Source organism: Hydrogenovibrio kuenenii DSM 12350 (assembly GCF_000526715.1).
In the GTDB taxonomy this organism is placed as follows: domain Bacteria; phylum Pseudomonadota; class Gammaproteobacteria; order Thiomicrospirales; family Thiomicrospiraceae; genus Hydrogenovibrio; species Hydrogenovibrio kuenenii.
Window position 1 is genome coordinate 1 of the sequence record NZ_JAGP01000001.1, and the last position, 115,343, is coordinate 115,343.

Annotated in this window: 92 protein-coding genes and 2 riboswitches (1 of these 94 running past the window's edge); of the genes, 61 read left to right on the forward strand and 31 right to left on the reverse strand. The window is 42.1% G+C overall.

Annotated features, from left to right (window positions below; translation table 11 throughout):
• Positions 1-99: 99 nt before the first annotated feature.
• The 4 genes from N745_RS12115 (at position 100) to N745_RS0100020 (ending at position 15,063) form a co-directional block, all read left to right on the forward strand.
• On the forward strand, positions 100-540 hold the full coding sequence (locus tag N745_RS12115; protein WP_024850086.1) for an Ig-like domain-containing protein: 441 nt from the start codon (positions 100-102) through the stop codon (positions 538-540).
• Positions 506-2,578, forward strand: a complete 2,073-nt coding sequence (locus tag N745_RS11465; protein WP_024850087.1) for a beta strand repeat-containing protein — start codon at positions 506-508, stop codon at positions 2,576-2,578. The genes N745_RS12115 and N745_RS11465 overlap by 35 nt, the downstream gene beginning before the upstream one ends.
• Positions 2,556-13,649, forward strand: coding sequence for an Ig-like domain-containing protein (locus tag N745_RS12590; RefSeq protein ID WP_024850088.1), 11,094 nt, complete (start codon positions 2,556-2,558; stop codon positions 13,647-13,649). The genes N745_RS11465 and N745_RS12590 overlap by 23 nt, the downstream gene beginning before the upstream one ends.
• A gap of 64 nt (positions 13,650-13,713) precedes the next feature.
• On the forward strand, positions 13,714-15,063 hold the full coding sequence (locus N745_RS0100020) for a Sel1-like repeat-containing protein kinase family protein (protein ID WP_024850089.1): 1,350 nt from the start codon (positions 13,714-13,716) through the stop codon (positions 15,061-15,063).
• Positions 15,064-15,086: 23 nt separating this feature from the next.
• On the opposite strand, the gene N745_RS0100025 is transcribed toward N745_RS0100020, so the two are convergent.
• Positions 15,087-15,497: a hypothetical protein gene (locus N745_RS0100025; RefSeq protein WP_024850090.1), complete on the reverse strand. Its 411-nt coding sequence runs from the start codon at positions 15,495-15,497 to the stop codon at positions 15,087-15,089.
• A gap of 142 nt (positions 15,498-15,639) precedes the next feature.
• On the opposite strand from N745_RS0100025, the gene N745_RS0100030 reads away from it, so the two are divergent.
• Both N745_RS0100030 and N745_RS0100035 read left to right on the forward strand, forming a co-directional pair.
• A complete protein-coding gene (locus N745_RS0100030; RefSeq protein WP_024850091.1) occupies positions 15,640-16,158 on the forward strand; it encodes an adenine phosphoribosyltransferase in 519 nt (172 codons plus the stop codon).
• Between the two features lie 32 nt (positions 16,159-16,190).
• On the forward strand, positions 16,191-17,603 hold the full coding sequence (locus N745_RS0100035) for a sensor domain-containing diguanylate cyclase (protein WP_024850092.1): 1,413 nt from the start codon (positions 16,191-16,193) through the stop codon (positions 17,601-17,603).
• 63 nt (positions 17,604-17,666) lie between these two features.
• Here N745_RS0100035 and argH read toward each other — a convergent pair whose 3' ends face one another.
• Together argH and N745_RS0100045 are read right to left on the reverse strand one after the other, a co-directional pair.
• Positions 17,667-19,067: an argininosuccinate lyase gene (gene argH / locus N745_RS0100040; protein ID WP_024850093.1), complete on the reverse strand. Its 1,401-nt coding sequence runs from the start codon at positions 19,065-19,067 to the stop codon at positions 17,667-17,669.
• A 111-nt stretch (positions 19,068-19,178) separates the two neighbouring features.
• Positions 19,179-19,721, reverse strand: a complete 543-nt coding sequence (locus N745_RS0100045; protein ID WP_024850094.1) for a thioredoxin family protein — start codon at positions 19,719-19,721, stop codon at positions 19,179-19,181.
• Between the two features lie 124 nt (positions 19,722-19,845).
• Between N745_RS0100045 and hemC the strand changes: the two genes are divergently transcribed.
• The 7 genes from hemC to N745_RS0100080 all read left to right on the forward strand — a co-directional run bounded on the left by hemC (position 19,846) and on the right by N745_RS0100080 (position 28,159).
• Positions 19,846-20,787, forward strand: coding sequence for a hydroxymethylbilane synthase (gene hemC / locus N745_RS0100050; RefSeq protein WP_024850095.1), 942 nt, complete (start codon positions 19,846-19,848; stop codon positions 20,785-20,787).
• A gap of 8 nt (positions 20,788-20,795) precedes the next feature.
• Entirely contained in the window at positions 20,796-21,542 is a 747-nt protein-coding gene (locus N745_RS0100055; RefSeq protein WP_024850096.1) for a uroporphyrinogen-III synthase, read from the forward strand.
• 94 nt (positions 21,543-21,636) lie between these two features.
• On the forward strand, positions 21,637-22,998 hold the full coding sequence (locus tag N745_RS0100060) for a hypothetical protein (RefSeq protein ID WP_024850097.1): 1,362 nt from the start codon (positions 21,637-21,639) through the stop codon (positions 22,996-22,998).
• 4 nt (positions 22,999-23,002) lie between these two features.
• Entirely contained in the window at positions 23,003-24,196 is a 1,194-nt protein-coding gene (locus N745_RS0100065) for a heme biosynthesis HemY N-terminal domain-containing protein (RefSeq protein ID WP_024850098.1), read from the forward strand.
• Positions 24,197-24,340: 144 nt separating this feature from the next.
• Positions 24,341-24,553, forward strand: a complete 213-nt coding sequence (locus N745_RS0100070; protein ID WP_211239093.1) for a YjfB family protein — start codon at positions 24,341-24,343, stop codon at positions 24,551-24,553.
• A 196-nt stretch (positions 24,554-24,749) separates the two neighbouring features.
• A complete protein-coding gene (gene hemW / locus N745_RS0100075) occupies positions 24,750-25,865 on the forward strand; it encodes a radical SAM family heme chaperone HemW (protein WP_245595647.1) in 1,116 nt (371 codons plus the stop codon).
• A 62-nt stretch (positions 25,866-25,927) separates the two neighbouring features.
• Positions 25,928-28,159 carry an AsmA family protein gene (locus N745_RS0100080; protein ID WP_024850101.1) on the forward strand — a complete coding sequence of 744 codons (2,232 nt, stop codon included), beginning with the start codon at positions 25,928-25,930 and terminating at the stop codon, positions 28,157-28,159.
• An 80-nt stretch (positions 28,160-28,239) separates the two neighbouring features.
• Here N745_RS0100080 and trmB read toward each other — a convergent pair whose 3' ends face one another.
• Complete coding sequence (gene trmB / locus N745_RS0100085) at positions 28,240-28,983, reverse strand: tRNA (guanosine(46)-N7)-methyltransferase TrmB (protein WP_024850102.1); 744 nt, start codon at positions 28,981-28,983, stop codon at positions 28,240-28,242.
• Between the two features lie 146 nt (positions 28,984-29,129).
• Here trmB and mutY point away from each other — a divergent pair, with 146 nt between their 5' ends.
• The 3 genes from mutY to N745_RS0100100 all read left to right on the forward strand — a co-directional run bounded on the left by mutY (position 29,130) and on the right by N745_RS0100100 (position 31,757).
• Positions 29,130-30,236: an A/G-specific adenine glycosylase gene (gene mutY / locus N745_RS0100090; protein WP_024850103.1), complete on the forward strand. Its 1,107-nt coding sequence runs from the start codon at positions 29,130-29,132 to the stop codon at positions 30,234-30,236.
• Entirely contained in the window at positions 30,202-30,474 is a 273-nt protein-coding gene (locus N745_RS0100095; RefSeq protein ID WP_024850104.1) for an oxidative damage protection protein, read from the forward strand. The genes mutY and N745_RS0100095 overlap by 35 nt, the downstream gene beginning before the upstream one ends.
• A 77-nt stretch (positions 30,475-30,551) precedes the next feature.
• On the forward strand, positions 30,552-31,757 hold the full coding sequence (locus tag N745_RS0100100; protein WP_024850105.1) for an EAL and HDOD domain-containing protein: 1,206 nt from the start codon (positions 30,552-30,554) through the stop codon (positions 31,755-31,757).
• Between the two features lie 58 nt (positions 31,758-31,815).
• Here the strand turns inward: N745_RS0100100 and hemE are convergent, their stop codons facing one another.
• The 5 genes from hemE to trxA form a co-directional block, all read right to left on the reverse strand.
• A complete protein-coding gene (hemE, locus tag N745_RS0100105) occupies positions 31,816-32,880 on the reverse strand; it encodes a uroporphyrinogen decarboxylase (RefSeq protein ID WP_024850106.1) in 1,065 nt (354 codons plus the stop codon).
• A gap of 99 nt (positions 32,881-32,979) precedes the next feature.
• Positions 32,980-33,813 (reverse strand): thermonuclease family protein, encoded by an 834-nt coding sequence (locus tag N745_RS0100110; protein WP_024850107.1) that lies wholly within the window; start codon positions 33,811-33,813, stop codon positions 32,980-32,982.
• 156 nt (positions 33,814-33,969) lie between these two features.
• The gene (locus N745_RS0100115; RefSeq protein WP_024850108.1) at positions 33,970-34,221 is read right to left on the reverse strand and encodes a type B 50S ribosomal protein L31; all 252 of its coding nucleotides are present in this window, start codon (positions 34,219-34,221) and stop codon (positions 33,970-33,972) included.
• A gap of 133 nt (positions 34,222-34,354) precedes the next feature.
• Positions 34,355-35,614: a transcription termination factor Rho gene (gene rho, locus N745_RS0100120; RefSeq protein WP_024850109.1), complete on the reverse strand. Its 1,260-nt coding sequence runs from the start codon at positions 35,612-35,614 to the stop codon at positions 34,355-34,357.
• 93 nt (positions 35,615-35,707) lie between these two features.
• Positions 35,708-36,034 (reverse strand): thioredoxin TrxA, encoded by a 327-nt coding sequence (trxA, locus tag N745_RS0100125; protein WP_024850110.1) that lies wholly within the window; start codon positions 36,032-36,034, stop codon positions 35,708-35,710.
• 351 nt (positions 36,035-36,385) lie between these two features.
• Here trxA and uvrD point away from each other — a divergent pair, with 351 nt between their 5' ends.
• The 5 genes from uvrD (at position 36,386) to N745_RS0100150 (ending at position 42,823) form a co-directional block, all read left to right on the forward strand.
• Entirely contained in the window at positions 36,386-38,665 is a 2,280-nt protein-coding gene (gene uvrD, locus N745_RS0100130; RefSeq protein ID WP_024850111.1) for a DNA helicase II, read from the forward strand.
• 70 nt (positions 38,666-38,735) lie between these two features.
• Positions 38,736-40,823, forward strand: a complete 2,088-nt coding sequence (gene mnmC, locus N745_RS0100135) for a bifunctional tRNA (5-methylaminomethyl-2-thiouridine)(34)-methyltransferase MnmD/FAD-dependent 5-carboxymethylaminomethyl-2-thiouridine(34) oxidoreductase MnmC (RefSeq protein WP_024850112.1) — start codon at positions 38,736-38,738, stop codon at positions 40,821-40,823.
• A gap of 95 nt (positions 40,824-40,918) precedes the next feature.
• Positions 40,919-42,016 (forward strand): hypothetical protein, encoded by a 1,098-nt coding sequence (locus N745_RS0100140; RefSeq protein WP_024850113.1) that lies wholly within the window; start codon positions 40,919-40,921, stop codon positions 42,014-42,016.
• 10 nt (positions 42,017-42,026) lie between these two features.
• Positions 42,027-42,215: a hypothetical protein gene (locus tag N745_RS0100145; RefSeq protein ID WP_024850114.1), complete on the forward strand. Its 189-nt coding sequence runs from the start codon at positions 42,027-42,029 to the stop codon at positions 42,213-42,215.
• An 11-nt stretch (positions 42,216-42,226) separates the two neighbouring features.
• The gene (locus tag N745_RS0100150) at positions 42,227-42,823 is read left to right on the forward strand and encodes a YfaZ family outer membrane protein (protein WP_024850115.1); all 597 of its coding nucleotides are present in this window, start codon (positions 42,227-42,229) and stop codon (positions 42,821-42,823) included.
• Positions 42,824-42,888: 65 nt separating this feature from the next.
• On the opposite strand, the gene N745_RS0100155 is transcribed toward N745_RS0100150, so the two are convergent.
• Complete coding sequence (locus tag N745_RS0100155) at positions 42,889-44,457, reverse strand: HD family phosphohydrolase (RefSeq protein ID WP_024850116.1); 1,569 nt, start codon at positions 44,455-44,457, stop codon at positions 42,889-42,891.
• Positions 44,458-44,687: 230 nt separating this feature from the next.
• Between N745_RS0100155 and N745_RS0100160 the strand changes: the two genes are divergently transcribed.
• From N745_RS0100160 to N745_RS0100220, 13 genes are all read left to right on the forward strand, one after another.
• Complete coding sequence (locus tag N745_RS0100160) at positions 44,688-45,470, forward strand: 3',5'-cyclic-nucleotide phosphodiesterase (RefSeq protein ID WP_024850117.1); 783 nt, start codon at positions 44,688-44,690, stop codon at positions 45,468-45,470.
• 80 nt (positions 45,471-45,550) lie between these two features.
• The gene (locus N745_RS0100165) at positions 45,551-46,300 is read left to right on the forward strand and encodes a competence/damage-inducible protein A (protein WP_024850118.1); all 750 of its coding nucleotides are present in this window, start codon (positions 45,551-45,553) and stop codon (positions 46,298-46,300) included.
• A 35-nt stretch (positions 46,301-46,335) separates the two neighbouring features.
• The gene (locus N745_RS0100170; protein WP_038070763.1) at positions 46,336-47,541 is read left to right on the forward strand and encodes a BaiN/RdsA family NAD(P)/FAD-dependent oxidoreductase; all 1,206 of its coding nucleotides are present in this window, start codon (positions 46,336-46,338) and stop codon (positions 47,539-47,541) included.
• 135 nt (positions 47,542-47,676) lie between these two features.
• Positions 47,677-48,498, forward strand: a complete 822-nt coding sequence (locus N745_RS0100175; protein ID WP_024850120.1) for a TnsA endonuclease N-terminal domain-containing protein — start codon at positions 47,677-47,679, stop codon at positions 48,496-48,498.
• Positions 48,479-50,593 carry a hypothetical protein gene (locus N745_RS0100180; RefSeq protein WP_024850121.1) on the forward strand — a complete coding sequence of 705 codons (2,115 nt, stop codon included), beginning with the start codon at positions 48,479-48,481 and terminating at the stop codon, positions 50,591-50,593. The genes N745_RS0100175 and N745_RS0100180 overlap by 20 nt, the downstream gene beginning before the upstream one ends.
• Before the next feature lie 12 nt (positions 50,594-50,605).
• Positions 50,606-52,036 carry an ATP-binding protein gene (locus N745_RS0100185; RefSeq protein WP_024850122.1) on the forward strand — a complete coding sequence of 477 codons (1,431 nt, stop codon included), beginning with the start codon at positions 50,606-50,608 and terminating at the stop codon, positions 52,034-52,036.
• Between the two features lie 17 nt (positions 52,037-52,053).
• Complete coding sequence (locus N745_RS0100190; protein WP_024850123.1) at positions 52,054-53,601, forward strand: TnsD family Tn7-like transposition protein; 1,548 nt, start codon at positions 52,054-52,056, stop codon at positions 53,599-53,601.
• A gap of 79 nt (positions 53,602-53,680) precedes the next feature.
• Positions 53,681-54,949 (forward strand): hypothetical protein, encoded by a 1,269-nt coding sequence (locus N745_RS0100195; protein WP_024850124.1) that lies wholly within the window; start codon positions 53,681-53,683, stop codon positions 54,947-54,949.
• 37 nt (positions 54,950-54,986) lie between these two features.
• Positions 54,987-58,805, forward strand: coding sequence for a hypothetical protein (locus N745_RS0100200; RefSeq protein ID WP_024850125.1), 3,819 nt, complete (start codon positions 54,987-54,989; stop codon positions 58,803-58,805).
• A 111-nt stretch (positions 58,806-58,916) separates the two neighbouring features.
• The gene (locus tag N745_RS0100205; RefSeq protein WP_157833718.1) at positions 58,917-59,813 is read left to right on the forward strand and encodes a hypothetical protein; all 897 of its coding nucleotides are present in this window, start codon (positions 58,917-58,919) and stop codon (positions 59,811-59,813) included.
• Positions 59,814-59,954: 141 nt separating this feature from the next.
• Complete coding sequence (locus tag N745_RS0100210) at positions 59,955-63,341, forward strand: VPA1262 family protein (protein ID WP_024850127.1); 3,387 nt, start codon at positions 59,955-59,957, stop codon at positions 63,339-63,341.
• A gap of 96 nt (positions 63,342-63,437) precedes the next feature.
• Positions 63,438-64,019 (forward strand): hypothetical protein, encoded by a 582-nt coding sequence (locus N745_RS0100215; RefSeq protein WP_038070516.1) that lies wholly within the window; start codon positions 63,438-63,440, stop codon positions 64,017-64,019.
• The gene (locus tag N745_RS0100220) at positions 64,003-64,596 is read left to right on the forward strand and encodes an ATP-binding protein (RefSeq protein WP_024850129.1); all 594 of its coding nucleotides are present in this window, start codon (positions 64,003-64,005) and stop codon (positions 64,594-64,596) included. The genes N745_RS0100215 and N745_RS0100220 overlap by 17 nt, the downstream gene beginning before the upstream one ends.
• A 109-nt stretch (positions 64,597-64,705) precedes the next feature.
• Here the strand turns inward: N745_RS0100220 and N745_RS0100225 are convergent, their stop codons facing one another.
• Entirely contained in the window at positions 64,706-65,614 is a 909-nt protein-coding gene (locus tag N745_RS0100225; RefSeq protein WP_024850130.1) for a hypothetical protein, read from the reverse strand.
• 259 nt (positions 65,615-65,873) lie between these two features.
• Here N745_RS0100225 and N745_RS0100230 point away from each other — a divergent pair, with 259 nt between their 5' ends.
• Positions 65,874-66,323 carry a hypothetical protein gene (locus tag N745_RS0100230; protein ID WP_024850131.1) on the forward strand — a complete coding sequence of 150 codons (450 nt, stop codon included), beginning with the start codon at positions 65,874-65,876 and terminating at the stop codon, positions 66,321-66,323.
• 53 nt (positions 66,324-66,376) lie between these two features.
• Here the strand turns inward: N745_RS0100230 and mtnN are convergent, their stop codons facing one another.
• From mtnN to N745_RS0100245, 3 genes are read right to left on the reverse strand one after another with little or no spacing between them, the layout of a single operon-like run.
• A complete protein-coding gene (gene mtnN / locus N745_RS0100235) occupies positions 66,377-67,072 on the reverse strand; it encodes a 5'-methylthioadenosine/S-adenosylhomocysteine nucleosidase (protein WP_024850132.1) in 696 nt (231 codons plus the stop codon).
• A 60-nt stretch (positions 67,073-67,132) separates the two neighbouring features.
• The gene (gene luxS, locus N745_RS0100240; RefSeq protein ID WP_024850133.1) at positions 67,133-67,654 is read right to left on the reverse strand and encodes an S-ribosylhomocysteine lyase; all 522 of its coding nucleotides are present in this window, start codon (positions 67,652-67,654) and stop codon (positions 67,133-67,135) included.
• Positions 67,655-67,663: 9 nt separating this feature from the next.
• The gene (locus N745_RS0100245) at positions 67,664-68,515 is read right to left on the reverse strand and encodes a glucosaminidase domain-containing protein (protein WP_024850134.1); all 852 of its coding nucleotides are present in this window, start codon (positions 68,513-68,515) and stop codon (positions 67,664-67,666) included.
• A 128-nt stretch (positions 68,516-68,643) separates the two neighbouring features.
• Between N745_RS0100245 and pip the strand changes: the two genes are divergently transcribed.
• From pip to N745_RS0100275, 6 genes are all read left to right on the forward strand, one after another.
• Positions 68,644-69,603 (forward strand): prolyl aminopeptidase, encoded by a 960-nt coding sequence (gene pip / locus N745_RS0100250; RefSeq protein WP_024850135.1) that lies wholly within the window; start codon positions 68,644-68,646, stop codon positions 69,601-69,603.
• 8 nt (positions 69,604-69,611) lie between these two features.
• Positions 69,612-70,049, forward strand: coding sequence for a D-aminoacyl-tRNA deacylase (dtd, locus tag N745_RS0100255; protein WP_024850136.1), 438 nt, complete (start codon positions 69,612-69,614; stop codon positions 70,047-70,049).
• Between the two features lie 119 nt (positions 70,050-70,168).
• Positions 70,169-72,241, forward strand: a complete 2,073-nt coding sequence (locus N745_RS0100260; protein WP_245595648.1) for an EAL domain-containing protein — start codon at positions 70,169-70,171, stop codon at positions 72,239-72,241.
• Positions 72,242-72,254: 13 nt separating this feature from the next.
• Positions 72,255-72,599, forward strand: coding sequence for an Hpt domain-containing protein (locus N745_RS0100265; RefSeq protein WP_024850138.1), 345 nt, complete (start codon positions 72,255-72,257; stop codon positions 72,597-72,599).
• A 10-nt stretch (positions 72,600-72,609) separates the two neighbouring features.
• Positions 72,610-73,248, forward strand: coding sequence for a hypothetical protein (locus N745_RS0100270; protein WP_024850139.1), 639 nt, complete (start codon positions 72,610-72,612; stop codon positions 73,246-73,248).
• The gene (locus tag N745_RS0100275; protein WP_024850140.1) at positions 73,245-73,889 is read left to right on the forward strand and encodes a hypothetical protein; all 645 of its coding nucleotides are present in this window, start codon (positions 73,245-73,247) and stop codon (positions 73,887-73,889) included. Before N745_RS0100270 ends, N745_RS0100275 begins: the two co-directional genes overlap by 4 nt.
• On the opposite strand, the gene moaC is transcribed toward N745_RS0100275, so the two are convergent.
• The 9 genes from moaC to N745_RS0100320 form a co-directional block, all read right to left on the reverse strand.
• Complete coding sequence (moaC, locus tag N745_RS0100280) at positions 73,874-74,353, reverse strand: cyclic pyranopterin monophosphate synthase MoaC (protein WP_024850141.1); 480 nt, start codon at positions 74,351-74,353, stop codon at positions 73,874-73,876. The two genes, N745_RS0100275 and moaC, sit on opposite strands and share 16 nt — an antisense overlap.
• A 270-nt stretch (positions 74,354-74,623) precedes the next feature.
• Positions 74,624-76,867: a methyl-accepting chemotaxis protein gene (locus tag N745_RS11470; RefSeq protein WP_024850142.1), complete on the reverse strand. Its 2,244-nt coding sequence runs from the start codon at positions 76,865-76,867 to the stop codon at positions 74,624-74,626.
• 533 nt (positions 76,868-77,400) lie between these two features.
• The gene (locus tag N745_RS0100290; protein WP_024850143.1) at positions 77,401-78,609 is read right to left on the reverse strand and encodes a molybdopterin molybdotransferase MoeA; all 1,209 of its coding nucleotides are present in this window, start codon (positions 78,607-78,609) and stop codon (positions 77,401-77,403) included.
• Positions 78,610-78,674: 65 nt separating this feature from the next.
• Complete coding sequence (gene moaE, locus N745_RS0100295; RefSeq protein ID WP_024850144.1) at positions 78,675-79,166, reverse strand: molybdopterin synthase catalytic subunit MoaE; 492 nt, start codon at positions 79,164-79,166, stop codon at positions 78,675-78,677.
• 3 nt (positions 79,167-79,169) lie between these two features.
• Complete coding sequence (moaD, locus tag N745_RS0100300) at positions 79,170-79,421, reverse strand: molybdopterin converting factor subunit 1 (RefSeq protein WP_024850145.1); 252 nt, start codon at positions 79,419-79,421, stop codon at positions 79,170-79,172.
• A gap of 31 nt (positions 79,422-79,452) precedes the next feature.
• Positions 79,453-80,448: a GTP 3',8-cyclase MoaA gene (gene moaA / locus N745_RS0100305; protein WP_024850146.1), complete on the reverse strand. Its 996-nt coding sequence runs from the start codon at positions 80,446-80,448 to the stop codon at positions 79,453-79,455.
• Positions 80,449-80,631: 183 nt separating this feature from the next.
• Positions 80,632-81,717, reverse strand: coding sequence for a c-type cytochrome (locus tag N745_RS0100310; RefSeq protein WP_024850147.1), 1,086 nt, complete (start codon positions 81,715-81,717; stop codon positions 80,632-80,634).
• Positions 81,704-83,074 carry a sulfite dehydrogenase gene (soxC, locus tag N745_RS0100315; RefSeq protein ID WP_024850148.1) on the reverse strand — a complete coding sequence of 457 codons (1,371 nt, stop codon included), beginning with the start codon at positions 83,072-83,074 and terminating at the stop codon, positions 81,704-81,706. Before soxC ends, N745_RS0100310 begins: the two co-directional genes overlap by 14 nt.
• A 247-nt stretch (positions 83,075-83,321) precedes the next feature.
• Positions 83,322-83,768, reverse strand: coding sequence for a hypothetical protein (locus N745_RS0100320; RefSeq protein WP_024850149.1), 447 nt, complete (start codon positions 83,766-83,768; stop codon positions 83,322-83,324).
• 140 nt (positions 83,769-83,908) lie between these two features.
• Here N745_RS0100320 and hemB point away from each other — a divergent pair, with 140 nt between their 5' ends.
• Both hemB and aroE read left to right on the forward strand, forming a co-directional pair.
• Entirely contained in the window at positions 83,909-84,907 is a 999-nt protein-coding gene (hemB, locus tag N745_RS0100325) for a porphobilinogen synthase (protein ID WP_024850150.1), read from the forward strand.
• A gap of 19 nt (positions 84,908-84,926) precedes the next feature.
• A complete protein-coding gene (aroE, locus tag N745_RS0100330) occupies positions 84,927-85,772 on the forward strand; it encodes a shikimate dehydrogenase (protein ID WP_024850151.1) in 846 nt (281 codons plus the stop codon).
• Positions 85,773-85,820: 48 nt separating this feature from the next.
• Here the strand turns inward: aroE and N745_RS0100335 are convergent, their stop codons facing one another.
• Both N745_RS0100335 and N745_RS0100340 read right to left on the reverse strand, forming a co-directional pair.
• Positions 85,821-87,083 (reverse strand): MgtC/SapB family protein, encoded by a 1,263-nt coding sequence (locus tag N745_RS0100335; RefSeq protein WP_051453352.1) that lies wholly within the window; start codon positions 87,081-87,083, stop codon positions 85,821-85,823.
• Between the two features lie 67 nt (positions 87,084-87,150).
• Entirely contained in the window at positions 87,151-87,690 is a 540-nt protein-coding gene (locus N745_RS0100340) for a gamma carbonic anhydrase family protein (RefSeq protein WP_024850153.1), read from the reverse strand.
• 281 nt (positions 87,691-87,971) lie between these two features.
• Between N745_RS0100340 and N745_RS0100345 the strand changes: the two genes are divergently transcribed.
• The 6 genes from N745_RS0100345 to N745_RS0100370 all read left to right on the forward strand — a co-directional run bounded on the left by N745_RS0100345 (position 87,972) and on the right by N745_RS0100370 (position 96,121).
• Entirely contained in the window at positions 87,972-88,346 is a 375-nt protein-coding gene (locus N745_RS0100345) for a PilZ domain-containing protein (protein WP_024850154.1), read from the forward strand.
• 179 nt (positions 88,347-88,525) lie between these two features.
• On the forward strand, positions 88,526-89,857 hold the full coding sequence (locus tag N745_RS0100350; RefSeq protein WP_024850155.1) for a surface lipoprotein assembly modifier: 1,332 nt from the start codon (positions 88,526-88,528) through the stop codon (positions 89,855-89,857).
• A 12-nt stretch (positions 89,858-89,869) separates the two neighbouring features.
• A complete protein-coding gene (locus N745_RS12120; RefSeq protein WP_024850156.1) occupies positions 89,870-91,135 on the forward strand; it encodes a FecR domain-containing protein in 1,266 nt (421 codons plus the stop codon).
• A gap of 36 nt (positions 91,136-91,171) precedes the next feature.
• Entirely contained in the window at positions 91,172-92,536 is a 1,365-nt protein-coding gene (locus N745_RS0100360) for a tetratricopeptide repeat protein (RefSeq protein ID WP_024850157.1), read from the forward strand.
• An 11-nt stretch (positions 92,537-92,547) separates the two neighbouring features.
• On the forward strand, positions 92,548-93,894 hold the full coding sequence (locus N745_RS12125; protein ID WP_024850158.1) for a FecR domain-containing protein: 1,347 nt from the start codon (positions 92,548-92,550) through the stop codon (positions 93,892-93,894).
• 22 nt (positions 93,895-93,916) lie between these two features.
• Entirely contained in the window at positions 93,917-96,121 is a 2,205-nt protein-coding gene (locus N745_RS0100370; RefSeq protein WP_024850159.1) for a CHASE2 domain-containing protein, read from the forward strand.
• Between the two features lie 77 nt (positions 96,122-96,198).
• Here the strand turns inward: N745_RS0100370 and N745_RS0100375 are convergent, their stop codons facing one another.
• The 3 genes from N745_RS0100375 to N745_RS0100385 form a co-directional block, all read right to left on the reverse strand.
• Entirely contained in the window at positions 96,199-97,254 is a 1,056-nt protein-coding gene (locus tag N745_RS0100375) for an HD-GYP domain-containing protein (protein WP_024850160.1), read from the reverse strand.
• A gap of 62 nt (positions 97,255-97,316) precedes the next feature.
• Entirely contained in the window at positions 97,317-99,623 is a 2,307-nt protein-coding gene (locus N745_RS11485; protein ID WP_024850161.1) for an ATP-binding protein, read from the reverse strand.
• Positions 99,624-99,632: 9 nt separating this feature from the next.
• Positions 99,633-100,553 (reverse strand): phosphate/phosphite/phosphonate ABC transporter substrate-binding protein, encoded by a 921-nt coding sequence (locus tag N745_RS0100385; RefSeq protein WP_024850162.1) that lies wholly within the window; start codon positions 100,551-100,553, stop codon positions 99,633-99,635.
• A gap of 131 nt (positions 100,554-100,684) precedes the next feature.
• Positions 100,685-100,816: riboswitch (TPP riboswitch) on the forward strand.
• A gap of 198 nt (positions 100,817-101,014) precedes the next feature.
• Between N745_RS0100385 and thiC the strand changes: the two genes are divergently transcribed.
• From thiC to pnuC, 10 genes are all read left to right on the forward strand, one after another.
• The gene (thiC, locus tag N745_RS0100395; RefSeq protein ID WP_024850164.1) at positions 101,015-102,916 is read left to right on the forward strand and encodes a phosphomethylpyrimidine synthase ThiC; all 1,902 of its coding nucleotides are present in this window, start codon (positions 101,015-101,017) and stop codon (positions 102,914-102,916) included.
• Positions 102,917-102,925: 9 nt separating this feature from the next.
• Complete coding sequence (locus tag N745_RS0100400) at positions 102,926-103,966, forward strand: FAD-dependent oxidoreductase (protein ID WP_024850165.1); 1,041 nt, start codon at positions 102,926-102,928, stop codon at positions 103,964-103,966.
• On the forward strand, positions 103,966-104,178 hold the full coding sequence (gene thiS / locus N745_RS0100405; RefSeq protein ID WP_038070523.1) for a sulfur carrier protein ThiS: 213 nt from the start codon (positions 103,966-103,968) through the stop codon (positions 104,176-104,178). The genes N745_RS0100400 and thiS overlap by 1 nt, the downstream gene beginning before the upstream one ends.
• A 2-nt stretch (positions 104,179-104,180) precedes the next feature.
• Positions 104,181-104,972: a thiazole synthase gene (locus N745_RS0100410; protein WP_169729902.1), complete on the forward strand. Its 792-nt coding sequence runs from the start codon at positions 104,181-104,183 to the stop codon at positions 104,970-104,972.
• A 73-nt stretch (positions 104,973-105,045) separates the two neighbouring features.
• Positions 105,046-105,711 (forward strand): thiamine phosphate synthase, encoded by a 666-nt coding sequence (locus N745_RS0100415; protein WP_024850168.1) that lies wholly within the window; start codon positions 105,046-105,048, stop codon positions 105,709-105,711.
• Entirely contained in the window at positions 105,704-106,510 is an 807-nt protein-coding gene (gene thiD, locus N745_RS0100420; protein WP_024850169.1) for a bifunctional hydroxymethylpyrimidine kinase/phosphomethylpyrimidine kinase, read from the forward strand. Before N745_RS0100415 ends, thiD begins: the two co-directional genes overlap by 8 nt.
• Before the next feature lie 18 nt (positions 106,511-106,528).
• The gene (locus N745_RS12130; protein WP_024850170.1) at positions 106,529-106,858 is read left to right on the forward strand and encodes a hypothetical protein; all 330 of its coding nucleotides are present in this window, start codon (positions 106,529-106,531) and stop codon (positions 106,856-106,858) included.
• A gap of 111 nt (positions 106,859-106,969) precedes the next feature.
• A riboswitch (TPP riboswitch) is annotated at positions 106,970-107,070 on the forward strand.
• Positions 107,071-107,133: 63 nt separating this feature from the next.
• The gene (locus tag N745_RS0100430) at positions 107,134-109,269 is read left to right on the forward strand and encodes a TonB-dependent receptor (RefSeq protein WP_096761352.1); all 2,136 of its coding nucleotides are present in this window, start codon (positions 107,134-107,136) and stop codon (positions 109,267-109,269) included.
• 14 nt (positions 109,270-109,283) lie between these two features.
• Positions 109,284-109,556, forward strand: coding sequence for a hypothetical protein (locus tag N745_RS0100435; RefSeq protein ID WP_024850172.1), 273 nt, complete (start codon positions 109,284-109,286; stop codon positions 109,554-109,556).
• Positions 109,557-109,562: 6 nt separating this feature from the next.
• Positions 109,563-110,192, forward strand: a complete 630-nt coding sequence (gene pnuC / locus N745_RS0100440) for a nicotinamide riboside transporter PnuC (RefSeq protein ID WP_024850173.1) — start codon at positions 109,563-109,565, stop codon at positions 110,190-110,192.
• Here pnuC and N745_RS12135 read toward each other — a convergent pair.
• The 3 genes from N745_RS12135 to N745_RS0100455 all read right to left on the reverse strand — a co-directional run bounded on the left by N745_RS12135 (position 110,169) and on the right by N745_RS0100455 (position 113,563).
• Entirely contained in the window at positions 110,169-111,152 is a 984-nt protein-coding gene (locus N745_RS12135; RefSeq protein ID WP_024850174.1) for an aminoglycoside phosphotransferase/kinase family protein, read from the reverse strand. The two genes, pnuC and N745_RS12135, sit on opposite strands and share 24 nt — an antisense overlap.
• A gap of 97 nt (positions 111,153-111,249) precedes the next feature.
• On the reverse strand, positions 111,250-112,620 hold the full coding sequence (gene gorA / locus N745_RS0100450; RefSeq protein WP_024850175.1) for a glutathione-disulfide reductase: 1,371 nt from the start codon (positions 112,618-112,620) through the stop codon (positions 111,250-111,252).
• A 205-nt stretch (positions 112,621-112,825) separates the two neighbouring features.
• Positions 112,826-113,563 (reverse strand): glutathione peroxidase, encoded by a 738-nt coding sequence (locus N745_RS0100455; protein WP_024850176.1) that lies wholly within the window; start codon positions 113,561-113,563, stop codon positions 112,826-112,828.
• Between the two features lie 775 nt (positions 113,564-114,338).
• On the opposite strand from N745_RS0100455, the gene ectA reads away from it, so the two are divergent.
• Together ectA and ectB are read left to right on the forward strand one after the other, a co-directional pair.
• A complete protein-coding gene (gene ectA / locus N745_RS0100460; RefSeq protein ID WP_024850177.1) occupies positions 114,339-114,887 on the forward strand; it encodes a diaminobutyrate acetyltransferase in 549 nt (182 codons plus the stop codon).
• A gap of 56 nt (positions 114,888-114,943) precedes the next feature.
• A protein-coding gene (gene ectB / locus N745_RS0100465) for a diaminobutyrate--2-oxoglutarate transaminase (RefSeq protein ID WP_024850178.1) crosses the window boundary here: on the forward strand, positions 114,944-115,343 show its start. 869 nt of this gene lie beyond the right edge of the window; 400 of the gene's 1,269 nt are visible here — the first part of the coding sequence; it begins with the start codon at positions 114,944-114,946; the stop codon falls past the right edge of the window.

Below are 115,343 nucleotides of genomic sequence, written 5' to 3' on the forward strand. Positions count from 1 at the left end.
CAGCAACTGGTGGCGACATCAGTGCAAATGACACAGTGACCATGACGATCAACGGCCAAGAGTACACAGCGACAGTGCAAAAGCAATGGCACTTGGAGCGTGGATGTAGCCGGATCAGACCTAGCCGCGGATGCCGACAAAGGCTTCACAGCGAGTGTTGCGTCAACGGATGCCGCAGGCAACCCAGTGACGAGCACAGCGACTCACAGCTACACAGTTGATACCACAGCGGACAAAGGGACAGTCACCATCAACGACGTGACTTCAGACAACGTGATCAATGCCGCGGAGAGTGGACAAACCATCGCCGTGACAGGAACAGCAACTGGTGGCGACATCAGTGCAAATGACACAGTGACCATGACGATCAACGGCCAAGAGTACACAGCGACAGTGCAAAGCAATGGCACTTGGAGCGTGGATGTAAGCCGGATCAGACCTAGCCGCGGATGCCGACAAAGGCTTCACAGCGAGTGTTGCGTCAACGGATGCCGCAGGCAACCCAGTGACGAGCACAGCGACTCACAGCTACACAGTTGATACCACAGCGGACAAAGGGACAGTCACCATCAACGACGTGACTTCAGACAACGTGATCAATGCCGCGGAGAGTGGACAAACCATCGCCGTGACAGGAACAGCAACTGGTGGCGACATCAGTGCAAATGACACAGTGACCATGACGATCAACGGCCAAGAGTACACAGCGACAGTGCAAAGCAATGGCACTTGGAGCGTGGATGTAGCCGGATCAGACCTAGCCGCGGATGCCGACAAAGGCTTCACAGCGAGTGTTGCGTCAACGGATGCCGCAGGCAACCCAGTGACGAGCACAGCGACTCACAGCTACACAGTTGATACCACAGCGGACAAAGGGACAGTCACCATCAACGACGTGACTTCAGACAACGTGATCAATGCCGCGGAGAGTGGACAAACCATCGCCGTGACAGGAACAGCAACTGGTGGCGACATCAGTGCAAATGACACAGTGACCATGACGATCAACGGCCAAGAGTACACAGCGACAGTGCAAAGCAATGGCACTTGGAGCGTGGATGTAGCCGGATCAGACCTAGCCGCGGATGCCGACAAAGGCTTCACAGCGAGTGTTGCGTCAACGGATGCCGCAGGCAACCCAGTGACGAGCACAGCGACTCACAGCTACACAGTTGATACCACAGCGGACAAAGGGACAGTCACCATCAACGACGTGACTTCAGACAACGTGATCAATGCCGCGGAGAGTGGACAAACCATCGCCGTGACAGGAACAGCAACTGGTGGCGACATCAGTGCAAATGACACAGTGACCATGACGATCAACGGCCAAGAGTACACAGCGACAGTGCAAAGCAATGGCACTTGGAGCGTGGATGTAGCCGGATCAGACCTAGCCGCGGATGCCGACAAAGGCTTCACAGCGAGTGTTGCGTCAACGGATGCCGCAGGCAACCCAGTGACGAGCACAGCGACTCACAGCTACACAGTTGATACCACAGCGGACAAAGGGACAGTCACCATCAACGACGTGACTTCAGACAACGTGATCAATGCCGCGGAGAGTGGACAAACCATCGCCGTGACAGGAACAGCAACTGGTGGCGACATCAGTGCAAATGACACAGTGACCATGACGATCAACGGCCAAGAGTACACAGCGACAGTGCAAAGCAATGGCACTTGGAGCGTGGATGTAGCCGGATCAGACCTAGCCGCGGATGCCGACAAAGGCTTCACAGCGAGTGTTGCGTCAACGGATGCCGCAGGCAACCCAGTGACGAGCACAGCGACTCACAGCTACACAGTTGATACCACAGCGGACAAAGGGACAGTCACCATCAACGACGTGACTTCAGACAACGTGATCAATGCCGCGGAGAGTGGACAAACCATCGCCGTGACAGGAACAGCAACTGGTGGCGACATCAGTGCAAATGACACAGTGACCATGACGATCAACGGCCAAGAGTACACAGCGACAGTGCAAAGCAATGGCACTTGGAGCGTGGATGTAGCCGGATCAGACCTAGCCGCGGATGCCGACAAAGGCTTCACAGCGAGTGTTGCGTCAACGGATGCCGCAGGCAACCCAGTGACGAGCACAGCGACTCACAGCTACACAGTTGATACCACAGCGGACAAAGGGACAGTCACCATCAACGACGTGACTTCAGACAACGTGATCAATGCCGCGGAGAGTGGACAAACCATCGCCGTGACAGGAACAGCAACTGGTGGCGACATCAGTGCAAATGACACAGTGACCATGACGATCAACGGCCAAGAGTACACAGCGACAGTGCAAAGCAATGGCACTTGGAGCGTGGATGTAGCCGGATCAGACCTAGCCGCGGATGCCGACAAAGGCTTCACAGCGAGTGTTGCGTCAACGGATGCCGCAGGCAACCCAGTGACGAGCACAGCGACTCACAGCTACACAGTTGATACCACAGCGGACAAAGGGACAGTCACCATCAACGACGTGACTTCAGACAACGTGATCAATGCCGCGGAGAGTGGACAAACCATCGCCGTGACAGGAACAGCAACTGGTGGCGGACATCAGTGCAAATGACACAGTGACCATGACGATCAACGGCCAAGAGTACACAGCGACAGTGCAAAGCAATGGCACTTGGAGCGTGGATGTAGCCGGATCAGACCTAGCCGCGGATGCCGACAAAGGCTTCACAGCGAGTGTTGCGTCAACGGATGCCGCAGGCAACCCAGTGACGAGCACAGCGACTCACAGCTACACAGTTGATACCACAGCGGACAAAGGGACAGTCACCATCAACGACGTGACTTCAGACAACGTGATCAATGCCGCGGAGAGTGGACAAACCATCGCCGTGACAGGAACAGCAACTGGTGGCGACATCAGTGCAAATGACACAGTGACCATGACGATCAACGGCCAAGAGTACACAGCGACAGTGCAAAGCAATGGCACTTGGAGCGTGGATGTAGCCGGATCAGACCTAGCCGCGGATGCCGACAAAGGCTTCACAGCGAGTGTTGCGTCAACGGATGCCGCAGGCAACCCAGTGACGAGCACAGCGACTCACAGCTACACAGTTGATACCACAGCGGACAAAGGGACAGTCACCATCAACGACGTGACTTCAGACAACGTGATCAATGCCGCGGAGAGTGGACAAACCATCGCCGTGACAGGAACAGCAACTGGTGGCGACATCAGTGCAAATGACACAGTGACCATGACGATCAACGGCCAAGAGTACACAGCGACAGTGCAAAGCAATGGCACTTGGAGCGTGGATGTAGCCGGATCAGACCTAGCCGCGGATGCCGACAAAGGCTTCACAGCGAGTGTTGCGTCAACGGATGCCGCAGGCAACCCAGTGACGAGCACAGCGACTCACAGCTACACAGTTGATACCACAGCGGACAAAGGGACAGTCACCATCAACGACGTGACTTCAGACAACGTGATCAATGCCGCGGAGAGTGGACAAACCATCGCCGTGACAGGAACAGCAACTGGTGGCGACATCAGTGCAAATGACACAGTGACCATGACGATCAACGGCCAAGAGTACACAGCGACAGTGCAAAGCAATGGCACTTGGAGCGTGGATGTAGCCGGATCAGACCTAGCCGCGGATGCCGACAAAGGCTTCACAGCGAGTGTTGCGTCAACGGATGCCGCAGGCAACCCAGTGACGAGCACAGCGACTCACAGCTACACAGTTGATACCACAGCGGACAAAGGGACAGTCACCATCAACGACGTGACTTCAGACAACGTGATCAATGCCGCGGAGAGTGGACAAACCATCGCCGTGACAGGAACAGCAACTGGTGGCGACATCAGTGCAAATGACACAGTGACCATGACGATCAACGGCCAAGAGTACACAGCGACAGTGCAAAGCAATGGCACTTGGAGCGTGGATGTAGCCGGATCAGACCTAGCCGCGGATGCCGACAAAGGCTTCACAGCGAGTGTTGCGTCAACGGATGCCGCAGGCAACCCAGTGACGAGCACAGCGACTCACAGCTACACAGTTGATACCACAGCGGACAAAGGGACAGTCACCATCAACGACGTGACTTCAGACAACGTGATCAATGCCGCGGAGAGTGGACAAACCATCGCCGTGACAGGAACAGCAACTGGTGGCGACATCAGTGCAAATGACACAGTGACCATGACGATCAACGGCCAAGAGTACACAGCGACAGTGCAAAGCAATGGCACTTGGAGCGTGGATGTAGCCGGATCAGACCTAGCCGCGGATGCCGACAAAGGCTTCACAGCGAGTGTTGCGTCAACGGATGCCGCAGGCAACCCAGTGACGAGCACAGCGACTCACAGCTACACAGTTGATACCACAGCGGACAAAGGGACAGTCACCATCAACGACGTGACTTCAGACAACGTGATCAATGCCGCGGAGAGTGGACAAACCATCGCCGTGACAGGAACAGCAACTGGTGGCGACATCAGTGCAAATGACACAGTGACCATGACGATCAACGGCCAAGAGTACACAGCGACAGTGCAAAGCAATGGCACTTGGAGCGTGGATGTAGCCGGATCAGACCTAGCCGCGGATGCCGACAAAGGCTTCACAGCGAGTGTTGCGTCAACGGATGCCGCAGGCAACCCAGTGACGAGCACAGCGACTCACAGCTACACAGTTGATACCACAGCGGACAAAGGGACAGTCACCATCAACGACGTGACTTCAGACAACGTGATCAATGCCGCGGAGAGTGGACAAACCATCGCCGTGACAGGAACAGCAACTGGTGGCGACATCAGTGCAAATGACACAGTGACCATGACGATCAACGGCCAAGAGTACACAGCGACAGTGCAAAGCAATGGCACTTGGAGCGTGGATGTAGCCGGATCAGACCTAGCCGCGGATGCCGACAAAGGCTTCACAGCGAGTGTTGCGTCAACGGATGCCGCAGGCAACCCAGTGACGAGCACAGCGACTCACAGCTACACAGTTGATACCACAGCGGACAAAGGGACAGTCACCATCAACGACGTGACTTCAGACAACGTGATCAATGCCGCGGAGAGTGGACAAACCATCGCCGTGACAGGAACAGCAACTGGTGGCGACATCAGTGCAAATGACACAGTGACCATGACGATCAACGGCCAAGAGTACACAGCGACAGTGCAAAGCAATGGCACTTGGAGCGTGGATGTAGCCGGATCAGACCTAGCCGCGGATGCCGACAAAGGCTTCACAGCGAGTGTTGCGTCAACGGATGCCGCAGGCAACCCAGTGACGAGCACAGCGACTCACAGCTACACAGTTGATACCACAGCGGACAAAGGGACAGTCACCATCAACGACGTGACTTCAGACAACGTGATCAATGCCGCGGAGAGTGGACAAACCATCGCCGTGACAGGAACAGCAACTGGTGGCGACATCAGTGCAAATGACACAGTGACCATGACGATCAACGGCCAAGAGTACACAGCGACAGTGCAAAGCAATGGCACTTGGAGCGTGGATGTAGCCGGATCAGACCTAGCCGCGGATGCCGACAAAGGCTTCACAGCGAGTGTTGCGTCAACGGATGCCGCAGGCAACCCAGTGACGAGCACAGCGACTCACAGCTACACAGTTGATACCACAGCGGACAAAGGGACAGTCACCATCAACGACGTGACTTCAGACAACGTGATCAATGCCGCGGAGAGTGGACAAACCATCGCCGTGACAGGAACAGCAACTGGTGGCGACATCAGTGCAAATGACACAGTGACCATGACGATCAACGGCCAAGAGTACACAGCGACAGTGCAAAGCAATGGCACTTGGAGCGTGGATGTAGCCGGATCAGACCTAGCCGCGGATGCCGACAAAGGCTTCACAGCGAGTGTTGCGTCAACGGATGCCGCAGGCAACCCAGTGACGAGCACAGCGACTCACAGCTACACAGTTGATACCACAGCGGACAAAGGGACAGTCACCATCAACGACGTGACTTCAGACAACGTGATCAATGCCGCGGAGAGTGGACAAACCATCGCCGTGACAGGAACAGCAACTGGTGGCGACATCAGTGCAAATGACACAGTGACCATGACGATCAACGGCCAAGAGTACACAGCGACAGTGCAAAGCAATGGCACTTGGAGCGTGGATGTAGCCGGATCAGACCTAGCCGCGGATGCCGACAAAGGCTTCACAGCGAGTGTTGCGTCAACGGATGCCGCAGGCAACCCAGTGACGAGCACAGCGACTCACAGCTACACAGTTGATACCACAGCGGACAAAGGGACAGTCACCATCAACGACGTGACTTCAGACAACGTGATCAATGCCGCGGAGAGTGGACAAACCATCGCCGTGACAGGAACAGCAACTGGTGGCGACATCAGTGCAAATGACACAGTGACCATGACGATCAACGGCCAAGAGTACACAGCGACAGTGCAAAGCAATGGCACTTGGAGCGTGGATGTAGCCGGATCAGACCTAGCCGCGGATGCCGACAAAGGCTTCACAGCGAGTGTTGCGTCAACGGATGCCGCAGGCAACCCAGTGACGAGCACAGCGACTCACAGCTACACAGTTGATACCACAGCGGACAAAGGGACAGTCACCATCAACGACGTGACTTCAGACAACGTGATCAATGCCGCGGAGAGTGGACAAACCATCGCCGTGACAGGAACAGCAACTGGTGGCGACATCAGTGCAAATGACACAGTGACCATGACGATCAACGGCCAAGAGTACACAGCGACAGTGCAAAGCAATGGCACTTGGAGCGTGGATGTAGCCGGATCAGACCTAGCCGCGGATGCCGACAAAGGCTTCACAGCGAGTGTTGCGTCAACGGATGCCGCAGGCAACCCAGTGACGAGCACAGCGACTCACAGCTACACAGTTGATACCACAGCGGACAAAGGGACAGTCACCATCAACGACGTGACTTCAGACAACGTGATCAATGCCGCGGAGAGTGGACAAACCATCGCCGTGACAGGAACAGCAACTGGTGGCGACATCAGTGCAAATGACACAGTGACCATGACGATCAACGGCCAAGAGTACACAGCGACAGTGCAAAGCAATGGCACTTGGAGCGTGGATGTAGCCGGATCAGACCTAGCCGCGGATGCCGACAAAGGCTTCACAGCGAGTGTTGCGTCAACGGATGCCGCAGGCAACCCAGTGACGAGCACAGCGACTCACAGCTACACAGTTGATACCACAGCGGACAAAGGGACAGTCACCATCAACGACGTGACTTCAGACAACGTGATCAATGCCGCGGAGAGTGGACAAACCATCGCCGTGACAGGAACAGCAACTGGTGGCGACATCAGTGCAAATGACACAGTGACCATGACGATCAACGGCCAAGAGTACACAGCGACAGTGCAAAGCAATGGCACTTGGAGCGTGGATGTAGCCGGATCAGACCTAGCCGCGGATGCCGACAAAGGCTTCACAGCGAGTGTTGCGTCAACGGATGCCGCAGGCAACCCAGTGACGAGCACAGCGACTCACAGCTACACAGTTGATACCACAGCGGACAAAGGGACAGTCACCATCAACGACGTGACTTCAGACAACGTGATCAATGCCGCGGAGAGTGGACAAACCATCGCCGTGACAGGAACAGCAACTGGTGGCGACATCAGTGCAAATGACACAGTGACCATGACGATCAACGGCCAAGAGTACACAGCGACAGTGCAAAGCAATGGCACTTGGAGCGTGGATGTAGCCGGATCAGACCTAGCCGCGGATGCCGACAAAGGCTTCACAGCGAGTGTTGCGTCAACGGATGCCGCAGGCAACCCAGTGACGAGCACAGCGACTCACAGCTACACAGTTGATACCACAGCGGACAAAGGGACAGTCACCATCAACGACGTGACTTCAGACAACGTGATCAATGCCGCGGAGAGTGGACAAACCATCGCCGTGACAGGAACAGCAACTGGTGGCGACATCAGTGCAAATGACACAGTGACCATGACGATCAACGGCCAAGAGTACACAGCGACAGTGCAAAGCAATGGCACTTGGAGCGTGGATGTAGCCGGATCAGACCTAGCCGCGGATGCCGACAAAGGCTTCACAGCGAGTGTTGCGTCAACGGATGCCGCAGGCAACCCAGTGACGAGCACAGCGACTCACAGCTACACAGTTGATACCACAGCGGACAAAGGGACAGTCACCATCAACGACGTGACTTCAGACAACGTGATCAATGCCGCGGAGAGTGGACAAACCATCGCCGTGACAGGAACAGCAACTGGTGGCGACATCAGTGCAAATGACACAGTGACCATGACGATCAACGGCCAAGAGTACACAGCGACAGTGCAAAGCAATGGCACTTGGAGCGTGGATGTAGCCGGATCAGACCTAGCCGCGGATGCCGACAAAGGCTTCACAGCGAGTGTTGCGTCAACGGATGCCGCAGGCAACCCAGTGACGAGCACAGCGACTCACAGCTACACAGTTGATACTACGGCATCAGATGCGCCATTGATTACAAATGTCACAGATACTAACGGTAATTACTCAAATGTGATTTTGCATGGTACAGGTGAACCGGGTGCGACGATAAATGTTTATAGTCGTGAAGGTAGCACAACAGGCGGCAATGACACAGGTTCGTGGACTTATACGGCAGTAGAAACAACATCTCCGATTATTGTTGATGCCAATGGTAATTGGACATTGGATATTTCGAATTTGCCAAATACGCCTATTAACGACAATGAGTTCTTTAAAGCAACACAAACTGATGCGGCCGGAAACACTAGTCCAGAGTCGGATGCTGTGCATTATTGGCATGGAGATTGGTCAGCTGCCGTTACCGAGTCGAGTGATGATTATGTGATGATGGGGTCAGGCAATGACCAAATAACGATTAGTAGTAACGACTCCAACGATCATTTTGTTGTTGATGGTGGCGACAATACTGATACAGCTATATTTAATGGTAAGTTTGCCGATTACGCTTTATCAAATAGCGCGACTGGTAGCTTAATTGTTACCGAAGGCGCAAGCACTGATTCTGATGGAAATGGGGTTGGTGATGTTGATGAATTAAGAAATATCGAGAAAGTTAAATTTACTGATGGTACTTATGACGTTTCAACAGGAGTCTTTACATTAAACGGCATTAATGTCGATATAGAGCATGATACGGGAACGAGTTCCACTGATAGAATCACAAATGACGGTACTTTGAAAGTGACTGGTTTGGTCTCGGGTGCAACACTTGAATATAGTGTTGATGGTGGGCAAACTTGGACGGCAAAATATAACCCTCAAGAAGGGGTTAATAACATTTCTGTCCGTCAAATTGATGCTGAAGGTCATACTTCGGCAAGCTCAAATGTCAACTTTACCCTTGATACTCAAGCCAATGCGAATGTTGATGTTGACATTATCACTGGTGATGGCTATTTGAATTCAGCTGAATCACAACCTGGAGTGAAAGTGCCTGTAACAGGATATGTTCAAGGAGACGCTCAACCTGGTGACACCATTACATTAACTCTCGATGGAAATGTAATTGGAACGGGTACGGTATCTTCTGATACAAATTCAAATGGCGAATATACCTTCAGTATTGATGTTTTAGGCAGTGATTTAGCTAATGGAACAGGCGTTATTCCTGAATTGAAAGCGACCGTTTCAGGGTCTGATGTCGCTGGCAATACATTTAGTGCAGCTACAACAGAAGTTTATATGAAGGATTTCACAGCAACAGTTTCGGTCACTGCTACAGATGGAAATACATCGGATAGTGATAATGTGATATCTGCATCAGAAGTGAGTTCTGCTGTTGTTTCTGGAAATGTCGAAGTTGGCGGTCAGGTAAATTCGATAACCATTTCCGATGGTACGAATACGCTGACGATTCCTGCAAACCAGATTACGGTTTATCAAAATGGTTACTACTCGGTTAATGCTGATGTTTCTTCACTGAATGATGGAACTTTAACCGTTAACGTTGCCGCTAGTGATAAACACGGCAATACAGGAACTAACTCAACGACAATTGAGAAAGACACTCAAGCTCAAGCGGGTACGGTTTCTGTTGATAGCATTACGGATGATAATATTGTTAACACTGAGGAAGGTAGTCATATCATTGCTGTGACAGGTACAGCTTCTGGAGGCGATGTTTCTACAGATGATGCGGTTACCATGACTATTAATGGTAACGAGTACACCACAACGGTTTCGGGTGATGGTACTTGGAGCGTCAATGTAAATGGTTCAGACCTAGCCGCGGATGTCGATAAAAGCTTCACTGTCAGTGTTGCTTCCACTGATGATGCTGGAAACCCCGTAACAAGTACAGCAACACACTCTTATAGTGTGGATGCTACTCCAGAAGCACACGATGATGGAAATGTGTTGAGTAATAACTTGTTCCTAGGGTTGCAAGGTGAATACTATGGAGTTGATACACAACTATCCAGTGCTGAGCAGTTTAGATCTATAGTAGAGTCAAATACTGCTGATGCGACATTTAAGGCGCAAAACATTGACTATCAACAAGGTTCCGGCGATGTTTCACAAGGAACACATCTTCAGAAATTCTTAGGCAGTGATGCAGCGAGTTTAAGTAATGATCCAGGCGATACTTCAGATGGAGGTATCCATTTATATGGTTCTATTTACTTGGCTGCGGGTGACTATAACTTTAAAGTTTACGCTGATGATGGCTATCAAATTTTGATTGACGGCAAACCTGTTGCTGAAGTTGATGGCAACCAATCGCCTACCTCTACAACGCATGATAGCTTTACGGTTGCAGATTCCGGCTACCATAGTATTGATATTGTTTGGTGGGATCAGGGTGGTGATTATGTATTCCAACCTGAAATTAGTTCGGACGGTGGTCAATCCTATAGTCCATTGGATAATGGAACCTTATTGCCTGAGACAGACATGAGCGGGGTTTATGCTACTCAATCAGGCAATGAAGTTGAAATTGCAACCAGTAGCCTATTGGCGAATGATACCGATGCAGATCAAGATAGCTTATCTGTCACCTCGGTAAGTAATGCTGCTCATGGTCAAGTTACCTTGGGCAATGATGGAACAGTTACGTTTACGCCAGAAAGTGGCTATGTAGGCGTTGCAACGTTCGATTACACCATTTCTGATGGACATGGTGGTACGGATACAGCGACAGTTTCTGTAAATGTTCTTCCTGTAGACAGCAAGCCAGTTACAACAGATGAAGCTCAAACAATTGACTTTGAATCATCCGGTGTTCAGCAATCGACAACAAACCTTGTATTTACCCTAGATGTATCTGGTTCTATGAGAGATGACGTGTCTGGTTCAAATCAAAACCGTTTTGAAATAGCACAAGACGCATTGGTGCATACGATTCAGACATACCAAGCTCAGGGCACTACAGAAGTGAACCTGACGTTGTTTGGTGGGGCTGGATTGAATGTTGGCTGGATGTCGGCTTCAGATGCGGTTAACTATATTCAATCCCTCGATCTTAAATCATCAGGTATTTATGCAGGAACGCAACAATTGAATGTTTCGACTAGCAATACCGATTACAAAGATGCATTAGATACAACCAGAGGTATTTCGTTTACAGGTCATTCAGCCGATAAGACGGTGGCTTACTTCTTGTCTGACGGTGAACCGAATGAAAACCAATACTATGTAAATGATGATAGCGACACCACAATTCAAAATTGGAAATCGTTCGTTGACTCAAATGTTGATGAATTGAATGTTGTCGGTGTAGGCAGCAACATTTCGGATACTTATCTGGATATTGTTCAGGTTCAGGATGGAAAAGAGGCACTGATTGTTACTGATGAGACGCAGTTAGCGGATACCTTGGCGAACAATATTACATTATCTGCTAGCGGTACTGTTGCTGATAATGTCACTGGTGGGGATGGCACCATCACGATTCAAAGTATTCAAGTGAATGGTACTAGCTATACTGCAAGCGATTTCCCAAATGCAGGTGTTGCAATTGACGATAAGGGAACATTGACGTTTGACTTTTCTACAGGTAACTATACCTATACAGCGTCTTCAAATGAATTTACCCAAGATGTGACCCAAGCCTTCTCGGTAACGGTTGCGGATGCCGATGGTGATACTGCATCAGTCAATGTGGACGTTAAAGTAAATGTAGATGACACAGCTTCAGCACCGACATTAACGTTATCCATCGGCAGTGTTGAGCAAGTTGCAGTGACTCAAACGTATGAAAATACGCATATGTATAACTTTAACTATTGCTCTGAAACAGAGGTTTACAACCTAGGTGGAACTACGAATTCAGCGACAATTGGTATTGATGATTACAAAGACTCTCACGATGAAGGGAAAGTTATTCTTTATCGCAACGGTCAAATTGTTGACCAATTTGAGTTGGATGCTTTAACCACAGGTGCGTCAAATACAGCCTATTCATTCGGTGTGACAAGCTCACATGAATTTGACAGCATCAAAATAAAGTCAGATTCATCCGGTGACTTTACAATTACAGGTGTTTCTGCACAGGTAACACCTGAAACAGTCATCAACAGCGCCCATAATTATTGGACGAATAATGAAACCATTACTGGTACAAGCGGTAATGACATTATCAATGTTGGTTCAGGTGATAATAAAACTGTGCTCGCGGGTAGCGGGGACGACACCATTAATATGCCAACTGATTGGAACAACTATGGTACGGACAGCGTCATTAACGGTGGCTCTGGTTCAGATACATTATTTATTGACGACGCCCAACAGGTTGCCCCAACATTGCTGTCTAATGGTTATCGTTATGATGTTACAGCAAACACTGATGGTACTTATACGATTGAGAAAATGGGGTACAGCAATTCATTATCATGGTCTTTGGATCAATTTAAAGTCACGGTAGATGATGTTGAAAACATCCAGTTCAACAATTCATCAGTTACTATTGGTACATCGCCAAGTGACTCTGGTAACCAATTCAACTATCAGTATGATTTGGATGCTTCGGCAGCCCTTACGGATACGGATGGTTCAGAAACACTTTCCGATGTTAAGGTTTCTGGCTTACCGAATGATGGTTCTGTCAGTGTAATAGGTACAGGCGTTACTGAAAATGCTGATGGTACTTATAAAGTGGCACTGCAGGATGATGGCAAAGTTGCAGATGATGTGAAGCTGTCTTCTTCAAGAGAATTGACTTCAGATGAGTTGAACAATGTTCATGCTTCCGTCACTTCTACGGAAAGTAATGGTGGTGATACGGCAACAACAGAAGTGAATGCGTCCGGTGATAACTTCCTGTATGCAGATACAGGTGATGATTTGTTTGTTGGAACTAATCAAGCGGATCACTTTAAAGTAGATAATGATGGCTCGACCACCATTCAAAACTTTGATGTACAAAATGACGTATTGGATTTGAGTGATGTGATTGCCGATGATCATTCTGTAACTGAAGACAGTTTGTCTCAGTACCTTAAAGACCATGTCAGCGTTACTCAAACCAGTGATGGTAATACTGAAGTTGCGGTTAAAGATGATGCTGGTTCAAATGTAGCTAATATCATGCTTGAGGGGCTGAATGATTCAAATAATCTTCAAATTCAAGTTGATGATAATAAGGTAGACTATAGTGATTCGTAATAGGAAATAGTTGTTTCTAATGTTCCCAGGGATGGGAAGGCTTTTATTGTTTAAAAGGCAAACCATGTCAGAAAACCCATTTGAAAACCAAATAGATATTACAAAAACCAAGCTGTTGCATGATAACAGCTTGATTTCTTCCTATAAGGTTAAGCAAATGGATGGAGATAAACCTGTCTCTAGATGGGTCAGAGTTTTACATGATATTAGTAATCACTATGCAATCAAACGAGAGAAAGATTTACTTATCTATTTGAATCAATTCAAAGAAGACTTTATCCGCTTTGATGAGATTCGAAAAGTGCATTTCAATTATCTTCAATTCTTTGATTATGTGGGCAAAAAAACGCTTTTTGACAGAGTTAAAAAGTCAGGAAACGTATCAGAAAAGCAAGCAAAACGTTTGCTTGAAAATATTATTTCCGCACTAGAAAAAATCCATGGTGTTGGGTTTGTACATAACAATATTCGTCCAGAATCTATCTTTGATGGCAAAGATCATTACTATCTATTTGCAATGGATCATGCAATTCCAATGTTAAGTAGTTATGAGTCTGAACTTTTAGTTGGCGATCAACGCTACACTGCTCCAGAGAGAATGAATGGTAAAGTAAGCGAAGCCAGTGATATTTATGCACTTGGTTGCACCTTGTATTTTGCGATGACAGGCAAACATATTTATCGCCTTAAAGCAGAGCATGATCGTTATCAGCAGCTTTATGCCCACGCCTTCCATTCAATGCGAAAAGAAAACAGCTTGCCTTATTTTTGGCGTCAATTGATTATTTGGATGACACAGAAGCAGCCAGAAAAAAGACCCAGCCTGGCAGATTTAAAGCAGTGGTTAGAGGATCAATTGGTTCCTAAATTTATTCGTGATGAAGTTATTAGCCATAATAAAAAACTTTCTAATACCCCCCTTGAAGATTTAGCTAGCCATCACTACTTGTTCGCACTCTTTAAAAGAGCAAATGAGTATGAGTTAGAAGGTAATCATGATTCAGCATTTAACCTCTATGAAAATGGCGCTTTTCAGGAATATTCACGATCGGAGAATAACCTTGGTTTAATGTATGAAAAAGGCGAACCTGTCAAGCAAGACTATATGAAAGCGATGAACTATTATCATATGGCTTATCAGAAAGGGAATCCTTACGCAGCATACAATCTTGGCAGGATGTTTGAAAAAGGCATAGGTACGGATGTTGATGTACAAAAAGCATTCAAGCTATATCAGTTTTCAGCTTTAAGGGGGCACCGTCCAGCACAGCATAAAATGGGCTCTTTTTATGCAGAAGGGCAAGGTATGCCTAAGAACTTAATTCAAGCTCGCTTTTGGTTTGGGCTAGCGGCGAGATATGGTTGTTTGGCATCTGAAAACAGTATCAAACAAATTTTGATGGCAAGTTTTTAGCAGCTTATCTAAAAAGTATTTTCTTAATTTTTCTGAAGAAGTAAGTCTGAAAATTGTTCTAACCATTTTGCCAAAACAGGCATTTCTTTTGTTTTTGCAAAATTAATCAAGTCTTTTAAAGCAGACTGTTTAATAGGATAGTTGATTGTGCTGGATGCAGCTCTAATTAAAAAGTAGATTTCATCCTGAGAAAATTTTGGATTGGGTAAAAAATAAGTACTTTTGGCTAGAATAGCCGCATTGATTAGATCTGACCAATAACGTTCTGATACATGTTTTGAAGCCAGCAAATCTTTGTCTGCGTTAGCACTTTCCCTTAATGACAATAACTCTCCTAAAGAACGAGTTGACAATAATTCTTGAGCCAAATCCCTAGCATTAGGAGGGAGGTCCATCAGTAGTTTCTGCTCGTAATCGTTTTCCAGCAATTCCATAAGCTATATAGCCTTTGATGGGACAAGATAAGTATTATTGAATCCTGAATAAAAGTTTCTGTTTGTAAAAGCTCAGTTTGTTTCAGAATAATCTTATAAAATGTATTTATCCATATTTTAGCTCATAAAGAGGTTCGAAGCTATGTCAAACCATTATCTTGCCAAGTATTTAGATGCTGTTCAAGACTTTCCAAAGCCAGGTATCTTGTTTCAAGATATCTCACCTTTGCTGAAAACGCACTTTAATGAAACTATTGATGCGATGTCAGCACTTTTCTCTGATGATGAATGGAATGACATTGATTGCCTCGTTGGCGTTGAGTCTAGAGGGTTTATTTTTGCTTCTGCTTTGGCTTATAAGCACAATAAGGGGTTTATTAAAGTCCGAAAGCCAGGAAAATTGCCGAATGTAAAAGCAAAAAAATCATATGGTTTGGAGTACGGTAGTGATAGCTTAGAGATGCAAGCTGGAGATGGGCAAAGAGTTGTAATTTTAGATGATTTGATTGCAACAGGAGGTTCAATGGAAGCTGCTGCCCATCTTTGTGAAGAAGTTGGCTACAACATCGCTGGTATTGCTTGCTTGATTGATTTAACGAGTTTAAACGATTTTCATTTTAAAGGAATGCGTGTTCGATCCGTTATCCAGTTTGACGACTAACACCAGAGACCATCAAAGCAAAGAGAAGTTTAATGCAATTACCTCGACTAACTAAAAGTATCTTCCTAGATCAGTTCTTATTTATGCAGCTGATTGGTGTTTTTATCGGTTTAGCATTCCCACACTTTTTAGTTTGGTACGGTTTTCATGCAGAGGAAGTGTTAACAATAGATTTCTATATTGTTTCTCAAGTTGCGGGTCAAATTGTAGGGCTGATTAGTTTTTTATTGATTTCGATGGTTATTCGTCCTCATCTCAAACTTTTGTCCCATAAAATGCAAGATATCGCAAATGGCTTACAAAATAAGTCATTTGATGATCATACGCTTAATTGCGAAGAAGGGATGTGTCAGATAGAGGTATCTTCGGATGATGAAGTTGGTATCAGTGCGCGCGCCTATAACCAACTACTTGATGCTTTGATTAAATCGCACGAAGTCGAAAGAGTATTTGGACGTTTTTCTAAGATTATGTCGGAAAACTTAGATTTGTCTAAGTTAGCGGATGAAACTCTTAGTCTATTGATACAGTCTACAAATTTTGAAGCGGGCGCTTTTCTAATCATTCGTCAAGGAGAGCTTAATGTTATTGCCTCTCAAGGCATTCTCGAGCCGGAAAACTTATCTCAACATGACGTCATTGAAAAATGTTTGAAGGATGCTAAAACCAAACGCATTGTATTGCCATCGAATATTGAGTTAGATGGCGTGCTAACCCATTTTAGACCCTCTGAAATTTTTATTGAACCCATAGAGTTTAAAGGGGCTGTTTTAGGTGTGTTGGTTGCCGCTACGGGTGCTTATGTTGCAGATGATCATACAGAACAATTGGCACAGTTGTTTGGCCGTAGTATTGGGTTGGCTATTAATAACGCTATGATCCACTCCAAATTCCAAAAGCTTGCCGCTGTTGACGGTTTAACAGGGGTTTATAACCGTCGCTTTGGTATGGAGAGGCTGAAAGAAGATTTCTCTAGAGCTATTCGCGAACAAAATAATATGACGTTGGCAATGGTTGATATCGATAATTTTAAATCAATAAATGACAACTACGGCCATTTAGTTGGCGACCGTGTGATTAAGATGATCGCGGCGATTATCAAAAATACCGTTCGAGAAGGTGATATTGTTGTGCGTTATGGTGGTGAAGAATTCTTGATGATTCTTCATGGTGCTTCCTGCCTTAATGCATTCAATATCTGCGAACGTATTCGTCATCAAGTAAAAGATACAGTGTTTCAAGAGAATAACCAAGTGATTCAAGTAACTGTTAGTGTAGGCTTAGCTGCTTACCCAGACCAAGCTGCTGGAGATGAAATGGAATTGATCCACAAAGCTGACCAAGCACTATATCAAGCTAAAGATGGTGGACGAGATCAAGTTATTAGATTCGGTTACTTAACCGATGACGAGGAAGCTGAAGAACAATCGGAAGTTCTTGTCTAATCTAAAAATGACGGCATAGGAGAAGGTGTAAGGTGAGTTTAACTCACCCTTTTACAAGAGTCTCTAGCTGTTTAAAAAGTCTTTTGCTCGCGCAATTGCAGCTTTTACCTGTTCTGGTGCTGTCCCACCAAGGTGATTTCTTGCAGCGACAGAGCCTTCCAATGTCAGTACTTCAAAGACATCTTCAGTAATGTCAGGATGGAAGCCTTGCAAGGTTTCTAAAGACATTTCCGATAAATCCAGTTTGTTTTTTACACCATAAGCTACGGCCAAACCAACTACTTCATGAGCATCGCGGAAAGGAAGTCCTTTTTTGACAAGATAGTCAGCAAGATCCGTTGCAGTCGAAAAGCCATTTTTTGCGGCAGCATAAGTCATGTCACGCTTAACGATAATCGCCGGCACCATATCAGCAAATGCTCTTAAGCTGCCTCTAACCGTATCCACTGCATCAAATAAGGGTTCTTTGTCTTCTTGATTGTCTTTGTTGTACGCCAAAGGTTGAGACTTCATTAGCGTTAATAAGCTCATCAGGTGACCGTAAACACGTCCAGTTTTGCCGCGAACCAACTCAGGTACATCAGGGTTTTTCTTCTGTGGCATGATTGATGAACCTGTGCAGAAGCGATCAGGCAGATCAATAAATTGGAACTGAGCTGACGACCACAAAACCAACTCTTCAGAGAAGCGGGATAAATGCATCAAGAAAGTCGATGCAAAAGCAGTAAATTCAATGGCGAAATCTCGGTCAGAGACGCCGTCTAATGAGTTTTCAGAAATACGGTCAAATCCAAGCAACTCAGCGGTCAAATGACGGTTGATAGGATAGGTTGTTCCAGCCAAAGCGGCTGAGCCAAGCGGCATGGTGTTTACACGCTTGCGACAGTCGTGCAGGCGTTCTACATCACGTTTAATCATTTCAAACCATGCCATCATGTGGTGACCAAAAGTAACCGGTTGAGCTGTTTGAAGATGGGTAAAGCCTGGCATAATGGTGTCAGCTTCTTTTTCTGCTAAGCTTAGAATGCCATGTTGTAAACGCTTCATTTCTGGCAGGATAGCATCAATTTCATCACGCAAATAAAGACGAATATCTGTTGCTACTTGATCGTTGCGCGAACGACCTGTGTGTAGTTTTTTACCTGTAATACCAATCAGGGCCGTCAATCGTGCTTCGATATTCATATGAATATCTTCTTGCTGAATTGACCATTGAAACTCACCTTTTTCAATTTCTTGTTGAATTTGAGTCAAGCCGCCAATAATGTCTTCCAATTCGTTTTGTGTCAGGATGCCAGCTTCAGTAATCATTTTTGCATGTGCAATCGATCCTTGAATATCTTGGTGATACATACGGTTATCAAACTGGATTGAAGCGGTAAACTCTTCAACAAACGCATCTGTCGCTTCAGTAAAGCGAGCGCTGGAAAGTTTAGCGGTATTGACTTGATTGTCTTGACTCATGATTGAAGGTTCTTCTTAATTGGGCAAAATGGAAATAGCGTTATTATACAGAATGGTAATAAAGTTTGCCGAGCAGGCTTCGACCTTCCTTAATAACTGGGTTCACAAACGTTACTTTAGGTCTGCCGGCATGGTTGGGATAACAGTTGAGTTGCCCATTTTTTCATAGGCGGTATTTAGCGCTTTGTGAATCATTGCAGCGTAAAGTTCAATATTGGGAATACCTACCATGCGGGGTGCAACTTCTTTTCCGTTGCCGTCAACGAATAGTATGGTTGGTGTTAAATCAACGCCATAACCTTCAGCCCACTGATTTTTTGAAATCGGTTTGCCGTCAAATCCAGGAATAGGATTGCGATCATCCAGGCTCACATAACGCATATACATATACTTGCCTTCATACCGACCACTTAACATCATCGGGTTGAGGACATCACTTCGTAACTGGTGGCAAAACGAACACCACTTGGCACCAAAAGCGAGAAGTATTGGTAAGTTTTTTTGCTTCGCTTTTTGTCCTAGAGTTTGAAGATTTGTTAACTCAGGAATGGTTTTCAGCTTTGAACTAGAGCTGATTTTCGTCTCATCTGCATAGCTTGATAGCCAATGAACGCTACTGAAGATAAAAATAAAACTGAAAATAAACTTACGCATAAAAGGTGGAGAGTTCTCTTTTTAATCGAAGCAAATGCTGTTTGTATTATGTAAAAGACTATTTTATCGAAAAAAGTGTGTGAATTCAGTAAAATGACTGCACTCAAAACAGATAGGCAGATAGATGAAAAAAACGCTCACCATTGCAACCCGAAAAAGTCCTCTTGCCATGTGGCAAGCCGAATTTGTTAAAGCTGAGCTAGAAAAAGCTCATTCGCATCTTGAAGTAATCTTGCTTCCTATGTCAACTAAGGGTGATAAGATTTTGGATGTGCCTCTTGCAAAGATCGGCGGGAAAGGGCTTTTTACCAAAGAGCTTGAAGATCGTATGATGGATGGTGATGCAGACATTGCCGTACATTCGATGAAAGACGTGCCAATGGAACTGCCTGAAGGATTTGCACTTGGTGCGATTTTAGAACGTCATACACCGACAGATGCATTTGTATCAAATAATTATGCAAGTTTTGATGATTTACCAGAGGGTGCGGTGCTTGGTACTTCTAGCTTACGCCGTAAAGCGCAATTGATGGCAAAACGTCCTGATCTAACAGTTAAAGACCTTCGAGGCAATGTAGGAACTCGTTTGGGTAAACTGGATGCAGGTGAGTTTGATGCAATCGTATTAGCAACTTCCGGCTTGCAGCGCTTGAAATTGGATGATCGTATTCGCCACGAGTTTACACCGGAAGTTTGTTTGCCAGCAGTCACTCAAGGTACTTTGGGTATTGAGTATTTTGAAAAAGATAAAGAGGTTCTGGAACTTATCCAGGTGCTGAACCATTCCGACACCGAGATCAGAACTCGTGCCGAAAGAGCAATGAACCATCGTTTGGAAGGTGGTTGCCAAGTGCCAATTGGTGTTTTTGCCGAGTTGGATGGCGATAAAATCCATTTGAAAGGTTTGGTTGCTGAATTGGACGGGTCAAAAGTGCTGACAGCAGAGGCAACTGGAGATATTTCAGCACCAGAAAAACTCGGTGTTGAGGTTGGTGAAAAGTTGCTAGCTCAGGGAGCGGATAAGATTTTACAAGCCGTTTACCAGGAAAACCCTCACGCCAAATAGGAACTAAGATGTCAACAGCAACGTTACTGAATACGCGTCCAGCCACTCAGGCCGTTGCTTTGTCTGAATTGCTTGAGAAAGCAGGCTACAAAAGCCTATTTTGTCCTAGTATTCATATTGATCTCATTAAAGCAGCCCCCCCCAGCCTGGCAGATTTTCAATTTATATTTTTTGTCAGTGCTAATGCGGTGAACAGCTTAGCTGACAATTGGTTGGAAAAGTTCGGCACCCCCATAATTTTGCCAGATAGTGTGACTTGTTTTGCAATAGGCAAGGCCACAGCTAGGGCTTTAGCTAACTTGGGGATTGATGCGAAAATTCCAAATAATAAGTTCGATACCCGCACGCTCATGGCCGAGTTTTCAGCTAATCATTTTCAGGGTGCTGCGTGCTTAATTATCAAAGGTGAAGGGGGCTTGCCCGATTTAGCGGATAGTTTAAAGCAGCAGGGCGCCCAAGTGTCCGAGTGGGTTGGTTATCGCCGTCTAGCCGCCGAGTTTTGTCATCAGTCATGGCAAGTGTTTCGGCAAGCAGCACATCCTGTTTTATTGGCCAGTAGTTTTGAATCTTGGGTTGCTTTGGCAGATCAAATAACGCAATCGAAAGAAAAAAACTGGTTACTACAACAGGATTTAATTGCCTTTAGCGAGCGCATAGCAAATGAAATCCGGGCGCAAGGCTGGTTAGGCAGGATAGAGGTGGTCAAAATTCAAAGTAATCAAGGTGTTGTTGAGACTTTAAAGCGTCTCGGCTAAACTGGTTGATTAAAAATGAATGGCCACAATTCATAAAGATTATAGAAAATAAGCGCATACTAAATGCCACGATTTTAGAGGGATATAGAAGAGCATGAGTCAGGATCAAGAACCTATTACGCCAAAAGCAAACCATCGCATTATTGATGTGGAGGCAAACTCAGCTAAAGATAATCATGCTCATCAAGCTTCCGATAAAAAGCATACTCAAAATAAAGAACCCTTTCAGCCTACTCCTTCTTTGTTCGCTAGAACTCGCAATCGAATGACGCAAATTTTTAAAAAGCTAGGATGGGTGTTCTTGATTTCTGTTGTGGCGCTACTGGGGTATTTGTCTTGGACAAACAACCAGAATGACTGGCAGGTAGAGCACATAAATACCCTACAAGCACAAGTTGGTCAGTTGAAGTCAGACTTAAAAGCGCTCAAGAAACAACAGATAGCTTTAACAGAAACAGTTGCACAGAAAAAAGGTTTAACGCCAGAAGAGCAAACGCAAATAGAGTCTATTGCGTTGTTTGAGTCTAAGCTAGGAACGTTACAGCAACAAGTTGGTGAGCTTCAATCTAAGTCTTTATTGCAGTCGATTCCAGCATCAGGTCAAGATAGAACTGAAAAATCGACGACTCCTGAAAAAGCATCTGTAAGCAATACGGAAAAAAATGAGTTTACGCAACTGTCGTTAGATGTACAAGATATGAAGCGTCAATTGGCTAGGCTGAATAATGGTCAGGCCCATTTAGTGACTGAAAATACGGCATTGAAGGATCAGTTAACATCGTTATCTGATAACGAGGGGAAAAAACCTGTAACAACATTGTCGGCAATGCAAATTCAGCATTGGGCAATGCAAATTAATACAGATTGGATGCTAACAGGCGATGAACACAAAACATCCAACGCCCTTACAGTCTTGCAAAAGGCAGTTGAGCAATCAGATTTAACTGAAAAATCGACCTTGCTGACACAGATTGCTTTGGATCAACAAGCATTGCAAAGTCATATGAATACCTCTACGGATTCGGCCTTGCAAGCTGTGACTAAAATGAAAAGTTGGATTACGAATTGGCAGCCAAAAGAAAAAGCCAGTCCTGTTTCGAATGTTTCACATGAAACGGACACACAAGCTTCTAACGAGACCATTTGGCAAAAGTTAGAACAAAAGCTGTTGTCTTTATTTTCTGTGCGTAAGCGAGATGACGGAGACGTACTCACACAAGCGGAGAAGATTGCACAGCAGGGTTTGATCAAACAGCGGTTTTCACTGTTGTTAGACCGTTTACAGTGGGCAATTATCTCGCATTCACAGCAACAGTTGCAATCGAGTAGAAATGCTTTAACTCAATTTGTGGACAGTCAGTTGAGTGAAAATAAAACGGATATTGATGGTTTGTTGCAACCAATCTCCAATCTGAAATTTGTTGAGCGTCAACCTTTGAAAGTGGTCGGAGGTTAATACGATGGGCAAAATCCTAAAGTGGATTGTCTTTTTTATCATCGCAACGGTCTTGACGTCTTTAGCGTTGCAAGATAATGGCAAATTATCAATGGTCTGGCATGATTGGGTGATTGAAACCAGTTTGTCATTTGCCATAGTGCTATCAATCGTTGCAATCCTGATTTTCTATTTTCTTGTGCGTCTTTGGGCATTTTTAATTCATTTGCCAAGACACCTGCGTGAAAAGCGAGCTCTAAAACGCCAGAACAAGGCAGGTAAGATTTTAACAAAAGGGATGATTGCGCTAGAGTATGGCGATTGGAAGATGGCCGAAAAGCAACTCATTAAGAGTGCAAAAGACTCTCCTACCGGACTGGTTAATTATTTGAGCGCCGCCAAGATGGCGCATAACCAACAGGCTGCAGATAGGTGTAATGATTATTTGGCGCAGGCCAGAATGCACTATCCAGATGATTTCGATACGATTGGTTTGGTGGAAGCAAGATTGTTACGAGAAACCGAACCTCACAAAGCACAAGCAATCTTAAAAACCTTAGTTGATCAACAACCTAAAAATCGGGTTTTACTGGCAGAGTATGCTCAATTACTCGAGCAACTTGAAGATTGGCCAACACTTTCTGAGCTGTTACCAAGGCTTAGAAAAACATCTGCCATGGATAAAGCAGAATTATTGCGTTTAGAAATTCGTATGATTGCTGGTAAAGTTGCAACAGCGGACAATGAAGAAGCGCTTGAAGCGCTATGGCAAACCTTGTCTAGCAAACAACAATTGGAGTCAGATATCCTTGCTGAATTTGTTGAACAACGCATGGGTTGGGGCTTGGAACAAGGTTTAGCCGAACGAATTGCCAAAAGCATCAAACAGCAATGGAGCGACCGTTTGGTTTACCAATATGGACGCATTCAATTTGGCCCGGCATTTGACCGCTTTAAAGTGGCCGAAGGCTGGTTAAAAGGAAAAGAAGATAATCCTGTTTTATTGCTGACATTAGGGCGTTTAGCTTGCATGAGTCAGTTTTGGGGAGCAGCACATGCTTATTTGAAGCGTAGCTTAACTCTACAACCTGAAATTGAAACTTTTCATGTACTCGCTAAGTGTTATGAAGCCGAAGGCCTAGAGTCTAAAGCGGCCTTAACCTACAAGGAAGCGATCCTTCAACTGGAAAAGAAGACAGAAGTTAGTTCTGAGTTATAAGCTATCTAGCCGTTATTGAACTAAATCATCTCACTAGAGCTTTAAATAAGATTTGATATGAAACTAAAGTTTTTCTAACTTGAGCCGATAAAGGTTTTGTTAAGAACTAATTTGTTTTTAGCATTCTTTTGGCTTAAGGAGAGAATGATGAATATTTCACCTAACCAAGCTGTTTCTTTGGCAATGTCGATGCAGCAAGGATCGTCTCATCAAGATGTTCAAATTTCGATGATGAAAAAAGCGATGGATGTTCAGTCTCAAGGTGTATTGGCTTTGATTGAATCTGTACCTTCAGCAGCACCTTCTAGCAAGGGGTTGCCTGCGAATTTGGGTAATAATATCAATACTACCGCATAATTTGCCATGTGTGATTGGGTGATTTTTAGCCCAATCCTTATTCACAAACTATATTAGAAACAAGACTTGTGTTTATCTAGACAAGTTGATTCAACCTTTCTGTCATACAAATCCGTTAAAATAAACCTCCTAAGATTACCCTTCCAATTAGAGGTTTTACTTGAATTTTACCCAGCCTTTACCCTTAAGCTTATACGTGCATTACCCTTGGTGTATCCAAAAGTGTCCCTATTGTGACTTTAACTCACATACTTTAGGTGGTGACCAAGAGCAGAGTTATCTTGCTGCGATGATACGACAGCTTGAGCAAACCTTGCCAAGTGTATGGGGGCGACCTATTCAATCTATATTTTTTGGTGGGGGAACGCCTAGCCTTATTTCAGAGCAAGGGCTGGATAGCTTTTTGTCTCAATTAAGGGCATTGTTGGGCTTTTCGCCAGATATTGAGATTACATTGGAAGCCAACCCTGGTACGGTCGATTTTAAAAAGTTTGAAGGGTTTCGCCAAGCAGGAGTGAACCGGCTATCAATGGGGATTCAAAGCTTTAATGATGATAAGTTAAGAGCACTTGGTCGTATCCATTCATCCGAAGAAGCCTATCGTGCCGTAGAGGCTGCCAAAGCTGCGGGGTTTGACAATTTTAACTTGGATTTGATGTTCGCCTTACCCAATCAAACGCTAGAAGAAGCTATTTCAGATGTGGAAACGGCTATCACTCTTGCACCGCCGCATTTGTCTCACTATCAATTGACACTTGAACCCAACACACCGTTTTATAAAAATCCGCCTGTTTTGCCAGAAGAAGACTTGGCTTGGGAAATGCAGTTAGCTTGCCAGTCGTTGTTACGTGAGAAGGGGTATCATCACTATGAAGTTTCCGCTTACGCACAAAACAGACACGAATGTACTCATAACCTGAATTACTGGCAGTTTGGTGACTATATAGGCCTAGGGGCTGGTGCACATGGCAAGATTACGGATGCGCCGCAAGGAAAGATTTGGCGAACCCAAATGCCTGCTTCGCCAGGAGGGTATGTGCAAATGATTAATGACGGCAAACTGGGTAAAACGTCAGAAGTGACAGAAGTAGATGCTGTTTTTGAATTTATGCTCAATGCGCTGCGTTTGCAGGATGGAATTCCGTTAGAATATTTTGTTTTGAGGACGGGGTTGTCCTTGCAGAACATAATGCCTTCCATTGACAAACTTGTACAGCAACAATGGTTGTTACCAGATCAAGAACAATTAAAATTGACTTCAGAGGGGCAACGATTTTTAAACGATGTTCTTCAGGAATTCTTAATAAGCTAAAGTAAGAAATAGATAGGCAATGCAATCTCCTTTTCATTAGTCCGACAGTATTTGAGGTAGTCATGACGCAAACAAACGACAAAGAATCTACAAGTTTACAGGCAGAAGAAAGCGAGCAATCCGTTTCCAAGTCTAAGGCTGTCCGTCGTAAAGAGCGTTATGCTGACAAGCATCCTTTCTTTAAATGGTTTAGACGTGTATTTATGTTTTTTCTGATGCTGCCTCTACTCATCTTTTTGGGATTTTGGGGCGCAATGCAGTTTGTTGATTTCAACCAATACAAGCCCGCAATAGAGAAGGAATTTTTTGATAAAACAGGTCAGCAGCTAAAAATCGATGGTTCGATAGAGGTATCGGTGATCCCATTTGTGCTGTCTGCGAAGCAGGTCCAGGTTAAGAACCCGGAAGGGTTTGAGGGTAAACCAGATTTAGCAGAAATCAAAGCGGTAGAAATGGAGCTCTCATTATGGGATTTGTTTATTCATCGACGAATGGAAGTCAAAGGTTTAGAAGTCGAGCATCCAACTATTAATTTGATTACTAATACGGAAGGGCAAACCAACTGGCAATTTTTTCAAAAAATTGCTGGCATAGGCATGGCAAGCATACACAAAAAATTTAGGCCTGTTGCTTATATTCAACCGACATCCAATAATGGAAAAGATGTGGCCAATGTGAGCCAAAATAACCATTGGCAGTTAAAAACATTGATTGTTCAACATGCTCGAATCAACGCAGTAAACGACAAAGCTCACCGAAGTTATCGACTCAAAGGGTTTGATCTGATGGCATTTGATGTCACGCCGAATCGATTGGTAAATTTGATTACAGAATTTGATTATTCTAATGGTCAAAACCCAGCAAAATTTCATGTAAAGCTCACACAAAAATTTAAAATTAACGCGGATTTGAGTGAATGGCAATTTTCAGATTGGCAGGGCAGTATCTCTATGCGTTTGCCTCGAAAAATGAAGGTCCCCATGGTGCAAATGGAAACCAGTGGTAAGTTGTTTGCCTGGAATCAAGTAACAAAACAGCTAAGTGTTCGTGATGCCACGGTATCCTCTTTGGAAAGTTACATTAAGTTGAATTTAACTGGCAACTATGGAAATTTACCTTATGTAAAAGGCAGTTTAGCTTCAGAAAATATACATTTAAAAAAATGGTTACGTCATGCAGGTATTGCCATTCCAGATTTTGTGGATAAAAACGCACTTTCCCAACTTTCTTTAAGTTTGAATTGGGAGCAGACACCAGAACAATTAATGATTGATAAACTGGATATGAAGTTAGATGGTTCGGAGGTAAAAGGAAAGCTTTTCAGCCAAAGGCAACCTAATGAAAAAGTACCGGACATACATTTTGATTTAGATGTAAATAATCTTAATCTGAAAACCTATGTAGCATACAAGCCAGTGCAATCTAAGGCTAAGAAAGCGGTCACTTCTGAGAAGACCAACAACAGCAAGTCAGCAACAATTGTAGAATCACCCAAAAAAGAAACGTTTTTACCCGTTGGCGTACCTGTGAGAACCTTACAAGAACTACATGGAGAAGGCCAAGTTAGATTAAAGAACTTTCAGTCGTGGGGTTTAAAGTTTGATCAAGCAACGTTGACGTTCTCGGCTGAGAACGGGCAGATTAATCTTGCACCATTAGACGCAGATTTGTATCAAGGTCATTTATCATCGAAGCTTAGCATTAACGTTAATGATAAGACACCTGTCTATCAATGGTCGGGGAAAATGGAGCAAATTGCACTCAAGCCTTTTTTGACTGATGGTTGGCAGTATTCTGATTTAAGTGGTGAGTTAAATACTTGGTTTGACTTCAAAACAGAAGGTGTAAATAGCTACTTATTAAGACAGAATCTAAATGGTCATATAGAAACGCGAGCAACTTCCGGTAATGTCAGAGGTGTGGATTTAAATAAACTATTGGAAGGTAAGGCGTCAGGCCCTAAAGATGAAACAAGTTATAAAAAACTCTCCTTTGAAGCTCTGATAAGACAGGGGGTGTTGAAGTTTAAAAAATGCAATCTGGCCAGTGAGCGTTTTAGTAGCATTTGTATCGGACAACTAAATTTGGCGCAAGGAACGATTGCAGCAAAACTCTTTACGACTTACCAAAAGCCACCAGAAAACCTGAGTAGCCTGAAAGGCATTGAAGTGCCTGTTTTGCTAAAAGGACCACTTAATCAGGTCGGTTGGTCGGTTGATATGAAGCGGTTACTCAATTCACCTGGAAATCAACAGAAGCTATTAAACGGTCTTCAGCAATTGTTGACTAAGTAAGCGTTCAGAAAAGTTGAGTTACCCCAGCCTGGCAGATTTTTACAAAATCTGCCAGGCTGGGGTAGATAAAGCTTGAATGTTTAGTTGGTGACTTTTTCAAAAATTAAATCCCAAACGCCATGCCCAAGCTTATGTCCTCGTTGTTCAAACTTGGTTAGCGGGCGGTAGTCTGGACGAGGGGTAAATTCGCCTTTGCCAGAGATGTTTTGGTAATCCTCCGCACCAGTCATTACTTGCATCATTTGTTCAGCATAGTCTTCCCAGTCAGTTGCCATGTGAAAGTGACCACCCTCTTTTAAGTGTGATGCAATGGTTTTTGCGAACGTCTCTTGAAGAATACGGCGTTTTTTATGTTTCGTTTTGTGCCAAGGATCAGGAAAAAACAAGTAAACCGCAGCAAGACTGTTTTTTGGGATGCGTTGCGCCAATACTTCAATAGCGTCATCATTGAATACGCGTATATTGGTTAATCCTTTTTCACCTATCACTTTTAGTATGGCGCCTACACCTGGGCGATGAACTTCAATGCCAATATAGTTTTTATCAGGATTTGCTTCCGCCATGGCGCATAAACTTTGTCCCATTCCAAAACCAATTTCAACAATGGTGTCTGTTTCTCGTCCAAATTCTGCATTTAAATCGAGCAGTTCTGGCTTTAGGGTTAAGCCGAATTTAGGCCAAAACGAATCTATAGCAGCCTGTTGTGCTTGAGACAAGCGACCTTGGCGCAGAACGAAACTTTTGATACGTCTCTTTTCAATGGGAGGTTGTTTTTCAGATGATTCATCTGAGCCTAGAGGCGGGTTTAAGCTGTCTTCAATCATGTTTGTCAGTTACAATAGTCAATAGAGAAAATGGAAAAAACACCACGTTTATCATGGTTTTACCATGGTGTAACGCGTATTTGTTGTAATGCTATTATATCAAAAACCCCATCGAAAACCGGGCATTGAGATTAAAGGTCGGACTTGTGAGTTTATTGAAAAAATCATCAAATCAAGCAACGTCATTTGCAGACGATTTATTGCATTGGTTTGACCTGTCTGGTCGTCATGACTTACCGTGGCAACATCCCAAATCGGCCTATCGAGTATGGGTGTCAGAAATCATGCTGCAACAAACGCAGGTTCAGACGGTGATTCCATATTTTGAGCGTTTTATATCGTCGTTTCCATCAGTAAAGGCTTTAGCTGAAACCACGCAAGATGAGGTGTTAGCGCATTGGTCAGGTTTGGGTTACTATGCTCGAGGCAGAAACCTTCATAAAGCAGCGAAAATAATTATGTCTGAGCATGATGGTCAGTTTCCTCAAGCTTATGAAGACATTATTGCTTTGCCTGGCATAGGGCGTTCAACTGCAGCAGCCATTTTGTCCATCGCATTTCAGAAAAAATATGCCATCCTTGACGGTAATGTGAAGCGCGTATTGGGTCGTTATGATGCGGTTGAAAAATGGCCGGGGGAGAAGCAAACCGAAGCACAGCTATGGCAGCGAGCGGAAGACTTGATGCAGACAGAACGCGTTGATGACTATACGCAAGCTATTATGGACTTAGGGGCAACTATTTGTCGTCGCAGCCGGCCACTATGTGAACAATGTCCGGTAAAAACGTCTTGTCAGGCAAATAGGCTCGATAAAGTGAGCTCCTATCCTGTTTCAAAGCCAAAAATTGAAAAACCGACGCGGCATGCGGTCTTCTTGTTGGCATTGAATAATGAACAACAAGTTTTTCTACAAAAGCGTCCTCAAAAAGGTATTTGGGGTGGGTTGTGGAGCTTACCTCAATTTGATGACGATCAGCAGTTAACCGCTATTTTGCATCAGCAAAATAGTCAGAGTTCGCCTACTGAAATGGCAGATTTGGAAGTAATGCCGACCTTTAAGCATAGCTTTACGCATTACCATTTGATGCTTCAGCCTAGAAGGTTATCAGTAGGAAAAGAATGGAATTTGACCGGTCAATGGGTGCCTTTACCGCAAGCCTTAGAAATGGGATTGCCGGCACCAATTCGTAAACTAATTGAACAAACGGAGAAAAATGATGTCAAGAAACGTACATTGCGCAAAAATGGGTGAAGAGTTAGAAGGTTTAGACTTTGCACCTTTTCCAGGTGAGCTGGGACAAAAAATTTACGAAAACGTTTCAAAAGAAGCTTGGAAACAATGGTTAGCGCAACAAACTATTTTAATTAATGAATATAGACTTTCCAGCTTAGATCCAAAGGCACAAAGCTTTCTAAAGGAAGAAATGCAGAAGTTCCTTTTTGGTGGTGGAGATGTTGAAATGCCAGAGGAATTTAATGCAGTAAAATAACGTAGGTTTCGTTGTTTTCTTTCTTGTTTGAAATGCTATTATGTTCAAGTTAGGTCAACAGGATTAGAGAAATACTCATGGATAAGATGAACGACATCTATATTGGTCGACAGCCAATTTTTGATACGAATATGCATGTCTATGCCTATGAGCTCCTTTTTAGAGCGAATAGTGAAGAAAATCGCGCTAAAGTCATTGGTGGAGACAGTGCAACTGCTCAAGTCATCATGAATTTGTTTGGTGATATGGGTCTGTCGGCAGTTGTGGGTGATCGAAAAGCCTTTATCAATTTTACCGAAGGCCTTTTGCTTAGAGAAAATCGACCGTTTTTTCCAAGAAAGCAAGTTGTCATCGAAGTATTGGAAGACGTAGAGCCGACAGCTGAAGTTTTAGCTGCAATTGACAAACTCCGACGAGAAGGCTTTACCATCGCATTAGATGATTATATTTTTCATCCAAATGCCGTTCCTTTTGAAGCTTATGCCGATATTATTAAGGTAGATATTCTAGAAACCGGACCGAAAAAATTAGTTGAGCATGTCCCTCTTTTGAAGGAAAGAGGCGTAAGGCTTTTAGCGGAAAAAGTTGAGACTCGTGAGCAGTTCGATTTTTGTCAGAAGCTCGGGTTTGATTACTTTCAGGGTTATTTCTTTTCTCGTCCTAAGATTATTCAGGGCAAAAGCTTACCGTCTAATAAGATTCCTGTGTTAAGGCTTTTGTCTAATGTATACGACCCTGATGTTGATATGCATCAGCTAAGTAGCATTATTGGGCAAGACGTTTCTATGAGCCAGAAATTGCTGAAGATGGCATCGCTTTCAGGTAAAAACCATGAAGTGACTTCAATTCATGATGCAGTCGTTAGGTTTGGTCTTAAGCGTTTGCAAAGCTGGGCAAGTGTTTTAGTTTTGTCGAATATTGATGATAAGCCATCTGAACTATTTTTAATGTCACTGATTCGCGCAAAATTTTGTGAGTTGATTGGTGAAAGAGTGGGCGACTTATCAAAAGACAGCTATTTCACGGTGGGCTTGTTTTCCACTTTGGATGCCATTATGGATCAGCCATTACAAACCTTGTTAGATGAATTGAATTTTGATCACAAAATCAAAGAAGCTCTTATTAAGGGTTCAGGATCTTTGGGGTTAGCGCTTAAAGCAGTCAAGGCGATGGAAGCTGGAAAAATAGATTTTGAATTGCCGGAAGGTTTTTCCCCTAGCGAGGTTTCACAAAGTTATTTAGCGGCAATGGAGTTTGCTGAAAGCTTAAATTTGACTGAATAGACTAGAATCGTTGTTGATGGAAATAAAAAGCCCGATTTATCGGGCTTTTTTGTGTTTGCTACTTGTGGTATTGAGAACTAAGCTCAGTAACCGCCTTAATAAAGGCACCAGCATGTGCAGGATCGACTTCAGGATGGATACCATGCCCTAGGTTGAATACATGGCCTGAGCCCTTACCGTATTTCTCTAAAATGGTTGCCACTTCTTGACGAATACGCTCTGGTGAAGCATAAAGAATACTAGGGTCCATATTCCCTTGTAGCGCCACTTTATCGCCTACGCGAGCACGTGCATCGTCAATGTCGGTTGTCCAGTCAAGACCTAGAGCATCACAACCAGTTTCTGCCATGGCTTCTAACCATTGACCACCACCTTTAGTGAATAAAATTACCGGCACTTTTTTGCCTTCATTTTCCCGCTTTAAACCATCAACTATTTTTGCCATATAACGTAAAGAGAATTCTTTATAGTCTCTAGGCGTTAAAACACCACCCCAAGTATCGAAAATCTGTACCGCCTGAGCTCCGGATTCAATTTGAGCATTTAAGTAAGCAATAACTGAGTCAGCTAGTACATCTAGGATGTGATGCAGTGTTGCTGGCTCGTCGTACATCATAGCCTTGATTTTTGAATAGGTTTTGCTGGAACCACCTTCTACCATGTAAGTTGCCAATGTCCATGGGCTGCCAGAGAAACCGATTAAAGGTACACGACCGTTTAGTGCAGTACGAATGGTGCTGACTGCATCCATTACGTAACCTAGATCAGAAGCCATGTCAGGGACAAATAGCTTTTTGGCATCAGCAAGGGTTCTGACTGGTTTATCAAAAACAGGGCCTTCGCCTGTTTCAAAGCGAAGTCCTAGTCCCATAGCATCTGGAATGGTTAGGATGTCAGAGAACAAAATGGCGGCATCAAGTGGAAAGCGCTCTAGCGGTTGCAACGTGACTTCACAAGCCAATTCTTTATTGCGACATAGATCCATGAAAGAACCCGCTTGCTTACGCGTTTCACGATATTCTGGCAAATAACGTCCTGCTTGTCGCATCATCCAAACAGGTGTGCGGTCCACAGGTTGTTTCAGTAGCGCGCGTAAAAAGCGATCGTTTTGCAATTCCGCCATGATAGAAGTGTCCTTTCAGAATCAAAACGCATATTCTAACGGATTTTGGTAATCTGAGGGGCTGACTAAGTAAAAAAATGTGCTAAATCAAGGTGAAGCTTAATTAGCGGAATTTAACTTGTTAATGGCATTTGGTGAGCTGATCGTCACAAACATAGCACCTTTATATAAAAAACCATAACCTCGTACTTCAATGGTTTGTCCTTGCAGTGCTTTGAGTTTTTCAAAATCAAAATTATCCCAATTGGCTTTGCGAACGCGGATACCTGTGGTATCCATGTTTAGAATATAGTTCTCCGAGCTTTTTTCAACAAGTAGAATTTTACCTTTATAAATATGGAAACCTTCATCTTCGGTGTTGATTTGGCTAGAAATCGCTATTGGGTAGTGTAACTTAGGATAATTTTTTGCGACTTTCCACAAAGCAACTCCTTGTGAACGCGCGGTATTTTCTGCGGCGTAGTAACATTTCTGATGAAGAAAGTTAGGTGTTTCAGAATCGGCAAGAACATAACCGGACTCAAGCATTAGACGTTCGACACTAACGGGTTTACCATTTTCTTTGACATATAAATGGATTAGGCCACGGTTAAATTTGTCCATTTTGCGTTTACCATACTCGATGCCCACTTCCATATTATGGTTGGCAAGGATTCGATTTAACTGGTTTTGAGCTTCTTTCGCCAAAGGCTGACCTCTGGTATAGAATTTTTGCTTTTTCTGTAGCTGAGGGGCTTTAATGCCGATCAATTGATAGCGTCGGTTGTTAATAACAACACTGTCTCCACTAAGGGCATATCCTGCTTTTGCCCAAACATCGATTTTTGTAGGTGCGCAGTCAGATAGAAATCGACTGCTGGCTAAAGCAGGTTGACTGATAAATAAAATAACAGTAGCTAGGCCAAACAAGGAAACTGTAACGCTTTTTCTCATGGCAAGTTCTTCCAGGGAATTTAAATCAATGTTGTTTTAAAGCAAAGCATAAACCAAAATAGATAATAAAACTTTAAAAGAGACTGAATTTGAGAATTGAAGATAATAAAAAAGCCGCTAAAAGCGGCTTTTTTGAAAAGTCGATTCGTAAATCGCTTATTTGCGCACACCGTACTTTTGACGGAATTTTTCAACACGACCTTCTGTATCCACAAGTGTTTGTTTACCTGTGTAGAAAGGGTGAGACGCACTAGATACTTCGATACGAACTAGTGGGTATTCTTTACCGTCTAGAGTGATGGTCTCGCCAGAAGTCTTTTCAATCGTAGAACGAGTTAAAAAGGTTTCCCCAGTAGAGATGTCTTGGAAAACAACTTCTTTGTAATCTGGATGAATGCCTGCTTTCATGATGACGGTCCATTCGTTAAATATTAAAAAAGAAAGCGAGATTATAGAGATAAATCCATAAATTGCAAGTGATTTTCAACAGATTTTGTAGAAAAATATGTTTAATGAATCACTTGCTACCGACAAGGGTCAGTTATCGCTTCATTGATAAAAAGAGTTCTTTGTTAGTTTTGGTAACTTTCATTTGGTCAATTAAAGTTTCGATCGCATCGATTTCGTTGTTCAAGCTATGCAAGAAACGACGAAGAATCCAAATATTTTGATACTCTTCCTGCGTTGTGAGTAGCTCTTCTTTACGCGTACCGGACTTCTCGATATTGATTGCTGGGAAGGTGCGTTTTTCTGCAATACTTCTCGATAGGTGAAGTTCCATGTTCCCCGTTCCTTTGAATTCTTCAAAGATAACTTCGTCCATTCTAGAGCCCGTGTCAACCAAGGCCGTCGCGATAATCGTTAAAGACCCGCCTTCTTCAATATTACGTGCAGCACCAAAGAAACGCTTAGGACGGTGTAGTGCATTGGCATCGACACCACCGGTCAAAATCTTACCAGAAGCTGGTACTACTGTGTTGTAAGCACGTGCTAAACGAGTAATTGAGTCAAGCAGAATGACAACATCTGTTTTGTGTTCAACCAAACGTTTGGCCTTTTCGATAACCATCTCCGCAACCTGAACGTGACGTGTAGCCGGTTCATCAAAAGTAGAGGAAATGACTTCACCTTTGACGGTTCTCTGCATTTCAGTTACTTCTTCTGGTCGTTCGTCAATCAATAGAACGATCAGGTAACATTCAGGATGATTTTCCGCAATGGATTGTGCAATTTGCTGCAAGATAACGGTTTTACCAGATTTCGGTGGTGCCACAATCAAGCCACGTTGCCCTTTACCGAAAGGTGCAGCGATATCAATAATTCGTGTGGTGATGTCTTCAGTTGAGCCATTTCCCAACTCCATCTTCAAACGCTCTTGAGCATGAAGTGGCGTTAAGTTTTCAAAGGCAATTTTTTTACGAGCAACATCTGGATCTTCAAAGTTGATTCTTTCAACTTTTAACAAGGCAAAGTAACGTTCACCTTCTTTTGGTGGGCGGATTTTCCCTTGGATTGTGTCCCCTTTGCGTAATCCGAAACGACGGATTTGGCTTGGTGAGACATAAAGGTCATCTGGGCCAGCAAGGTAGGAACCATCTGCCGTGCGTAAGAAACCAAAACCATCTGGTAGGATTTCTAAAACCCCTTCGCCATAAATATCTTCACCGCTTTTGGAGTGAGATTTCAAAATTGCAAATATAATATCTTGTTTTTTTAAGCGCGCTAGGTTCTCTAAGCCTTTTTCAGTGGCGAGATCCAATAGCGAGGAAACGGACATTTTTTTTAAATCTGTTAAATTCATAGTTAATTCTTAGTGTTTAGTGAAGATAAGTTTTTGAGAGTTTGGGGTTGAAGAGAAGTTGTGGGCTTTGAAGGTCAAAGCCCACGAAATGGATTATAGATTGTCGTCAAGAAACGCACTTAATTGTGATTTAGACAGTGCGCCAACCTGAGTAGCATCAACTTCACCATTCTTGAACAATACAAGTGTTGGAATACCACGTACACCGTATTTTGGTGGTGTAGATGGGTTTTCATCAATGTTTAGTTTAGCAATTTTTACTTTACCGGCATATTCGGTTGCAACTTCATCCAGAATCGGTGCAATCATTTTACATGGTCCACACCATTCAGCCCAAAAGTCGACTAAAACTGGAACATCTGATTGAAGCACTTCACTTTCAAAGTTAGCATCGCTAGTTGCAATAATATGATCGCTCATACTTTTTATACTCCTAAAAAATATAAAATTTACTTGTACGGCTGACAGTTTACATTCATTAAGTAAGGGGATTGAAAACCTATGAAAAGGCGTCAGAACCGACAAGAATTTATCTTATTGAGGCACCTTACAGAGGTGCGGTATACGAAATTTTTGCCATTATTACATTGTTTATTTAAATAGTGCAAGTAAAAAATTGTGACAATTTAGTAAGAAAGTAAAGTTTTTGTAGGGGCTGTTCTTAAAGTCGTACAAAGATTTTCTTTGTTCGGAATTCAGCGGGCATTGTTATCTGGCATTGTTATAATGGCTGCAAATTCTAAATAAGACACATAACCTTTCTGAAGCTACATGGACATTTCTTACATAATCGAAGATCTCAATGACGCACAGCGTGAGGCCGTAACGGTCGACAATCGCCATGCGTTAATTCTCGCAGGTGCCGGCAGTGGTAAAACTCGCGTATTGGTGCATCGCATTGCTTGGCTAACCGAGGTGATGAAGTTGTCACCTTACAATATACTTGCGGTTACCTTTACCAATAAAGCTGCGAGCGAGATGCGTGCAAGAGTTGAAGCGCTTATCGGTGCACAAGCGCAAGGTTTGACGATGGGTACTTTTCACGGTATCGCCTATCGTTTGTTAAGAACCCATTACCGAGAAGTGGGGCTGCCGCAAACATTTCAGATTTTAGATTCAGACGATCAAAAGCGTGTTATCAAGCGTCTATTGAAAGCAATGGAGTTGGATGAAGCGCAATGGCCGCACAAGCAAGTACAAGCTTTTATTAATGGTGAGAAGGAAGAAGGACGACGTCCACATCATATTGACCCGGGACATAATCCATTTGTCGCCAAAATGGTTCAAATTTATCAAGCTTATGAAGAGCAGTGTCAAAGAGCCGGCCTGGTCGATTTTTCTGAGCTTTTGTTGCGAGCCCATGAACTTTGGTTAAAAAATCCAGAAGTACTGGCGCATTATCAAGCGCGTTATCAGTATATTCTTGTAGACGAGTTTCAAGACACAAACTCTTTGCAATATGCTTGGTTAAGAGTGTTGGCTGGGGCGAGAGGCAAGTTGTTTATCGTTGGGGATGACGATCAGTCTATTTATGGTTGGCGTGGAGCAAAAATAGAAAACATTCGTCAGTTTGATGCTGATTTTTCTGATGTAAAAACAGTGCGTTTGGAGCAAAACTATCGCTCAACCGGCACGATTTTGAAGGCCGCAAACCATTTAATCTCTCATAACCTAGAACGTATGGGTAAAAACCTATGGAGTGCCGGGGATGAAGGCCAACCGATTAAATTATATGAAGCCTTTAATGAGATTGATGAGGCGCGTTATGTCTGCAATCAGGTTGAAGCCTGGGAGCAGCAAGGCGGTAGTCGTGGTGATGTAGCGGTGCTTTACCGCTCTAATGCACAATCTCGTGTCATCGAACAAGGGTTGCTACAGGCGAAAATTCCCTATCGCGTCTATGGCGGGTTACGCTTCTACGACCGCGCAGAAATTAAGGATGTACTGGCTTATCTTAGGTTGATTGTTAACCGTAATGATGATGCCGCCTTTGAGCGTGTTTATAACCATCCGCCAAGAGGCATTGGCAATAAAACGGCTGACCAGATTCGAGAAGTGGCTAAGCAACAACAGGTTTCGCTTTGGCAGGCTGCAGCAGAACTGACAGATGGCGTTTTTACCGCAAGGGCAAAAACGGCGGTGTCCGGCTTTTTGAACTTAGTTGACGATTTAACTGAGGCTTGTGAAGACCAAGATTTAAAAGACATTGTCATAAAAGTGGTCTCGCGTTCTGGTTTGCAAATGCATTTTGAAAAAGACAAATCTGAGCAAGGGCAAAGCCGACTGGAAAACATTGATGAATTAATTAATGCTGTGAGCCAGTTCAAGCCGAAAAATACTTTGCAAACCTTAGTAGAAGATGCAACGGCTAATTTAGCCGATGACACGCCTCAGGCGGCACCTTGGGTAGAAACCGAAGCGCAAGCAGAAGGGCTGGAAACGTCCGCATTTGAATCTGCACTGGCAGAGTTTCTTGCTGAAGCGGCGTTAGAAGCGGGCGAGCAACAGGCAGATCAATGGGAGTCCTCCGTACAACTGATGACCTTGCATTCGGCAAAAGGGTTAGAGTTTCCTTTGGTATTAATGATTGGTCTGGAAGAAGGATTATTTCCATCGCAGCAGTCACAAGAAGATGCCTTGCGCATGGAAGAAGAACGACGCTTGGCTTATGTTGGTATTACCCGTGCTGAGCAACAGTTAATCATTACCTACGCTAACCGTCGTCGTATGCATGGCAATGAGTTTTATCCTCAGCCGTCACGCTTTATTAAAGAAATTCCGCCAGAATGTGTGGAGGCGGTGCGTCTGACCAATTCAAATTACGGTTCATCCGGTGAAAGCTTTGGACGTTACGGTGCAACGCCTTTTGCCTCGGCAAAAATTGAAGAAACAGGCTATGCGGTAGGTTCGCGTGTATTTCATCAGAAGTTTGGTGAAGGTATGGTGATTGCCACTGAAGGCTCGGGAGATCATGCCCGAGTGCAGGTGAATTTTAAGCATGCTGGTCTTAAATGGCTTGTAACGGCTTTTGCCAAGCTAGAAAAGATGTAGTGTGACGCTCAAACTTAGCCGTATTAAAAGGCGTTATTTGATTTGTAATCTGGTTCGTTTAAAGTGAAAAATGGCTTCTGAAAAATTAAATCCCTATGCAAATATTCGCTGGGCGGAGAATCAAACCCCTTATTCAGATCAGTTTGAGGATCATTATTATTCTATTAATGACGGCTTAGCAGAAACCGATTATATCTTTCTGCAGCACAATCACATTGCCGAGCGCCTTGCCGCCTATCACGAACCTGAAAAATCACGAAAATCTGCCAGGCTGGGGGTGTTTTGCATAGCCGAAACGGGGTTTGGTACTGGTCTGAGTTTTCTGGCAACGCTTTTGACTTGGCAGAAAATCGGGCAATCCAAGGCTGTTCCGGATTTACACTTTGTTTCATTTGAAAAATATCCAATGCAAGCAGAGGATTTATCTCTAGCTCACGCCGCTTTTCCTGAATTAGAAGAGCTATCTGAAGAGTTGGTTAATAACTACCCACTTCGATTACCTGGCTGGCATGACCTCTGGTTATTTAATGGTCGGGTTAGGCTGACGCTTTGGTTTGGTGATGTCCTGAAGGGTTTACCAGAATGTAATTTCAAAGTGGATGCTTGGTATTTGGATGGCTTTACGCCGTCTCGAAACCCAGAAATGTGGCAACCTGAGTTGTTCAAACAAATGGCCCGTTTAAGCCAAAAGGATACGACTTTTGCTACTTTTACCGTGGCTGGAGAGGTGCGTAGAGGTCTGGAAGATGCTGGATTTGAGGTTGAGAAGGACGACGGGTTTGGGCATAAACGCGAAATGTGTTTTGGTCGATTGCTACATGAGCGGCGTTATTCACCAAAGTGGCCATGGTTTAGTCGTGTTCCGGCATTAAAGAAAGATATTTCTGACTTAAGAATTTGTGTGGTTGGCGCTGGTTTGGCGGGCTCTGCCGTTGCCTATCAATTAGCAAATTTGGGTGCAAAGGTTACGGTGCTTGATGCAGAGCCTGAACCTGAGTGGGGGTGCCCTTCTGATAATGCTGCCCAAGCATCAGGAAACCTCGCTGGAGCAGTACATCCATTGGTTACGGCAGATTGGAACTTGCGAAGTCAGTTTTATCTAAAGGGGTTTGAAACGACCTTAAAATGGTTGTTGCCTTGGTTGGAAGCCGGTGAAATTCATGGCAGTTTAGATGGTTTGATGCAGCTAGCGGTGGATGAGACGCAATTCAAGCGGTTGCAGGATGCCTTTCGTCGCGTCGGACTACCAGAAGATTTTGCTGTTTGGTGTGATCAAGATACTGCGAGTACTCGGCTTGGTATGGAAACAGCCTATTCAGGAACCTTTTTTCCTCAAGGTGGCTGGATAGAACCACAATCTGTGATAAAGAAATGCCTCTCGCATCCAAATATCAAGGTAAATTGGGCGCATTCAGTTACTGAAATAAGCTGCAATGCTAGTCAAAATCAAGATTCTAACGACCCAGCCTGGCAGATTTTAACTGATAAATCTAATCATATCGCAGATGCCGTGGTGCTTTGTACTGGCGCGTTGAGTGATGAATTGAATGAGCAATTTCACTTGCCGATTCGTCCTGTAAAAGGGCAGGTGACACATTTCTCAAGAGAAGATCATATTAATCTACCTGCAATAGCGGTCACCCATAAAGGCTATACCTGTCCATGTCGTGCGCAGGTGGATAAACAAGGGCATGAAATTTTTGGTGTGACAGGTGCTACTTTTGAAGCGCCAGATCGATCCTATGACATGTCAGAAAAAGCTCATCAGGAAAACTTGGCGCAGCTCACCCAAGCATTGGATACGGATACTTCATTAGAAGTATCTTTAGTCCAAGGAAAAATTGGCTTTCGGCCAACAACACCTGATCATTTACCGATGATTGGTCCAGTTGTAGATTTTAAATGGGCGCAGCAGGTCTACTACTCTCAGTCGCATACGCATGCGGTTTTCCGTTATCCAGAACAAAAATATCAATCGGGTTTGTTTGTATCGAATGGTCACGGTGCAAGAGGCTTGATGTCAGTGTTTTTGGCGGCAGAAATGATAGCAGCGGATGTGTCGGGTTCCGTTCAGATTTTGCCTGCTTCTCTTATGGATGCATGTCACCCTGAACGCTTTGATGTGAGAAGTTGGCGCAGTGCTAAAAACAACTCATAAAACGGGAAAATCTACGTATTAATTCGGTATGATATAGAGCAATTATTTATGGATAATCAAGTTGATTAAATCCAAGATTTAAGGACAGTTTGAATATGAACGCACACAAGAATCGATTTTCCGATTATTTTCTTTTGGTTATTGGTCTTTTGGCTTTGTTAAATTTGACAGCTTGTTCCCAGTTATCAAATAAAAAAACGACTGGAGAATTAGACGCAGCAATCGATAATAAAGCTCTAGCTTGGGTCTTAAAGCCGCCTAAATCAAATGCCAGTTATGATCGAGTGGTGACTTTGCCAATAAACGGCAATATACAACAAACTAAAGCATTGGCTTTGTCTAAGGGCGCTAATAAGATTCGCCAACAGGTTAATGCAGAGATGCAGGCGCATTACTTAAAAACGCTTTCCTCTGTTGAAGATTCTTATGGTGAGTTTGAGCACAAAATTAGAACAAAAGTGCGTGATAGCATCCCCTCACTTCAGTATGCGCAGCCTAAGATCAAAGCGGTGTATGAAAATAAAGCAACGAAAGAGTTAAGTGTCTGGGTTCAACTGACAAAAAAAGACATAGCCTCAAGTTTGGGCGATACTTTGTTGGCAGCGGATAAAAAATTACATGATTTTATTCATGTCAGCGAGCGTGGATCAGATTTGGCACAGTTGCTCTCTGTTTTACCAGCACTGCCGGCGCTAGAGACGCGTCAACGAGCCCGTGATGCACTTTCAGTGTTTCTGAAGAAGCCAATTAGCTTGAATTCAGATGAATTAGCAGGTCTGCTTAACACTTACATTACGCATAAGTTCGATGAATTGATGGTAAATTTACAAGCCACGACTGCTGACTCAAAGCCCTTTGAAATTTATTTACAACAGTCTTTAATCAAGCAAGGTGTGCCTGTATCTGTACGTAGACCTGATTTGATTATTAAGTATTTCCTAGAGTTTGATGACGATGGTGTTGCGCAAGGTAAGCAAAAAATCTCATTGGTAGCAGATGCCGAAATGATTAATGATCTTGGCGGAACGTTTGCCAGCGTAAGTAAAGAATATCCTGCGATGGCTAAATCTACATCAGATGCAAGAAAACAAGCGATGGATGCATTTACAGCAGACATTGCACAGGCTATTATTAACGCGACAATGAATTACATAGATAGAGTCAACAAGTCTCAAGCGTCTCAGAGGGAATGAAGGATACATTATGAATAAATTATTTTTGTTAATCATATTGGTTGTATTTGGTACTTTATCCATCGCTTTTAATTGGTTTGATAGTCGTGATTTTGTAAATGATGTTTTAAACAAAGCGCAAGAAACTAATCAGAGCATTCAACAAACGGGTGATAAGGTATCTAACGCGGTTGATCAAATGAAAGAAGTAAATAAATAAGGCTGTAAAAAATGAGTTTAACTCTATTGAAAAGAACTTTTATCGTTGTATCTTTAGGTATTTTATCTTTGCAAGCAAAGGCAGGGGATTATGACGGACATATGGGGCTGGATGTATCCTTATCGAATGATGCCGCTAATTTTGGGCTTTATTCGTTAAGAGAGTCTGCTCAAGAAATTACCAATTTAGGGGTTGATTACTTTTTTAATCGTCCAGGCGATAAGTTTCTAGATGTGTTTGGAAGTATTAGTCGAAAGGGTATGGCTGATAGTGAAAACCTTGAGCTAGGAATCTCTGGTAAGCTGTTTTATGCAGATGATAATGCCTCACCAAATACAGGCTATGGCGCTATGTTAGGATTCAATGGTCGTTATTGGTTGCCTACAGAAATGCCAATGGCAATTGGATTTGATGGCTTGTATGCGCCACCGATTACTTCTTTTGGTGATGTAAAAAGTGCTTCTCAGGGTGACGTTCGTTTAGAAGCCCGCATTTTACCGAGTGCTATTGCTTATGTGGGGTATCGCAAATTAAGTGTAGAATTTAAACAACATACACAAAATATGGACGATAGTTTAAATATTGGTGTAAACGTTGCCTTTGAGTAATGAATGTGTTCGGTTAGAAGTAAAAAAGGCGCTTTTAAGCGCCTTTTTTATTGTGTAAAGAAGGGTTATTTTCCATAACCTGGAATTTCAGATTTCACCACTTCATCAATTTGTTCAGGCTGTAAATACTTTTTAGCATAATCCATATACACTTCTTGTTCCACGAAAATGTCAAACAAGTCAGGATCAATATGACCTTCAAGCTTCAGAAAACCGAGAATGCGTAAGCTTTCAGATAGTTTTTTTGCTTTTTTGTATGGACGGTCACCTGCAGATAAGGCTTCAAAAATATCGGCAATTCCCATCATGCGTGCAGGAATCGAAAGTTGCTCTCTGGTTAGGTGGTTAGGATAACCTTGTCCATCCATGCGCTCATGGTGCCCCCCCGCATACTCTGGAACATTTTTGAGCTCTTTTGGGAAAGGCAGTACGCTAAGCATAGAAATAGACATTGTAGCGTGATCTTGCATTTGCTCACGCTCTACGTCATTTAGTGTGCCTTTGGGGATGGTTAAATTGGTGAGCTCATCTTCTGTTAAAAGAGGCAGGGTCTCTTTATCCAATGACAGATAAGTTTCCTTGGAGAGGTTTTCTAGAAAAAGCTTGTCTTCATCGGTTAAAAATTCATTGCTGTTGATTCGTTTAAGCTGTTCAAAAATAGCTTGATAGGCTTTGCGTTGAAAGTCAAAGGCTTCTGGGCTTGTATCATTTGTTTGAAGTAGGTTCTGGTAAGCTTTTAGTGTTAGTCTAGTTTTAAGCAGTTCAATTCGATCATATTTGGTTTCCAGCTTAGTGGATTTATCCATAACATAATCGGGCGTAGTGAGTTTTCCGCAATCATGTAGCCAAGCAGCAGTTTCAAGTTCAAACTTCTCAGTATCGTTCATGTAGAAGTCTTTAAGAGGACCGGAATTCACGTTGTTTGCAGCTTCAGCAATCATCATGGTAATAACAGGCACTCTTTGGCAGTGTTTACCTGTATAGGGTGATTTTTTATCTATGGCATCGGCCACCAGCTTGGTGAAAGATTCAAATAGACTTTTATGCTCTTCAATGAGTTGCCTGTTAATTAATGCCACAGAAGCTTGGGATGCGAGTGATTTGGCAAGACTTTCGGATTCATCTGAGAAAGGAATGACATTCCCTTCTTCATCCGTTGAGTTAATGAGTTGAAGAACACCAATGACCTCTTGATCAACATTCTTTAGAGGAACTGTGAGCATAGACTTGGTGCGATAATTAACTGTTTGGTCAAATTTCAACGCGCCAGAAAAATCGAATTCTTCAGCAAAGTAAATGTCTTCAATGTTAACGGTTTCACCTTTATTCGCGACGTAAGAGGCAATGGCAGAAAGGTTTTCTGTCCCATCAGCTTGTCTAAGTTGCATAGGTGGAAAAGGAACATGTGTAGGATGTGAACCACCCATAGCAATGTTCAGGCTGGTATTTTGGACAACGTCAAAAGATAGCTGAGAACCATTGAGTACTCTATAAAAAGTGCCACCATCCGCACCTGTCAATTGTTGAGCACTGGTAAGGATTTCGCACAACAACTTAGAAATATCGGTTTGAGCAGACAAAGCCATGCCAATACGGTTGAGTTGGCTGATTTTGTCTAAAAGCGGCGTGTTCATTTTTAGAAACTCTTTTTATTTCATTTACTTATATTTTCTAGGAATACAAATAATCTCAATAAGTTTGTCATATTTGTTTGCCTTTGTAAAATGAAAAAGAAGGAAGGAATCTAAAATATGAATTTGGTTGTGTTTAAGTCAAAAAAAAGCTAAATTGTACGTGAATATAACTATAGATTTTGATCTTTCTAGTATAGAGACTAGACGCTTTACTACGTGGACATAACTTAATGAAATTAACAGTATTGGGAGCCAGTGGGGGCATTTCACCAGAAACTGGAACAACCTCTTTTTTGCTCGGAGACTCTGTATTAATAGATGCGGGGACGGGATCAAGTCGTCTTTCTCAGGAGCAGATGCTTAATATTCGTTATGTACTGTTAACGCATAGCCATTTGGATCACATTTGTAATTTGCCTTTTTTGTTGAATACAACTATTGGCGAAATGAAGCACACAGTAGAAGTATTTGCACTCGAACATACGATAGAAGCGATGAAAGCTCATATTTTCAACGGTGTGATTTGGCCTGATTTTGCCAAGCTACCAACGCCAGAAAATCCAGCGCTTAGGTTTAATACTATTAAAGTCGGTGATGATTTTGTATTGGATGATTTTCGTTTTCAAGTGTTGCCTGCGGAACATACGGTTCCGACAGTAGGGTTCAGAGTATCAACTGGTTCGGGCAGTTTTGCTTTTACGGGCGATTGTGCAAAAAATGATCAGTTCTGGCATGCGCTGAATCAATATGACCCGGTTGATTTGTTGATTGTTGATGACCAGTATCTTGCCTGTGAAAGTGTTATCAGTAAGGCAGCCAAACATTATTATCCAGAGTCTTTGTCTGAAGATTTGCAGAAGCTTGAAAGCCATCCTAAGCTTTATTTAACGCACTTACCTCCTTTCAAAAAGAATGAAGTGATGTCAGAAGCAACAAAAGTTTTATCTGACTGGCATCCTAAAGCTTTGGATGAAGGAATGGTTATTCAGTTCCCTCTTGCTTCAAACGCCTAAGCTTTTTCCAAATTATTCACACTAAAGTTTAGAATACAGTTTAGTGTATTTATGAATATTGAGACTTTGGGTGGTTGCTTATGTCGAAAAACATCGGTTTAATCATAATTGGTGATGAAATTTTATCTGGTAAGCGCCAAGATAAACATCTCAAGCAAGCGAATGAACTATTTCGGCCTAGAGGTCTGTCGATAAGTTGGGTCAAAATAGTAGGTGACCATGCTGATTTTCTCGTACAGACGCTAAAAGAAAGTTTTGCTTCGGGTGATGTGGTGTTCTGCTTCGGCGGCATAGGCGCTACACCTGATGATCGTACCCGACAGAGTGCCGCCGCTGCTTTGGAACTACCGCTTGAACGTCACCCTGACGCCGTCTCCGAGATTGAAGCACAGTTTGGTAAAGAGGCATATCCGCAACGGATACATATGGCAGAGTACCCTAAAGGTTCTGCAATTATTCCTAATTTCTTTAACCGCGTACCAGGTTTTTCTATTCAAGAGCACTATTTTATGCCGGGTTTCCCTATGATGGCACAGCCGATGATGAGTTGGGTGCTCAATACTTACTATTCTGATTGGCAGCAAGAACCTAGAATTGAGCTTTCCATTCGACTAATTGGGGGGCAGGAATCGGAGTGGGTTGAGTTTATGGAATCCTTTGAAGAGCGCTTTCCTGAATTAAGGCTTTTCAGTTTGCCGACTATTTCCGAGAATGGGAATCGCAGCATAGAAATGGGCGTGGAAGGCGTAAATAAACTAGCTGTGGAAGGTCTTGAAGTTTTGAAACAGGAGGCAGAAGCTAGAAAACATGCCTATGAAATTATTGTGTGACCCATTTCAAAACCTTATCCTCAAGTCTAATCAATATGACTGATTCACCTATCCAATTTGATGTTGTTGTCCTCGGAGCAGGCGCTTCGGGTCTAATGTGTGCAGCGCAAGCGGGCTATCGCGGGCGCTCTGTTTTAGTGGTGGATCATGCTCCTAAAGCGGCAGCGAAAATTCGAATTTCAGGTGGCGGTAAATGCAACTTTACCAATGTTAATGCATCCTTTAATAACTATATTTGCGCTAATCCACACTTTGTTAAAAGCGCACTTTCGCGTTATACGTCACAAGACTTTATTGACCTAGTTGATCGACATGGTTTGGAATACGAAGAAAGAGAGCTCGGTAAACTGTTTTGTGCTCAGAGAGCGGGCGATTTGATTCAAATTCTACGAACTGAATGTGATTGGGCGGGTGTCGAGCTTTGGCTTGGTACAGACATTCGGCAAGTCTCTGCGCTATCCGATAAGAAAGGCTATTTGGTATTAACCTCGCAAGGCGTAGTTCAGTGTGAGTCTTTGGTTGTGGCGACGGGTGCTTTGTCTTTCCCAAAATTAAAGGCGACGGATTTAGGCTATCGCCTAGCAAAGCAGTTTGGTTTGGCGGTTAACGCATCTCGGCCGGGTTTGGTGCCTTTGCTGTTGGATAATAGGTGGTTAACATTTTGCCAGCAATTAAGCGGTATTGCGCTTGATGTGAGTGTGGGTTTGGTAGCAGAAAGCAAACAGACTCCGATATTTAATGAGGCAATATTGTTTACTCACCAGGGGTTGAGTGGCCCTGGAATTTTACAGATATCTAATTATTGGCTGCCAGGACAAGGTATTGAGATTAATTTGCTGCCAAATCTGGACGTTTATGAATCCTTGCTGACATTGAAAGAATCTAACCAATATCTGTATAAATGGCTTAACCAATTTTGGCCAAAAAAGTTTACTCAAGCCTGGTTAAGTCAGTTTCCAATGCCCGAACGTTTAGCAGAGGTTTCACATGAAACGCTTAAGAACTATGCGCATTTGTTAACGCATTGGGCGATATATCCTTCTGATACAGCAGGCTATGATAAGGCTGAAGTTACGCTTGGTGGCGTGGATACAGACATGATTCAGTCGAAGGACTGCCAAGTCAAGCACCAACCCGGACTGTATTTTACAGGCGAAGTGTTGGATGTAACCGGGCAGTTAGGCGGTTATAACTTTCAATGGGCTTGGTCGTCAGGATTTGCTGCGGCGCAAACTGTATAATGCTGTGAAAAGACAATAAAGTTTGTCCTTTTAAAACAAAGTTTGTCCTTTTTAACGAAAAGAGACAATAAAGTTTGTCCCTTCTTTTTTTTAAGTTAAACTTAACTAGGTTAAAGCTCTATGGGATAAGCTTCTATGCCTAGAAGAAAATTGCAGTCAAATCAAGATTTCAATCGCGCTTTGCAGCATAAATATGGTTTGGGAAATGGTCAGGATTACAAACCATGGTTAAGGGTTCAAGATGTTCCCTCTAATGGCACTAGATCAGAAATTTTCGGATTGAAAACGAGACGAGTGCATCACACACTTTCGTCACTTGAAACAGAACTATTCTATATTTTGGAGTTTAATGATTCTGTTGTCGATATTCGAGAGCAGTTTCCATTGATACCTCTACCTCTTTCTATAAGTATTTCTTCACTGCTTTGTATTGAGCACCCAAAACATCCAGTATCTAAAGAGCCAATTGTCTTAACAACTGATTTTTTGATTACGAGGCGTATTGAAAACGAAATTTTTTATGAAGCAGTTTCAGTAAAGCCTGAAGGGTTATTGTCTGCTCGTAGTCTTGAAAAAATTGAGATTGAACGGGTCTGGTGGGAGTTGCAGGGTATTAAGTTTTGGATATTTACAGGTAATGAAAAGACAAAATTACAGAGCAAAAACATTAATTGGTTTACACACGCAATAAGACAACGAGAAGCTTTTGATGATTCTATTCTTCAGGGAGCGCTTGCTATTCTTAATATAGGGAAGTTTTTAAAAAAGGATGTGGTTGAAAAGTTTGAACAACTTTTAAATATTGAATCGGGGCAAGGTCTTGAACTTTTAAGGTCTTTAATTGCCTTGAAGATGATATCGGTATGCTTGGATTATGAAATTGAGAGCTCTGAAATTATTGAAATTCAGTCTTTAATTTCCATGAAGGAGGCCAAATATGCCAATTCTTGGAAATAGTGTTTGGAATGCTAAAAATGTGCTGGGTTTGGAAGATGGTTTATACAGGGTGATATCTGTTGTTTTTCAAACAAAAGAAATAATCTTGTTTCCAATAATTAATCAGACGGCAGAAATCAAACCTTTATGTGTGCCACTAGATTTTTTTGAAGAAGCAATAACCGATAAATCCATTATCAAATTTGATTTTGAATTGCCCAGTTTCATGCAGAAAGCTGACTCAGAAATATCGGAAAAAGAATTAAAGAAAAGAAATCATAATCTGTACTTGATTAGCGGATTAATAGAAGATAGCCAATTCATTTATGAATATGCCAAAAATAAAAAAATTTCTAGGCTTGCAGAGCATGCCACCAAAGTTGGAACTTATCGAAAAAGATTAGCGCGATTACTAACTCTTTATTGGAAGTTCGGACAATCATCTAATGCGTTACTTCCCTTTTATCAGAATAGCGGCGCGCCAGGAAAGCCTAAAATTGCAAAAAGTAGTACTCTAGGAGCACCAAAGAGCACTAGAACCTTGGCCGTTACAACTTCTGAAAAATATGTCCTGCAACCAGTGGATAAAAAAAACATCAAGTCATACTTGAAAAAACACTTCTTAATTGTGAATGGCCCTGCTTTAAAAAAAGTTTATGAAGATTTTTTAAAAAAACATCATTCGGAAGAATTAAAGTTGGCAAAACTAAAAGGGCGAGTCCCACTTGTACCAAGTTTTCGACAATTTAGTTACTGGAAGCGCCAATTTTTCACAAAAGATGAAATCATCCGCAAAAGAAATTCTGAGCACCATATTAATTTAAAAAGCAGAGCGGTCATTGGAAGCGTTAAAGATGAATGGAAAGTACCTGGTAGTTGCTTTGAGTTAGACGCAACAGTAGCTGATGTCCATATCGTTTCAAGTTTTCGAGCTAATGCAGTTTTAGGTCGTCCAACAATTTATTCGATTGTGGATAGAGCTAGTGGCATGATTGTAGGATTAAATGTTTCACTGTTCCATGCTTCTTGGCGAGCAGCAAGGTTAGCACTGGCCAATGCTTTTTTACCAAAGGCGGAATACTGTAAAAGTTTTGATGTTGATATTGTTGATGCTGAGTGGCCTTGCCATCATGCTCCGTTGAGATTGATGTGCGATAACGGAGAAATGATTGGCCTTCAACCTCAGCAAACTATAGTCCCTTTTACTGAACTACAATTTGCTCCGCCCTATAGAGGCGATTTCAAGTCTATGGTTGAAAGAAGGTTTGGGTTGCTTAATAGCAAAGTGATACATCAGTTATTAGGAACGACTCGTGGCAGGCAAGTCGTTCGAGGAGATGAAAATCCAAAAAGCCGAGCTGTGTACACTCTGAAAGAATTTACTAAAGAATTAATACTAGCAGTATTAGAGTTAAATAAGACCATTTACGATAGTCTTGCAACGATTGACGATGCATTGATTAGAAACGATTTAGCTCCGACGCCACTAAATTTTTGGAAAATTCATTTAAAAAACCATCAACATGCACTAAAAAAAGCAAATCGTGAAGATGTGATTGGGCAGCTTTACCCTGCAGATAAAGCAAGTGTTACTAGAAATGGTATTTTCTATAACGACATTTACTATGGCTGTGATAAGTTGATTGAAAATAACTTAGCAAGTATTGCTAGAGTTAATGGGCGTTGGACTGTTGAAGCAAGAGTTAATGAAAATACCGCGGACTATATTTATGTTCGATTTGATAAGACATCCAGCTTTGTTAGGTGTGATTTGACCAAAAGGAGTTCAATGTATGCCGGCAATTCCTTAATCGATGCGGATTTTGTTCAAGATTGGTTAAAGGATAAAAAAGCGAAACATATTGCTGAAAATTTGGATTCAAATTTTGACTCGAATAGGAGTATACAAGAGGCCGTTGGCAAAAAAAGGTTAAAGAGAGACGGTAAACGAAAATTAGTAGATTCTTCTGGAATTCGACAAAACCGTGAAGACGAACTTAAAAAAACAGTACATCAAGTCTCTGAAGTTAAAGATATGCCAACTCCTGAAAAGGCAATGGATGATGAGAGGTCAAATGATCGCGTCGTTTATCTTCCGCGGAGAAAGAAAAAGTAAGGTGGCGAGATTATGAGAAAGGTGAAGGCTATATACCATAAAGCGATACTGCCTGAGCATCAGGGTAATCCCTTTATTGAGGCATTGCCAAAAAAACAGAGTGCAGAAACGCTGATGGAGTCCTTTGCCCACTATCCAGCAATTGATGAAGAGGTTAGATTTCACGCAGATCCCCTTGTAAGGGAGGAATATACTCAGAGACTTAAATCTCTGAGGCAGCCTCTTCCAATTTATTATGAATGTTTTAGAGCAATTGAATCCGCTATAAAAGCTGGTTACTCAAGTAAGAACCCTTTTACACCAACCACGGCGCAATACTTACATTATCCTATTGATGAACTTCCTGAAATTGAGCCAAAAACAGGTTTTTTTGAACCAAAAGCCGACGGAATAACTCTCATTGGAGAAAGTGGTGTAGGTAAAACTAGTATGCTAGAGCAATTACTGAACTATTTTCCTAATGTTATTGAGCATGAAGCCTATCAGGGTAAGCAAATGGAGTTCACTCGACAAATTGTGTGGATAAAAGTAGATTGCCCTAATAATTCGAGTGTGAGAGAGCTTTGTGAGGAAATATTATCAATGATTGATGCGGCTTCAGGTGAGCTGACAAAACCCGAAGCAACTATTCCTAAGTTAATGAGACAAATTGAGCAAAAAATTAAATCAAATTTTTTGGGACTGCTCGTTATTGATGAAATGCAAAGGCTTGTATTTAAGCGCACTGGCGGAGAGAACAACTTACTTAATTTCCTCCACAGTTTAGTTAACAAGCTAGGGGTTCCAATATTATTTTGTGCAAACCCACCATTTAATGCAACTTTGGCTAAAACCTTGAAAGCAGCACGAAGAGCGGAAAGCGGTGGTTATTTTGAGATGCATCCTTTGAAAAGAGAAAGTCAAGGATGGGATTATTTTGTCCGTGAGTTATGGGATTTACATTGGACAAATGTAACCACTGAATTGACAGAGAGTTTGAATAACAAATTATTTGAATTGTCTGTTGGAAATCTTGATTTGGCTCACAGAATTTACAGAGATGCTCAAAGGCTTGTGATTGGTTCGGGTGATGAAAGAATTACAGAAGCTGTTCTAGAGCAAGCTTATGCCACAACTTGTGGACTTTCATCTAAGACGGCTGAAGTTTTGGAGCTCCGAAAACAAAACTTATTGCCAAGACGAAATAAAAAAATGGAACCACAAAAAGAATCATCACATGCTGCAATTAAGGTAGAGACGAACAAAAAATTTGTAGCAGATGTCACAAGAGTGCAACACCCCGAATTTCATTTTAGGCTTCGAGAGTTAATAGAGGATGTCGCTTTAATAGAAAGAATTCAATCGCCTGACGTTTTGAGATGTGCCATTGATCAGGAAGACCCATTGAAATATTTGCGGCAAAACAATTTACTTCTAGATGACCCTCTTCAGCAGCTTACTTAAAAGAGACTGATAGAAACATGTTATTCCCGAATCAGCTCCCCGACGAAACTCTATACAGTAGATTGATTCGACATCAAACAGTTTTGGGATTTAACGAAAAAGAGTACTTGAAACGAATTTTTCAAAATCCAAGATTGAGTATCCACCCTTTTCTTACAGTTGGTTTGACTGAGATTGCAAAAATTTCAGGTGAAGATACATATGATTTGTTTCGGAATCAAACTCTTGGCTCCCTTTTCATCTACTTGATGCCTGTCTCAGGAAAAAAAATTTATCACTCTCTTTTAAAAAATGAGGGAGCTATGGCTTTTAGGCATAGCTGTTTATCGAATTTTCGGGAGACCAAAAAGGTTACTGTAAATTATTGTCCTGTTTGCTCTGAGGAAGACATTCAAAGCTATGGGGTGACCTATTGGCACAGAAGTCATCAAATACCTGGTATAGAGAGCTGCCCTGTTCATAATGTTAGATTAATTGAGCTTGATTTGCCTGAGCGGCCTCACATAAAAAAAGGCTTTTTACCACTTTTGTCAGAATCGACTCTTTGCAATGAAAAGCATGGTCAACTGTCTCAGTATTGTTTCGAATTTTTGAAAAGTGTTTCTGAACAAAACCAAAAATTTAATTTGGCAGAGCTTAAGTACAAATTGATTGGTGGTGGATATGTAACTAAAGGTGGTCGAATAAGAAGAAATCAATTGAGTCAGGATTTTTTTGACTGCGTGCAAGCCATTGATTTTCACAGCCATAGTCTTTTACCAAAAAATGAAAATGATTATCGTTATTTAACAAATCTATTCATACCAAACATTGCACAGCATCCATTCAAATACTTGCTATTTAATTTTTTCCTAAGCCAGCTTTCTCAAAAAACGTTAAATTTTGAACCCTCATTGCCTTCCATAGACTATCAAGACTCTTCTAGAAAAAATTGTATTCAATACCTTCAAAAAGGATTGTCCTTAGCCGAGGTGGCTAGAAAAACGGGTAAAAGTGTCTCTTATCTCAAAAGGTTAGCCGGATTAAATAATATTGATGTTTTGAAAGAGCCAATAGTTTTAACTCAGAGAATAAAAGCTCGTGCTCGCAAAATGGCTTGGAGAGGGTTTCATCGACGAGCGATAGCATCACAATTTGATGTTTCAATTGGAACGATAGAAATGCTTATTTCTTCAGAAAATGGATTAGTCGAGCATCGTAAGAAATGTCGATATCATTCTAAACGAAGAAAGTATAAAGCCGAAATTTTAAGGGTAGTCAAAAGTCATCCCAATTGGGCTCGACAGCAAATTAGACAAAAGCATAATGCTGCATTTTCCTGGTTATTTATGCACGAAAAAAATTGGCTTTATCAAAATTTGCCTGATGCTAGCCCTCCCACTAGGCATGTCAGAGTGGACTGGAATAAACGAGATGAGCTATTAGCAACACAAATATCAGATATTTTATCTAAAGCAGTAGAAAAACCATCATTGACTAAATTGGAGCTGATTATTGGTCATAGGTGGCTATTAAAAAATAAAGATAAGTTGCCTAAAACTATGAGCATATACAATCGGTTTTAGAGAAGTAAAACAAGTTGATAATACATAACATGTCGCTTAATGTATAAATTGAGTTAATTTTTTTGGGTGGAGGTTTATTTTGTCCTGTCCTGTATGTTTTTTTCGTGATGATTATCAAAAGCAATTAAAAACCAGCTTGTTCGGAATTGATCGTTTTGAAAACAAGATGAGAGCCTATAAGTCGAAATTCATTGAGGGTGTTCGCGATATGGTCAATCTTTCCGAGTGTAGTTGCTCTGCAACATATAACTCTCCTGAGATGGCTAAATGGACGGGCGATTTTCTTTCGGAGTTGAAAAATTCGGAAAGCATTATTAATGAGGCATTTGATGAAATAATTTCAATTTACGAAGACTTTATTGGTAAAAGTCAAAAAGTCGCCATTGAAAACTTTTGGTCATATTTAACCCAACAAGATTTACTGAATGATAAAGAAGGTGCATTTACAAGTTCAAGACTATATTTTCGAGCTAGAAAAAAGAGCACTAGTTTTGAAACAACAGATGTTCGTGCGCATTTCCATATCCCCTTTTCACAAAGGGAGAGAGTTGCTAACCAAAGATTTAGTGTAAGTGGTCAACCAATGCTTTACTTTGGTAGTTCTACGTTTGGAGTGGAAAAAGAACTTGAAAACTCTTGTGACAACTTGTCAATGGCCGCTTTTTTGCCGTCTGCCAACATATACTCCAATGCCAAAATATTTAATTTAAGGAATCGAATTAATATTATTGTAGAAAATTCTTTGCCAGGAATTTTTGGAGCAAGAAGTAAGATTTCATATGATGACCCTACCATTGGTTTTGGCCGGGATACGATTTCAAAAGATATTCATAAATCAGTTTTGATGTTCTTGTGTACTTTCCCAAGAGAGTTCACAAATTCATTTGTTGCCGAATATGTTCTTCCACAAATATTGACGACGGCTCTTTTAGAGCATAAATATATTGGCTTAATATTTCCTTCGACAAAGGATTATTCCTCTATACAAGGTCATCACCGATTCTCTTCATTTAACATGAACTTAGGGATTTACGTTCCGTATGATCCAGAAAATGACATTAACGAATCTTTACTTAGCTCTTTTTCTGCATTTACATTGGACGGTTCAGAGTCTTTAAATAGGACTCCACAAGAAGTTTTAGATAGATCAAGAGAAGTTATATCTAAATTGAATGAGAGGTGCTTAGGTACAAATTCGATTATGCCCATTATTTTGGTACAAAACGAAATTGATTACATCAAGTCGGCTCAGATAAATAATCTTAATTATTTTCAAACAACAGCGGGAAAAATTGAATTAGAGCTTTATATGAAAATGTTCGACTATTTAGAGGCAAGTGCATGTTAGATTTTGCGCCTTAAGATAACTAAGAAGGTTTAATGGAATGGTTTTTTTTGAGCTTGAGCCAGCAGATATCTCGAATTTAAACGATAGCGATTTACGTGAGTTGGTAGCTAGGTTATGTGAGGCCGAGCTGACACAAAAAAGTATTTCGACTAAGTGTGTCTCATGGGGAGGCGCTCAAGAGGCACCGGATGGAGGGCTTGATGTTAGTGTTTCTGGTGCTGCCACTGTCGATAAGATGGGCTTTGTTCCAAGGCCTAATACAGGCTTTCAAGTAAAAAAACACAGCATGGGACAAGCCGCTTGTGCAAAAGAAATGCTGGATGGTGGTGATGTTAAAAATGTAATAAAAGATTTGGCATGTGTAAATGGAGCTTACATCATTGTTAGCGGTAAAGATGATTGTACTGATAGCATGCTCAAAAATCGCCTGCTAGGAATGGCATCAGCAGTTAGTGATTTAGACGAAAAAGACGACCTGTTTCTAGATTTCTATGGAAGAGATCGTTTGTGTTCATGGCTTAGACGCTTTCCTGGGGTAGCATTGTGGGCTCGTTTGAGGTTAGGTAAACCCTTATCTGGCTGGAAACCATATGGTCGTTGGGCAGCTACACCAGCAGATCAAATAGATGACTTTTTATTAGATGAGCACCCATGCGTATTTGATACCAATTTAAACCCTAAGTCTCCAGTTTCTATTCGTCAAGGAGTTGAAACAGTCCGACAGAAACTTTCCGTTGCTGGATCTGTAGTTCGAATAACGGGATTGTCAGGCGTTGGCAAAACTCGTTTTGCCCAGGCGCTTTTTGAAGATAATGTTGGTAGTGATGCGTTACCAATGGCCAATGTTATTTATGCAGACTTAGGTAATAACTTAACTCCAACAGCTACAGAGTTAATTTCTTATTTAACGGCAAATGATTTAACGGCGTATGTTGTGTTAGATAATTGCCCTCCTGACGCGCATCGACAATTGCAGAAACAAGTATCCTTATCTGAGGGTGTTAAGCTAAGCCTCCTTACAATTGAATATGACATTTCAGATGATCGTCCGGAGGAAACAGAGGTAGTTCACATAGAACCTTCCAGTCATGAAATAGTTTCAAAATTAATCCAAAGAAGGTTTCCTGAATTAGGGCAATTGAACGCAAGGACCATAGCCGAATTTGCAGGAGGTAATGCTCGAATTGCTATTGCTCTTGCTAGTCAAGTAGATGCGAACGAAAGTCTGATTAACTTTTCAGACGATGATCTTTTTCAAAGACTATTCCATCAACGAAAAGGAAGGGACGAGAATCTACTTGAAAGTGCTGAAATTTTATCTCTTGTCTATTCATTTAATGTATCTAAAACTGACTTTAACGATGAGTTAGAAACATTAGCACAAATTAGTGGGTTGGAACGTCGAACTCTGAGTCGTAGTCAATCAGAGTTACTACAAAGACAAGTCGCCCAACAGAGGGGCGACTGGAGAGCTATTTTGCCTCATGCTTTAGCAAATCGCCTTGCTAAGCGGGCACTTCAGTATCTTGATTTTCAAGATATCAACACCTATTTGTTTAAATCTGAAAATTTCCGGCTATTGAAATCGTGTGCACATAGGTTGGGTTATTTGCATGATTACGAACCAGCTCAGCAATTAGCTGAAACCTGGATGTTGCCAGGGGGACCTTTAAATGACTTGGGATCTTGCGATGCGCAACAATTGGCAGTTATTAGTTATATAGCGCCTGTTTTTCCTGAAACGCTTTTACAAACCATTGAACGCGCTTCAAGCACACCAAACTTTTGCACTAGAGAAAATAAGCAATTTTCTACGTTTGTTACGTTGTTACGAAAGGTTGCTTATTACGATGAATATTTTGATCGAGCAGCAGGGTTAATACTGAAGTTCGCAGAAAGCGAAAGGAAGGGTGAAAACCATAATAGTATTGTTAATCATTTGAGGGAGTTATTCTCCTTATATTTATCTGGCACGTTGGCAACTCCCGAACGCAGACGTTCTTTTTTAAAGCACCTAATGTGCTCTGACATCCCAAGGCAAAATGAAATTGCAAAAGAACTGTTTTCTTCAGCATTTCAAACATCACACTGGTCATCGACAACTGCATTTGATTTTGGCGCAAGAGCAATGAGTTATGGCTGGGAGCCAAGAAATCGAAAAGAACAGAATGATTGGTATGAAGGATTTACCCTTCTTTTATCGCCTTTGTTGAAGTCAGGGGATGAATTACATGAAAAGTGGGCGAAAGATTTACTTGCTCAGAATTTTAGAAGTCTTTGGAGTTTTGCTGGTTGCATTGATATCCTTGAAGAGTTAATAACTCATAATGTCAATAATGGTGACTGGACAGAAATTTGGCAGTCCATAAAAGAGACTTTATATTTTGATGGTAAAAACCATCCACCAGAAATCTTGTTGCGATTAGAAAAGCTTGAAAAGCTTTCGGCACCTAAAAACTTGATTTCGGAAATACGAGCGTATATTTTCACTCCACCATGGGACTTAATCAAAGGCAAGGGAAAAAAGTATTCAGAAGAGTCATATGAAGAAGCAATTCTATCTGTCGAAAGGCTGGGTGTTTCTGCAGCAGCCGAACCAGAGATTATTCGCCATCTTATACCCGAATTATGGGAAAGCAGGGTTGCTTCCATTGATTATTTTGGAAAAGGGTTTGGGATAGGTGTTAAGGATAAAAGGAAGGCATTAGATCTTGTAATAGACTTGATGACAGCTCAACAATGTTTGGAGGTTGAGTATTCAGGTTTTTTTTATGGTTTTATTCAGGGCATTTTTGAAACCGCTCCCGAAATCATTCAAGAAGTTCAATCGAGATTTTTGGATCAGCCAGGGTTAAAGCCACATGCAATTCATCTATTAGATGCTATTCCTTTAACGTCTTGGGGTGAGGAAAAAATTATAGAACTAGCACAAAAAGATGAGATTGAAGCATGGAGGTTCAATCAAATAGGTTATGGACGCATCGGCGACTCTATACCTGATTCAAGATTAATAGAGCTGTTGTCAATTTTGAATCAGTCAATATCAGGTTCATTTAGTGTTATAAGCATTCTCAGGGGATTCATTCATAAAGATAAATCTATTAGTTCTATGTGTTCAGAATGTTTGAGAGCATTCAAAAATATTCTAACAGGGGACAGGGATGAAACTAAAAATTTCAGGCTCGACGATTTGGACGATGTATTAGATGTGTGCTTTAACACCACATCAGATGAAGTAGCTAAGGACATAATTGATGAGTTTGTAGAAGGCATGATTTCATACCGACTTTGGAGTTATGAATGGGAAAAAGTTATTGAAGTACTTGTTCGAAAATTCCCTGAAATAGTTTTAGATTCTGTCTTTGTCGGTCATTGTGAAGATGATTATAATCATTGTGCCTATGAGATGTTTAGGGGAAAGCTACATAGAAGTATTTCCCCATTAAATTTAGTAGAAATTGAAAAATTAGTTCAATGGTGTGGTAAGAATCAGGAGCGTGTTAATCAAGTAGCTACTGCAGTTTCCATTTATATACCTGTAGATAAAGTGTCTCCATTAGAAAATCCTAAAAAGGTTTGTTTAAGTGATCAGATAAAAACGCTAATAGATTTAGCTGCGGATAAAACGGAAATAGTTGAAATTATAGCTGCTCGAATTCGACCTTCGAGCTGGTCAGGATCTTTAACCGACATCTTAGAAGTTCGGGCTAAGGCTTTTGAGGAACTGTTGACGAATGATTCAGCTGAAGTTAGAAAAGCAGCAATAGAAAAGTTGAAAACCATTCATCACTTAGTGAAAGTTAAGAGAAGTGAAGAAGCTAAAGAAAATGCTCAGAGAGAACAGCGTTTTGAATAGCTTGAGATTTAAGTTGAAAACTCTCATCATGCAAGTCTTTTACTTGCGCACCACGCAAGTCATTTACTTGCGCATTCAACACAAAGTGATGTTGAAAAGGCCAACAATTTGTTGAAAATTCAAAATGATGAGCTGCTTCATAGTTACCTTTTTAGAGCTCATAAAACACATGGAATTTTTGACTACTCGAATATTGTGAACTCTAAAGGTGGATGGAAATCTTTTCCTGCCGTTTTGCCGGAAACGCTGCACCTATATCCATCTATAGATGAGAAGACTGTTCTAGATAAACTTCTTCGTATCCATGCTACGTCTGTTCCAAAAAAAATGTTCGAGTATGATTTTGGTTTTAGAAAGGATTTGGAGTATTTTTTTACTCAAAAAGATTATTCGTATTCATCAATGATTAGGGTTTCAAAAACGGTTAGTATTCGTTTTTGTGATGCTTGTATCAAAGAACATATTCGAGAGCTTGGATATGGAATAATTGAAGAATCTTGGTTTCATTATACAAGTTGTAGCATTCACAATAAGCCACTGTATATTTTACAAGTCAACTCTAGAAGTAGTGCCGTCGAGCAATTAAGTCAAGCTTTGCGTGGTGAATTGCCAGTATCAGCAAAGTCATCACCTAACTTTTTTCAGAACTATTTTACAAAAGAGTTTTTTGAGCATGAGTTAATTCATGCCCCATGTCTTTTTGATGCATTTAGTAATTTCATCAAGTATGTATCGAAGACGAAGCATGCAAAACGTATGTTGGGCAAGAGTTATAGTTCTAACAGGGAGATGGGGCAACGATATTTGTTGGAGCATGTATATCTTTACCTCAAGAAAAGTCGTCCAAGATTACTTAATAAATATTGGCAGAAGTATGCTCAAACAATACAGGTAAGCAGTGGTGTTTTAGACAAAAACGCATTTACAGTTGAGATGGTAAAGTTCTCTAATGCAAATTGTCGAGACTGCGAACATATGAGATGTGTTGTGAAATATGGTGATTCTTAGCTAATTTGATTATGTCGTTAGCTTAGTTATGCAATTTAGTGACTTAATTCGTGAGTGATAACTGTAAGATAATTAAAAAGATTTTAGTAACCTTTGACTGAACTTCGTTTTTTGAGTCAAGATTAAGGAAATTGAATCGTGATGACTGTAGAAGAGATTATTAATGATAAGAATTTAGACCAGCTATTTTCCAAAAAAGATGGGACTTGTGCTATCCAGCTTTGGATTGCGCAAATAAAAATAGATAATCAAATAGATAGTCACATTTTGTATGGAAGAGTCCTCCCTTATAACTTTAGCTCAAATGAATGGAGCGCACCATTAAAAGATAACTTTAAGCCGTTTGACGAAATAAAAGCACAAGTGATTCGAGTTTCACTTTATTTCGAAAGCCGCTTTGCTAAGCAATTTATAGAGTTACTATCCGCTGGAAATGATCTGAAAAAGATTAGCGATACTTTTGGGTTTCAGTTTAGTAAAGGGTTAGAAAAGAGGGTTGGAACTGCAAGTCTAGGCAAGAATCTAATCCTCAAGCCATCATCATTTTTACTAAATAGAGATTCACACGATAGAAATACTATTCTAAGTCCGCATGGAAGTGCCGGAGTTGTGTGTGCAGCTATTTCAACTCTGAGTAAATATGAACTTATAAAAAACTTGGGGCTATATAGCGAAAAAATAATAAGTTATTTTGTGGAAAGGTTAAATGAGGAGACTGGCCTCAATTTTGCCAATGAAGATGCCGTTCGATTAGGTGATGTTGAGTTACTTGTTTTTCCAACATTAGATAAGAACGAGATTGAACAACTGGATGTAAGCTGGCGAAGTAACCAAAATGAAATGAAAGTACGCCTAAATAACGTCCAGACGCTGCCCAGTCAAAAGTATATTGTGCAGCTCAAGATTACGAATGATCATCAAGTAATTCTTTCAAGGGTAGCTCTTGTTGAGCGTGACGATGAAGACTTTATAGAGTGTTGTTTTGAAGTCCCTTCTCATTTGAAAAATATTGTTGATAGCACAGAAGTCGAAATCTATCGTCTAAACTCTACGGATGGTGTTGGACAGTTGTGTTGTTTTTGGAAGGGCGGTTATATTCGAGAGTTTTCTTCTATTATTCATGTTGTTGGCTCGGCCAATACCGATCCAGCAGCGCTTGGAAATTGGTTAAGTAAAATTAAAAACCCCAAAGAAGATATTAAAAAACGCTTGGATGCTTTGCAGGTGATTAATGATAGAAAAAATAAACATGAAGTATTGGTTGGTGGAAGAAAAGAAGATCCATGGGTTGAAGTAAATAGAAAAACAAAAAATTTAGTTTCTACTCTATGCCCTCCCCGCTCAGATAGCGAGTTTTTTGACAAAATGAGCGATAGCGACGGGGAAGGTTTTGTTCGTCTTGCAGAGTGGTTTAGAGAGTTGATTCAAAAGTATGGTAGTCACTATGTGTTGTATTTTGATCCATATTTTGAAGATGCTGGGGTTGGATTAATTGCTCAAAATGCTTCATCGAAAAGTAAATATATTATTTTTACTACTGTGCCATCATTAGCAAAAGAAGTTGAACATTTCACTGCAAGATCAACTAAAAAAAGCATATTTAAGCTGCGTACTGATGAGAGCATTAAAAAACTTCAAAGTAAAAGAATAAGAAAATGCTCTAAAGAGACTAAAGTTAAAACTACGGACTCTGGATGGCGCCGGATTGGGAACTTACTTGCATCTTGTAAGAGACTACATCAATATTTTGGTGCCATTGACTTCAAAATTTATGGCATGAAAGCCAGCGCACTTCATGACCGTTATATTATCGTTCTCGATCAAAATAAACTCCCTGTTGTTGGTTATAACATCTCTAACTCTATTCAGAAAGCTACTGAAAACCACCCTCTTTTAATTACCCCTATTCCAATGGACACCCTGCAAAAGGTAGTGACCTATTCCCAAAGATTAATTAAAAGAGCATTAAGTCAGGATGAAGCTATACAAGAGTTATTCGACTCTGAAAAAACTGAATTGGAACAGAAAAAAGTATTAAGCCCATTGTCTTTCTTAGATATAGCCGCTGCGGGGAATGTCTTGGCAATATGGACTGGTAATCTATCTTTGCAAAATTTAATGGGAGATTCCCTTCGTAATCAGATGCTGCAACTAGGATTAGTAGAGGGAATGTCGTTGAATCTAGATAAAGTGTCAGGGTTAAATGCCTTCATAAAAAAGTATGATGAAAGACAATTCAATGCACAATGGAATGTTGTTGGGGAAGTTTTGGCGTACACAACGTCAGCTCATGTAATAGACAGTTCGAATGATGAGGGCTTCTTGTTATTGTTAGACCAGTATCTTCGAGAAAGTATTTCTGGAGTGCCGGATGAAAACAGTCCTAATAAAATCGAGATAATGGATCCACGTTATTTTACACAGTCACTAGATGAGTTCTTTCACAGGACAGATCCAAACTTTCAAACTCATAGCGTAACGAGATATACGCTTGTTTCTTGGGGAGAATATTTTGCAATTAACATTTTGTGGAGGCATTCTCCTGAAAGGCTGGTGAACCTTGTTGAAGAAAGTACCAGCCATCTTCAAAATGAAGTTTCGTCTAAAAATGCAAAAAGGGTATCTGTAATGGGGCAAATAGTTGCTGAAATATCCCTTTCCATTGGATTTCGAGTCTTTAAAGGCAGACACCTTAAAGCTTTGGCTGCAAGTACCAATAGTTTGATGAATTGGCACTGCTTTCTAGGGTTGGAGCTAGTTTTGCATAGGTTCAGGGATCAAAGTACTGCCTATGTGATGAAGTTTTTGTCACAGTATTCACAAGATGAAAAGATAAAAGTGTTAGGTTGGTTGTTACGTCGATTGCCAGAGCAAGATGAACATCAAAAAACAATTCAGGATACTAAGCAGGCTTTATTTGAAATCCTGCCACAAAAAATGAAGCAGTGTGATGTAGAGTTGTTAGTTACAAGTTTGCTTAGTCATATGCGCCAAATTAAATGGAGTGAACCTTGGCTATTTGATGAAATAATTCAACCTTTGTTGGAAAGCGGCAGAGTTGACTATGACGATATTTGTGATGTCTGGATTCGTGAGCTGGTTAATGATCTAAATGAGAAGTTTTCTGGAGGAAATGTAACCTTCCAGAAACACTTAGAAGGTAGGGTTACTCAAATCGCATCTTATTTGTTTGCTATGAGTTCTATAGAAGCCCAAACTAAGCACCTGAAAGCATTTAAGCAGATTTTAGATAAGTCCAAGCGTAACATTCTTCAGCCATTGGCCAGCACGACAAATTGGTCTAAGTGGAATGATTCTATAACAGTGGTTATATGGATTTATGCCTTTACTAAATGGATTGATTATTTCAAGGGTGAGAATGTTGTTCACAGTTCTTTCACAAAGTTGCAAGAAGATGCATTTTCAGTGATTGAGTTTCATTTAACAGACAACTTGGGCATATTAAAATATGATTTGCTTGCTTTCATTGATGAGTCAGGATGCTTTCGTGTGAAACAAGATCAATGAACTTATTTAAGAAGGTAAATGAATAAAAATCGCAAGCAGCGCTCGCTTTTATACGAAATTTCTAAAAAAAGCTAACTAGCTTAAATGGTAAAGATTATGTCTGAATGGAAAAATAGTATTGTTACTTATATTGATCTGGTTGGTATAAAAGGCATTGCAGATCGAGGACAATCCATGGCTACAGATATAATGCGTAGTGTGCATCGTTTGGTTGAAATGGAAATGAATACAAATATGCCAAATCATGACCACTGCTATATTTGGAATGATTCTGTTCTGCTTTTATCCGTTCTTGACGGCACATATTCCACTAGAAAAATTGATGATGTAATGAGAGATGCGAATGGTCTCAAGAGAAAAATAGATCAAATTAATCCTAGTTATGCCATTGCAGTAAAAGGACAAGTGTTTCCCGACGAAACAACATTCTATGCGCCAACGCATGATGGCTGTTCTAGTCAATCGAGAACGCTAAGGTTGAAAACTTCATCATATGCCATGGGAAATTGTTTCTTTATTGAGTCCGAGCTAGGAAAAAAACTAAAAAAACCATGGTATGTCGATAGCAGAATAGCAAAACAACTAAGTTCTACACAAACTCATACAAAACATAATGTGAAAATGCTTCCAAACAATAGTGAACGATCAGTGTGGGTATACAATGACCACCTTTGGTAAAGAAGTTATGTCTGAAAACACTGTAAAAACTCTCAAACGAAGACTGAGAGACGGTCAACACACCATAATTTTAGCTAATCGAACCGTTGATAAAGCACCAATAATTTTTAGTGCGGTTGAGCAATACAAAAGTGAAGAAGATATCACCATTATTCATATTGATTTATGGGAGGTAAATTATTTTTGTGAGGCCGCTATAAACTTAATTGATAGTTATCTTCTGGAGGAAAAGTTAAGTATCCCTAAGCCTGATATAACTAATGGAGGTTCTTCTTTAATAAATCTAATTAGCTTTATTTTGGAACGCGAACAGTTGCTTGGGAGACGAGTTCTTTTGTATATAGACGAATTCCAGAAGTTGTCAGAGTTTGATGATATGTCTGTATCAGAAAGTGAAGGGATTTCATTAACGCCAGGATCAGTCTTTTTGCGACGATTGAGAACATTAATACAAAGTCAAACTGTAACCTTGTTTGCAACGGGAAGTGATGCTAGTTTAATTGACTTATTTAGCCAATATCATGCGCCCTTTTATAAGGCAGCAATGCCATTAATTATTCGAGGTGATGAAGAATAGCAAAGTGTTGCTATCTTTTACATCGAAGTGTTTTTCACGAGTAATCCAATGGATGTCGTTTTTTGATTGGGTTGGTGTAAAAAGATCAGCTCACTATTGGAACTTTGCTCTAAAGTTTCTTGAGGCTTTGATAATAGCTGAAAGCTTCAATAACTCGTTCCTTGAAACTAAGCTTTCTGCTCATGTCACGGTGTTTATAACTAAAAAGCCTATCTCCTAATGTACACCTTCCAACTGGTAAATAATCGTCATCATATCTTCTGTCACGCAGGCTCATTTCAATCTTATCAATGTCAAATAAGTTTTCTTTGAAATGAATTGCATCTAATGGAATTTTTACGATGCCTTTTGGGTGTCTATTTATAACTATCCACTCATTGTGTTCCATAGTTTTTACTTTTGGATCATTTGCCGATCCAATGATGTTTGCAAAACACAAAATGTCTGCAATGGGTACGCTCGGAGTTATAAGCAACCCTGGATACGTTGTGTCTGAAGCAAACCCGTTTAATATATCCATTTCTACATGAATATAGTTATCTCCCTTATTTAGAGCTTCATGGCATAACCGTGCAACATGTGAGGCATAGAGATAACTGTGAGATTTGTCTTTTATAGCCCTTGAAATTGTTACATGAGATAGGCCAGATTGTTGAAGTATGTCTTGGGTAAAGGAATAAAGCTCAAGAGTTTCGTCAATAATAGCTTGGTACTGCCTATCTAAGATATCTAGAGCGGTATAAAAGGCGTCCTTGAATTGACCATAACGCCAGTCGCTTAATATTCGATCCTCTAGGAATGGATATCGGTGAAAACCTAACGCTTGCCTGACAATAAAAGCCAAAAAAACATAGCCTAGCCCATTTTTAGTTGAGGTATAAGAATGGAAGGAATTAGATTTAAAGATGGAGTTATTGACGTCGATTGGATGAGCAATACATTGGTAAAGTAATTCGTTTTCAATGCGAAATCTATCTGTGACTTTTGGCATTTTGGTTAGTTGAATCTCTTCATGCATCACGAACAATCTCTCTTAATGTTTTATTTCTATTGATAGGCTATGGCGTCCATATTGTGTATGGGGTTACAAAACATAAATGTTATGAGTCACATTTTATAAAATAATACATATTAAAATAATGCTATTAGTGTGTAGACTTTATTGTCTTCTGAGGCCATAGTCCATAGGGACAAACTTTATTGTTTTTTTCTAGTCTTAAGGACAAACTTTATTGTCTCTGCACAAATGCCCAAAACGAACAAGAGATGATAAACAGATGAACTTATTAAACCTTGACCCTCAGACAAAAGAACCTTTTACAAAAATTGTACAGACGCTGATTCAGAAGCATAAGCTTGATCCAAACGAGATATTTATGAATGTTTTGGAGAGCCAAGAAGAGCCTGAAATGAATTATTGGATGACTAAGGTGTTGGTTCAAGAGCATTTTGTTTCACCACGGCAAGAAGTTGCGAGAGATGCAGAAGGCGAAGTCGTTAAGCCGTTGCAAGCAGCTTGTTTGTTGCAAAATGTTGGTATGGTTGCAGCACTGTTAGAAATGAATGCTTTTCAAGGGGGCGTCACAGATCATGACCTTCAGCTTGCAGCGCGTATGGCTTCTCGTCACGAAGATCAGGCTGTATTAGGTGTGATTATGCGTTATGCGCAAGAGGTTGGTAGCTTAGAAACTTTTATGCGCGAGTTGCAAGGTGCTCAGCTGCAATAAGTGGAAAATCTGCCAGGCTGGGGTAAGTTTAAACCTACCCAGCCTGGCATTTTTTAGCGAATCTCTTTCAACATTTCTAGAATAAGTTTTGCTGAGTGGGTAGCCGCCTTTTCTAAATACTGTTCGAAAGTGATGGCATTTTCTTTGCCAGCAATGTCCGAAAGCGAACGAATAATAACAAAAGGCACTTCAAAAGCTTGGCAGGTTTGCGCAATCGCTGCAGCTTCCATTTCACAAGCAATCATTTCAGGAAAATCAGAGCGTGTCTTTTCAACATCTTCTGGCTGGTGCATGAAGCGATCGCCAGTGGCAATCAAGCCATGCATATGCGAAACCTCTCCCAAAGTTTCAATGCTGTTCTTGGCAATTTCTACCAGGCTGGGGCTTGGCAGAAAACAAGCTGGTGAACCGGGAACTTGGCCTAGTTCATAACCAAAAGGGGTAACGTCAACATCGTGATGGCAGACGGCTGCACTGATGACGATGTCACCGACTTCTAAATCGGTATGAAAGCCGCCCGCAGAACCTGTGTTGATAATATAGTTTGGCTCATAAAGCTTAATTAACAAAGCCGTTCCGATAGCGGCATTCACCTTACCGATGCCTGATTTCAGTAAGACAACGTCCTTACCGTTTATTTGACCAATGTAGTATTCAAATCCGCCGTGGATTTCGGTAACTAAATTTTGAATTTTAGAGCGTAGCAGGCTGACTTCCTGCTCCATTGCACCAATAATTGCGATTTTCATATGGTTCTCATTTGAGTGGCAAAAAAGAAGAGTTTCTGTTGTTGTCTACTTAAATAGATTTTACAGCTCGTTACCCAGTGCTTTTAGCGTTTCTGCGCTTAGAGCAATGTCTTCGTTTTTGTTAACGCCAATGCCATGATCAATCACCATTTGTGCGATTTCTTTGGCTTCTTCTAATGAATGCATTTGATAAGTACCGCATTGGTATTCGTTTAGCTCAGGAATCTCTTCCATGCGCTCAACATTTAGTACGTCTTTCATTGCTTCAAGCCAAGCCTTTCCGACGCGTTCTTCAGAAGGCGTACCGATTAAACTCATGTAAAAACCTGTGCGACAGCCCATAGGAGAAACATCAATGATTTCAACGCCATCACCATTTAGGTGTGCACGAATAAAGCCGGCAAAAAGATGCTCAAGGGTGTGGATTCCTCTTTCTCCCATCATTGATTCGTTAGGTTTGTTAAATCTTAAATCAAATACAGTAATGGTGTCGCCTCCCGGTGTTTGCATGGTTTTTGCGACACGAACAGCAGGTGCATTCATGATTTTATGGTCTACAGTGAAGCTGTCTAGCAAAGGCATAATTTACTCCTAATTAGAGGGGGCGTTTTCCGCAATGGTATATTGGTTAAAACGAGAAAGTTTATTGTAACGAATCATGTGTTGCAATGCTTTTACATATACTTCTTTTCTAGCGGAATAATTAATTAATCCCTGCGTCATCTCGATGGCAGAAGGTTTACGGTTTTGTTGGCGTTCCTGATAACGTATTTGGCGAAGCAATTGGTAGCTTGCATGAGTATTTAGGTTTTTCAGGTAGTCCTGTACTGAAAAGAATGGATGTTGAAAGCGTTTTACTTCGTGGTTGGCATCTTCATCACGCTGTTTCGGGACAAGACCACATCCTTGTTTATAGCACCATTGGCCAAAGTAATTATTGCCTTGTTTCGCAAAACGGGAGGTTCCCCATGCCGTTTCATTGGCGGCTTGGGCAAGTGCCAGTGGAATAGGTATGATATCGACACGTTTTTTGAGCATTAATCGGTCTTTTGATTGTGAAGGATCGAATGTTTTTAGCTTGTACCGCTCTGCTAATTGAGATAGCCATTGTTTGTCAGTTTCAGTAAGTATTTCAACCCTTTTTAGTACAGAGAGTAAATGAGCTCTGTCCGCTAAAATTTGTTCGTTTGCGTAGTAAACCAATGGTGTTAGAAAGTTGAAAAAAGCTTGCTTACGCTTTGCCCCAATCTGTATTTTGCTAAAATTTGGCGCAGGAGACAGAATTTCTTTTGCAATAGCGTTCTTGTCAAATGATTTTAACGGAGGCAAAGCCGGTACGGGGGTGGCCGTTTGATTTTCGTTAGTTTCTTGAGACTCTATTTGGTGACAGCTGAATAAGCTGAAACAGACGACTAAAAGGCTTAAAAATTTAATAAATTTCATCCGAGATATTATAGTTTATCTTAAGATATAAGTCATTTAGTGATCAAACCCTCTTACAGCAATAGCTGCAATATTGGACTGAAAGAGATATTAGCTAGATAGATATACTACACTTGCAGGAGAGATAAATGTCGCTGGAAACGGTTTTGTATCCCTATATTGAGCCCTTTGTTCAACATAGTCTTCAGGTAGATCAAACACACACTTTGCACTTAGAAGAGTGTGGTAATCCAAATGGCATTCCAATGTTATTTGTACATGGCGGGCCTGGTGGAGGCTATGGTCCTACGCATCGACGTTTTTTTAACCCTGAACGTTATCGCATTATTCTTTTTGATCAACGTGGTTGTGGTAAATCAACTCCTCATGCTTGTTTGACCAATAATACAACTGCGCATTTGATTGAAGACATTGAAAAAATTCGTCGTCATTTAAACATTGAAAAATGGGTTTTGTTTGGTGGTTCTTGGGGATCAACCCTTAGCTTGCTGTATGCAGAGGCGTACCCTGAGCGTGTTTTAGGGTTGGTGCTTCGGGGTATATTTTTATGTCGAGATGAAGATGTTAAATGGTTTTATCAGCAGGGAGCAGATCGATTTTTTCCAGATTTTTGGCAAGAGTTTATAGATCCTGTAGCGGAAGAAAAGCGTCACGACATGATTGGTGCTTATTATGAATTGCTGACAAGTGAAGACGAAGTTGCTCGTATGCGTGCAGCGGAAGCTTGGTCTGTATGGGAAGGGCGCACATCTACGCTCCAACCTGATGAAGACATAGTTTCACATTTTGGTAGCCCTTATCATGCCTTGGCAATGGCGCGCATTGAGTGTCACTACTTCAAAAACCATGCTTTTATTGAGCCTAATCAGATATTGGAGAATACAGCTCCTATCGAACATATACCTACTAAAATCATTCATGGTCATTATGATATGGTCTGCCCAGTGAATCAGGCTTATGAGCTGGCAGAAAAATTACCCAAAGCAGAATTGACTATTTGTCATTATGCAGGTCACTCGGCAATGGAGTTGGAGATTGCAAAGCAGCTTGTATTGGCAACAGATGAACTCTTGAACCAAGTTGATTGAGGCCGAAAGTGATTTGTATTTTGCAAAGAGTGACTCAAGCCAGCGTCGAAGTTGAAGAAAAAACCGTAGGGGCGATTGAACAAGGGTTGATGGTGTTATGCGGTTTTCAGCCGGATGATACTTCAGCATCGCTTGAGAAAATGATGAATAAGCTTTTAAAATTTCGAATTTTTTCGGATGAACAAGGCAAAATGAATTTGAATATTCAGCAGGTAGAAGGGCGCTTCTTATTAGTGCCGCAATTTACTTTGGCGGCCGATACCTCCAAAGGAAATCGTCCTGGGTTTCATACTAGTGCTCCGCCACATCTGGCAGAAGCGTGGTTTAACGAATTTGTGCAATTAATGAATAATGTTTATCCAGGAAGTGAAACTGGAATTTTTGGCGCTGATATGAAAGTCAGTCTAATTAACGATGGGCCTGTGACCTTTCAATTAATCACTTGATAACTACTTATATATAGATATAAGTTTTTCTTGCCTAGGCTCAAGCGATAGAGCGTTTTATTTTGACGAGAAACCCGTTACACTAATAGTCTTTCAGATACGCTTTTTTGGAGTTTAGGTTGATAACAACTCATCTAGATATGTCTTCGGCAGTGATTCTGGTAGTGGATGATGACCAAACGAGTTTGTTAACAACGCAAAAAGTTCTCGAAAAGTCCGGTTATAAGGTCTTGACGGCTGACAATGGTCGTGATGCCGTGTCTGTGTTTATGGAACACAAGCCAAACCTCATTATTATGGACGTTATGATGCCTGTAATGGATGGTTTTGCGGCGACAACAGCCATTCGTAACTACACCACAGATCAGGCCGTTCCCATCTTGATGCTAACCTCGCAAGATGACTTAGAGTCGATAGAGCAGGCTTTTGATGCTGGCGCTACAGATTTTTTAATTAAGCCGATCAATTGGACGTTGCTTGGGCAGCGGGTGCGTTATTCTTTAAAGTCTTCACTAACTGAAGATCAACTTAGAAAAACGCAAGCGCAGATGCTTTATGCGCAAAAACTTGCCAAGTTGGGTTATTGGGAGTGGGACGTTAAGGCGGATCAAGTGCTAGCTTCTTCTTCCGCATTTGAAATTTTTGGTATCCCAAACCAAGCGGATGTCACGCTAGACCAGTTTATTGCCAATGTCGCGCCAAAAGATATTCCTTTAATTCAACAAACCATTGCAGATGCTAGCCAAGGCTATCAAGATATACAAGTTAGCTTTAGAGTGATGCATCATGACCAATCTATAAGTCATGTGGATTGTTTGGCAGAAGCTATTTATGAAGATGATGAGTTGATTAAGTTGATGGGATCTGTTCAGGATATTACCCGTTTGCACAAAGCCGAAACGCTTATTGATTACCAGTCAAATCATGATGTCTTAACCGATTTAGCGAATCGTTCATTTTTCAATCGACGCATATCGCATTTCCTAGAGTCTGTTAATTATCAAACAATGAGCGCGGTTGTCATATTAGACATCGACCGCTTTAAAAAGATTAATGATACCCTTGGTCAAGAAAACGGCGACGCACTCTTACGAAATGTTGCATTACGCTTGAAGCGAGTAACCAGAGAGGAAGATGATATTGCTCGCTTAGGTAGTGATGAATTTGCGATTCTGATTCGTTACGCTAAAGATGTTGCCGAGCTACATTTGTCCGTAAATCGTATTTTCCAAGACTTGTCTAAAGTATTTGTTATTGATGGACAAGAGCACTTTGTCACATTTTCTATGGGTGTGTGTGTTGTTGAGAAGGGCGAAGATTCGGCCAATGAGCTAATTGCCAATGCAAACGTCGCTAGAACTGAGGCCAAATCAGCCGGTGGAAACCAGGTTATTTTCTATCAGTCAGATATGAATGCGGAAGCCCGGTCTCAGTTAATGCTGGAAAACGACTTGAGAAAGGCTTTAGAGAGAAACGAAATCGAAGTTTATTATCAACCGCAGGTGGATGCCAAAACCCTCGAAATTATCGGTGCAGAAGCTTTGGCAAGATGGAAACATCCAACAGAAGGTTATATTTCTCCAGGTATATTTATCCCGATAGCAGAAAGTACGGGGCTGATTGTCGAAATAGGTCGATTTGTACTGAAGACCGCAGTAAAAGATGCAGAAAGATGGCAAAAGTCTGGATATGACTGCGTTCATATTGGTATTAACTTATCAGGTCGCCAATTTACACACAGTGATTTGATGAAAGATATCCAGGGTATTTTGCAAAACACGTCTTTGCCTGCAAATTGTATTGATCTGGAAATTACGGAAAGCCTTGCTATGAGCAATGCTGATCAAAACATATCTATCTTGAAAGGCCTGAAAGCAATGGGTGTTTCTTTGTCGATTGATGACTTTGGAACAGGCTATTCTTCATTAGCCTATTTGCAGAGCTTCCCGATTGACACCATAAAAGTGGATCGTTCTTTTGTGTTGAACTTAGGTACTCATGAGGGGCAAGCCATTGTGAAAACGATTTTGGCAATGGCAGAATCCTTACAGTTGAATGTTGTTGTTGAAGGCGTAGAAGAGGATTTCCAAGTCGAATTCTTGCAAGGCAAACACTGTCAAATATTCCAAGGATTTAAGTTTGGCAAACCAATGGATTCTGATGCCTTTTTCAAGGTGTTAACGTCAAAGTGATAGGAAGTCTTTGATGGCAGAATTGATAGACTTTAAACATCTCGATATGTTGAGAGATGTCATCGGCGATGATTTAAAAGAAATATTAGAGGTATTTATTACAACTGCCCCTAATGATCTTATCGGCATGCAGCAAACGCTAAGTTCGCAGGATGCGGAAGGTTTGCGTTTGCATGCTCATACTATGAAAGGAAGTGCAGCAAATGTCGGCGCAACAACCTTATCGCTGTTGGCAAAAAACATTGAAGAGATGGCCAAGTCGGGTGAACTTCCTGTTGAGGGAAAAGAGTTAAATGAGCTTGAAGATACCTTAAACAAGGTTATATCAGCATTACAAGATTACATAAAAAATATATAAGAGAAAAAGTATGCATTATTCTGTTACATCTGATGAAACTTTTGCGGCTAAAGTGCCTCATCATATTTTCAATATCAACGTTATTATTACGCACCTAGCCATTTCTCAAGTGTCTTTAGAGCTTGGTCATGGAAACCCTTATTATTTTATTCTGGTGCCGTTAATTTCATCCATGGTTATTGCCTATATTTACTTTCACGGTAAAACGGTCGAAAAAACGAAAAGTTGGTTTGTTGCTGCTAATTGGCAGCTTGCATGGCGAAGAAGCCGACGTCTGTTGATGGCTTATGTAGCTGCGTTTGCAATCATTTTGTTGTTTGGTTTGATGGGCAAGCTATTTGGTGGCGGTTTGATGATGAATGATTTTACCGATGATGGTTCATCGAGTTCTATTGTCGGTAAAATCGGTTTGTACTTTGGTGCATTGATTGTTTTTGTAACAGTACTGATTAATTTTCTACAAACAGGTATTTCCGTTTACGATGCCGGAAAAGGGATTATCGATCCTAAAATCGCCAAATACCTACCGAGAGATGAAAATGCCAATGAAGAGCTTGGAGAAGGCGATGATGAGGTCTCTCACGATGGTCAAAAGCAAATGGACAAAGCCCCTCACTCAGATGACAAAGGGGCTGGAGAACAAGTATGAGCCAGACGTCAAAACCGATTTTGCCTATTTCTCTATGGGTGTTTTTAGCTGGAATAGGTCTTACCGCACTTTTATTGCTTTTGGTTCCTAGCGAAAAAGAAATTGATCAGAATTTACTGCCTTGGAATAGCCATTATACTGCTGATAACCATTTACAAGCACTTGGTTTGACGTTGAATAAGTCAACCGTTTCAGATGCTGAAAAGTTATTCGGTAAGGATGTCGAGGTTCAAATTTTTTCCAAAAAGGATGAGAGCAATAAGACAGCGGAAGTGTTTTTTCCTTATATCTCTGTTGCAGCAATTACCGGTTCTTTAACGTTAAGTTTAAATGTACCTGGTCAAATGTTAGATGAGATGTATTCTAGAGGCGTTAAAACAACGGTTAATTCTTTAGGGAATCGTCAAGTTACGCCAGTGAAAGGTGATGCTCAAAAGCTGCTGGGATACACTATTAGAAATGTAACCTTAGCACCCAAGAATAAGCTGACAGAACGTGGTATTCGTTTGAGATTTGGTGAGCCAGACCGCATGACAGAAAATGCAGACGGCTCTACTCGTTGGATTTATCGCAATAAGGGTGTTGAGGTTATTTTTAACCCTGACGGGCCAGACGCTTTACAATATTATCGCGTCCAGTGACCGCTTTTTCCGCCTTTCTTTTCTAATAGTTGTACCTGGTCGATAACCATACCTTTATCGACTGCTTTACACATGTCATAAAGCGTAAGAGCAGCTGTTGTAGCAGCGGTTAAAGCTTCCATTTCCACGCCTGTTTGACCAACCAGTTTGCATATTGCGACGATCTCAACACAGTTGTTATCAACATTAGGTTCAAGCTCAACCTTAACCGAGGTTAACATCAGAGGGTGGCACATAGGAATGAGGTCTGGCGTACGTTTTGCCGCCATAATGCCGGCAATACGTGCGGTAGCCATGACGTCCCCTTTTTTATGAGTGCCATCCATAATCATTTGGAGAGTGTTAGGTAGCATGTGGATTACAGCCATGGCACGAGCCTCACGCTCTGTATGAGCCTTTTCGCTCACATCTACCATTCTGGCTTGGCCTTTTTCATCAATATGAGTAAGTGTTGGTTCTGTCATAATTTTCCCACTGTTTGAAGTTTCGAATTTTGTCAAGAGTGTTCCCGAAGGGCTTCACATACAAAATAATGGGCTATTTTAAACAATCACTATGATTATTGCATGGGATTACTTACTTTCTACATTCCTGAAAGTTGCTTACACTTGGAAGTAATGCTAATTCTTATGGCAGGGATTAAGTATTTATTTTTGGTTGCTTGTGGATTGCAAAAAAGCTATCACGTATGCCGAAGACATCGTCTTCGGCGTGACTTGAATTGATAAAAAAGACTAGAATTCAGCCCATTTATCGCCAGAGGCATTAGTTTCTTTACTCGTTGTTTCTGACTTGTTTTCGACTTTTTTAGATCCATTTAATGTTGCAACAGTCTTTTTATGCTCAATTTTTGCCACGTTATTTTCTGAGGGTGGGGTCTCATGTTTATGGATCAATTTTGATTCTTCACCAGTGTTGAAAAATGCCATATCATTTTCTAGATTATTAGCCTGTTCACTCATACTGTCTGCGGCTGCTGCAGTTTCCTCGACCAAAGCAGCATTTTGTTGTGTCACTTCGTCAATTTGACTGATGGCTTTATGCACTTGCTCTATACCTTCCATCTGCTGATTGGAGGCTTGGGCAATTTGCTCTATCATTTGCGTGACTTCATCAATGGATTGATCGATTCCAGATAGCACTTCACCGGACTCGGATGCGAGTGAGGTTCCTTGGTCTATACGGGTGACACTCTCGGAGATTAAAGTATTGATTTCCTTCGCGGCATCAGCTGATTTTTGTGCCAGAGAACGTACTTCCCCTGCGACTACGGCAAAACCTCGTCCATGTTCACCAGCACGTGCAGCTTCGACAGCAGCATTTAGAGCCAACAAGTTTGTTTGGAAGGCAATGCCGTCTATCAAGGAAACAATATCAGAGATTTTATGGCTGGAATCTTGAATAGCACCCATGGCTTCGATTGTTTGTTTCATTACGGTAGAACCATTGCTGGATTGCTTTTGTACGGCATTCGCCACTTCAGAAACATCCTTTGTAAGTTGTGAATTATTCCTAACGGTTGAAGTCATTTCTTCCATCGTGGCCGAGGTTTCTTCAATTGCGGCTGCCTGCTGTTGAACGCGTTGGCTCAAATCCATAGCACCTTGTGTAACTTCCTGAGCACCCTGTGAAACTGTGTGCGCAGCCTGATTAGCTTGCCTGATGACCTCAGCCAAGTTGCTGATCGTATTGTTGACCGTTTGTTTGAACTCATGTAGTTGACCTTTGTAATTACCAGTGACGGTTTTGGTCAAGTTGCCATGTTCAACTTCCATCAAGACATTAACCGCTTCATTAACCGGTAGCACGATTCCATCAAGTATCTGGTTGACTCCAGAGATCATTTGCTTCCAATCTCCCTGAAATTGGCTGGCATCGGCACGTTTATCAAGCTCGCCATCAACTGCGGCTTGTATGAGGATGTTGGTGTCTGCAGAGATGGCTTTGAGGTTGGTTCGAACAGTTTCAATGGCTTCGTTGATAAAGGCTTTTTTGCCAGGTAATTTTTCCATATCGGCATTGAAATTCCCTTCACCAAAAGACTTGAATACAGCCATAGCTTTTTTGTTTACGGAGATATGGTCATCAACCATAGTGTTCACGCCACGAGCCATTTTGCGGAAGTCACCCAAGAATTTTTCTTCATTAATGTGTATGTCAATATCTCCTGCGTGGTGCTTTTGATACATTTGGTCCATATCATGCAAAAGCAATTGGACTGTTTCTTGTAAGCGTTTCATTGCGCTTAATAATAACCCTGTTTCATCAGAGGTATTAACCTCTATAGTGCTGGATAAATCCCCTTCTGCGATCGCATTTGCGGTATTAACAGCGTTTTTTAGTTGCTTAGAAATGTTTTTAGGAATGGAATAACCAATCCACAGTGCACCAAGCAAAATTATGGCGAACACTGAAAAGGCAATATTTTTGAACTGATTGACCTGGTTTGCCAGTTGTTTCCGGATTTCGGCGGATTTTGATAAAGCTGCTTCGCCGGCTTTATCGAGGTTATCTCGAAGCGCAGAAAACCTAAGATCGGCATTTTTGTGTAGTTCCATGATTTCGGCTTCGCCAACTTTATCAATGGCCGTGACTAACTTATCAGATTGTTGTTTCCAGGCTTTAAAATCAGATTTAAAGGTCGACGACTTGGCGAGCACATCAGGATAATCTTGCATTCTTGAACGATATTCTGCATAACGGTCAGAAACCTGCTGAGCATTTTCATTGCGTGACGCATTAGCTTTCTCTGCAGAACCAAGGTGAGTCACTAAATTTAGTTCTGCTACCTTTGCTTGATAAAGGTCGCGATCGGCATTTAGGGTTAATGAAATGGCTTTAACAAACTTGTCGGCTTGTAGTTCGATTGAACGTTTTTGCATGTCCAGCATTTCAGAGAAAATGAACAGTAACGCAATAATTGAGGCTGCTAAGACTAATATAGGAATTGAGGCTTTGACTCGGATAGTGTTTAACATTTATATTTCCTTATTGCGTTGTTGCTTGGCTAAAACTGTGGCCAGTAACTTTGCACATTTCCATTTTTGTTGTTTACGTTGCCTTTTGGGTTTTCTATTTAGTTGCTCTAGCGTTTCCCAAAAAAGTTATATTTCTACCCTAAACCCCGTTTATTTTATGTCGCGATAGGGTAAAAAACGGGTTGCATAGAGGATTAATCCTGCATCCAGTTTTAAAGATAACAATATATTACACTATTTCTGGTCGGTTAGTCTTTACTCAAGCAATAGGATTTCTTTAATGGCGCGATTTGCATATTTACATTTAAAGAAAACTCAGCTCAACGAGAAGGTTGTATTACAAACGTAAGGTTGGGTAGTGATAGAATTTTTAAAGTTAAATTTTGATTAGTAAGTGATTAAAGCTAGCTTTTCAAAAAAACACAGAAACTATTGATTGTGGCAGCTAACTTTAACCATAATGCAAGAACACACTTGTAGAAAACTATTTGGATGTGCATTCCTGGCGTCTTTTAATGAATTGTGCAGACACACTAGCTCAGGCTGTTAAAAGGAAAAAAAGCTACTTTATCGCCTTTTGCGATAGTTGTATCTTCTGGAATAACGACAAAACCGTCTGCCCAGGCGGTTGAGGTCAAAACATTAGAACCCTGTTTTGGAAAAACCTCAACCTTTGTTTCTTGAGTTTTCTCATCATTTACCAATCTACCGCGGGCGAAATCGCGACGGAAATTAGGTTTGGTCCAATCAAAATCAGCCTTTAACCATAAAGGAGTAGGGATAACATTTTTAGCACCTTGCATGGTTAGCAAGAAAGGTCTAGCGAAAAGGTAGAAGGTTGCAAAAGCAGAAACAGGGTTGCCCGGTAAACCGATAAAAGGTGTGCCCAGAATATTTCCATAAGCTAAAGGCTTACCAGGTTTCATTTTAACCTTCCACATGTCTAATGCACCGAGTGAGTCGACAGCCGGTTTGATATGGTCTTCTTCACCAACAGAGACACCACCAGTGGTGACCACCACATCAGCTTGTGAGGCAGCATTTTTCATTGCTTCGATTGTCGCTTCCAAGCTATCTTCAACTTTACCCAAATCAATCAATTCAAACCCCAGCTGAGGGATCGCACCTGATAGTGTAAAACGATTGGCATTAAAAATTTTGCCCGGCTGGGGAGTTTCCCCTGGCTCTAATAGTTCATCACCAGAGGTAAAAGTTGCAATACGCAGTGGGCGATAAACTTGAATGTGAGAAATGCCGATTGAAGCAATTAGCCCTAGATCTTGCGGGTTGAGTCTATGGCCTGTTTCAAACAATGTTTGACCAATGGAAATGTCTTCACCAACCACGCGTACGTTATCCCCCAGCTTGGCAGATTTTGTCAAAATCTTAATTTGGTTTTCACCAAATGCTTCAGTGTCTTCTTGCATGACGACAGTATCAGCACCTTCAGGCATGGGGGCGCCGGTAAAGATACGTGCGATGGTATTGGGTTCAAGTTTTGTGCCTTGAGAACCGGCAGCAATGCGTTGGCTAACGGTAAAAACATCATTGTTTTTTAAGTCTTCAGCACAAAGTGCATAGCCATCCATTTGACTGTTATCAAAAGAAGGAACATTCAGTTCTGAGCGGATATCTTGAGCTAAAACATAGCCTTGCGCTTTTGCAATAGGTAAAGTCAAGTGGCCATCTGTTGGTTGGGCTTGTTGAATAAGGTAATCTAAAGCTTCATCAAAAGTTTTCATAATATCTTCCAAAAAAATCCCCGCGATTGCGGGGAAATGACAGATTGTTTGTTTAAATTTCGTTGTTAAGCAGTTTGCTCATTATCTACAGTTTGATGCCAGCGTGCTTCCGCTTCTTTGTCTGAAACTCGTGCATCAACCCAGCGCGTTTCGCCATCTGGAAAGGTTTCTTTTTTCCAGAAGGGAGCGTTGGTTTTTAAATAGTCCATAATAAAGTGAGCTGCCTCAAACGCAGCCTCACGATGGCGTGAACTGACCGCTACCAATACGATTTGATCACAAGGCATCATTTCACCAATGCGGTGAATAATGAGGCTACTTTGCAGTGGCCAGCGCTCGTGCGCTTGAAGACGAATGGCTTCAAGAGCCTTTTCTGTCATCCCAGGATAGTGTTCTAATTCCAACACTGAGATGTCATCACCTTCATTTATATCGCGTACAGTTCCGATGAAAGAAACGACAGCGCCTATATCTTTATGCCCTTCACGCAAGGCTTTGATCTCTGTTGATAAATCAAAGTCTTCTTGCTGAATTTTAATGAAAGGAAAAGTGCTCAAGTGTTAGCCTCCGGTTACCGGTGGAAAGAAGGCAATCTCATCGCCAGGTTTTAGCTGTGTGCTACGATCCGCGACATCGTGGTTAACGGCAATTTGCAAATTTGTATTGTCTGCAAGTGCCACTCTCCATTGTTCACCTCGATCTGCAAGTGCATTTAGCACACAGTCTACGGTTTTAAAGTTATCAGAAGGTAAAGATTCTTGGCTTTGTCCCAAGACTTCTCTAAAGTTTGCAAAGTATAAAATCTCTAACATTTTGCGTTCCTTAGTTTAATTGCCTATTTGATTAGCCACCTAGGCTAACCATTTGACGGAATTCAATATTATGGACATTTTCATTGAAGAAATGGCGCTCTGGTTTTTTTAGCATCGCATCCACAATTAGTTGTTTTAACCCTTCATCGCTAATGCCTTCTCTAATCGGAGTGCGCAGGTCAACTGAGTCTTCTTGGCCTAAGCATAATGCTAGTACACCACGTGCTGTTAGGCGAACTCGGTTGCAGCTCTCACAGAAGTGCTGGGAGACTGCTGAAATAACGCCGATGCGCGTGTCAGTGCCCTTAATGATAAAATTCTTAGATGGACCATCATGCGACTTGCCTGTTGAAGGGATAAGATCTGTACCAACATGTGCCTTGATGCGCTTCATAATTGCATCCATAGGGTAGTGCTGATCCATTAAACTGATGCCGGCTTCACCGATAGGCATGGTTTCGATAAAGCGTACTTCTACACCTTTTTCCAAACCGTAATCAACCATGCGCTCAATTTCACTATCGTTAGTGCCTTTCATAACAACCATATTGAACTTGATCGGGTTTAAGCCCGCTTCTAGCCCGGCATCGACACCAGCAAGAACTTTCTCCAAGTCGCCGCCTCGGGTAATTTCTTTAAATAAGGCAGGCTTTAAGGAGTCAATTGAAATATTTGCACGAGTAATGCCTGCTTTTTTTAAAGCCACAGCGTGTTTATCTAAAAAGTGAGCATTGGTCGATAATGCAATCTCTTTAAGGCCTTCTAGTGGACTAATGGTTGATACAAAATCAGCCAAGCCCTTTCTGACCAGAGGTTCGCCGCCTGTTAGGCGTACCTTGGTGACACCAAGCTCAACAAATGCTTTGATAATGCGACTAAGTTCGTCAAAGTCTAAATATTCGGTATGTCGACCTTCTGGATGTGCACCTTGCTCAGGCATACAGTAGCCACAACGGTAGTTGCACTTGTCAGTCACTGACACGCGCAAATATTCTATTTTTCTGTTAAAGGGATCGATTAAAGCCATTACGTTATATCTGTTTGGGAATAACGGGCTATTCTACGGCTTTTGATTGGTTTTTCAAGTATTTATTGATGAAAAGTCAGGGTTTAGACAGGGTTTGTTTCGTTGAGCTTTTTATATTCTTTAGATAATAAAAAAGCCCGCATAAGCGGGCTTTTTTTAGGTCCTAAACTTAAAAAGTTTAGATTACATTCCTGCGTGACCTACACCTGGAGGTGCTTCATGTAAACGTTGTGGAACGTTGTACTGGAAGCTTCCATCAGGAAGTTTACGTGCTTCAACGAAGTCATGTGCATTACCTTTACCGTCACCAACCATGTAGTCAGGACAGTCTTTCATGCAACGTGCGTTGTGCACAACTGGACGGTGATCACAGAAGAAGTTACCTTGGTTTTTCATGAACTTGTTTTGCTTCATTAGCAATACAGAGTTGTAGAAATCATCATCTTCTAACTGTACTGGGTTACCATCTTTGTCATAACCTTTAGGGATGTAGTTAGATTGCATGATGTAACCAACCATACCCATGTAACCAGCGTCTCCGATAAATGGAGCGTTTGGCGTCCAGAAAGGCATTGCACGACGGATGTAGTCAAACAAAGTCGTAGCATACGGCCAGTAGTTACCTACAGTTTTCATAGGTGCTGGCGCACGTGGGTCAGTCGAAACAAGGCTTTCGTCAACTGCTAGAGGAAGATAACCTTTAGCACCTTCACCGAATTCACCGTGACACATACCGCAGAACTTAACGTAGACTTCTCCACCTTTTTCTACAGTCATACCAACTTTAGGATCAGGAAGACCATTACCGTCACCATCTACAGAGATGTTCCAGATTTTCAATGCAGATTCAGCGATTGGCGTACCAAAACCGTTTGCAACGAAAGTCGTATCATCATAATAGTGCTTCTTAGCAGCATTATGAACATCTACGAAAGCCGCAGGAACCTTACATTGACCATTTCCGTGGTCACCACCGTCGATAGCGTCATCAACTTCGAAAGAGTATGGGTTTTTTGGATCCAACTTTCCGACTAGACCAGCACGACCGTTCATGTTGTCTTTACCAAGAATCTGTTCGATAACTTTTGAATCTAGGTATTTACCACCATTCGCATCGATGATTTCTTTGTAGTTAGATGCATATTTGCCATCTGTTTTTGAAGCATCACCAGCGTTGCTACCAGAATTGCCAGACATTGCGAATGCAGAACCTGCAAATGCGAAAGAGACAATACCTGCTGCTAAAAGAGTTTTCTTAGTACTGAACATTTTGAATCAAGCCTCCGTTTTTGCCACCTTCCCAAGGATGTACTCTCCAAGTTACCATCGCTGTACGGTGATAAACGTTGTTTGTACCTTCAATTGCACGCATTTGCGGCATTGTAGGCTGTACATATCCAGTTTCGTCAGTCGTACGGCTCATCAAGAATGCTTCAGAACCATCCCAATCCCATTCAATTTCGAAACGAGTCCAAGCTTTATCTAGAACAGGTGAAGTAAAGTGTGCTTCTTTCCAGTTTTTACCGCCGTCGAATGAAACATCAACGTGAGAAACTTTACCACGACCAGACCATGCTAGACCACGTACATAGTATTTACCAGGACCTTGCATTTTGAAGTCTGGAGATGGGTAAGTGATTACAGAGTTTGCTTCCATGTACCATGAGAAGCGTTGTGCAGTACCATCAGGCATAAGCTCTGTGTACTTAGAAGTTTCTTCACGGTGTTGTAGAGGAACATCATGTACATAGATACGACGTAGGTATTTAACCCACATGTTCGCTTCACAACCAGGAACAACCAAACGAATTGGGTAGCCTTGTTCACGACGTAGTGCTTCACCGTTTTGAGCGTAAGCAACGTAGCAGTCATCCATAGCCATATCAACAGGGATAGAACGTGACATACCAGAAGCATCAGAACCTTCAGGAATGATCCACTTACCTTCTGGCTTGATACCAGCTTCTTTCAGAAGGTCAGATAGACGAACACCAGTGTATTCAACACATGACATCATACCGTGAGTCCATTGAACAGAGTTCAACTGAACACCTTTCCATTCCATCGCACCGTTAGCAGGACATTCGATGAAGTGAATACGCGAGATTGATGGGAAACGCTTTAGATCGTCCATAGTGAAGATCAAAGGACGCTCAACCAAACCGTGGATAACTAAACGATGCTTTGCAGGATCGATAGTTGGAACACCACCGTGGTAACGTTCGAAGTGAAGACCGTTTGGCGTGATGATCCCGTTCAAGCTTTGAATTGGACACATAGTGATTGACGCCATTGAGTCAGGCGTTAACCATTCAAGCGTACGACGCTGAACTTCTTTCTCATAAGGAGAAGGCATACCGTATGGGTATTTACGAACACCAAAACCAAGAGATTTACGTTCCATCTGATCAGGTAGAACAGTTGTAATTTCTTTTTCGCCTTTGTAAGGTGCGACGGCTTTATTTGGGTCGAACTTATTGACTCCATCAACCGAGTCAGCTAGAGCGGATTTGGTGAATAATACACCACCCGCTACCGCTGCACTTCCTTTTAGGAAAGCACGACGGCTTTGATTGCGAGATTCCTCAGTTTGGACCGCAACCTTTTCAACGATTTTATCTGTCATTTAATGCTCCTTGATTGACATCCCTGCTTAACAAAAATGCCTCAGATTCAAGAGTTTACTATTTAATATAGCTTATTTTAAACCCGCGCCATTTTTGCATAGACATAATGCCACGGAATTACTGGACGATTATATTAAGTTTAAAGGGGGTTAAGTTCAAGCGCTAAACCCCTAAAAATTAGCAAATCCTGATATAATTTTTTTATGCCCAAGTGACTTTTTTCTATTTGTAGGGTTTTAAAGCCTGCTATTGAGGTAGGTCTTTTCGGCTACAGATGGGGCCTGTCTTAGGATTTTCTATATCTTCTGCGACTTGAGCTAGAAAAGCTTGAAGCTCGTCCACTGTGAGTACAGAAAGAATTTTATTCATGATTTCCGGCTTTATAGCGACGGTTGTGTAAAGACCGCTTTCTAGTTTTACCTGAACACCACATGCATCTGCTAAAACGCCTTCGGAACTGTTGCCTTCGATCTGGGCTGCTTGCTCGCCAAATAATAAGTCCGAATAATATTCTTCAAGTGCATCAGCTTGCTCATCGTTCATTGAACCTTGTACGGAAACTTCATAGGAGGTTTCATCAAGTGGCGTTTTTTCTTCGCGGACATTTGCATCTATATTATGTTCCTTTGCAAAAGCGACAAACTTTTCTGCAATCGGAAGGTCGAAGAAGGTGTACTCAAAATTATCTAACATAAATTCAACCCCTTTAAGTTGAGTTGTTCGGTGCTGACTTGCGTGTTATCGGGTTTATTTTGCTAGAAGATGAGAGTATCATCTACCGCACCTTATTCAACACGCGTTCTGCGTTATAGAGATCAAAAAAAGGACAGTCCATGATTGAACGTCAATTTCCAATTACCCGCATGAGACGTATGAGAAAAGACGATTTTTCACGTCGTTTGATGAGAGAAAACGTCTTGACTGCGAATGATTTAATTTATCCGATGTTTGTTATTGAGGGAGTTAACAAGAGAGAAACCATTGCCTCTATGCCAAACATTGAGAGACTGAGTATAGATCTTTTAGTGGCAGAGGCTCAAGAATTATTTGAGCTTGGTATTCCGATGATTGCGCTTTTTCCTGTACCTCATGCCGAGACGAAATCTTTGGATGCAGTTGAAGCATATAATCCTGATGGTCTGGTGCAACGTGCAGTTAGAGCAATTAAAGATGTTGTGCCTGAAATGGGTGTGATGACAGATATTGCTTTAGATCCATACACGACTCATGGTCAAGACGGGATTATTGATGAAGAAGGTTATGTGTTAAATGATGACACGATTGATGTGTTGATGAAGCAAGCCTTATCCCACGCTGAAGCGGGCGCGGATGTGGTTGCACCTTCAGATATGATGGATGGTCGCATTATCGAAATACGTGAACTTTTGGAAGATAGCGGCTATATCAATACGCGTATCATGGCTTACTCAGCGAAATATGCGTCAGCTTATTACGGGCCTTTCCGCGATGCAGTGGGTTCTTCGGGTAACCTAGGTAAAGCGGATAAAAAAACTTATCAAATGGATCCCGCTAACAGCAACGAGGCTTTGCATGAAGTCGCGTTGGATTTAAATGAAGGTGCTGATATGGTAATGGTTAAGCCAGGTGTTCCTTATTTAGATATTGTTAGACGTGTGAAGGATGAATTTAAAGCACCGACTTATGTTTATCATGTGAGTGGTGAGTATGCGATGTTGAAAGCCGCAGCGATCAATGGCTGGATTGATGAGCGTGCAGTTGTGATGGAAACCTTATTGAGCTGCAAGCGTGCGGGTGCAGATGGTATCCTGACTTATTATGCGAAAGTGGCAGCACAATGGCTGGCAGAGTAGAATCTTGAGCGTCTAACCTATGAATCAAATTGATTGCTATGCGGTAGTCGGGAATCCGATTGCTCACTCCAAGTCACCACAAATTCACCGTTTGTTTGCTGAGCAGACAAACCAAGAGCTGGTGTACGAAGCGATTCGTATCGACGCTGAGAAAACACCGTTTAATTATGCCGTACGTCAACTCATGGCAAAAGGTTATAAAGGGTTGAATGTCACCGTACCCTTTAAGCTGGATGCATTTGACTTTGCTGATGAACTGACCGCTAGAGCACAAACTGCACAAGCAGTAAATACGCTAGTGTTTCATGATGATGGTAAGGTGTTGGGTGACAACACCGATGGTATTGGACTGGTTAATGATATAGAGCTAAATGGCAAGCGCCTGTTCAAAAACCAAAGGGTTTTGATTTTAGGCGCTGGCGGTGCGGTACAAGGCATCTTGCAGCCACTGCTGGAAAAACAGCCGATTTGTGTTCATATTGCAAATCGCACAGCGGCTAAAGCAGAAGAATTGGCGCAAAGGTTTGCCGGAGACATTTCAATAACTGCCAGTGGTTGGGAGGAAGTTCCTTTGAAACCAGGCTATGACATTATCATTAATGGCACTTCTGCCAGTTTGGAGAATAAAGTTCCGCCCATTCAAGAAGATTGTTTAAAACTGGATAGTTTGGTTTACGACATGATGTATGGCGCTGAGCCGACAGTGTTTATGGCTTGGGCAAAACAACATCAGCCAGACTGTACAGTTATGGATGGGTTAGGAATGTTGGTGGGGCAAGCAGCGGAAGCTTTTAACTTATGGCGAGGCGTTCGCCCTGAAACAGCCAGCATTATTCAGCAGATTCGAGACAGTATTTCAGCTTAGTTTCTAAGACTGTCAAAATCTGTCAGGCTGGGTCTGGGCTTGCTAGGGTTAATAATAAAACCAGCCAAGCGCAATGGTAATTAACCCAAAAATAATCAACCAGATTGCGCTGTATGTTCCTGACTTTGGTTCGCCAATAACATAAGCATAAAGCGCTTTTAGTAAGTTGTTCGACCCCGCCGCAATGAGTACCGCACTTGCAATCATTTCACCTGTTGTATGGTATTGACCGTTTAGCAGTGACAATACAAACGGGTCTATGTCCGTAAACCCAACAATTAACGACAGATAGCGTAACCCTTCTTCGCCAAAATACTGCGTGATAGCTTGTGTGATAACGGCCATCAAAACAAAAAGACCTGCAAAAACAAAGGCGATTTTTAGCTCAAGGGGGTTGTGGTGCTCATCTTTGGTTATCTGATGTTGTACTCCATGGCGATGTTCTAAACGCACAAAAACAAAACTTACCAAGAAAATTAACAGAGCCAGTAAAGTCATGGGTTGCCATAGGTTTAAGGCAACTTGCCAGTTAAAAACAGCTGCAATACCTAAGAGTCTTAAATACATCAAACCCGTCGCCACAAGAATGGCAGCAGTCATTTTATAGCTGAGTCTTGGATAGTCGACGGATTTTTTACTTAAAGCCACTGTGGTTGCTGTAGAGGAATAGATGCCACCAAAAATACCCGTTAACAGTACGCCTTGATTCGGGAAGAAGTATCTTTGCGAAATATACCCTAAATAGGATATTGAGGAAACCACGACGACCGCGAGCCAAATTTTAAAAGGCGAAACCGGAATCCATTGGTTAATCACTTCGTGTGGCAGTAGAGGTAAAATCACCACGCTCAGGAGCACCAGTTTTGCTAGTGTTGTGACTTCACTACCATCTAATTTTGCCGCCATTGCATGTATGGCTGTTTTAGAACCTAGCAACAGTACGCTGATCACAAACACACTTGCCAAAACCCACAATGGTTGTGTCATCACTAAAGGGGCATAGCTATAAGTAATTGCCCAAACAAGGTAGTTAAGAATGCTGGACTGCTCTGCATGCAACTTTTGCCAATAGAGTAGTAGGTAAATTGAGGTTAGAGCGAGAAAGCCTGCTAGGTACAAATAAGGATCGATTAAATAAAATACAAATCCCAGTAACCCAGTAAAAGCATAGGTGCGGATGGTACCAAAAGAATACTGTTTGTTATCTGCGTGAAATTGTTGGTGATAGTCCCTTAGCTCCATGCCTGTTAAAAAGCTAAAGAGTAAGACTAAAACCAGCTGTCCCCAAAGTGTGTGTTGTAACAGAATCATTTTTGGTCGCTCAGGATGATGATTATATTTTATTTAATTTGCGGAAAACCTCGTCAAACTGTCTGGATTAAAGGGTTTTTACCGCAGTTTGAAAGCTTTTTTTCAGTTTAACGTAATGTGCTGCAGAATACTTAAAAAATGCTTTTTCATCGTCAGTTAATGGGCGAGCCTGTTTAACGGGGGAGCCAACATATAGGTAACCGCTTTCTAGAATTTTTCCCGGAGGCACTAAGCTATTCGCACCGACTAAGACATGCTTTTGTACCACCGCATTATCCAAGACTACGGCTCCCATGCCGATTAGGCATTCATCTTCAATAATGCAGCCATGTAGAACGGCGTTGTGCCCAACAGTGACGTCTTTACCGACAATACACTGAGAGCCTTTTGTGATATCGGATTGATGGGTGGTGTGTACGACAGCGCCATCTTGAATATTTGAACGGTCGCCAATTTTGATGTCATTAACATCGCCGCGTAAAGTTGCATTTGGCCAAACGCTTACATCTTCACCGAGTTCACATTTTCCAATAACAACAGCAGAGTCATCTACCCAGGCACCTGATGCTAGGTTTGGTGAAATGTCGTGATAGCTTCTTAAAGTCATGTTGTTTCCTCAGAGTTTCTGTGCATTTATTATACGTTTTTGAATTAATTTGTTATCGACATTAGGCTAATGTATTCTATGTTTAAAGCGTTGTTGATTGAATTCGCAAGGATTTTTACCATGCATTAAAGTATTATTAAATTCTTAAATAATGTTTATTTATCTAGGTAAGGTTTTTTTGAATTGTTGTACAGGCCCAAGCCCTTTAAGATAGGCCCCGTAAAGATAAATATAAAATATTAGATAAAAGTAAATATAGATTTTTGACCGGAGACAAATTTATGGATTCAATGATTTCGAAGGAAGGCAATTCACCTTATTCCAAATTATCATTGGAGCAGGCTGAAAAAAGGCGTACGATTCGTGTAGCCTCAAACCGCCCAGTTGTAATGAAAGTCAATGAATCTACCGTTTTCGCAACTATGACAGACTTCTCTAAGCATGGTTTGGGTTTTATCGCCATGTATCAAGTTGACCCTAATGATACGGTTGAAGTGCATTTCGACATTCCGGTTAAAAACGGATTCAAAAGTTTTTTATTTTCCGCTCAGGTGAAACACTGTATAGACTTGTTCGATAAAAACCATATTGGTGTTCGATTAAATATTGACGAAAATGAATATAGTCAATTGTTTGATAGAATCATCGCAAGTTAAATATCTCGCCAAAAAACTCAGTATTTTCATGTCATTATGTGATGCGAAATGCATACATAAATGTTCTGCATCTTTCTTTCTTGGTATATACTCGTAATTATTTTATAGCGTTTTTACGCATCAATTGATGGGTTATCAACAAATTACATGCTCATCAATTGTAAAGTTTAGAGTTAATCATGAAGAAAATATCTTTCTATCTCTTCTGCATTTGTTTGTTTTCATCTTTTAAGGTATTGGCGGCAGTAGATTTTAAATCCGCTCTTCAACTCTATAAAGATAAGCAATATCAAGCGTCCTATGAAGCATTTATGGCGCTTGCAGATACTGATTATACTAATGTTGATTACAATTATTATTTGGCGCGTTCTGCTTTTTTCGTAAAGCATTACAATGAAGCCATTGCAGCTTATGAGCGTGTTTTGATTATGTATCCCAATAATGCGCGTTCAAAGCTGGAATTAGGCCGAACCTATTATAAAATGCATCGTTATACTGAAGCGCGCAAGTATTTAAATGAAGTCTTGAAGTCCAGCGCCCCTCAGGTTGTTAAAAATAACATTCGCTACTATCTGGCTCGTATGACTGAAGATGGTAAAAAACCTAAGCGTAATACGGTCAAAGCTACCTTGCTTGGTTCTGTGTTCTATGATTCCAATCTGAACTACTCTCCCGAATCAGATCAAATGACATTGCCGTCCGGCACTCTAACCTCCTCAGCGGATATAGGTGCATGGGGAAGTGAGCAAATGTTGCTTGTAAACCATCGTTATGAAAATCCCGATAAGTATGATTTTGCATGGAAAAATGATGCGGTTCTTTACAACAAAGTTTCTCCGGGGAACAGTGAATACAACATTTTATACGGCAGTTATTCACCAGCGCTATCATTTCAGAAAGATCGTTGGACGCTTGATGCTGGCGTATCAGTCGATGGTATGAAATACGGTAAAGACCCTTATATGGTTTCTTATGGGTTGACGCCTAAGGCAGTCTATATTCCAAACATGACTGAATATATTTCAACGCAGCTAAAGTTGTTGAAACGTGATTATCAGACGAGCAGTACGAAAGCAAAAAATTCAAAATTTGTGCAATTGACTGTTTTGTATCAAAAAAGAATGGGGCCTGTTTTTTCTTGGTTTGGACAAGGAACGCTTGAAACCGAACTTAAGGATAAAACGCCAACGACAATTGTTAATGTTGATTATCAACTTTTGGGCTTAAAAGTGGGGGCAGGATATTTGCTCCCTAAAAATATTAGTTTGTCAGGTTCACTAGGCTATCAGTCAAAGCAATTTTTGGACAATGACCGTTTGTTGAAATACTTTAATGCACCGTCTAAAAAAGAACATGATAATCGCTACTATGCCGAATTGGTTTTGGCAAAAGAGTTAGATAAAAACTTTACTGCACAGTTTAGAGCTAGCCGAGTACAAAATGACTCAAACATCTCTGTCTATAAATATCAGAAAAACCTTTACACTTTTAATATCCTGAAGCGTTTTTAGGGAGTGGGTGACATGTTAAGAAGTATGATTTTTGTTTTGACCATGTTGTTTGCCATTCAAGCGTTTGCAGCCATTGGAAAAGTTGCTGCCGTAAGGGGCGATGCCCACTTTTTGAGAGATAATCAACTTTTGGTTATGAAAGTTGGCGATGCTGTTGAAGAAAAAGACCAAATTAAAACGGGTGTAAATACAAAAGTACAAATTGTTTTTAGTGACCGTACGATTGTGACTATCGGTAAGAATACTGATTTCTCGATTCCACAGTATGTTTATGGTAATGCGGCTACCTCAAAGGCTCAGTTTAATCTTGCCAAAGGTGTTTTTAAGTCTATTTCGGGAAAAATCGGTAAGCTTGCGCCGCAAAGATTCAAGATAAAAACTAAAACCTCAACCATTGGTATTCGAGGAACAACCTATATTGTTCGTGTAATTGGTTCTGAAACAAGCTTAGCTACTTTAAATGGTGCAACCTATATGGAACTCAATAGTGGAAAAACCTATGACGTTCCAGCTGGTAAAGAGCTCGTCTATAACGTAGATACAGGGCAAGTGACAATACAAAATATTTCGACAACGTCGGTTTCGATTGATTCTCAAACGTCTGATGGTAAAAAAACTGAGACTGCGGAAAACGGTAGTAATGATTCGGATGAAGCCACTTCAACGGTTGCAACCACTGTTTCTTCAACTGAAAATACATCACAGAATGTGGATACGAATAGTGTTAAAACAGATAGTACAACAGTTAAAGTTGTTGCGGGTTCAGATACTTATAGCTCTTATGGTTATTGGTTAAATCAAACAACACAAGAAAAAACGGATCCATACACTGAGGCTAAAACTGGTTATGCTGCGACGACGCCATCAGTATTAAGTAGTGTTATTACTGGGCAGTCATCCTTAAGGTACGCTGGTAATTTGGTAGCAATATCGGGAACCAGTAACGTCTCAGGGAATGTAACCATGGATGTTTCGTATGGACAGATTTCATCTGGGAACCTTCAGTTTACTTTGAATGGTGATGCTTGGAATTTCTCTTTTTCTAATGCGACCATTAATACTAATCAAAACACGGACACGGGTTATTCGTTTAGTACAACTTCTCTTACAGATGGGGTCACTGGTAGTGACTTTCCTGATACCTACTCCGGTACTGTGAAAGGAAGGTTTTATGGTCCGAATGCAGAAGGGGTTGGTGGTATATTTGATGTAAATAGAACGCCAAATTCTGGTGGAACGGCGAGCAATGCTAAGGGGTCTTTTAGTGCTGTTAAATAAGGTGCTAGCAGATAATGGTAGGATAACGGAATAGGTATGAATTTTAAGAAAGCAACGGCGATTTTAGCGGTTATATTTTGCTCGATAATTTCAACTTCACTAAAGGCACAAGACCAACAAGCATCTGTCGATAGACCGGAAGTTAATTACCCTCAAGCATTAGCGTTATACAAACAAAAAAACTACCAGGCTGCCTATCAGGCATTTTTACAGTTAGTTTCAACTGATTATGGCAATGTTAATTACAACTACTATCTAGGCCGTTCGGCATTTTTTGTTAAAGACTATCATGAGTCAATTGCCGCCTATGAACGTATTTTGATTAGTTACCCATATAACCAGCGTGCCAAATTGGAGTTAGGGCGTTTGTATTATGAACAGGGAGATTTTGTTCAATCCAGGCGTTACTTAACGGAAATTTTGAATTCAAATGCACCGCAAACAGTAAAAAATAATATCCGTGTGTATTTGGCGAGAATGAATGCGATAGATAATAAGCCTCATAATACTCTTAGAGGCACTCTGTTAGGTTCGGCATTTTATGATTCCAATCTAAATTATTCGCCGCAATCTGATAGTTTTCAGCTGCCTTCAGGGAAGCTTAATTTTCCTTCTGACATTGGTGCTTGGGGAAGTGAGCAAATGTTGATGCTAAACCATCGTTATGATAATCCTAAGAAGTTTGGTTTTGCCATTAAAAATGACATTACGCTTTATAATCGCTGGCTTCCTAACCATTCGGATTACAACATTTTATACGGTAGTTATATGCCGGCGCTATCATGGCATAAACATGGTTGGACAACAGATGCCGCACTCTATTTTGACGATATGAGTTATGGCAAAAACCCTTATATGATGTCTTACGGCATAGCGCCATCTGTCAGTTATATGCCTAATCTGACACAGAATATTTCGGCTCAGTTGAAGTTTATAAACAAAGATTATCAACAATCCGTCTACAAAGATCGTAATGCGCAATTCACTCAGTTGGCTGTGTTGTATCAGAAACGAGAGGGCGCTTTATGGAGCTGGTATGGACAAGGTGTGTATGAAATGGAACAAAAACAACGTACTTCCACATCGGTAAATGTTGATTATCAAGCGATAACCGCTCGTGCGGGAGTAAACTACATGTTTCAAAAGAATTTAAGTTTAGGTCTAGCAGGTGAATATCAACAGAAAAGTTATTCTGAAAATGATTTTTGGCTAAAAAGTCTAAGCGGGCTAAGCAAGCATCAAGTTAATAATAAGATGGCTTTAACTGCAATGGTAACAAAGAATTTCCAGAAAACTTTGTCAGCACAGTTGAAGCTATCTGTTATAAAAAATAACTCCAATATTAAAATTTATGAATATCAGAAAAACGCTTTGACGTTAAATCTGATAAAACGTTTTTAAAGGAAAGGCAAATGGTCACACGTATTTTATTGATCGTTTTACTGGTTGTGTCAAGCCAAGCGTATGCCTCTATTGCAACGGTAGCTGCCATTAAAGGAGAAGCGAATATTTTGAGGGCGGATCAAAAGTTGCCGGTCCATATGGGCGATGCTCTCGAGGAAAAAGATCAGATCAAAACGGGACCTAATACTAAAGTACAACTTATCTTTAAAGATAGAACCATTGTTACCATTGGTAAAAACACACTCTTTTCTATACCGCAATATGTCTATGGTGATGCTAAAACCTCAAAAGTACAGTTCCACCTTTCTAAAGGCGTGTTTAAGTCGATGACAGGTAAAATCGGCGCAATAGCTAAGCAGCGTTTTAAGATCAAAACCGCTACTGCAACCATTGGTATTCGAGGGACAATTTACATTGTTCGTGTCAATGGCGATAAAACACAGCTTTCGACATTGGACGGTGCAACCTATATGCAACTGAATTCAAATGGAAAGGTTTACGATGTGCCGGCAGGTAAATCTTTAAAATATGATGCAAAAACAGGGCGTGTGAGCTTACAAAACCTGACCATTAAGACTGTAATGATTCAAAAAGATCCACCGCAGTCGGACAAAGAGCAGTTGGAAGATGCAATTCAAGCTCAAACGGATGATTCTGGTGGCGCTCAAGCAGGGCATGACTCATTGCTGCTTAATGTTGGGAATGTAAAGACAGATGATGACAATTCAGGTGATGTTCAATTGGAGAGTCAGACTAATGATAGCAGTATTAATTCCATCGTATTAAGTCAAACAAATTTGCCCGCAGGAACCGATGAACAAATAAATCAGACGACTATCTCTATTCCTTATCAGGTAGTAGCAGGTCAAGACAATTATAATGAGTATGGTTATTGGGCAGATAAAAATTCGGCGCAGTTAACGACGCCTTTTACGAATCCATTGTCCGGTATTTCACAAACTCCAGCAGCAAGTATTGATGGCTTTAGCGGTAGCGCCGCTTATACTGGTAATTTAGTAGCCATTTCAGGTACTGAGCACACGACAGGATCAATTTTGATGCAAGTGGATTTTGGTACTAAGGCTGTAAGCGGCGCACTCAACGATCTGACCATTAATGGTAATAAGTGGGATAACAATTTTACAGGTAGCCTATCATCCTCAGGGATTAGTGTGACGCATTTTACGCCTAAAAATACCCCAAGCATGTCGAGTATTTCCGGCAGCCTAAACGGGCAATTGTATGGTAATAATGCACAAGGCGTTGCCGGAACATTTAATCTTTCTGGCACCAAAATTTCTGGAGGGTCGGCTAGTGTATCCGGCTCCTATGCCGCAAAAGGTGACGGTCCTTAGGGCTGTTTTGTAAGGCTGTGCAATGACAAGACTCGGCAAATGGAAAATTTTTACCCATTTTAGTGTCATAGCTTTAGGGTTGACCATTCTTTTGGGAGGATACCTGTTTATTCCTCAAGCCTTTCTTTCGTTGGACAATCGTTTAAGAGATTTCCTATTTTTAGCACGCGGCCCTATTCCTACTACAGGCCAAGTGGTGATTGTTGACTTGGATGATGCCAGTTTAAAAAAGTATGGTCAATGGCCGTGGAGTCGCGATTTGTTTGCCAAACTTTTACAAAAATTGGCAAATGACGGTGCGGGGATTGTAGGGCTAGATATTGTTTTCTCTGAAGCTGATAGAACATCTCCAGCGCGCCTAGCAAAGCGCTATCACTTTCCAGATAAAAATTTACCCGATTTTGATCAAGTCATGGCTAAGACCTTGGCGCAAACCCCGACGATTTTGGGGTATGTGTTTCAAATGAACACACCTACACCTGGAGCAGATGCACCTAATATTCCCGCCATTTTTATTGAAAGGGGCTTTTCGAAAAATACCGATGTGCTAAAGCCAGAAGGTGTGCTTGCCAATATTCCAATATTGCAGAATTCTGCCTATAGCAGTGGCTTCTTTAATAACGTGCCTGATGAATCGGGTATGGTGCGGAGTGTTCCGTTAGTAATGAAGTATGATGGCATGATTTATCCTTCGCTATCATTAGAAATGATTCGAATCGCAACGCAAGTCAATAAAGTCTATGTAAACTATTCGGACTTGGGAGTTGAGTCGATTCAGCTGGGTAAGATGTTTATCCCAACAGATCCTGGTGGTCGCTTGTTTGTGAACTATCGTGGTCCAGGGCATACCTTTCATTACATCAGTGCAGCAAAAGTTCTTGAAAATAAAGTCGACCCTAAAGAACTGGAAGGCAAATTCATTTTAATCGGAACCTCAGCGGCCGGGCTATTGGATTTGCGGTCGATGCCTTTTGATAATGTTTACCCTGGTGTGGAAGCTCACGCAAATGTTATAGATAATATTCTAAAAGGCGATTTCCTAACACGCCCGAGCTGGATTATCGCTGCTGACATGCTTGTTATCAGTGTCACTTTTCTGTTGTCTTATTTATTGTTGATTCGTTTGAATGCCCTTTGGGCATTTACTATTTTTCTTGCGGAAGCAGTAGGCCTTTACTATTTCTATTTTCATATGCTGTTTACCGAAGGTATAGTGTTCAATATCTTGTTCGGTGTATTCGCATTAGTCGCAGCATTCTTCTTCTCGTTACTGGTCAACTTCTTCTTCGAAACACGTCAAAAAATGATGTTGAGAGGCAAGCTTTCAAGCAAAGTCAGCCCAGCAGTTATGGAAGAAATCTTAAAAAATGAAGCTGGCAATGTAATGGAAGGCGATACGCGTGAAGTCACCATCTTTTTCTCTGATGTGCGTAACTTCACCAATATTTCTGAAGCTCTCTCTAATCCGCAAACGCTCATTCACTTTTTGAATGAGTATATGGAACCAATGACGGACGTAATCGTCCATGCAGAAGGAACTGTAGATAAATTCATCGGTGATGCCATTATGGCTTATTGGAATGCTCCGATAGACGTAAAAGATCATGCCGATAAAGCGGTAGCTGCAAGCTTGCGCCAAATCGCTATGTTAAAGGACATTAATGAAAAAATTCGTCAAGATGAGCGTTTTCAAGCCGTGGTCAAAATGTCTGATGCGAACGGTGTGCCACCACTGGATATTGGCATAGGCTTGAATACTGGGCAAGCGATTGTGGGGGAAATGGGCTCTGCCGGGCGAAGTGACTATACCGTTATTGGTGATGCAATTAACTTGGGATCTCGTTTAGAGTCTTTGTGTAAATTTTATAATTCGAAAGTCACTATTTCCAACTTCACCAAAGAACAACTTAAACAAGACTATATCTTCCGTTTTCTAGATTTGGTTACAGTGAAAGGTAAAACAGAGCCAGTTGAAGTTTGGCAAGTCCATGACTTTGGTCAAGCAGAAGGGCGAATGAAAGAAGAACTGGACAAGCACCATCATGCGATTGCACTATATAAACAAGCGAAGTTTGTTGAGGCAATAGATATGCTTAAAGACCTGGAAAGCTGGCCGGATAAAACCAATCAAAATATCTATAAGATTTATATAGAGCGTTGTGAGCACTATATTGAAGAGCCACCAGAAGACTTTAATGGCGTATTCATACATAAAACCAAAGGCTAGTTTTAAGTTGAAAGTCAGGCTTCGTCGATGGGTTTGGGATGAAAATCTACCAGGCTGGGATCAAATTATGGAGGAACCTAATCCTGAATCTTGTCCCGAATCGCTAGGAATTCATCGAGGTGCTGAAAGAAAAGATCAATCATTTTAGGCTCAAAGCTTTTACCGCTTTCTTCTTTGAAATAATCCAGAATCTGTTCCAACGGCCAAGCGGCTTTATAAACGCGATCATTGCCCAAGGCATCAAACACATCCGCTACGGCACAAATGCGACCACAGACATCAATGTCCTCTTCTTTCAGTCCTTGAGGGTAGCCCGTACCATTCCATTTTTCATGATGTTGATAAGCGATGCTAGCCGCCACTTGAAGGATTGATCGTGTGGAACCTTTTAGGATGTCATAACCTTTTTGGGCATGGGTTTCCATAATGGCTCTTTCTTCAATGGTAAGTGGTCCGGGTTTGTTCAGAATCTGGTCAGGTATGGCGACTTTGCCAATATCATGCATGGGCGCCGCCTTACGAATCAGTTCGCATGTCTTTGCATCAATACCATATAATTTAGCCAGTAAATAAGCGTATTCCGCTACACGAACGACGTGCTGCCCAGCTTCATTGGAGCGTTCTTCAATCGTAGAGCCGAGCATAGTGATAATTTCACCCTGGGTCGCTTCCAGCTCCTGGTTCAGGGTTCTGATTTCCTGAACTCCTTCCTCTATCTTATGCTTAAGGTGCTGTTGATAGTCATGAAGTTGAAGGTGGGTTCGGACTCTGGCAATGACTTCCTCGTTGGCAAAAGGTTTTGTCATGTAGTCCTGTCCGCCAGCACGAAAAGCGTTCAATTTGTCTTCTGTTTCATTCATCGCGCTGATGAAAATGATCGGGATAGCTTGTGTTTCCGGTGCTGACTTTAAGTGTTTGCTTACTTCAAACCCGTTCATTCCGGGCATTTTAATATCAAGTAAAATAAGATCAGGCGTTTTCAACGCAATAGACTGCAAAGCCATTTCGCCGTTGATGGCGGCACGTACCTGGTAGCCCTGTTCTTCAAGAATTTCAGCTAAAAGCTTAACGTTGGCTGTTGTATCGTCAACCACTAAGACTTCATGTTTGGAAGGATCAAATAAATCAGCCACAAACCATCCTTTGATTGGGTATTCGTTTAAATTCTAGCGTATTTTTCATCATGACAATAAGATTAAGTTGCCGATTTCGTTAAGTCAGCTAGCACATCAAAACGGTAGGCATCCAGCATTTGCGACAAGGCGTCGGCTATAGCTTGATCTGTCGGCCTGATGGCATCTATAAGTTGGCTTAGATCTGCTGTTTTGCCAAGTAATGCAGCTTGATGAACTTGTTTAAGCCAGTTTTTATCAAGGTGTTGTAAAGATTCTGGCGTCATAACGCTCTCGTTAACGGTTTCAACGTTGGTGGGCTCATCGCTGTAACGATATGTCAAAGGTAGATGTTTGGCCATGCAGAGGAAAATTTCTTCCGAACGATAAGGTTTGCGTAAGAAATCATCCATACCTGATTCGATCACTTCTTGCTTCTGTTCGGAAAACACAGATGCGGTTAATGCCACGATTTTTACCTCTTTGCCATCAGGGAGTTGCCGGATTTTTTTTGTGGCTTCCAGACCATTCATCACCGGCATGCGTCGATCCATCCAAATAAAATGCGGATGCCAAGATTGGAATATTTCGACAGCTTTTTTACCATTAGCAGCAGTCTTGATAGTGAACCCCGGAATCTGAAGGATGTTTTCCAGTAATAGCTGATTTTCTAACTGGTCTTCAACGATTAGAATACGCCATTCTTGACTGGTATCGACTAGTCCAACAACTTTTTTCGACAGTTTTGTTGCTTGAATTTCCATGTTATTGTGAGCTGGCGCAAGAGTGATGTCAAAAGAAACCAAAGTTCCCTGACCGGGAGAGCTTTTTACTGAAATATTACCAGACATCATTTCGATAAATTGGCGAGTAATTGCCAGGCCTAACCCGGTTCCTTTTTGGTCGGTTGAGCTTGCTAGCTGTTCAAACGGCTGAAAAATCTTTTCAAGGTATTCTGTTTTGATACCTGAACCGCTATCTTCGACTTCCACATGAATCCTGAAGTCGGCTTGTTCACTTTCGCGTGAAGCATCCAGTCGCAGGGTGACGCCGCCTTCGTTGGTGAACTTTATGGCGTTACTGAGTAGGTTGATTAGGACTTGTCGAATTTTGGCCGCATCCCCATGCACAAACCTTGGAAAACGGGAGCTTTGATCAAGAATGAGCGTGATCGCCTTTTCTTTGGCTCGAACTTGCATCATATCGATGATGTCCATGATTAAGCTGCCTAGATCGAAATCATCTAAGTCGAGACTCATCCTGCCGGCTTCAATTTTTGACATGTCTAGAACATCGTTGATTAGGTTTAAAAGATGTTCGCCGGAACGGTTGATAATGTAGAGGTTTGAATGAAGGTTTTTTGGTAACTCAGGGTTGTTTTGCATCAATTCGGAAAAACCTAAAATGGCATTTAGCGGCGTGCGCAATTCATGACTCATATTGGCTAGGAATAGACTTTTGGCATTGTTTGCGGCTTCAGCCTTTTCTTTAGCAATGCTCAACTCTTCTGTGCGCTCTTCTACTTTAGACTCCAATGATTGATTGAGCTTTCTAATTTTTTTCTCGACCTTGATTCTCTTTTCGATATCTTTTTCTAAATCCTTTTGGGCCTTTTTCAGCTGCTGCTCATTTTTGTAGAGGTCATCTAGCATAAGGTTAAATTCATGTGACAGCTTGCGAACTTCTAGCACACCTCGTTCTTCTACTCGCGTTTCTTCCTTACCTTGGCGAATAGCAACCATGGTGACGATTAGACGGTGCAATTGTCTGGTAAAACCGCTTGCCGTGACATAGGCAAAAACGATTGCGATGATAACGGCGGCCACAGAGAAGATAATAGCTTTGTTAAGGTTGGATTGGAGGTTTTTCTGGATGGCTTTTTGATCAACTCTCAGGTCAAGCCAAGCCAGCCTCTTATTGTTATATTGAATTAGTTTTGCCACATCAATATAGCCCTTATTCTGAGCCAAAGTGGTTGACGTATTCGTAAAGGTTTTTTCGGATTGAGGCTGAATGGATTTGAGGTAATGTGTTCTTATCGGGTCGGACACATATTGGCCAATGATTGAAGGGTCGGTATGCGCAATCACCTTGCCATCCATGTCGATAACGGCCACATAAATCACATTGTCGTAAATTTTTTGGAAGTTTTGAATAACCTGTTCGAGTCCTTCATAGTCGTTGGCCATCACCCAGACGCTACTGTTGCTGGCGAGCAAAGTACTTCTGTTTTGTGCTTGTTTCAAGGCTTGTTCCGTTAAAAATGTGCGGTTTTCTTCCGTTACCGATAAAGTGAACAGACTGATGAGTCCAATAATAACAACGCCGAACCCAAGAATTAGTTGCTCTCGGATACTTCGATTAAAAAAAGACTTAAGGATTGCCTTCATTTTATGGCCTTAACGTATAGGGCGGACTTCAGCCGCGAATTTTTTCAAAAAGACTCTTACCGAGTCATAAGTTTGATTACTTGCAGGTTCAAAGCGGCTTAATTCCATGCGTTGTAGGATTTTTTTACCTTTTGCCGTGTTCTGCAAATTGAAAATAACCTGACTGACCTGTTTTACAAGCGCTTCGGGGATATCATTTTTGACCACTAAGCCGTTGTTAGGCAGTGGTGGTGTTTGCCATTTGACTTCAACCTGCTGGGCTACCTCGGGGCGCTGCTTTATAAAAGCCTGCCAAGGTGGTGGCCAGGTTGCAGCAGCAGCAGCCTTGCCTAGATAAACATTCATGATGGAAGACTCTTGAGAACCTACATAGAGGTTTTTAATATCTTTATTGACGTCGATGCCATGTTGATAAAGATACCATTGGGGCATCATTGTTGCCGCTAGAGCCGTTGGTGCAGGGTAGCAGATCGTTTTTCCTTTCAGGTCAGATACTTTTTCAATATTACTGTCTTTCCTAACCAGAATAATGCCTCGGAAGTTATTGTCATCCCCCATCTTGCCGAAAATACGGTAGCCGTGTTCAGTTGCTTTGACGGTTTGGTAGGGATTTGGTAGTGCAAAATCGAAATGGCCGGAAAATAGTTTTTTATTAAAAGCTGAGTAACTGCGAGAAGCTTCCAATCTTAGTTTTACGCCATTCAAATGTTGGTTTATGTAGTCAATCATCGGTTGGTAGACTTCAAATAGACGTTTAGGATTGTGAAGCGGATGAACACCAAATAATAAAATGTCTTTTTTAAGTGGGGGGTGTTGAGAATACAGGGGTTCAAATTGCGAGTCATGTTGGCGATCACAACCAAACAGTAAGAGAAAGGCAGTAAAGACAAATAATGTGAAAACAACATATGTTTTTCTTACGATTGACATAAGAGGCAACACCCTACTGTTAGACTATTAAGCATTTTAGCATATAGGCTGCCAAATGCATCTCATCGAAAATGTTGTTCTGGAAAGGGAAAAATAGATGGTGGATGGGAAGCCTTTTTGTTATGCTAATACGACATCTCTCGGGGTGCGACGTTAAATTCAGGTTTAAAATCTGGAAATTGAACGAAGCTGAGACTGCGCAAGCTAAACCCGTTGAACTTGAACTGGTTAAGACCAGCGTAGGGAAGAGAACTCCAAGTAAACAGCCGTTCCGGCTCGCCACTTTGATGACTTATAAACCTTCAATCAAGAAGAGATGAATAAGCATTAAAGTGATCCAAATTATCATCGTTTATTCATTGACTCTTGATTGTGCCGAATCATATAGGTTTTGGTAGGGTTTTATTTACTCTGATTACGCGGTTTTTCCAACACTTTTTGAACTAAGTGAGAAAAACGCAATGACAACAAAACAAACACCTTTTAAAGATGCACTCCCTGCATCAAATGAAATTCTGACTAGAACACCGCTTCCAGCCTCCCAAAAAATCTATGTGCCGGGTGAAATTCATCCTGAAATCCGTGTGCCGATGCGAGAAATTTCGCTAACCAATGGTGAGGCTTTTAGTGTTTACGATACTTCGGGCGCTTATAGCGATTTGTCACTGGATATTGATGTGGCAAAAGGTTTGCCTGCTATCCGTAAAAGCTGGATTGAAAGCCGTGGTGATGTTGAAGCCTATGAAGGACGTATTATCGACCCGAAAGACAATGGGTACAAAAACCGCACGCAAATGGAGACTGCAATTGCCGGTGCATCCAGCTTGGTTCGCAAGCCTTTAAGAGCAAAAGCAGGCCAAAACGTCACGCAAATGCACTATGCTCGCCAAGGTATCATCACGCCTGAGATGGAGTTTATCGCCATCCGTGAAAACCAAAACCGCGAGATGACTCGTCGATATCTGAACGATGCGGAGCGTGAGCAACGTTTAAAGGGCGAAAACTTTGGCGCTAACTTATTAGAAGATATTACCCCTGAATTTGTACGCAAAGAAGTTGCCGAAGGGCGTGCGGTGATTCCATGTAATATCAACCACCCAGAAAGTGAACCGATGATTATCGGGCGCAATTTTCTGGTCAAAGTGAATGCCAATATAGGTAACTCTGCGACCACTTCGTCAATTGCCGAAGAAGTGGAGAAAATGGTGTGGGCAACTCGTTGGGGTGCGGATACTGTAATGGACTTGTCTACCGGTAAAAATATCCATACTACTCGTGACTGGATTTTGCGTAACTCGCCAGTACCAATCGGTACCGTACCAATTTACCAAGCGCTTGAGAAGGTCAACGGGATTGCTGAAGATCTCACTTGGGAAATTTTCCGTGATACTTTGATCGAACAAGCTGAGCAGGGTGTCGATTATTTCACCATTCATGCCGGTGTGTTGTTGCGCTATGTGCCGATGACGGCAAAACGCGTCACAGGAATCGTCTCCCGTGGTGGCTCGATTATGGCGAAATGGTGTATCGCCCATCATAAAGAAAACTTCCTTTACACTCATTTTGAAGACATCTGCGAAATCATGAAAGCCTACGATGTGTCTTTCTCGTTGGGCGATGGGCTGCGCCCTGGTTCGGTGGCCGATGCTAATGACGAAGCGCAATTGTCTGAGTTGGAAACTCTAGGTGAGTTGACGAAAATCGCCTGGGAGCATGATGTGCAAACCATTATCGAAGGCCCAGGTCATGTACCGATGCACATGATTAAAGAGAATATGGAAAAGCAGTTGGAATACTGTCACGAAGCGCCTTTCTATACGCTTGGACCGCTGACGACGGATATCGCACCGGGCTATGACCACATCACCTCTGGGATTGGTGCGGCAATGATCGGTTGGTTCGGTACGGCGATGTTGTGCTATGTCACGCCAAAGGAACACTTGGGCTTGCCGAATCGAGATGATGTGAAAGAAGGATTGATTACCTACAAGTTGGCGGCACATGCTGCGGATATTGCAAAAGGGCATCCTGGTGCTCGTTCGCGTGATGATGCATTGTCTCAAGCACGTTTTGAGTTCCGTTGGGAAGATCAATTTAATTTGGGATTAGATCCTGAAAAAGCCCGAGCTTTCCACGATGAGACCTTGCCGAGAGATTCTGCAAAAGTGGCACACTTCTGCTCCATGTGCGGGCCAAAGTTCTGTTCAATGAAGATTTCACAAGACGTTCGTGATTATGCTGCGGCGCAAGGTATGACTGAAAACGAAGCTTTGCAACAAGGTATGCAAGAGAAGTCTGCTGAGTTTATGGAAAAGGGCGGTGAAGTCTATATCAATGTTAAAGATATCACCAAAAAAGCATAGGCGATACACATGAATATCGGAATTGCAGGCGCGGGCTTGGTTGGGCGTGTGCTGGCTCTGATGCTGTTGCGTCAGGGGCACCATCTCACGCTGTTTGATTCGGATACGCCGGAGGGTGAAAATGCTGCAGGTTTAACCGCTGCGGGTATGCTTGCCCCCTTTGCTGAACTGGAGACGGCAGAATCGGCTATTTTTGATTCTGGTCAAAGGTCCATTCAGCTTTGGCCGGCATTGCTGGCGCAAGTAGGGTTGGATGACGCTACTGGTGCCTTTCAATACAAAGGTTCGATTATTACTGCACATCCTGCAGATGAAGCGGAGCTAGAAAGCTTTATTCGTCAGCTTCGTACCAAAGTGCCGGCTGCCGAAGATATTGAAACCTTAAACCAAGCTCGATTGGCAGAGCTGGAGCCAGATTTAAGTCATCACAAAAAAGGCTTTTTTTTGCCAGCGGAAGGTCAGGTGAATGCACAAGCCTTTATGGCAGCATCGGCAGAGTATTTATTGTCGCATCCAAATGTAACTTGGTATTCACAGGTGGCCGTGAAAGCCGTCTCATCAGGTTTAATCGTAGCGGATAAAGCATTCGAGTTCGATTGGGCGTTTGATAGTCGAGGTTTGGGAGCTAAGCCGGAGATGTCGGATTTACGTGGTGTACGAGGTGAAGTCTTTTGGCTCGATGCGCCAGAAGTTAATTTGACGCGCCCTGTGCGCTTGATGCATCCGCGTTATCGAATCTATATCGTACCTCGCCCGAATCACCGCTATGTGGTGGGGGCGACCGAGATTGAAAGCGAGGATAAAAGCCCGATGTCGGTGCGCTCCAGTTTGGAGCTTTTGTCAGCGGTTTACAGCGTACACAGCGGTTTTGGTGAGGCGCGTATTGTTAAGCAATTGACCAATTGTCGTCCAGCATTAAAAGACAATTTGCCAAGAGTTGATGTTGCTAAAGGCATTGCACGAGTTAACGGCTTGTATCGTCACGGCTATTTATTGTCGCCAGCAATGGCGGAAAAAGCCATTCAGCAAAGTTTTAAGGAATCCATTTAATGGAAAAACAAATTGAAGTTTCACTTAACGGGGAACCCATCCAGTGTGAGGCAGGTGAAAGGCTTTCTGTGTTTTTGGAGCGATTGGGATACGAGAACACGGGATTTGCCGTGGCTATGAATGATACGTTTGTGCCGCGTAGCCAGTATGAAACACAGCAAATAGAAAGCGGTGACCAAATTGAAGTGGTCGCCCCCATGCAGGGAGGATGAAAATGTTAGATTCACCGTGGCAAATCGGTGGTAAAACACTGAATAGCCGTTTACTGATCGGTTCAGCACTATATCCTTCACCGCAAGTGATGCAGGATGCCATTCGTGCATCCGGTGCGGGCATCGTTACCGTTTCCTTGCGTCGACAAGCTGCGGGCGATGCCGCTGGGCAAGCTTTTTGGCAATTGATTCGAGAGCTGGACTTGGCGATTTTGCCCAACACCGCAGGCTGTCATTCTGCCAAAGAAGCGATTACCACCGCGCAGATGGCGCGAGAAGTTTTCCAGACTAATTGGATTAAGCTGGAAGTTATTGGCGATGAATACAACCTACAACCTGATCCATTCGAGTTGGTTAAAGCGGCTGAAGTATTGGTTAAGGATGGTTTTGAAGTCTTTCCTTACACGACGGATGACTTGGTATTGGCGAAGCGGCTGGTCGAAGTAGGCTGTCGTATTTTAATGCCTTGGGGTTCGCCTATCGGCTCAGGCAAAGGATTGATGAATCCTTATAATCTGAAAGCGATTCGAGAGCGTTTCCCAGATTTACAGTTGATTGTCGATGCAGGCATTGGCAAACCATCGGATGCAGTGCAGGCAATGGAGTTGGGTTATGACGGTGTGTTGTTGAACTCGGCAGTTGCTTTGGCTCAGCAACCGGTACAGATGGCATCCGCTTTTAAATCTGCTGTGCAAGCTGGTTGGTTGGGTCGTCAATCGGGTGCGATGCAAGAGCGTGATTTTGCCTCGCCTTCCACACCGGTTATAGGAACGCCGTTTTGGCATCAAAAGTAAATATCTGCCAGGCTGGGGGGGAGGATGTTTCAAACCCAGCCTGGCAGATTTTTAATCTTTTTAGGAGTTTCACATGAAACCTTTTCCTGATTGCGGTGAAATGCCTTTAGGTATTTACCCTTTGGTTGATCGAGCCGAGAAGTTGGTTACGTTGTTTGAAAACGGCATTTCAACTGCGCAGTTACGTATAAAAGATTTGGTTGGCGATGCCTTGCGTGCGGAAATTGCTCTAGCGATAAAACTCGCTGAGCAATTCAAAGCCAGGTTGTTTATTAACGATGCTTGGCAAGAAGCCATTGCCCTAGGCGCTTATGGTGTGCATTTGGGGCAAGAAGATTGTGAGGCCTTATCGGAAAAGGATTGGCTAAAATTACGGTCATCAGACATAAGGCTGGGTATCAGCACCCATACGCAAAGTGAAATGACTTTTGCCCTGTCGGTTAAGCCATCTTACATTGCCATAGGCCCAGTGTTTGAAACCCAAAGTAAAATGTTGGACTATGAAACAACGGGTTTATCGTGCCTTTCGCAATGGGTGACAAAGGTTAAAATTCCAGTCGTGGCGATAGGGGGGATTGATGATGACAAATTATCAAAAGTGGTGGAAACTGGTGTGGAGGGTGTGGCGATGATTGGTGCCGTTCAGGTTTCAAATACTGATCCACGCATTGACGTTGAAAAGTTGAAACACTTGGTTACTGTCTTTGAAACATCTTGGCAAGGAAAAGCGCATGACTAAAACTCCAGTGGTACTGACTATTGCCGGCTCCGACCCTTATGGTGGCGCTGGTATTCAGGTGGATGCAAAAACCATTCATGCATTGGGTGGTTATGCGCTGAGCGTGCCAACAGCGTTAACGGCACAAAACTCTCAAGGCGTGTTTGGGGTGTTTCCCACTGCCGTTGAGGCATTGCAAAAACAGTTAGAAGTTTTGCTGGATGATGTTGAAGTTGATGCGGTGAAAATAGGGATGCTAGCTAATGCCGAAGTGGTTCACTGCGTAGCAGAGATACTTGAACGATATTCATTAAAGAACATCGTGCTGGATACGGTCTTGGTCAGCTCAAGTGGTAGAGAGTTGCTATCGCCTGATGCGCTGGCAGTTTTGATTAAAGAACTTTTCCCTAGAGTGGATGTGATTACACCGAATCTTCCTGAATTAAACAGTCTGTTGACCTCATCTTATCTAGGTTTAGACGCAGAAATGAACGACATTGCAAACCAGCTTTGGCAAATGAATGTGAAAGCTGCCGTCATTAAAGGCGGGCATTCGGTGGGTGATGATTGCACGGATTATTTGCTTCAACCGCAGGCATCGCCCGAAGCATTTTATGCCGAAAGAGTGCGAACGTCACATACGCACGGTACGGGCTGTGTGCTTTCTTCAGCGATAGCGACATATTTGGCGAAAGGTAAACCTTTGAGCGAAAGTATTCAAATAGCGAAAGCCTTTCTCACGACAAAGTTAAAGGCGTCAGACTCTCTTAAACTTTCATATCGCCAAATCAGTGAAAATAGACGAGAGTCTATTTTCTAAACATTAGTGGTTAAAAACATGAAGAAATTGTCTGCAATAAAGCCTATTTTGGGATTAACAATATTTTTAATATTTGGCCTTTTAAGTGGTTGTTCCTCTACCGATAGTGATCCCGGGCCATTAAAAGGCAAGTGGCATGTTACGGGTATTGTCGATACGGTCATGACTTTCCGCAAGGGTGAAACGGAAACCAATAAAATTGTTGAGAAAGCCAGCTACAAAGTCGAACCTCACAAAGTGCTTGTTACCTATGAAAGCGGCATGGCAAAAGGCATGACTCAAACCTATATCTTTTTAGATAAAGATACGGTTGAATCGCCTTTAGGCAAAATGACACGAATTAAGTAATCTCTTTCTAAGCCCAGCCTGGCAGATCTTGTCAGGCGCTTTTCATTTGCGTTAGTGTACAAACCACTCTATAATGCGCCAACTTATTGATATTTAAATCAATCCAAATTTTATGATGCCGAGGGGCGGCCGTTGTTGGCCTGAGACCTGAATAGGGACCCTTGAACCTGATCCAGTTAATACTGGCGTAGGAACGGGCAGTCTCTAGTCAAACGTTGAATCTTCGCGTTATCGCTTTTGCTTCCTGTTCTAAATTGTTTTAAAAGGAAGCTTTGGTGAAAATCCACAACGCAAACTCATTTATCCGATACTCATTTTCTTTGCTCTCCGCTGCTGTTTTGGCAACTAATGTTTATGCGGACGATAAAACCCATTCAACCGAAACCAACGAAACTAAGTTGGCTCCTGTCACCGTGCAGGCAGATTTGCGTGGTGCGGAAGAAAGTAAAGTGCCGGTCAGTACCACGGTGATGGATTCTGCAAATCTGACAGACAGAGGTGCAAATCAATTGGAAGATGTGTTGTTGCAAACGCCAAACGTCAACTTTGCCGGACAGGATGCGCGTGCCAAGCATATCCAGATTCGCGGTATGGGTGAGCGTGATGATTACACCGGTGCACCGAACCCGAGTGTTGGTTTGGCGATTGACGGTATCGACTTCAGTGGAATCGGCATGGTGTCGAATCTGTTTGATGCCAAGCAGGTAGAAGTATTGCGTGGGCCGCAAAGCACACGTTATGGCGATACCGCAATCGCTGGTCTGATTAATATCCAGACCAATGATCCAACTCCCTATAAAGAAAGTATGGTTGAGGCTTCCGTTGGTCAGGACAATATGAAGGAGTTGGGTGTTATGACTAGCGGCCCTTTTAACAGTAAAAAGGACAGCCCACAGTATCGTGTAGCCATTCAAAAACACTATGATGACGGCTTTCGCCATGACGCTTATTTGAACCGCAATGACACCAATAAGCATGATGAGTTGAATGCGCGCGGTAAGTTACGTTTCTTCCCGTCGGCAAAATCACAGCTGGATTTGACCTTGATGCATGCCGATTACAATGATGGTTATGATGCTTGGTCTTTGGATAACTCCTTTACGACTTTGTCTAACCAGCCAGGTAAAGACACGCAGAAAACAGATGCCGGTGTGGTGAAGTTCCAGTATTTCGGAAAGCAAGCGACCTTAATCAGTACCACGACAGCGGGCAATTCCGATATGGAATATAGCTATGATGGCGATTGGGCATATCCGGGCTATTACACTAATGTGAATGGCACAACGGTTTTGGATAATGCTTATTTTTATAAAAACATCAAAAACCGTAAGACGGTTAGCCAGGAACTTCGTTGGGTGTCACAGCCTAATGCGCGTATTCTGAATAAAAGTTCAGACTGGTTGTTTGGGCTGTATGGACTTCATTTAGAAGAGAATAATCACACAACCGATAATTACGGTGTGGATACCAAAACCGACTACACAGTAAACAAGTTGGCTGGTTTTGGGCAACTGGATACGCATTTGAGCGCTAAAACCGTTTTAACTACGGGGTTGCGTGTTGAAAACCATCAATCAAAATTCACCAGCAATACACCGGAATCTTTTTCACCGAATGAAACCCTAACCGGTGCAAACATCAGTTTGACTCGTACCTTGTCTGAGCACCAGTCGGCATATGTTTCTATTGCAAGAGGTTACAAGGCCGGTGGATTTAACCCAGGTTTGCCTTCAAATAAAGCCAGTTTGACCTATTACAAAACTGAAACGGCGATGAGCTATGAAGTTGGTCATCGTATGCACTTGGCGAATAACCGTTTGAAAACCCAAGTCAGCTTGTTCTATATGGATAGACAAAATCCACAGTTTGACGGCTATACCTATGTGGGTAACAACTATGTGTTCTATACCGAAAACTTTGATAAAGCGACCAACTATGGTTTAGAAGGTCAGATGGACTGGCAAGTGACAAACCAATGGAAAACGTTTGCCAATCTTGGTTTGTTGAATACAACGGTTAAAGGGACTTCTGCATCTGGCGCTTTCTCGATCGATAATCGCCAGCAACCTCATGCGCCAAATTATCAGTTCTTGGTGGGTGGGCAGTATCGTAGTCATGGTTATGTCGCACGCCTTGAATACACGGGGATGGATGCATTTTATTTCAGTAACTCCAACAACGCGAAATCGGAGCCTTATCAGCTCATCAATGCGCGTGTCGGCTATGAAGCGAAAAACTGGGATGTCAGTTTGTGGGTGAAAAACCTGACCGATCAGCGTTATGCAACACGCGGTTTCTTCTTCTACAACGGGCCGACAGATGCCAGTTATAATCCGCTTGGGCCATCAAAAAAATACATCCGTTTGGGTGATCCAAGACAGTTTGGTTTGACCACGCGCATTTATTTCTAATTTAGGAGCAAAGCATGCAAGCATCGATTGAAATCTCTATGTATCCATTGCAGGAAGATTATTGCCAGCCAATCATCGATTTTATCGATCAATTGGAAACCCACAAAGACATACGGGTGGCACGTAATGCCATGAGCACACAGGTGTTTGGCGAGTTTCGTACTTTGATGTCGATGATGACGGACGAAGTGGAAGCGGTTTTGGCCAAACAACCCAAAACGGTTTTTGTGTTGAAGTTGATTGGTACGGATCGCTCCAAAGCACGTATTGATGCTTGTAGCGAATAAGCGCCAATGAGTTTTATTGACCAAATCATTCAATCCGCTCAGGCGATGTCCGGCTGGGAAGCTGTGGCAACTTTGCTTGGTTTGGCTTACCTTACATTGGCGATTAAGGAGTCCATTTGGGCTTGGCCTTGTGCGTTTGTAAGCACGTTGATTTACACCGTCATCTTTTGGGAAGGTCAACTGCCTTTGCAGTCGTTGTTGAATGTGTTCTATTTGGGTATGGCGGTTTACGGCTTTTGGCTTTGGCGTCGCCCGAAAACAGAAGAAACGCATGTAGATATTCATCGCCTAAGTTGGAAAACTCATCTATTGTTGATTGGTTTCGGTGTGTTGATCAGCGGTTTGATAGCGGCCTATTTAATCCACACAGGCACCTCTAAAATGCCTTATCTTGATGCAGGCGTAACCGTGTTTTCAGTATTAACGACGATTTTGACCGCGCGAAAAGTGTTGGAAAACTGGCTCTATTGGGTAGTTGTGGATGGTGCTGCGATTGCATTGTATTGGCAAACCGGGTTTTACTTCACTATGGTGCTAATGGCGGTGTATGTTGTGATGGTGATTATAGGCTTTTTTGAGTGGCTGCAGCTTTATAGACAAGCGCAAACGAAATCAGTAGCTGAGAGCGTTGAATAACTTCGGTTGCTTCATCCAGGCTTCAAAATCGGTTTCTCCGAGTACATTCATCATATAGAGTAGAACTCGATAAACGTCACGGACTTCAGTCAGATCCGGTACGGCTAAAAACTGCGTGTATTCCTGTAAAAACATTTCTGCTTGAGTTGGCGACAGCAAATATTCCAATAATACCCAATCCAACTCTTTGGGGCCATAAACGATGGCATCTAAATCAGTTAGCGCGAAGAGTTTGTTGTCTTTTTCAAGAAATTGATCCCAACGCAAATCCGGCATAATTAAACAGAATTCATTTGTTTGAAATTGAGATTCGATTTGTGCCAATATGCGCTGCCGCGTGTACTGCGGAATTTCAGGGGAATTTTCCATGTGTTTTCCCATAACCCGCTTAAGGTGGCTTGGCCAATCATGCAGGCAGGGAGCAATAGGCTCATCAATCGTACCGAAATGATCAGACTCACTCAGGTGTAAGCAGGCCATGTGCTTGGCTAAATCTTGTACCATTTCTGGCGTTACATTTGTAATGGCAGAGCCTTCCAAGAAGTAAGCTTGGGTTAGATAAAGGCCTGAGTTTTTTGGTGATTCGGGAAGGTCTGGTTCTATGATTTGCTGTTTGAGTGTTGGAATTGTTAAAGGACTTATTTCCTTGATTAAAGGGTAAGTGGCATAGAAACAGGCGGTTTGTGCGATTAGTCCTGCATTGAAGCAATCATGCATCAATTCCCAAAAGCGACTTTCTTTTAAGGCTGTTGGTCGGAGGACTTTAACAACGCAGGAAGGTGATGAGGCATCCACGTCACGGATGATGTAGATATCGTGAGTACTGTCATAAAAAGCATTTTCAAGCTGGGTAACTTCAGACCCTTCTGGTAATTCCAGTCGTTTGACAAGTTGCTTTTCTGTCAGTCGAGAGGGTAAAGCCTTTTTCTTGCTAGCAAAAGGGGAATGTAAGTTCAACATAATAGTAGGTACCTATTCCTTGGTAGCTCAATTCTACAGGGAACAGCTTGTCGGATTCAACTTATCCGACAAGGTTAGGTCAACTACTGAAGAAATCTTACTTCAAAATCATAGGCCGCATGGTGACCAATTCTTCCGAAGAACTTGGGTGAATGGCGATAGTTGCGTCCAAATCTGCTTTGGTTGCGTTCATTTGAACAGCAACGGCAAAGCCTTGTAGCATCTCGTCTGCACCGTCTCCGACGATGTGGATACCGACCACACGTTGTTCTTCACCAACACAAACCAATTTCAATGCGGTTTTGATTTGATGTTCGGTAAAGGCATAACGCATAGGTGTAAACACAGACGTATAAACTTGAACATTGTCATGCCCATATTCACGACGGGCGTCATGTTCGGCCAAACCAATGGTACCAATTGGTGGGTGTGAGAAAACCACCGTTGGGACTTTGCTCAAATCCATCTTAATGTCAGGTTGGTTGTTGTACAAACGTTCAGCCAAGTAGCGTCCAGCGCGGATGGCAACGGGCGTTAGTTGTGCTTGGCCTGTGACATCACCAATGGCATAGATATTCGGCACAGAAGTTTGGTGCTTATCGTTCACGTCGATAAAGCCTTTACCGTTCACTTCAAGGCTGATGTTCGCCAGTTTTAAAGGTTCGATAAGCGTTTCACGTCCCACCGCCCAAACCACTTGGTCATAGCCTTCTAAACGTTGCCCGTCTTCCGATTCGATGCTGATGGTGCCATCAGCTTCACGGTTCAGTTTTTTTACACTGAAATGATATTCTTTATGAATACCACTTTCGATCATCGCATCCGTCAAGGTTTCACGTACCATGTCATCAAAGCCGCGTAAGACTAAGTCTTTACGGCTCAACAAGCTGGTTTCTGTGCCCAAAGCCTGCAATACGCCAGCGATTTCCACCGCGATATAACCACTTCCGATTACCGCAACTTTTTTCGGCTGCTCGGTCAAAGCAAAGAAGCCGTCGGACGTGATGCCCAAGTCAGCATTTTCGGTTTCATTAGGGATAAGCGGTTTACCGCCAGGCGCGATGACAATCGTTTCTGCCGTATACTGCTTGCCGTTTACTTCTACTGTGTGCTTATTGACGAAATGGCCCCAGCCTTCTAAGACATCGACGTTTTTATCTTTCATATAACCGCCATACCAAGTGGTAATGTTGCTGATATATTGTTCACGGCGTTTAACCAACTCTGCCCAGTCAAAGCCTTTCTTTTCAATATCGAAACCATAGTCTTTCGCATCACGAATAGCTTCGGCAATATGTGCACCAAACCACATAACTTTTTTCGGCACACAACCGATATTGACGCAGGTACCACCCAGCTTTTTCGCTTCAACGACGGCACATTTTTTACCGTATTCTGCGGCGCGTTCAACGACGGATAAGCCGCCACTACCTGCACCGATTGCGATTAAGTCATAGTCGTATTGCATGGTGATCTCCTGACAAGTTAGTTAGAGGTTTTGGTTAATTTGGGGTAGAAATTCTATCACGGAGACAGAGAGATATCTTTTTTGTCGCTAAAAGAATGGCTCTGGCTTCGAAATAAAACGCCTGGTTTGTGAAAGATGAAAATCTGCCAGGGTGGGGTAGTAGGTCCTTCATAACCCAGCCTGGCAGATTTTGTATGCGATCTGCTTATTTAGCTAAATAAGCTTCTAGATCGTCAGAACCACCAATGTATTCACCTTCGATGAAAATTTGTGGCACTGTATCCGCATTAGCGATTGCTCGAAGGGTACGAGATGTCACACCCGCATTCGCAATAGTAATTTCCTCATAAGGAATGCCCGCATCTTCAAGTGCTGCTTTCGCTTTTGCACAGAAAGGACAGCCTGGTTTAGTGAACACAGTTGCTACCTTGCTACCAGAAGCATTAGGGTTGATGTACTTCAACATAGTGTCGGCATCAGATACTTCAAATGGGTCGCCAGGTACTTCTGGTTCGATAAACATTTTTTCAACGACACCATCTTTCACTAGCATTGAATAGCGCCATGAACGCTTACCGAAACCTAGGTCAGATTTATCAACCAATAGTCCCATGCCAGCAGTAAACTCACCGTTACCATCAGGGATCAAAGTTACATTATTAGACTCTTGGTCTTTTGCCCATTCGTTCATAACGAATGTGTCGTTAACCGACATACAAACGATTTCATCAACACCGTTTTCAAAGAAAACAGGTGCTAATTCGTTAAAACGTGGCAAGTGAGTGGATGAACAAGTCGGTGTAAAGGCGCCTGGTAGTGAAAAAACGACGACAGTACGACCTTTAAAGATGTCATCACTGTTTACATTAACCCAATCACCACCTTGGCGGGTTGGCCAAACAACACTTGGTACTTTTTGTCCTTCGCGATTTTCAAACGGCATAAAAACTCCTAGAAATAAATTGTGTATAGATGAAAAAACATAGCTTCAGGAGTCATTTTAGAGAAGGTGTTGTATTAAGTAAAATTAAATGTTTTTAACATAGTGATAGTTTTTAGCTATTAATATTGTGATTTGGAAATAAGGTTATGTTTGGGTGTGTAAACTTGGGTTAGGCAATTGCTACATGTAGCATCATTAGTGTGCTTACCCTAAAGCCCATAAGAGAAACTATGCTTAGTTATTAGAGATGTTATTTCGTCCCTAATTTGTATATTTTTAATTGTTAAATTTGATTTCATGTTTACTAAAGGGTGTATTTTTTGTGACAAAAATATGAATTTTTCCCTAAAACTTGCGGTATGAGGCGTTATTTGGTACAATGCGCAGCAATTAAATAACCCAAAAGGTTAAATTATCTCAGTTTTAAAAGCACTGCTTGCAAGTGAACGATCACCGGCAGGTAAGAAATTCCAAAATACAATCCTGTGGAACTTTTCTAGGCGCTTTTCTTCTTTAGATTCTTTGCAAGGCATTTCTTTATGTCAAAAAGAATCGAGTCTAATCCAAAGGACACGTCCGGAGGAATCAATCGTATGGTCAAGCCATAAGCCAATCCCCTGTTTGTTAGATTTTGCTTATTCGAAATCGAATAGGAAGCTTATTTTCCGCTTAATTACCATAGTCTCCAAGCCAATAGTGACGTCTGTTATTGCTTCTCTATTGCTGCGATTGGTTGCTGAACCTAAACGCAACTCAACTAATAAGGCTTATCTGTATGGAGAGTCATACCAAACCACTTAATTCAACAATGAATAATCCTATTCGGTTAAGAAAACCCACACTTGAAGACGGTGAAGCTATTTTTCGCCTTATCCAACGTTGCCCGCCGTTGGATCTAAACTCAAGTTATCTCTACTTTCTTCAGGCCTCACATTTTGCAGACACCTGTGTTGTCGCAGAATTAGATGGTGATCTGGTTGGGTTTGTGTCGGCTTATTATTTGCCGCAAGAACCAAGGTCGTTATTCGTTTGGCAGGTTGCGGTTGATGAAAGGGCGCGAGGGCAAGGTATGGCTAAGCGTCTGTTGATTCAGCTTTTGGAAAACCAGCAAAACAGTTATGTCACTGAAATACAGTGCACCATTAGCCCCTCTAATAAAGCTTCTCAAGCTTTGTTTAAAGGTTTTGCTGAAAGTAAAAAGTTAGAGATTTCCGTAGAGCCATTTCTGACAGAAGTGCATTTTTCTGGCTTGGGGCATGAAGATGAAGAGCTTTATAGATTAGCTGCGCCAAATCATCAAAATTTAATGACTTATTGTCAGTAATCACAATTATAAATTTAAAACTTTATTCCATAGCAAGAATAGAAAAGGATATTAATATGACAGCTGAAAATCTCAGTATCTTTAGTAAATATGAATCGGAAGTGAGAGGGTATATTCGCTCTTTTCCAACACTTTTTGACAAGTCGAAAATGGCTGAAATCTGGGGAGAAGACGGTAAGCGTTATATCGATTTCTTCGCGGGTGCTGGTGCTTTGAACTACGGGCATAACAACCCGATCATTAATGAAGCCGTTATTGGCTACTTACAGCGTGACGGTATTGGTCATGCACTTGATATGGCGACTGTTGCGAAACGCGATTTTATAGAGTCTTTCGTTAACAATATCATGCTACCAAGAAAGTTGGATTACAAAATCCAGTTTGTCGGCCCAACTGGTACCAACGCGATTGAAACGGCGCTGAAAATCGCTCGTAAGGTCAAAGGGCGTAAACAAG

Coding starts and splice junctions, on each gene's coding strand:
- N745_RS0100020 (WP_024850089.1), top strand. CDS start 13,714: ATGTCAGAAAACCCATTTGAAAACCAAATAGATATTACAAAAACCAAG.
- N745_RS0100025 (WP_024850090.1), bottom strand. CDS start 15,497: ATGGAATTGCTGGAAAACGATTACGAGCAGAAACTACTGATGGACCTC.
- N745_RS0100030 (WP_024850091.1), top strand. CDS start 15,640: ATGTCAAACCATTATCTTGCCAAGTATTTAGATGCTGTTCAAGACTTT.
- N745_RS0100035 (WP_024850092.1), top strand. CDS start 16,191: ATGCAATTACCTCGACTAACTAAAAGTATCTTCCTAGATCAGTTCTTA.
- argH (WP_024850093.1), bottom strand. CDS start 19,067: ATGAGTCAAGACAATCAAGTCAATACCGCTAAACTTTCCAGCGCTCGC.
- N745_RS0100045 (WP_024850094.1), bottom strand. CDS start 19,721: ATGCGTAAGTTTATTTTCAGTTTTATTTTTATCTTCAGTAGCGTTCAT.
- hemC (WP_024850095.1), top strand. CDS start 19,846: ATGAAAAAAACGCTCACCATTGCAACCCGAAAAAGTCCTCTTGCCATG.
- N745_RS0100055 (WP_024850096.1), top strand. CDS start 20,796: ATGTCAACAGCAACGTTACTGAATACGCGTCCAGCCACTCAGGCCGTT.
- N745_RS0100060 (WP_024850097.1), top strand. CDS start 21,637: ATGAGTCAGGATCAAGAACCTATTACGCCAAAAGCAAACCATCGCATT.
- N745_RS0100065 (WP_024850098.1), top strand. CDS start 23,003: ATGGGCAAAATCCTAAAGTGGATTGTCTTTTTTATCATCGCAACGGTC.
- N745_RS0100070 (WP_211239093.1), top strand. CDS start 24,341: ATGATGAATATTTCACCTAACCAAGCTGTTTCTTTGGCAATGTCGATG.
- N745_RS0100080 (WP_024850101.1), top strand. CDS start 25,928: ATGACGCAAACAAACGACAAAGAATCTACAAGTTTACAGGCAGAAGAA.
- trmB (WP_024850102.1), bottom strand. CDS start 28,983: ATGATTGAAGACAGCTTAAACCCGCCTCTAGGCTCAGATGAATCATCT.
- N745_RS0100095 (WP_024850104.1), top strand. CDS start 30,202: ATGTCAAGAAACGTACATTGCGCAAAAATGGGTGAAGAGTTAGAAGGT.
- N745_RS0100100 (WP_024850105.1), top strand. CDS start 30,552: ATGGATAAGATGAACGACATCTATATTGGTCGACAGCCAATTTTTGAT.
- hemE (WP_024850106.1), bottom strand. CDS start 32,880: ATGGCGGAATTGCAAAACGATCGCTTTTTACGCGCGCTACTGAAACAA.
- N745_RS0100110 (WP_024850107.1), bottom strand. CDS start 33,813: ATGAGAAAAAGCGTTACAGTTTCCTTGTTTGGCCTAGCTACTGTTATT.
- N745_RS0100115 (WP_024850108.1), bottom strand. CDS start 34,221: ATGAAAGCAGGCATTCATCCAGATTACAAAGAAGTTGTTTTCCAAGAC.
- rho (WP_024850109.1), bottom strand. CDS start 35,614: ATGAATTTAACAGATTTAAAAAAAATGTCCGTTTCCTCGCTATTGGAT.
- trxA (WP_024850110.1), bottom strand. CDS start 36,034: ATGAGCGATCATATTATTGCAACTAGCGATGCTAACTTTGAAAGTGAA.
- uvrD (WP_024850111.1), top strand. CDS start 36,386: ATGGACATTTCTTACATAATCGAAGATCTCAATGACGCACAGCGTGAG.
- mnmC (WP_024850112.1), top strand. CDS start 38,736: ATGGCTTCTGAAAAATTAAATCCCTATGCAAATATTCGCTGGGCGGAG.
- N745_RS0100140 (WP_024850113.1), top strand. CDS start 40,919: ATGAACGCACACAAGAATCGATTTTCCGATTATTTTCTTTTGGTTATT.
- N745_RS0100145 (WP_024850114.1), top strand. CDS start 42,027: ATGAATAAATTATTTTTGTTAATCATATTGGTTGTATTTGGTACTTTA.
- N745_RS0100150 (WP_024850115.1), top strand. CDS start 42,227: ATGAGTTTAACTCTATTGAAAAGAACTTTTATCGTTGTATCTTTAGGT.
- N745_RS0100155 (WP_024850116.1), bottom strand. CDS start 44,457: ATGAACACGCCGCTTTTAGACAAAATCAGCCAACTCAACCGTATTGGC.
- N745_RS0100160 (WP_024850117.1), top strand. CDS start 44,688: ATGAAATTAACAGTATTGGGAGCCAGTGGGGGCATTTCACCAGAAACT.
- N745_RS0100165 (WP_024850118.1), top strand. CDS start 45,551: ATGTCGAAAAACATCGGTTTAATCATAATTGGTGATGAAATTTTATCT.
- N745_RS0100170 (WP_038070763.1), top strand. CDS start 46,336: ATGACTGATTCACCTATCCAATTTGATGTTGTTGTCCTCGGAGCAGGC.
- N745_RS0100175 (WP_024850120.1), top strand. CDS start 47,677: ATGCCTAGAAGAAAATTGCAGTCAAATCAAGATTTCAATCGCGCTTTG.
- N745_RS0100180 (WP_024850121.1), top strand. CDS start 48,479: ATGCCAATTCTTGGAAATAGTGTTTGGAATGCTAAAAATGTGCTGGGT.
- N745_RS0100185 (WP_024850122.1), top strand. CDS start 50,606: ATGAGAAAGGTGAAGGCTATATACCATAAAGCGATACTGCCTGAGCAT.
- N745_RS0100190 (WP_024850123.1), top strand. CDS start 52,054: ATGTTATTCCCGAATCAGCTCCCCGACGAAACTCTATACAGTAGATTG.
- N745_RS0100200 (WP_024850125.1), top strand. CDS start 54,987: ATGGTTTTTTTTGAGCTTGAGCCAGCAGATATCTCGAATTTAAACGAT.
- N745_RS0100210 (WP_024850127.1), top strand. CDS start 59,955: ATGACTGTAGAAGAGATTATTAATGATAAGAATTTAGACCAGCTATTT.
- N745_RS0100215 (WP_038070516.1), top strand. CDS start 63,438: ATGTCTGAATGGAAAAATAGTATTGTTACTTATATTGATCTGGTTGGT.
- N745_RS0100220 (WP_024850129.1), top strand. CDS start 64,003: ATGACCACCTTTGGTAAAGAAGTTATGTCTGAAAACACTGTAAAAACT.
- N745_RS0100225 (WP_024850130.1), bottom strand. CDS start 65,614: ATGCATGAAGAGATTCAACTAACCAAAATGCCAAAAGTCACAGATAGA.
- N745_RS0100230 (WP_024850131.1), top strand. CDS start 65,874: ATGAACTTATTAAACCTTGACCCTCAGACAAAAGAACCTTTTACAAAA.
- mtnN (WP_024850132.1), bottom strand. CDS start 67,072: ATGAAAATCGCAATTATTGGTGCAATGGAGCAGGAAGTCAGCCTGCTA.
- luxS (WP_024850133.1), bottom strand. CDS start 67,654: ATGCCTTTGCTAGACAGCTTCACTGTAGACCATAAAATCATGAATGCA.
- N745_RS0100245 (WP_024850134.1), bottom strand. CDS start 68,515: ATGAAATTTATTAAATTTTTAAGCCTTTTAGTCGTCTGTTTCAGCTTA.
- pip (WP_024850135.1), top strand. CDS start 68,644: ATGTCGCTGGAAACGGTTTTGTATCCCTATATTGAGCCCTTTGTTCAA.
- N745_RS0100265 (WP_024850138.1), top strand. CDS start 72,255: ATGGCAGAATTGATAGACTTTAAACATCTCGATATGTTGAGAGATGTC.
- N745_RS0100270 (WP_024850139.1), top strand. CDS start 72,610: ATGCATTATTCTGTTACATCTGATGAAACTTTTGCGGCTAAAGTGCCT.
- N745_RS0100275 (WP_024850140.1), top strand. CDS start 73,245: ATGAGCCAGACGTCAAAACCGATTTTGCCTATTTCTCTATGGGTGTTT.
- moaC (WP_024850141.1), bottom strand. CDS start 74,353: ATGACAGAACCAACACTTACTCATATTGATGAAAAAGGCCAAGCCAGA.
- N745_RS11470 (WP_024850142.1), bottom strand. CDS start 76,867: ATGTTAAACACTATCCGAGTCAAAGCCTCAATTCCTATATTAGTCTTA.
- N745_RS0100290 (WP_024850143.1), bottom strand. CDS start 78,609: ATGAAAACTTTTGATGAAGCTTTAGATTACCTTATTCAACAAGCCCAA.
- moaD (WP_024850145.1), bottom strand. CDS start 79,421: ATGTTAGAGATTTTATACTTTGCAAACTTTAGAGAAGTCTTGGGACAA.
- moaA (WP_024850146.1), bottom strand. CDS start 80,448: ATGGCTTTAATCGATCCCTTTAACAGAAAAATAGAATATTTGCGCGTG.
- N745_RS0100310 (WP_024850147.1), bottom strand. CDS start 81,717: ATGTTCAGTACTAAGAAAACTCTTTTAGCAGCAGGTATTGTCTCTTTC.
- soxC (WP_024850148.1), bottom strand. CDS start 83,074: ATGACAGATAAAATCGTTGAAAAGGTTGCGGTCCAAACTGAGGAATCT.
- N745_RS0100320 (WP_024850149.1), bottom strand. CDS start 83,768: ATGTTAGATAATTTTGAGTACACCTTCTTCGACCTTCCGATTGCAGAA.
- hemB (WP_024850150.1), top strand. CDS start 83,909: ATGATTGAACGTCAATTTCCAATTACCCGCATGAGACGTATGAGAAAA.
- aroE (WP_024850151.1), top strand. CDS start 84,927: ATGAATCAAATTGATTGCTATGCGGTAGTCGGGAATCCGATTGCTCAC.
- N745_RS0100335 (WP_051453352.1), bottom strand. CDS start 87,083: ATGATTCTGTTACAACACACACTTTGGGGACAGCTGGTTTTAGTCTTA.
- N745_RS0100340 (WP_024850153.1), bottom strand. CDS start 87,690: ATGACTTTAAGAAGCTATCACGACATTTCACCAAACCTAGCATCAGGT.
- N745_RS0100345 (WP_024850154.1), top strand. CDS start 87,972: ATGGATTCAATGATTTCGAAGGAAGGCAATTCACCTTATTCCAAATTA.
- N745_RS0100350 (WP_024850155.1), top strand. CDS start 88,526: ATGAAGAAAATATCTTTCTATCTCTTCTGCATTTGTTTGTTTTCATCT.
- N745_RS12120 (WP_024850156.1), top strand. CDS start 89,870: ATGTTAAGAAGTATGATTTTTGTTTTGACCATGTTGTTTGCCATTCAA.
- N745_RS0100360 (WP_024850157.1), top strand. CDS start 91,172: ATGAATTTTAAGAAAGCAACGGCGATTTTAGCGGTTATATTTTGCTCG.
- N745_RS12125 (WP_024850158.1), top strand. CDS start 92,548: ATGGTCACACGTATTTTATTGATCGTTTTACTGGTTGTGTCAAGCCAA.
- N745_RS0100370 (WP_024850159.1), top strand. CDS start 93,917: ATGACAAGACTCGGCAAATGGAAAATTTTTACCCATTTTAGTGTCATA.
- N745_RS11485 (WP_024850161.1), bottom strand. CDS start 99,623: ATGAAGGCAATCCTTAAGTCTTTTTTTAATCGAAGTATCCGAGAGCAA.
- N745_RS0100385 (WP_024850162.1), bottom strand. CDS start 100,553: ATGTCAATCGTAAGAAAAACATATGTTGTTTTCACATTATTTGTCTTT.
- thiC (WP_024850164.1), top strand. CDS start 101,015: ATGACAACAAAACAAACACCTTTTAAAGATGCACTCCCTGCATCAAAT.
- N745_RS0100400 (WP_024850165.1), top strand. CDS start 102,926: ATGAATATCGGAATTGCAGGCGCGGGCTTGGTTGGGCGTGTGCTGGCT.
- thiS (WP_038070523.1), top strand. CDS start 103,966: ATGGAAAAACAAATTGAAGTTTCACTTAACGGGGAACCCATCCAGTGT.
- N745_RS0100410 (WP_169729902.1), top strand. CDS start 104,181: ATGTTAGATTCACCGTGGCAAATCGGTGGTAAAACACTGAATAGCCGT.
- N745_RS0100415 (WP_024850168.1), top strand. CDS start 105,046: ATGAAACCTTTTCCTGATTGCGGTGAAATGCCTTTAGGTATTTACCCT.
- thiD (WP_024850169.1), top strand. CDS start 105,704: ATGACTAAAACTCCAGTGGTACTGACTATTGCCGGCTCCGACCCTTAT.
- N745_RS12130 (WP_024850170.1), top strand. CDS start 106,529: ATGAAGAAATTGTCTGCAATAAAGCCTATTTTGGGATTAACAATATTT.
- N745_RS0100435 (WP_024850172.1), top strand. CDS start 109,284: ATGCAAGCATCGATTGAAATCTCTATGTATCCATTGCAGGAAGATTAT.
- pnuC (WP_024850173.1), top strand. CDS start 109,563: ATGAGTTTTATTGACCAAATCATTCAATCCGCTCAGGCGATGTCCGGC.
- N745_RS12135 (WP_024850174.1), bottom strand. CDS start 111,152: ATGTTGAACTTACATTCCCCTTTTGCTAGCAAGAAAAAGGCTTTACCC.
- gorA (WP_024850175.1), bottom strand. CDS start 112,620: ATGCAATACGACTATGACTTAATCGCAATCGGTGCAGGTAGTGGCGGC.
- N745_RS0100455 (WP_024850176.1), bottom strand. CDS start 113,563: ATGCCGTTTGAAAATCGCGAAGGACAAAAAGTACCAAGTGTTGTTTGG.
- ectA (WP_024850177.1), top strand. CDS start 114,339: ATGGAGAGTCATACCAAACCACTTAATTCAACAATGAATAATCCTATT.